Below are 114,047 nucleotides of genomic sequence, written 5' to 3'. Positions count from 1 at the left end.
CAGCGTTCGTTCTGAGCCAGGATCAAACTCTCAGGTTCAATGCGGTATCCCAGGCACCGTTGCCGGCGCCCAAGAACCTCGACGGAAACCAACCTTAGTCGGCACCTCAAACCCAAGTCCGTTCCTGTTCCCCTCATCGCTGAAGGGACATATTCAGAGCATGTTCTTAAGATGCGCTTCGATCGTTTCCATGTTGTGCCCGTACTGGACCCAGCATCGGAACCGCCATCTGCGCATCCCTTCTCAAGACGTTCACTTGTTCAAGAACCCGTGGCCCAAACGCAAAAAGCGTCGACAACCACAACCCCGTCCCTGGCCGATCCCCGTAGGGACCAACCCAAACCCGGACAGGAAGGGCAAATTCCGTGTCGACCGGCGACCCCATCGCTGGAGCTTACCGCCTGGTCCGCAACCTCGTCATCCACCAGCGTCACCGCCAGAACTCAGGGATCGCTTCGCCGTCGCGCCGTTCGTTGTCGCCCGCCGCGTCGGTGAACGGGGTTATAGTGACCTCACCGGGGGGCTGTCTACAGGAATTTTGCAGTCACATGACGATTTTTACCGAACCTCAGGAGCCCCTATATACGCTCGCGCGCGCGTGGATAAGGCCCCAAACCCACTTTTTTGCCCTTCCATGACAGCCCTCCCCCAACACCCCGCCCCAACAACCTCCCCAACGCCCCACCCCAGCCCCGCAATGCCCCAACAAACCCCTTGACCTCCCCTCGCCGCTCGCGTACATCACCGCCCTCACACGGCCTCGTCCCCTTCGTCTAGAGGCCTAGGACACCGCCCTCTCACGGCGGTAACAGGGGTTCGAATCCCCTAGGGGACGCCATACTTCGGCTTAAGTGTTTGAGATAATTGGCAATATAGGCCCCTAGCCCGGATCAGTGTGACACACGTCTGTGACACACAAGGGCGACGCCATCTTGGCCAGCATCCCATACATCGTCCAACGTCGTCAGCGACTCTATCTGCGCGTCCGCCAACCCGCCGACGTCGCCGCCCTGACCGGCCGAACCCATTACGTCCGATCGCTCCGTACCACCGACCCTCGCCAAGCCCGGGTGTAAACCAGCACGCGGCTTGGACGCCGATCGGCACAGCAACCAATTGATTCTATTGGGGCCGACGGGGTCATTTGATCGCGCCGATCCACAAGCAGTGGGCGCGACCCGCATGGGCACAGCCGCCGTGTCGGATGTTAGTCAATGCGGGACTTGGACGCCGGTCGGCGCGGCATCCATTTGATTCTATTCAAGTTGGCGGGGTCAGCGGGTAGCGCCGGTTTACAATATTGGGCTGCCGCCGGACTGAAACCCAGTTGCCTCCGTCTATCCCGATAGGGGTTCAATCTGCCGCAACCTCGCCAGATGGGGCGCCTGGGCTGCGGCGTCCAGGAAAGATCCGGTGATGCTGTTGCGGGCCAGCCGCGCCAGCTGCGCCCGGTCCAGCCCCAGGGCCGCCGCGACCCGCGCGTAATTGTCCAGCAGATAGCCGCCGAAATAAGCCGGGTCGTCGGCGTTGACCGTCGCCTTCAGCCCCAGGTCCAGCATGCGGCGCAGGGGATGCGCCTCCAGGCTGGGCACGACGCAGAGCTTGAGGTTAGACAGCGGGCACACCGTCAGCGTCGTGCCCTGGTCCACCAGGCGCCGGGTGAGGTCCGCATCCTCCAGCGCGCGGTTGCCATGGTCCAGGCGATCCACGCCCAGGATGTCCAGCGCCTGCCAGACGTAGTCGGGCGGCCCCTCCTCCCCCGCGTGGGCCACCAGCTTCAGCCCTCGCTCCCGTGACGCCTGGAATACCCGGGCGAATTTCGACGGGGGGTTGCCGACCTCGGATGAATCCAGGCCAACGCCCGTGATGCGGTCCAGATAGGGCTCCGCCGCCCTTAGCGTGGCGAAGGCCGACTCCTCATCCAGATGGCGCAGGTAGCAGAGGATGAGGCGGGAGGTGACGCCCAACTCCCTCTCCGCCGCTGCCATGCCGGCCAGCAGGCCGTCGGCCACCACCTGGAAGGGTATGCCCCGGTCGGTATGGGTCTGGGGATCGAAGGAGATCTCGGCATGCACGCCGCCATCGGCCGCCAGCCGCCGGAAATAAGCCATCGCCAGGTCGTGGAAGTCCTCCTCCGTGCGCAGGACCTGGGCGCCCTGGTAATAGATGTCCAGGAAGTCCTGGAGATTGGTGAAGGCGTAGGCGGCCCGCACCTCCTCCACCGTGCGGAAGGGCAAATCCACCCGGTTGCGGCGGGCGAAGTCGAACATCTGCTCCGGTTCCAGGCTGCCTTCGATGTGCAGGTGCAGCTCCGCCTTGGGCAGGGACCGGATGAAATCAGCCGAGGCCGGGGCAAAGGTATCGGTCATGGTCGCTCCTGATCCCCGGGGGCAACCCCCGGGGATCGCTGGTCTTCAGAAATGGGTGGACAGTTCCACGCCGTAGGTGCGCGGATTGGTGAACACGCCGGCGTAGCCGTTGACGTTCACGGCGCTGGTCAGGACGGAGGCGTCGGTGATATTGCGCACCCAGGCCGCGACCTGGGTGCGGCCGAAGCGATAGCCCGCCCGGGCCCCGCCCTCCCAATACCCCTGCCCCCGGAATTGCGGCTGAACGAAGCTGGTCAGCTGAAAATTCTCGTCGCCGCGATAGGTCCAGTCGGTGCCCAGGAACAACTCCCGCCCGCCGCCCAGCGGATAGGTGTAGTCGGCCGTCAGCGAGGCGGTCCATCGCGGGGCGAAGGGAAAGGGCTGACCGGCGATGTCCAGGGGGTGGCCGGGGTTGCGGGGGTCGTCCACCTCCGTCGGGCCCTGGATCTCGGTTTTCACAAAGCCGAGATTGGCCCCCAGCAGCAGGCCGTCGGTCACCTGCAGCTTGGTTTCCAGTTCGAAGCCGGTGCCGATGCCTCCCTTGGCGTTGATCAGGCGGATGATTTCCTGGCCCGCCGCCAGATTGCTGTACGCCACCAGCTGCTGGTTGCGATAGACGTAATGGAAGACTGACAGGTCGGTGCGTAAGCGCCGACCGAAAAAGTCGCCCTTCACCCCCGCTTCGTACGATGTCACCGTCTCGGGATCCGCCTTCTGCAGCGGGTCGAACATGGCCTGTCCCGTGATCACACCGGCGTGGTACCCCTCCGCCACGCGGGCGTAGAGGTTGATTTGATCATCCAGGCGATAGGCCACGCTGCCATCGTAGGTGAATTTGCCCCAGCGGCCGTCGGTGCTGGAAAACCGGGGCAGGAACCAGGGGCCGGGGCCCCGGCCCGCCACCTTGTAAAACGGATCGGTGGCGAAGTTGGGGAAGGCCGCGAGGTCGGTGGGCTTGGGCGTGAAGGAGGAGGAGTCCTGCCAGAAGTCCACCGCGTCGACGGTGTAGCGCAAGCCGGCCGTCAGGGTCAGGCGCTCGATGGGGGAATAGCTGGCTTGGCCGAAGGCCGCACCGCTGTGGCTGCGCTGGCGCGCCCGCTGATAGGCGCCGAAGCCAGGCATGCCATCCGCCGTCTGGAAGCTGTTGTTGGCGGTGGTGTTCCAGTAGTTCAAATCCTCGGAGAAATAGTAGAGACCACCCTGCCAGCCAAAGGGCCCGCCAGGGTTGGAGGCCAGACGCAGTTCCTGTGTCACCTGTGTCAGCCCATCGACATCGGAGGCGTTGACCAAAGCCGGCCGGGGGGAGCCGTCGACATCCCCCACGCTGAACATGCTGCCGGTCAGCCAGGCGGTGATGGAGGTAAGGGTGACGTCGTCGAATTCATAGGCGGCGTTCAGGGTGACACCACGCGTGGTCACCTTCTGCCGGTTGTTGTTATCGCTTTCCTCCGCGATATCATACTTGTCGAAGGGCAGAACGCCGACGGTCGCATCGGTGCCGGCGCCATGGAACAGCGTGGACGTGCCATCCAGTGAGCGGCCGAAAGCCTGGACCAGGGCGGTGAAACGCTCGCCGGGCTTCCACTGCACCTGCACCCGCGCCGCCAAGTCGTCATAGCCGTCCAGCCTGTTCCCCGTGACCACATTGCGCACCCACGGGTCGCGATGCTGATACAGGACGGACGCCCGGGCAGCGAGGCCGTCGCCCAGGCTGCCACCTACCGCGGATTCCGCAGTGTAACTGCTGAAGTTGCCATAGGTGACATCGGCATAGCCCTCGGTCGCGTCCGTGGGCTTGCGGGACACCAGATGGACGGCGCCCGCCGTGGTGTTCTTGCCCCACAGCGTCCCCTGGGGGCCGCGCAACACCTCGACCCGTTCCAGGTCGAAAGCCGGCATGCCCTTCAGCACCGGGTTCTCCAGCACGACATCGTCATAGTACAGCGCCACCGGCTGCGAGGCGTTCAGGGTGAAGTCCTCGTTGCCCAGTCCACGGATATAGAAGCGTGGATAGACGCGGCCAAAGGTGGACTCCGCGTTCAGGTTGGCCACGCGTCCGGATAGCACCCGGATATCATCACCCGACACCGCCAGGCCGCGCATGTCGTCGCCGTTCATGACGCTGACGGACAGCGGTACCTGCTGCAGGTCCTCCGTCCGTTTCTGGGCCGTGACCACGATTTCCTCCAAGACGGGCGGGCCGTCCGCCGTCTCCGCCGCCCGCGCGACCGCCCCCCCTTCCCCCGCCGCCAATGCCACCAGCGCCGCCGCCGTCGTCACCTTCATGAGTCTCATCATTTTAACTCCCACCGTTCATGCCCTGTCCGCTGCTGCCAAGCCATCATCCTGGTGGCGCAGTTCATTTTAGTTAAACGTTTCATTTTTAAGGTGTGATAAAGCATGTTCGCCAGCCTCGCACCGCCGAACTAATTCCCTTTATCTTTCATGTTTGCCTGGAGTTTCCCGCCCGTCAAGGCAGCATTGTACTATTTTAAACGATTCATAAATATCCAGCACCTGTCGGGCTATCTTCGCCCTAATCAACCGGGCCCAACCATGCCCCTTCCCATTTCCACCGAAATTCGGCTGAAATACGCCGCAAACGTTTAACCAGCCTGTCACCCCAGAGACCCCGATGACCAAGGATGAAAACAGCGGCAAACGCCCCACCCTGAAGGACGTGGCGCTAGCGGCGGGGGTGTCGGTGGCCACGGCGTCGTACGCGCTGAACGACGTCGGTTCCGTGGGCGGAGACACGCGCCGCCATGTGCTGGAGGTCGCGGCGCGCCTGGGCTATCGCCCCAACCTGAGCGCCAAGGCCATGCGCACGGGCAAGACCAGCGCCATCGGCCTGATCCTGCCCGACCTGACCAACCCTTTCTTCCCGGCCCTGGCGCAGAACGTCGTCCACGCGGCGCGGGAAAGCGCCTACAGCGTCTTCGTCACCGACACGCAAGGTTCGCACGAGGCCGAGCGCGCCGCCGCCCAGGCCCTGATCCAGCGCGGGGTGGACGGCCTGATCTGGTTCCCCATCAATGACGAGGACACGTTGGCCGACCTGACCGGCGGCCTGCCGGTGCTGGTGCTGGACCGCGACAATCCCCGCCACGACCTGATCCAGATCGACGTCGACTCCGGGGGGCGCATGGCGGCTGAACGGCTGATCCGGGCGGGGCACCGGCGCATCGGGGTTATTTCCGGCCCGACCGACGTGCGCAGTTCCCGCCAACGATCCGAGAGCAGCGCCGAGGTGCTGCGCCGGCACGACGCCCTGGCCTGGCACCTGCACAATGCCTATTCCTTCGACCTGGAGCCGGCGGTGGCCGCCGCGGTGGCGGACGGGTCGGCCACCGCGCTGTGCGTGGGCGCCGACCTGATCGCGCTGGGCGCCATCAACACCCTGCGTCAGCGGGGCCTGCGCGTCCCGGAGGACGTTTCCATCATCGGGTTCGACAACATTCCCTACGGCGCGCTGGCCTTTCCCGGCCTGTCCACCATCAACATCCCGGTGGAGGAAATGGGGATCGAGGCGGTGAACACCCTGCTGCGCCGCATCGCCAAGCCAACGGAGTCCCGGCGCCGCCTGGTGTTCGACGTGACCTACGTCGAACGCGGCACCGTGGCGCCCCCACCCACCGCCTGACCCCTGCCGCCCATCCTTTCCCGTTGCCGCATCGGGTGGAAGCCCTCTTCGTGACATTTAAGTGAAACGTATAAGTTGACATTGCGTGCATGTCGCACTTTAAATATGAAACGTTTCATCACGGACCCACAACGGATCGAGGCACTGCGGCGGGGCCGCGGGGATCACGCAGGGGCCAAAACCAAGAAGGGGTATTGGGGCATGAAGCGGATGATGGGGCGCCGGACGGCGAAGCGGGGAAATGGACTGACCAGGGCGGCCTTGGCGGGCGCCTCGCTCTGGATACTGGCCGGAGTGATGCCTGGAACGGCCGGGGCGGTGGATGTGGCTGGGGCTGACGACGCCCTGGATGAGATCGTCATCACCGCCCACAAGCTGGGCATCGGCGAAACGCGGGCCAACAGCATCGTCGACGCAGAGGCCATCAAGGAACTGCCGCCCGGCCTGGATCCCCTGAAGATGATCAACCGGGTGCCCGGCGTGCTGGTGGGGTCCAGCGACGCCATGACCGGCAGCTTTTCCATGCGCCTCAGCATGCGCGGGCTGAACAAGGAACAGATCGGCGTTTCCGTCGACGGCGTCCCCAACGGCTCCACCCTGTCCAACGGCGGCACCATGCCGTCGCGCCTGATCGACGGCGGCAACCTGGAACGCATCTCCGTTTCCCAATCGGCGGGTGAGATCGGCACGCCGTCTAACCAGGCCCTGGGCGGCTACATCGATTTCCAGAGCCGTGATCCCGCCGCCACCGCCGGCGGCGCGGCGGAGCTGTCCGGCGGCGACGTCGGCTACCGCCGCGCCTTCGCCCGCCTGGACACGGGCGAAATCGCGCACGGCCTGACGGCCTATGTCAGCTATTCGCACGAACAGTTGAACACCTGGCCGGGCGCCCAATCGGGCGAGAGCAAGCGCGACCATGTCGATTTCAAGGTGGTGAAGGAATTCGATAACGGCGCCAAGGTGAAGGCCAGCTTCAGCTACAACGACCTGTCGGATAACGATTACGACGCCGTGGCCCTGCGCGCCGTCAGCGCGCCCTTCTACAAGGCCAACTTCGAGACCAATCCAAACACGGATGGCCTGACCGACGCCTGGACCGGCGACCCCAACATCGACCAGAACAACCGAAAAACGCGAGGAATCGACAGCCGCGAATACTTCAGCCACATCGATATTTCCACGCCCCTGACGGACAGCATCTCCTTCTCCGTCAAACCCTATTACCATCATGAGGAAGGGGCGGGCTGGTTCTATGTGCCATACGTCCAGCTACCGGCCAACGGCCAGCTGTACAGCACGGTGGCGCCCGGCGGCAAGGCCACCGGCACGGTGCAGGAGTGCTACGCCAACCAGTATGCCCACACCGCCAGCGGAGCGCTGATCCCGGTGGCGGCGGTCACCTACCCCGGCGGCACCAGCGCCGCGGCCTTGAAGGCCGCCGGCTGCCCGGCCGCTGCCAAATACCAGATGAATCCCACCAGCCAATGGGGCGCCCGCGAAGCCTCCCGCCGCAAGGGCGGCTATGAGATGGATCGCGAGGGCGGCCTGAGCGAGCTGAAGGGCACTATCGGCGATAATCAGGAACTGCGCGCTGGCATCTGGGTGGAGCATATCGACCGCGCCAAGACCCGCAATTGGTACAAGGTCACCGATCCCAAGATCAGCGACGACTACAGCGATAGCGGCCTGTACTCCATCACCCAGGATCGCCACTACGCATCCGACACGCACATGTACTACGGCCAGTACAAGCTGCGCTTCCTGGACAGCAAGGCGGAGGTGTCGGCCGGCCTGACCTACCAGGATTTCGATGAGACCTACCGCTCGCCCGTGGAGTTCGCCGGCATCCGGGAACTGAGCGTTCATTCCGACGTGCTGCCGAAGGTGGGCCTGCTGTACCACCTGACCGACAGCCTGGAACTGTTCGCCAGCGGCTCGCGGAACTTCAGCGCCCTGCCCGACAGCGTGTTCGAGGGCACGGCCGCCATCGACAGCAAGAAGGGCATCCAGCCGGAGACCTCCACCAACTACGACGTGGGCGCCCGCTGGGCCCTGGGCAATTTCGGCTTCTCCGTCCAGGGCTACTGGATCGATTACGATAACCGCATCTCAATCCAGAACGGCAACCCGGACGGCGACATCTTCAGCCGCGACGCCACCACCACCTTCCTGAATCAGGGCGGCATCACCTCACGCGGGGTGGAACTGACCGCCACCGCCCAGTTCGGCAGCGTCGACCTCTACGGCAACTACGCCTTCAACGATGCCTTCTACAAGGTGGCCACGCCGGCGGAGGGCATCAGTAAGGGCGACCCGGTGCTGGGCCAGCCGCGCCACAGCCTGTATGGCGAGGTGGGCTGGCGCCCCATCGACCCGCTGCGCCTGATGGTCAACGCCCGCTATGTCGGCCGCCAGGCTGGAACCTATGGCGCGGTGCAGAACACGGTGGTGGCAGGCGGCCCGGCCTATTACCCCCGGGAATACATGCCGGTGTATACCTTGGTGGGCCTGTCGGCGACCTATCGCCTGGACGACAACTGGGTGGGCCCGCTGCACGACACCGAGATCGCGGTGAACGTCGACAACCTGTTCGACCAGCACTACCTGGCCGGCATCGGCATGGAACTGACGACCAGCAATCCGCTGACGTCCGGCCGCTATTTCCTAGGCAGCCCGCGCACCTTCGTCGTGACCCTGCGCACCAAATACTGAGCCTGACAAGTAGAGCCTGACCGGGCCCCGCCGTCACCGGCGGGGCCCTCAACCCCGAGGGTGCCAATGTTCAACCGCCGTTCCCTGCTGGCCGCCACGGGCGCGACGCTGCTGACCCGCCTGGGGCGGGCGGCCGCGGCGCCGCGTGTGGCCGGGGAACGCCTGACGCGCATCGCCTTCGGCTGCTGCGACCATCCGGAAATGGCGCAGGACATCTGGCCGGCCATCACCGCGACCGACCCCGACCTGTTCCTGTTCATGGGCGACACCGTCTATGCCGACGACGCCGTGACGGCCAAGGTGGGGATCATCCCGGCCCTGGCCGAGATGTACCGCCGGCTGGACGCCTCCCCCGAGTTCCGGGCCTTCCGCGCCCTTGTGCCGATCGAGGCCACCTGGGACGACCACGATTATGGCGTTCATGACGGCGGCGCCGATTTCCCCGGGAAAGAAGCCGCCCGCGCGCTGTTCCTGGATTTCTTCCAGGTGCCCGCGAATGACCCGAGGCGGACGCGCCCCGATGGCGTCTACCACGCGCTGGAGTTGGGCCCGCCGGAGCGGCGCGTCCAGATCCTGTTTCTGGACCTGCGCTATAACCGTAGCCCCCTGCTGCGCCATGACGAGCCGGAACGCACGGCCAAGAGCGGCTTCGGACCCTATCTGCCCAACCTGGACCCGGCGGCCACCATGCTGGGCGCCGACCAATGGCGCTGGCTGGAGGCGCAACTGCGGCGACCGGCCCGGGTACGCCTGATCGGGTCCAGCGTCCCCTATGCCGCCGGCCACCGGGGCTATGAGGCCTGGACCAACTTCCCCCTGGAGCGGCAGCGCCTGGCCGACCTGATCGCACGCACCGGCGCCAGCGGCGTCCTTTTCCTGAGCGGCGAGGTCCATTATGGCGAGATCAGCGTCCTGACGCGGGGCACGCCCTATCCCCTCTATGACGTCACCAGCAGCGGCCTGACCCATTATTGGCCCCTGCCCGGCCCCAACCTGAACCGTCTGCCCATCGGCACCGTGGCCCAGCGCAACTTCGGCATGATCCATATCCTGTGGGAGGCGCCGGAACCCCAGGTGGTGATGGAGGTGCGAACGGCCGATGGCGTCCTCGGCATCCAGCACACGGTGGCCCTGGACAGCCTGCACACCTGAAACACGCTTTTGCTATTTCCCAAGAAAGACGTTCATGACTGCGGTTCTGATTGACTGTGATCCCGGCATCGACGACGCCCTGGCCCTGGCCTTGGCGGTAGCCTCCCCCGAACTGGACGTGCGCGCGGTGACCTGCGTGGCCGGCAACCGGCCAGTGGCTGTCACCGCCACCAACGCCCGGCGCCTGCTGGACCTATTCGGCCGGCCGGATATCCCCGTCTACGCCGGTGCCGCGCGGCCATTGCTGTATTCCCAGGCCCGGACCAACCTGGTGCATGGCGAGGATGGTCTGGGCGGGGTGACCTTGGGCGGGGACGCGCGGCCGGTGGTGGCGGACCATGCGGCCGACGCCCTGGCCCACCTGCTGCTGTCGCCGCTGGGGGCGGACCTGACGATCGTGGCCATGGGACCGCTGACCAATCTGGCGCTGGCGGAGATACGGCATCCCGGCCTGCTGGCGCGGGCCCGTTCCATTCACCTCATGGGTGGGGCCGCCCATTGCCCCGGCAATGTCACCCCGGCGGCGGAGTTCAATTTCTGGGCGGACCCGGCGGCCGCCCATGTGGTCATGACCGCCGGCGCCAGGTTGGAGGTCTTCCCGCTGGACGTGACCGGTCAGGCGGCGATGACCCCCGCGTGGCTGGCGGCCCTGGCGGCCCAACCCACGCGATCCGCCCAGGCGCTGGCCGCCATGCTGGCGGTGTACGGCGAACAGGATCCCCTGCTGCACGATGCCTGCCCAGTGGCGGCCCTGCTGCGGCCCCGCCTGTTCAAGGGGGAGACCGGCCGGCTGGAGGTGGACTGGCGGCCGGGCCCCGATGAGGGGTGCAGCCGCCTTCACCAGGATGGCGAGGTCAACGCCGCGCTGTACACCGGCCTGGACACGGATGGCCTGCTGTCCCTGATGGCCGAGCGCCTGGCCCGGCTGCCATGAGGGGCCCGGCACTCGCCCTGGTGCTGATGGTGATGACGGGGCTGGCGCCAGCCGCCGCCGGCGCACATGCGGCTGATGGGCGGCCCCCGCGCGTGGCCTTCTTCGTCAACGGGGCGCTGGGCGACAAGTCCTTCTTCGATTCCGCAGCCCGGGGCCTGCGCCAGGCGGAGGCGGACTTGCACCTGGCCACCCGCACCATCGAGGGCGGCTATGATCCCACACGATGGGAGAGCGGCCTGGTGGACCTGGCCGACAGCGGCGACTTCCCCATCATCGTGACCGGCACCTACACCATGGGGCCGCTGGTGCAGAAGGTGGCCCCCGACTATCCGGACGTCACCTTCATTCTGTTCGACGGCGTGGTCGATTACGCCCGCTGCGCCTGCGGCAACGTCTATTCCATGCGCTTCCGCCAGAACGAGGGTGGCTATCTGGCCGGCGTGCTGGCGGCTGGCTTGGTGCGGGCCGGGACGATATTCGGGGCCAAAGACGTGGTGGGATTGGTGGGCGCCATGCCCATCCCCGTCATCAACGATTTCGCCGCCGGCTATGGGGCCGGGGCGCAGGACGCGGCGCCCGGCATCGCCGTGCTGCGCCAGTTCGCCAATTCCTTCTCCGACCCCGCGACGGGCAAGGAGATCGCCAAGGCCCAATATGGCCAGGGGGCCGGCGTCATCTTCCAGGTGGCGGGGGCCACCGGCCAAGGCGTCATCGAGGCGGCCGAGGAAGCCGGGCGCTACGTCATCGGCGTGGATTCCGACCAGGCAGCCCTCTACCGCGCGTCCAGCCCCCGCCGCGCCACCCGCATCCTGACCTCCGTCATGAAGAACGTGGACGCCGCCATCCTGCGCGCCCTGCGGCTGTGGCAACAAGGCCGGCTGCCGCTGGGCCGGACGGAGTCCCTGGGCCTGAAGGAGGGTGCCATCGGCCTGGCGGACAATCCGGAGGCCGCCCTGACCGTGCCGCCCACCGTGCGCGCCGCGGTGGCGGCCGCGCGCCAGCGCATCATCGACGGCACCCTGACCGTGCCCACCGCCTTCGCAGGGGGGCAGCCATGACCCCCGCTATCGCCCCACCCTTGTTGGCCATCGCCTTGGAGGATGTGGAGAAGCGCTACCCCAACGGCACCTTGGCCAACAGCGGTGTCAGCTTCACCGTGGCGGCCGGCGAGATCCACGCCCTGGTGGGTGAGAACGGCGCCGGCAAGTCCACAGTGATGAAGATGCTGTACGGGCTGGAGCGGCCAACGGCCGGCATCCTGCGCATCCATGGCCGGCCGGTGGACTTCCGCCACCCAGGCGACGCCATCGCGGCCGGGATCGGCCTGGTGGCGCAGCACCTGAATCTGGTGCCGTCGCTGACGGTGGCGGAAAACGTGGTGCTGGGGCATGAGCCGCGCCGGATCGGCGGCCGGCTGGACCGGGCGGCGGCGGCGGCCCGCGTCCGGGAGTTGGTGGAGCAATCCGGGCTGGCCGTGGACCCGGCGGCAACGGTGGCCGGCCTGCCGGTCGGCGTGCGCCAGCGGGTGGAAATCCTGAAGGTGCTGCACCGGGGCGCGCGCATCCTGTTGCTGGACGAGCCCACGGCCGTCCTGACCCCGCCGGAGACGGCAACCCTGTTCGCCACCCTGCGCCAGTTGGCCAACGCCGGCCGCACCATCCTGCTCATCACCCACAAGCTGGATGAGGTGAAGGCCCTGGCCGGCGGCGTGACCGTTCTGTGCCGAGGCCGCGTCACCGGCAGCGCCCGCATGGCCGATTTGGACCAGGGCACGTTGGCGCGCCTGATGGTGGGCCGGGACCTGCCGCCACCGCCGCCCCGCCGGCCGGCTGGCGCGCGCCCGATACCCCGTGTCGTCGCCCGCGATCTGGGCTATGTCGACGGCGAGGGGACGATCCGGCTGCGGGACGTTTCCTTCGACGTGGCGCCGGGCGAAATCCTGGGCATCGCCGGGGTCGAGGGCAACGGCCAGGATGTGCTGGCCCGCCTGCTGTCCGGCGCCGATGTGCCCAGCGCGGGCGAGGCGAAGCTGGATGGCCAGGTCTTCACCGGCCTGTCCGCCCGGGCCGCCCGCGCCCGGGGTGTGGCGGTGGTGACGGAGGATAGGCTGCACGACGGCGCCGCCCCCAGCCTCAGCATCGTCGACAACCTGATGGCCACCCGCTACGCCCGCCCACCCCTGTCGCGCCGGGGCCTGATCGACCGCGCCACCGCCCGGCGCTGGGCGGAAGAGGTGATCGGCGGCTTCAGCGTGCGCGCGACTGGGCCCGACCAACCCATCGGCGCGCTGTCGGGCGGCAACATGCAGAAGCTGATCCTGGCGCGTGAGATCGCCGACGCCCCCACCTTCCTGGTCGCCAGCCAGCCGACCCGGGGCGTGGACATCGCGGCCGCATCCGCCCTGCACACCCGCCTGGCCGCGTTGCGCGACCAGGGTGCCGCCATCCTGCTGATTTCGGCCGACCTGGATGAACTGCTGGCCCTTTCGGACCACATCGCCGTGCTGTACCGGGGGCGGATTGTCGCCCGGTTCGCGGCCGGGGCGGTCGATGCCCGGACCCTGGGCCTGCACATGACGGGCCTGGGGCCCCCGGTGGAAGGGGGCGGCCATGACGCCGTCGCGTGAAGGGGCCCGCATCGCCCTGGCCGTGGGCGCGGCCCTGGCCCTGGGCTTCGCCGTCATGGCCTGTGTCAGCGACCAGCCCTGGGCCGCCTTCCGCGCGCTGCTGACCGGCCCCCTGCCCTCGGTCGATCGCGCCGCCGACGGCCAAGTGGTGGTGCATCGGCTGGTTCGCTTCGGCGCCTGGCTGCAGGACGCCACCACCCTGACCCTGGTGGGGCTGGCAATCGGCCTCCCCTTTCGCGCGCGGCAATTCTCATTGGGCGCCGACGGCCAGCTGTTCATGGGCGCGCTGGCGGCGGCGACCGTCAGCCTGGGCCTGGGAGAGACGCCGACCGCCTTGCCGCTCGCCTTCCTGGCGGCGGCGGTGGCCGGCGCCGGCTGGGGCCTGGTGGCAGGACTGTTGAAAACCCGGTTCGAGGCCAATGAGATCGTGACCACCCTGATGCTGAACGTGGTGGCGGTGCAAGTTTACCGCCTGGTGGTGGGCCGGGTGCTGAACGACCCTACGGCCGGCTTCATCACCACGCCCCCGCTGCCCGACGCCGCGACCCTGGCGCCGCTGATCGCCCGCACCACCGTGACGGCCATGGTGCTTGTGGCGCCAGTGGCGGCGGTGGCGGCCCTGTTCCTGCTGCGCCGGACGACCCTGGGGTATGAGATCGACCTGGCCGGCGCCAACCCCTGGTTCGCGATCCGGGCGGGGGTGCCGGTGGCCCGGGCCACGGCGCTGGCGTTCGCGCTGGGTGGCGTGTTCGCCGGACTGGCGGGCTTCCACGTGTCGAACGCCCTGCTGAAACGTCTGCCCATCGACCTTACCCCCGGCATCGGGCTGGAGGGCATCGTGGTGGCGCTGCTGGCGCGCGGGCGGGTAGGCGCCCTGCCCCTGGCGGCCCTAGGCTACGCCTACCTGCGCGTGGGCGCCCAGGCCATGGAGCGCACCACCGATGTCCCGCGCGAGGTGGTCCTGGTCATTCAGGCGCTGATCATCCTGTTTGTAGTGTCGGACCGTCTGGCGCCACTGGCCCTGGGCTTGATGCGCCGGGTCCGCACAAGCATAGGGGGGAGACCTGCATGAGCCTGGACCTTGTCTCGGCCGGCACGATGGCCGCCGTGGTGGCGGTCACTACCCTGCGCGCCGCCACCCCCATCGTCTTCGCCAGCCTGGGCGGCCTGATCTCTGAACTGGCCGGCTGCATCAACGTGGCGCTGGAGGGCGTGATGCTGGTGGCCGCCTTCGCCGGCGTCATCACCTCCGCCTATTCCGCCCTGTGGTTCCCGGACGCCCCCCTGTGGCTGCACCCGTGGCTGGGTTGCGCCGTCGGCTTGCTCGCAGGCACGGCGCTGGCGGGCCTGCTGGCCGTATTCCATCTGGAGCTGGGGGCCGATTTGATCGTCGCCGGCATCGGGCTGAACATCCTGGCCCAGGGATTGACGGTGCTGCTGATGGCCCACCTGACGGGCGACAAGGGTTCGACCGCCAGCCTGACCAGCTTCGCCCTGCCCAGCCTGCGCTGGCCTGGCATGGGCGGCGTGCCGGTGCTGGGCGTCCTGCTGAACGGCGACGGGGATGCCGGGCACAACGTGCTGGTCTACGGCGCCCTGGCCGCCACCGGCTGGGTCGCGTGGGCGCTGCGCCACACGGTCTTCGGCCTGCGCCTCAGGGCGGCGGGGGAAAACGCGCAGGCCGCACTGGCCGCCGGACTGCCGGTGAAGCGGCTGCGGTATGCCGGCCTGCTGCTGAGCGGCCTGCTGGCCAGCGGTGGCGGCGTCTTCCTTGGCATGGGCTATCTGACGCTATTCCAAGCCGACATGGCGGCGGGGCGGGGATACCTGGCCCTGGCCGCCGTGTTCCTGGGCGGCCGCCGGCCCCTGGGCACAGTGGCAGCGGCGCTGGTGTTCGGCGGCGCCACCGTCATGGCCGCCCGCCTGGGCCTGCTGGCCGTGCCGGCCGAGGTGGTCTTCATGATCCCTCCCCTGGTCACCATCGCCGCCCTGGTCTTGGTCAAGCAGCACCAACGCCTGGCCGCCCGGCGCCGCGCCGCGGCCGGCCGGACCGCCCTTCTTTCCTCCTGACGGACACGACATCACGGGACATGGCATCCATGAGCACACACACCCTGCATGACCGGATCGCCGGTTCGCTGCTGCTGGCCGGCATGGGCGACGCGCTGGGCGCCCCCACCGAGCAATGGTCCATGGCCGAGATCCTGGCCGCCCATGGCGGCCTGGTTGCCGGCTTCGTGACACCGACGGTTGACACCTTCGCCGGCGCCAACGCCGGCAAGAGGGCTGAGGTGACGGACGACGCCAGCCAAATGTACTACCTGGCCCGCGCCCTGGTGCGCGGCGGGGGCAGGCTGGACGCAGCCGGCTGGGTCGCCTGCCTGCTGGACTGGGCCGACACCTCGCCCAAGGCCGGCTTCATGGGGCCCAGCACGGTGGGCATCGTGGCGGCCCTGCGTGCCGGCACCGACCCGGCCCTGGTGGGGGTCATCGGCCAGTCGCGGCGCAAGATGACGACCATAGGCACCACCAATGGCGCCGCCATGCGGGTGGCGCCCGCCGGTCTGGTCCATCCTGGCGACCTGGACGCCGCCTGTGCCCAGGCGCTGGTGACCTGCCTGCCCTCGCACGACACCGATGTCGCCATCGCCGCCGCCTGCGCCATCGCCGCCGGCACGGCCCGGACCCTGGTGACGGACGACATCGCCGACGTCATCACCGCCTGCATCGAGGGGGGACGCCAGGGCGCCGCCCTGGCCGCCCGGCATGCCCGCGTGGGCCCCGGCCCCCGCTTTCAGGCGCGCCTGGACCTGGCGTTGGAGATCGCCGCCCGGGCCACGGATGACCTGACCTTTCTTGAGGCCTTGGACGCGCAGGTCGGCGCCTCGGTCCTGGCGGCGGAATCGGTGCCGGCGGCCATCGCCATCCTGGCCTACGCCAAGGGCGACCCGCTGCGCACCATCGCCCTGTCGGCCACCATCGGCAACGACACCGATTCCATCGCCACCATGGCGGGAGCGCTGGCCGGTGCCTTACGTGGCGCCTCCGCCCTGCCGGCCGGCCTCACTGCCGAATTCAGGGCGGTGAACGCGGTAGACTACGACCTGGATGCCCTGGCGGCCGAGCTGGCCGCCATCGCCCAGCGGCGGCTGGCGGCATGACGGAGGCCGACACCTTGATGCCCCTGCCCGCCACGGCACGGGAGCGGGCGGACACCCCCACCGCCGTGGACAGGGCGCTAACCCGCTTGGCCGCACCAGTGCGGGACCTGGCGGCGGCGCTGACCGCCCGGGGGATCGGCCGCCTGCTGGTGGCCGGGTCCGGCGACAGCCTGTCCGTCGGGCTGATGGCCACACCGGCTTTCGCCGCCTATGCCGGCATTCCCTGCCAGGCGGTCCAGGCCTTCGAACTGGCGCGATATGGCCACCCCGACCTGGGAGCCCATACCGCCGTGGCGGTGATCAGTTCCAGCGGGCGTCCGTCGCCGGCCCATGACGCCCTGGCCCGCGCCCGGGAGAGTGGTGCCCTGGTCATCGGCATCTGCGATCGGGAGGGCACGCCCTTCCTGGCCCCGCCGGTTTGGGGCCTGTGCCCCGGCGCCAGCAAGGGCGGCATGCCCACGCAATCGACCACCGCCACGCTGGCCGTCCTGATCCTGCTGGCGCTGGAATGGGGCGAGGTGCTGCGGCGGCCGATGGCGGGCCCCCGCCGGGAGGTCGCCGCCCTGCCGGCCACCCTGGAGAGGGTCCTGCGATCCGACACCGCAATCCACGCCCTGGGCGCCACGCTGGCCACCCGGCGCCATCTGCACATCGTCGGCGCCGGCCCCAACACCGGCACCGCCCGCTGCATCGCCGACCTGCTGACGGCGGCGGCGGGGCTGGCGGCCCTACCCCATGCAGTGGAGGAGTTTCATCACGCCCTGCGCCTGCAGGCCCTGACCCCCACCGACCTGGTGCTGGTCCTGGCGCCCCCCGGCGCGCGCGCGGCGGATCGCCTGGCCGATACCGCCACCGCCGCCCGTGCACGCGGTGCGGCGGTGGCGGTGCTGGGCGGGCCGGACTTCCCCATGCCCGGGATGGATGAGCCCATGACGCCCCTGCCGTTGCTGATGCAGGGTCAGGCGCTGGCGTTGGCCGCCGGTGACGCCGCCGCCCGGGCCGGCCGCTTCCGGATGATCGCCTGCACAGGGACCACCCGATGATCCCGCCCGGCGCCCGCCGCTTTGGCCTGCTGGCCTATGGCGACCCCAATATCGACCTGGTCTTCGCCGTGGACCGCGCGCCGGCGGCGGATGAGAAGGTCCTGGGCCGGCACCTGGGACGCCATGCCGGCGGCACGGCGGCCAATGTGGCCTGCGCCGCCGCCCGCCTGGGCCTGCCCACCGCAGCCTACGGCCGGGTCGGCCGCGATAATGGCGATGGCGACCACCTGGTGGCGGAATTCCAACGCTTCGGCGTCGCTCCGCAGTGGGTGCGGCGGGTGGCGGGACCCTGCGCCACGGCCCTGATCCTGGTGCAGGGGGATGGGGAGAAGGCGCTGGTCTACGCGCCGCTGCCCGGCTGGCCGCTGGACACGGCCACCCTGGCCCCGGCCCTGGAACAGTCCCGCGTCGTCTACGCCATGCCGTACGACCTGGCGGAGTTCGAGATCGTGAGCCGCGAAGCCCGCGCCGCCGGCACCCTGGTCGCCATCGATGTGGAGGCGGCGGTGGTCCCTGGCCCGGAGCGGCTGGCGGCGCTTTTGCCCTTGTGCGACATCGTGTTCCTCAACGAAGGCGGGTTCCGCGCCGCGACCGGCTTGCCCCCGACGCCGGAGCATGCACGCGCGCTGCTGAAACAGGGGCCGGAGCTTGTGGTGGTGACCTTGGGTGCCCGGGGGGCCATCGCCGTGCGGGGCGACGAGAGCGTGATCCAGCCTGCGTTTCCGGCGCACCTGGTGGACGCGACCGGGGCCGGCGACTGCTTCAACGCCGCCGTACTGGCCCGCCTGCTCGGCGGCGACAGCCTGGCCGATGCCCTGCGCTTCGCTGCCGCCGCCGCCAGCCTGGCCATCACCGCCATCGGTGCCCGCGCGGGCTTTCCCGACCATGCCGCGGTAGCCTCGGTATTGGACAGCGCAAACCAGGGGGCATCCACTCCACTCTCGGATACATCACCCCAGAACAGGCCGGGCGAAAGGCCGCATAACCAGGTGTCCACTTAAGCGGGGGAAGGTCACTTCGCCATGACCCCACTCCTGCAAGGCCCGACATCACCGTCAATCTTTTATACCCGCTGCCCCAAGGGGCGCACTCCACTGGAAGATGCGCCAATCATAGGGGACACTGCGGCCGGATGAGACGGATTATCCCGCCCCGTCCGTGTCAGCGGCCCAAAAGCTCGGTGAGCTTGGCAATGACTGGCGCGACAACGGCACGGGCGGCAATAGCCGCCCCTTCGGGGTCCCGGCGCTCGATCGCCTCGACAATCCCGGCATGGGCGGCGGCACCCGGCTCAGGCACCTCCCGCTCTGCCAGAACCGCCTGAGTGTTCTGACGGACGGCCGCTGAAAAGTAGCGGTACAATTCCGCCAGCGCCGCATTGTGCGCCGCCGTCGCGATCGCGGCGTGGAAGGCGAGATCACAATCGATGAACCCAGCAAGATCGCCGTCGGCGGGTACGTCACCGCGTGCTTCCAAAAGCCGTCCCAGCCTTTCGAGGTCTTCATCCGTCCGGCGCATGGCTGCAAGACGCGCCGCTTCGGTCTCAAGGATAGCCCGTAGTTCGAAATGATCCCGCAGGCCGGCATGGCTCACCCGGCGCATGACTTCAGCCGGGTCGACGCTGGAGCGGACATAGGTGCCGTCGCCTTGCCGGACTTCCAGCACCTGTGCGTGGGACAGTACCCGGATCGCTTCGCGAACCGTGTTGCGGCCGACCTGCAGCATGGCGGCCAGGTCAGGCTCCCTCGGAATGCGCTGTCCTACTTTCCAAGCGCCACTTTCGATCTGCGTGCGGATAAGGCTGATGGTCGATTCGACCAACGACGTGCGAGGAGCTTGGGGAAGAGGCGCAGTCGCGGACATTATTTTTAACCTCGCCGAATGACTCGCATCGTTCATAGCTCGTCATCGTGATAGATCGGGTGATCCTATCTTTGCCACCCATTGGCAGCAAGCTCACCTAATGTCTCAGAGGCAGGAGCCCGCCCCGTTTCGATGTCCGATTTTCTTTCGGTCTCCGCTTCGACGGGAAACTCCGACTGCCATCCTCCTCCCAAGGCCTTATACAGGCTGGCCAACGCCAGGTCCGTGTCGGTATCGGCCTGCGTCTGAGCACGCTGGACACTCAGAAGCTGGTTCTGGACACTCAGCACGTTGAGGAAATCCACGGCGCCTTCGACATATTGCGACTGTGCCGTCGCCAGGGCGATTCGGCTCTGTCGCACGGTTTCCAGCAGCTGGCTGCGCTGATTTTGCGCGGCATTGTAGGCGGTGAGCGCATCGTCGACCTCGTGCCAGGCTTGCAGGACGGTGCGCTGATAAACGATGGCAGCCTGTTTTTGCTGAGCTTTCCGCAGTTCCAGCGCACCATGCAGGCGGCCCCCTTCGAAGATTGGCAAGCTGATCGAAGGGCCAATGCCATATTGCCGTGACGCCCAGGAACCGAGACCGGAGAACTGCAGCGCCTGAATGTCGAAGCTGCCACCAAGCACGACACGCGGATAGAAGTCGGCGACCGCCACCCCGGTATTGGCTGTCGCTTCATGGAGGCGCGCTTCAGCGGACCGAATGTCCGGCCGTTGCCGCGCCAGCTCGGACGGCAAGCCGACCGGTATACGCGGCGGAACAGGTGGTATGGGCTTGGGCGCCGCAAGTTCCGTGGCAAGCGCGCGGGGCGGTGCACCCAACAGGAAGCTCAAGGCATTGATGAGTTGCGCCTCCTGCTTCCGGAGCGCCGGCAACCCAGCCTGGATGGCCGATACTTGTGCGGCGGCATTGGCGACGTCCAGATTGGTGGTGGCGCCATTTGAGAAGCGCAGCTTGGTCAGCGACAGGCTATGGGTTGCGATATCCAGATTTTGCTGGGTGATCGCTATCTGCGCCTGCACGCCGCGAAGCTGGAGATAATCACGGGCGGTTTCTGCAAGGGCGCTGACGAGCACACCCCGGCGCATGTCCGCCGTCGCCTCAACCTCCGCGCTCGAGGCTTCGACGGCGCGGCGCACCCGCCCCCACAAATCAAGCTCCCATGAGGCGTCGAAGCCATATTGCCAAAGGTCGAATGCGGGGGAGCCGCTGCTCCCCGGCAAGGAGGTCGGCCCGAACCCCGGACCGCCGTTGGCGATCGTCGCCGCACTTTGCGGTTGCGTCGTTCCAAGCAGGCCCAGCACACCATTGGGGCTCGCCCGCTCACGGGCATAGGAGGCGTTCGCGCTGGCGGATGGATATTGGTCGGCGCCGACCATTCGGCGTTCGGCCCTGCTTTGCGCCACCCGGGTTGTCGCCTCCGCCACATCAAGGTTCATTGACGCGACCCTGCGCTCCAGGGACGACAATTCAGCATCGCCGAAGATCGTCCACCACTCAGGGTCGGCGGCGGCGGCGTCCATCCGGCTGGTGGCGGCCTCCCCCACCGGCGGCGAAAACGCGAGCGGGAGCGCTGGGGTCGGTTCGTGCCAATCAGGTCCCACCGTGCAGCCGCCGAGGAATAGAAGCGCCCCGACCATTGCAAGGCGGCTGGCGCTGGACATGAGGGTTCGAACCGCAGTCATCGGCCTGCCACGTGATTGAGGGTTTGAGAAGCACCCTGGCCGTCATCTCCAGAGCCCGCGGTATCCAGGCTGACGTCAACCGACATGCCGACGCGGAGGCGCTGCACCAACGCCTGTCCAGGATCGAACCGGATCTTCAGGGGAATGCGCTGCACCACCTTGGTAAAATTCCCGGTGGCGTTGTCGGGGGGGATGGGCGAAAAGGCGATGCCGCTCGCGGGCGCCACGCTATCGACAGTGCCTGTGAGCGTCTGCCCCGGAAAGCTGTCGACGGTGATGCGCGCCTTTTGACCTGACGCCATGTGCGTAAGCTGGGTCTCCTGAAAGTTCGCCAGCACGTAAGCCGATCGCAACGGCACCACGGCCAACAACGCCGTTCCGGGGCTGACATAGTTGCCGACCCGCACGCTGCGCTGGCCGATGACACCATCGATCGGCGCGAGGATGCGCGTATAGGACAGGTTGAGGCGGGCCTGATCCAATGTCGCTTGCGCGCGCTTCACCTCCGCCGCAGCCTCATTTCTCTGGGCATCCAGAACCGCAAGTTCATGTCGGGCGGCCGCCGCGGCGGCCGTGTCGCGATCCTTCGCCGCCATTGCCTGCCGAAGCTGGGAGGCGGATTGCTGCTGTTGTTCAAGGCTGCCGGCACCACCCAGGGAGAGATTGTGATAGCGCATGGCGTTGGCTTGGGCGAAGCCCAAGGCCGCATCGTCCGCGCGTATGGTCGCTTCCGTCTGCTCGATGATCGGCTTCTGCCGGGCAAGCTCCGCCGTCAGGTTCTCGACCTTGGCCTGTGCGGCGGCCAAAGCCGCCTCGGCCGCGGCCACGGCGGCGCGACAATCACGATCATCGATATGGGCGAGTTCCTGTCCCGCACGGACCTGCTGGTTATCCTCTACCGTTACCGCGTCAATCAGGCCGCTGACCTTGGGCGCGACAATCGAGAAATCCGCCACGATATAGGCGTCATTGGTCTGCTGCGTTCTTCCATCCCCGAGTAGAGCGCGGTCAGCGCAAAAGGCGATGACAGCGCAGGCCGCGACGCCGCCGGCGAGAAGCACTTTCTTTGTTCGTGTCATAGAAATTCCTGACATCAGTGTGCCGCAGGCGCCGGGACGCCCGCAGATGCGGGCGGATAGACACGTGTCGGCAGGATGGGGATGAGAAGCAAAAGAGCGACGGCGATGCCGATCATCACGAGGTTGATGTCGGCCGTCGTGAGAACTAGCGCTTGATCGCGTACCGCCTGGGCAAAAGCCGCAAGATCGCGTGGCTTGTCGTTCAAGCCCGACAACACGAAGTTCGACGCCCCATAGTGATCGAGCAAAATGTTGGAGTGTGTGTGCTCCCGCCGCGTTTCGAGGAAGCTGATGAGGCCCGCCGCGATGGCATTGGCGAAGCCCTTGACCATGTTGAACATGCCCGAGACGAAAGGCCCGTCCGTCGGCGCCAACTTCATCGTCGCCAGCATGAGGATCGGAATAATCGCCATCGGCTGCCCGAAGACCTGAAGGGCCTGCAACAAATAGAAATTGCCCCGGAACCAGTCCGATGTGATGAAGCTCCCGCCATAGGCCGAAGCGGCCATCAGCAGCAGGCCGCCGGCGAGCACCCACCGGCAATCGACGCGCCGGATATTGCAGAGCGCCGAGACAAGCGGCAGCGCGAGAAGCTGGGGCAGAGCGATGACGAGTGCCATCGGCGCTGTCTGCAAGGGGCGGTAGCCTCGCACCTCCGCCAAGTAGGCGGAGGGCACCTCGATATTCGCGACGGCCAGCACCAGCACCGTTGCCACGGCGATGAGCGAGAAGGACAAGTCGCGCGAACGCAACATCTGGATGCGGAAGAAGGGGAGCGGGTGAAACCACTCATTCAGCAGAAACATCATGAACAGGAAGACACCACCGATGATCAGGTGGCAAATCAGGGGTGAGTGGAACCAATCCAGACGATCCCCCTGCATCAGCCCGATGACGAGCATGCAAATGGCGGGGAAACCCAGCAGCAGACCGCGCCAGTTGAACTGCCGCAACCGCTCCAGCCTCAGCGGATCCTGCGGAAGACCATAGGCGACCAGGAAGATGCTGATAAGGCTAAGCGGGATGGCTTCCCAAAAGACCGCCCGCCACCCGAGATACTCAAAGCAGAGTGCGGCGAGGGGCGTTGCGAGGTTGGGACCGCAGGTCGCCGTCAGGGCGTAGGCTCCCAGGCCATAGACCTTCACTTTGGGCGGCAGGTAGCGCAACGCCACGGTCATGAGCATTGGCGGCAAAGCGCCGCCCGCGAACCCCTGAACCGCGCGGAGGATGTAAAGGCTGGTTATGCTGGACGTGAACGGCGCGGCCACGGCCAGCATGGCGAACAAGCCAACCATCGTGATGGTGAAGCGGCGGAGCGAAAATGTGACGGCGCACCACGGCGCGAAAGCCATGGCCGACACCTGAAACGCCTCATAGAGCGCGGTCAGCCAGGTTCCTTCGTCATGGCCGATCCCCAGGACACCCCGGATGTCGGTCAAGTCGATATCCGTGACGTGTTCGTTGAAACCTGAAACCAGCACGGCGATCAGCACGCCCGCGAGGCCGGCGGCGATACGGGGCGTGAATGGTGCCGGACCCGCCGGGCGTACGACCGGCGCGGCAGCCGCAGGCGCCAGCATGATTGATCCGGTCATATCGCGGCCTCCGGGCCAAGCCGCTCCCGCAGGAACCGATGCCGCTTGTCATCGCAGAGTTCGCCATGGGCCGGCGATTTAAGCCAACCCCCTGGAACATGACACGGCTGGACTTTGAACATCATATCGTCCTAACATAGGATGTTTAGTCGTGACGGTAGCCATCTCACACCGAGGGAGTCAACGAATGTTTCATGCGGTCTTGGTTGGGATTGACGGGTCTGGCCAAACGGAGGGCGTCGTCACCATCGCCGCCGATCTGGCCCGGGCGTGTGGCGCCTTACTCCATATCCTTTGCGTGGTCGACCCGGCCTATTTCCTTAGCGAGCCGGATGGCCGTCGTCCGAGTGAGGCCGATGAGGCCGACTATCCGGCTGCTGCGATGGAACGCGAAAGCGCGGACGATCTCGTCCATCGCGTACTCCTCGGACTCCGGGAGCAGAAATTGTCGGCGGAGGGCTCAGTCGTCCAGGGGGAAGCCGTGGAGCGGATTCTGGAAACGGCCTCTACCCTCGGATGTGATGCGATCGTGCTCGGACACCGGCATCTTTCTTGGCTCGGCCGGCTGACGGAACGTTCCGTCTGTCGTGAAGTGCTGGAAAAAGCGTCAGTCCCCGTGCTGGTCGTTCCTTCGCCAGATAAGGCCCATCCCGCTTCGTCGATCAGGCAGGGATGAAATCCTCACGGCGGGGCGCCAAACATGACTGTCCGCCCCCTGCCCTGTTTTCCACCGTCATCCTCTGATGGATCCGTGCCCTGTGCGTGGTGTAGACTCATTGGCTGGCCAGATAGGCGGTCGGAGAAACGCCGAGCGTTCGGCGGAACATGGCGGCGAATGCGCTCGGGCTGTCATACCCATGCTCCAGCGCCACTTGCAGCACCGACGCCCCGGCCGCGAGGCGGGGCAAGCTCAGCAACAAGCGCATGCGGCGCAGCCATTCCCCGAAACTCATCCCCAACTCACGATGAAACAGGCGCGCGAGAGTCCGTCCGCTGACATGGATTTCCGCCGCAAGCTCCTCAAGCGTGACGGACACGGAAGGATCGGCGATCAGCCTCTCGCAGAGCCGCACGAGACGTGGATCGTGCGGCATGGCGACATGCAGATGCAGGCGTGGTGCGGCTTCGATCTCGTCAAGGATCAGTTCCATCACCCGTTCGTCCCGGCTCGCTGGCGCATAATCCAGCGGAATGCGGGTCGCCGCGACGATCGCTTCCCGCAGGAAGGCGGAAACCTCGATCACCTCGCATGTCCGCGGGAGATTGGGTCGCGCCCCATCCAGAACAAAGATCGTCCGCATGAAGACGTTGCCGGAGATCCGAATGCCATGTTCTTCACGTGGCGGCATCCAGACGGCCCGCCCAGTCGGCACCACCCAGCTTCCCTCCCGGCTCGTCACTGTCATCACGCCGCTGAGCGTATGGATCAGTTGCGCGCGCGGATGGCTGTGCGCAGCGATGTGCTCACCATCGGGATGATCGCTCGCCAAGGCGGCCACCGGCCTCGGCGAGCGTTCGCAGTCTTGAAAAGTACGCTCTTTGTCCATTTCGAGATGATTAATGTCAGTCTCGCTGGAGAAGGACAAGCGGCAATCCCATAAAACGATGGCTCGTCACCATCGAGCCGACCATCGTGAGCCATCCTTCAAGCGGCCTGATCGCCGCCATTCTTTCCGCATCGCTCCTGGCTGGCTGCGCCACGGCACCTGGAACGCCACCTCGATCCACGGTGGCAATCCCGGGTCAACTGGCGGACAGCGAAGCCGTGCGCTCCGACGCGCCGCCGTCGAACTGGTGGCGCCTCTACAACGAGCCGGCGCTCGACGTTCTTGTTGAGGAGGCGCTGACGAACAACCGCGACCTGCGGGCGGCATCGGCGAACTTATTACAGGCCCGTTCGATCCTGAGCGAGGCTCGGGGTGAGCTATGGCCGGCGACCAATCTTTCGGGCGGGGCCGGTGAAGGCAGCACGCTGGAGGACCAGATCGCCGCCGCCTCGGAGGGAACCGACAAAATCCGAACCGGTCCGCGCTTCGATATCGGAACTTCTGTCTCCTGGGAGCTGGACCTTTTTGGCCGGCTGCGATCCACGGTCAAAGCCGCAGAGGCAGATGCGCAAGCGTCCGCCGCTCTGGAAGATGGTGTTCGGGTCGCTGTCGCCGCGGGCGTGACCGGCACCTGGCTCGACGCTTGCGGTTATGCTCATCGCGCTGATGTGGCGCGCCAATCCCTGGCATTGGCGCAACGCGGCCTGGATTTGGCCGAGCGGTTGCTGGCTGCCGGCAGCGGCCTGCCGGTCGATGTGTTGCGTGCAGAGGTCCTGGTGGGTCAGGCCAGCGCGACCATCCCGATGCTCGATGCGAAACGACATGACGCGCTGACCGAATTGGCGGTGCTGACCGGACGTCCGCCGGCTGAGGTACCTTCTGCAGCTGCGGCGTGCAGGCGGCTACCAGCCATCACGACGCCATTGCCGATCGGTAACGGCCTGACGCTGCTGCGGCGTCGCCCGGACGTGCGCGCCGCGGAACGGAAGCTCGCGGCGAACACCGCGCGAATTGGTGTCGCCGTGGCCGATCTCTACCCCCGAATCTCTCTCGATGGCGGGGCCGCACTATCGTCACCCACGGTCGGAGGCATCGCCAGCCGTAACAATCTCGTCTGGCGCGTCGGTCCATTGTTGAGTTGGAGCTTCCCCAACGTCAGCGCCGTCCACGCGCGCATCAGATACGCCCAGGCTGGTGAAGCTGCGGGTCTCGCCGATTTTGACGCCACCATTTTGAGAGCCCTCAAGGAGGTGAATCAGACGGCGGAGGATTACGGCGCAGCGCTTCGCCGGCAAGGTGATTTGCGCGCGGCCGCCGACCACAGCGCCCGCGCGGATCGCCTCATGCAGATCCAGCGATCGGCGGGTGCGGCGACCGCACTGGAAGCACTGGATGCGGAGCGCGCGGACATCGATGCACAAGCGGCTCTCGCCGCCGCCGATAGCGATGTGACCACGACGCAGGTGGCTCTCTTCAAGGCACTGGGTGGTGGCTGGGAAAACGCTCCCGCCGTCGTCCTGCCGTCCCCGCAAAGAACAGCGCCCGTCGCCTCGGTGACGGGTTCCTCGAAGTGAGGTTCCCATGACCGATACCGCCGTCAAGACCCGTTCTTCCTTTCCCAGTCTGCGTCCGAACCGTCGCCAGCTCATGGCCTGCGGCTGCGGGATGGCGCTCATCGCCACCTGCGTGTCCGGCGCGCGCTGGTGGACGACAGGCCGCTTCATGATCGAAACCGATGACGCCTATGTGCGCGCTGATGTGGTGACCATCGCCCCTCGCGTCGCAGGCAATGTCGTCGCGGTGGTCGTCGCGGATAACCAACGGGTGCGGGCTGGAGACGTTCTCGCGCGGATCGATGATCGGGATTACCGCTTGAGGGCCGAGCAGGCTGAAGGTGCTGTTGCCTCCGCGAAAGCTGATGTCGAGGCGCAACAGGCGCGCATCGCCACATTCAACGCCCAAACCACACAGCAGCAGAGCGTGATCGAACAGAATGGCGCCGCCATCACGGCCCGCGAAGCGGATGCTCATTTCGCTGATCTGGAATACCAGCGGCAATCCAACCTTTCCCGGCAGAAGGTCGGAAGCATACAGAATCTGCAGTCGGCGGAGGCAGTTACCCGCAAGGCCTCAGCGACGCTGGCCGAAGCTCGCGCGACGCTGGCCGCTTCCCGCGCCTATCTGCCAGTCCTGGCAACTCAGCGGGACGCCGCCACCGCCGATCTCGACAAGGCGCGCGGGGCGCTGCAACAAGCTCAGGCGGCGCTGGATGCGGCACGCCTCGACCTCGAGCGAACGGTCATCCGGGCACCCGTGGACGGGCAGGTCGGGCAACGAACCGTACGTGCCGGACAATATGCCGACATCGGCACACCGCTGATGGCGGTCGTGCCCGCACAGGTTTATGTCGTCGCCAACTACAAGGAAACGCAAACCGATCGCATCCGCCCTGGTCAGTCGGCCGTAATCGTCGTCGATGCGTTCGGCGGCGTGGCGATCAAGGGACATGTTGACGACTTTGCGCCGGCCACCGGCGCGCAGTTCGCGCTGCTTCCTCCCGACAACGCCACGGGCAATTTCACCAAAATCGTTCAGCGGATGCCGCTGCGGATCATGGTCGATCCGGGCCAGCCGCGCGCGGCCGAGTTGCGGCCGGGCATGTCGGTTGAAACCACCGTCTATACGGGAAGCTCCCGGCCATGACCGGTCAGGCGGAGATCGGCCAGGCGGCGGGTCAGGTGTCCTTGCGGTCTTGGATAGCCGTCCTGGGCGGTGTCGTCGGCTGCTTCATGGCGGGCATGAACGTCCATGTGACGAACGCTTCGCTTCCCGATGTGCGTGGCTCGCTAGGGGCTTCTTTCGAGGAAGGGTCATGGATCACCACGGCCTATCTGGTCGCCGAGATCATCATCATTCCGATGACCGGATGGCTGGTGTCGGTCTTCTCGATGCGGCGCGTGCTCATGGTCGGAACAGGCGGCTTCATTCTGTTCTCGATCGTTTGCTCGATGGCGCCCGACATCAACACCATGATCATCGCGCGCGCCTTGCAGGGCGCATTCGGCGGCGTCCTGATTCCCCTATCCTTCCAGATCATCGTCAGTGAACTGCCGCCGTCGAAACACCCGTTCGGCATGGCTTTGTTCGCCGTAGCCAACAATGTCGCGCAGGCCGCCGGGCCTTCGCTCGGCGGCTGGTTGACCGAAGCCTATAGCTGGCGCTGGATCTTCTATCTTCAGGTGCCGCCGGGCCTGCTGCTGTTGGCAGCGATCGGTTGGGCTACGCCGCGCGCACCGGCATCCCTCGATAGGCTGCGGAGCGGCGACTGGCGCGGCATCATCGCGATGGCCCTCGGCCTGTCAGCGCTCCAGATCATGTTGGAGGAAGGTGAGCGCAAGGACTGGTTCGCATCGACTTTCATAATCGAGACCGCGATCATTGCAGCGCTCGGCCTCACCGCGTTCGTCCTTGTCGAACTGTGGCAGAAGACCCCCTTCATCAACCTGCGTCTACTCGGCCGTTACAACTTTGGGCTGGCGAGCCTGATGCAATTCACCTTCGGCGCCGTCGTGTTCGGGGTGGTGTTCCTCGTTCCAAACTATTTCGCCGAGGCGCACGGCTATAACGCCGAGCAGATCGGGTTGACCATGATCCCCTATGGCCTGGTCCAGTTCGTCATGTCCTTCGCCACCCCCAAGCTGATGCAATGGACCAGCGTGCGCGCGATCATCATTCTCGGCTTCGTCGTCATGGCCGCGGGCTGCCTGATGAATATTCATCTCGACAGCAACGCAGCCGCCAATGTCATCGTGCCGTCGCTCGTGGTGCGCGGGATTGGCCAGTCGTTCATCGTGGTGGCGCTGGGCGTGATGGCGGTGGGTGGGCTTGAGAAATCCGAGCTTGGGTCGGCCTCCGGACTGTTCTCGACCGTCCGCAACGTCGGCGGCGCCATCGGTATCGCGGTGGCCAGTCAGTTTGTCGTGGAACGCGAGAAGTTGCACGCAAGCCGGATCGGCGAGGCTGTCAGTCCCTTTTCGATCGCGTTCCGGGAGCGGACCATAGAGCTGGTGAGGGTGCTGAGCGGACAGCAGGTCGATCGTCGCACGGCATTCTACGGCAAATTGGCGGAACCCTATCGCCAGCAAGCTCTCGCTGTGATGGACAAGTCGGTCCACCATGACGCGCTGCTGCTCGCCTACAGCGATGCGTTCCTGATCGCAGGAATATCCATGTTGATCTGCGCGTTCGGGGGATTACTCCTGAGAAAACGTCAGCCTTGAAGCACGTGGAGCCGAATGTATATCGGCATGCGGTTCGGACGCCGATCGGCACAGCAACCAATTGATTCTATTGGGCCACGCGGGGTCATTTGATCGTGCCGATCCACACCCGCAGCGACACCCCACTGTCACCGATATAGCCGCGTAGCCACGGCAGACCTTTTTCGATTTCATCGATCTACAGTATGCGGGGCGCGACTTCTCCGTGAGGTGACTCAGCTCAAAGCGGGAATTCCCGCCTTCGCTTACGTTGGGGATCACCCCATACGCGGGAAGGGAGGAGCATATGGAACTTCCATTGGAGATCATTTTCCACAACATTGACCCATCCCCCGCCCTGGAAGCGCACATTCGGGACAAGGCGCAGAAACTTCTCCGCTTCTTCGACCCGATCCTGCGTTGCCGGGTCGTCGTCGAATTCAACGGACGGCGGCACCATCAAGGCAAGCTTCATCAGATCGGCATCACCGTGGCGGTGCCCGGACGGGACATTGTTGCCAACCAGCATCCGTCCCAGCGGCATGCTCATGAAGACATCATGGTGGCCGTGGGGGATGCCTTCGATGCCGTTCGTCGGGAATTGGAAGACCACGCCCGTCGGCAGCGGGGCGATGTGAAGACTCACGAAGCCAAAACTGTCCCCTGATCCGAGGCCCCATCATGGAAGAGCACACAATCAGTGACGCCATCCATAAACACCGGCGCCTGCGGTTCTGGTATCGTGGCGGCGTCCGCACCGTGGAGCCGTACGCCTTCGGCGTGGCGGACGGCGGGCACCCCGTCCTGCGCGCCTATCAGGTTTCCGGCTTCAGCCGGTCCCTGGAGCAAGGCTGGAAGCTGTTCCATCTTGAGGAGATGCGCGACACGACCGTGTTGGAGGAAACCTTCGACCATCCACGCCAGGGGTATATGCGCAACGATCCGGCCATGGTCAAAATCTACTGCGAGCTTTGATCCGTAGCCTGATAGCCAAGCACTCATCCAGGTTGCACCGGTTCCCCTCACCGGTCTCAGTCCACCGGGCGGCGCAGGGACGCCATCAGCGTGCGGATATCATCGGCCGAAACTCCATCTCGCCGCATGATCTCGTGAAAGATGGGATCGGCAAGCATGTCATCGACACTCGCCTCGATAAGGAGGGACGTCCCCCTTCCCTGGCGATTGATGAGCGGACTAGGACCGCCAAGCCGTGATGAGGGCTCATCGGGGCGTTGATAAGCGACGTGGTGTGTCAGACCGTCCATGGTTCCTCCCTGTGGCGCGAGGCCTTTGTTTGAGTTCCCGCCGCCCTCAAGGATCGGGAGCGGCAACGTGCTTCAACTCGCCAGACGGCAGGCCGCCGGCGGACGCCCCCCCTTCCAGGACCCCCAGTTCCGGGGTCAGCTGTGAGCGACGGTGGATCGCGGCGGAAGCGTCCATGGCGTGCATCGATGCCCACTCCCGCATTTCACGGATCTCCTCTTGCCGCATCTGCGCCAGCGGCACCGTCTGCCGCGCGATCAGGCGGAAGTCGTCCATCATCAGGTCGTCCGCTCCCCGATCAAACGCATGGATCAGCGCCTCGTTGATCCACGCGGCCAATTCGGCGCCCGTCAGGCTCAAGCTGTCCCCCAGGAACTCGGGCCCGGACAGGCGAACCAATTCCTCCAGGTCGAGCTGTTGCGGATCGCGTCCCACCCGGCTCAGGTGGATACGCAGGATTTCGCGCCGCTCGGCGGAACTCGGCAGGTCGACGAAGAAGACCTCGTCGAACCGGCCTTTCCGCAACACCTCAGGCGGCAACAAGTCGATCTGGTTGGCCGTGGCGAAGACGAAAACGGGCACGGTCTTCTCCTGCATCCAGGTCAGGAATTTCCCGAGCACCCGCAGCGATACCCCGCTGTCACCGATATAGCCGCGCGGCCGTGGCAGGCCCTTTTCAATCTCGTCGATCCACAGAATGCAGGGCGCGATGGCCTCCGCCGTCTGGATCGCGTGGCGCATGTGCTCCTCCGACGAACCGATCAGGGCGGAATAGATCTTTCCCATGTCCAGGCGAACCAATGGCAGACGCCAGGAAGCGGCCACGCATTTGGCCGCCCAGGATTTGCCGCATCCGGGTATGCCGGTGAGAAGGACGCCCTTGGGCGCTTCTATGCCAAAACCCCGCGCCTTCGGGGAAAAGGTGGCAGCGCGGATGCGCAGCCACTCCTTAAAGACCTTCAAGCCGCCGATTTCCGAAAGCGCGAGGCTTCCGGTGTCGATATAGTCCAACACACCGCTCTTACGCACGATCTGCTGCTTTTGCCGGAAAATTTTGTCCACGGCCTCGGCCGTGAGGTGCGTGTCCTCCACAACAGCCTTGACCAGCGCCCCCTCGATTTCCGCCAAGGTCAAGCCAAGCGCCGCATCCACCAGCTTCTCCGTCAAGCCGGGATCATCATCCACCGTGATGGCCGTGCGCGTGCCCAGCCTGTCCAGCAAGCTGTTCATGTAGCCTGTAATCTCCGCCCGGCTGGGCAGGGGAAAGTCGATGACGGTTACTTCCTTTTCCAGTTCGACCGGCATTTCCCCCGTGGGGGAAATGACCAGGCAACTGGCCTGATAACTCTTCGTCCGGATACTGATGGCGAAATCGCGCAGGCGCCGACGATAGATGGGATTGATGCTGCGATCGCTGAGATAGGGGAAGGGATCGAGCAGCACGAAGATGAAACCATTGTCGTCCCGCGCCTTGGTCGTCACCTGCTTTTCAAAGAACTCAATCGCAGCGGTCAGGTCCGCCAGCCTGTATCTGCTTGCCGCCGGAACGTCTTCCGCCGGATCCATTGCATGGCATCCGCGACTGGTGCTCCAGAGGAAAACTTTCTTATCCATCTGCGCGGCCAACAGCCGGATGGCCGTCAGGCAACGGTCTTCTTCATGCGTGCTGATGTGGATGAGCGGGTAATGGGCGCGAACGAGATTCTGCAGCTCGCCCAGAAACGGCTCGGCCATTGGCATATTTTCAGGAGCCATGCTGTCGCCACCTCCCCACATAGCGGGCCCCATAGCCGGATTCCGGCGGTGACGGGGAATGGGCTCGCCACCGCCGGCACGGGCCGTCACGCGGCCTTGACCTGGATCTTCTTCTGCTGCTTCTGCGCTTCAGCGGTCTTGGGCAGGATAATTTCCAGCACGCCCTTGGCCATGGTGGCGCTGATATTTTCCACGTCGACACCCTCCGGCAACCGGAAGGACCGCTGGAAGGAACCATAGGCCCGTTCCGACAGGAAGTGGTCCTTGTCCTTTTCCTTCCGCTCTTGCCGCTTCTCGCCCTTCAGGATCAGGCGGTCACCGAAGAGGGAGACCTCGATGTGCTTTTCATCCAGGCCGGGCAACTCGGCCGTGATCTTATAGGCCTTGTCGTCTTCATTCACATCCACGGCCGGCACTGAGAATTCAAAGCTGGTTTGAATGGTGGGGGTCGTGTCGAATATGCGTGCCATCGACGGTAGTTTGAATCCCCCGTCGAAGCGTTCGAACAGACGGTCGACCTCGCTGCGGAACGAATGCCACAGATCGGTGGCGGGTTCGCGGACGGCCGGGACCGTCTTCACATCGATTTCGGTGTCGGGCATCACCATCTCCATTCATCTGCTGGGCCCACCGGCGGCAGGCAGCCGCATTTTTCTGTATTGGGCGGTTGGCGGCCTTGATCTTTCTCAACTTTCATTGCGACAATTTATATATTCATTTTAAAGAATCGCCGCATTTAATTGATTTATCTGGATAATTCGCTCCGAACGTCTTCGTACTCACAAAGTACAGTTCCTTTCGGCGATACGCTGATCACATTCAGCCGCCAGAAGCTTCAGCGACATGTCGACCTCGACCGGATAGCTGGTGGGAAGAAGCGCCTTCAGAGAGACGGGCAAGATCCCGAGTTCCGCCGACGCATGCTCACGCGCCGTATCCAACGATGGCGCCCCTCCAATACGCCGGCCATCGCGCATGACCGGCCGCAGCAACGGGTATCCGCGATGAGGCGCACCATGCTGGGCCAGGAGATCGCCCGCCATGCGGCCATCCCGCAAACGCCGCCACACCTGCTTGCGCCCTGGCCAAGTGGCCTTTCCTTCCGACTGTTTGCGGCGGGGCACGCCGCCATATTCCTGAAGTTTGTAGGCGCAATCGAGCGCCGGCGCGTCGTACGAGGTGGTGAGGCAAGTGCCGATACCGTAGCCATCGATGGGCACCTGGTCCCGGGTGAATGCAGCCAATTGGTCTTCATCCAACCCGCCGCTGGCGAAAATCGAGATTTCGTGCAGCCCGGCCGCATCGAGGATGGCGCGGACCTTGCGCGCATGGCCCCCCAGGTCGCCACTGTCGAGACGCACCGCCTGGATGGCGATACCATCTGCTTTGAGGCGGGGGGCCACGCGGGTGACGAGTTCCGCCGCCCGTTCGGTATCATAGGTATCGATCAATAGGGTCACGCCCTGCGGCCGCGCGCGGGCGAAATGTTCGAACGCCTCCGCCTCACTGTCATGGGCCTGAATGAAGGAATGAGCCATCGTGCCGAAGACAGGAATGTCGAAGCGAATGCCCGCCGCCAGCGTGGCTGTTCCATCGAATCCGGCGAGATAGCAGGCGCGGGCGGCCAGCAGCGCGGCCTCCGCGCCATGGGCCCGGCGCATGCCGAAATCCACCAACTGCTTCCCCGGCGCCGCCAGCACCATGCGCGCCGCCTTTGATGCGACCAGCGTCTGGAAATGAAGCAGATTGACCAGCCGGCTTTCCACCAACTGCGCTTGCGGTAACGGCGCCGTCACCCGGATGGCAGGTTCATCCGCGAAGAAGATGGTTCCCTCCGGCAAGGCATCGACATCACCCGTGAAGCGGAACGCCGCCAGGCGGTCCAGGAAATCATCGCCAAAACGTCCGCATCGCCTGAGTTGCCCAATCTCCTCCGCGCCAAAGCACAGCGTTTCCAGATAGTCGATCACCTGCTCAAGGCCGGCCGCCATCAGGAAGCCGCGGCGGGCCGGAAGCCGGCGTACGAAGAATTCGAAGACCGCGGTCTCGGTCATGTCCTGGGCCCAGTAGGCGTCGAGCATGCTGAACTGGTAGAGATCAGTCAGAAGCGGACCTTCCATCCCGTGCCTCCGTTCATGGGCCGCCGTCGGTTCAAGGTCCGCGGGTCGCCAGTTCCTGTAACCAGGCCGCGCCGCCGCCGCCGCTGGGCGCCCGCCAATCGCCATGAGGGGGACTGGCGACGGCGATAGGGGGCGTGCAGGCCGCAACCCACACGCAGCCATGCGTATAGGACGAGTGGAGAGGCGGGGTCATTGCCAGCCTCTGATTTTTTCTGAAATGCGCTCTCCGGCGTTTCGCCGTTGGGCGTTTCCAGGCGCCATCCCGCCACGCCCGTGGTGAGAATAGCCGAGTTGGGCATTCCATCCTTGCGCTAGGTCAATGTCGTCAGCCAACGATAAGCCCCAATATGCTTAACGATCTTGGCCGCCCGTGATGGCGCGCCTGATCGGCCAATGCCATCAGCGTCCGCGTTGCCTGCCCCTCGACCCAACGGAGGAGAGCATGCCGGAACCATTGCCTTTGCCGCATGACATTCCGCAGTCCCCAGGCGGCTTCACGGAGGAAATCCTGCGGGATGGCGCGTTTGGCCGCCTGCTGCGCTTCCATGCCACCGGCGACCGGGAGCCCGCGCCCCTCCCGCGCACCCTGCTGGTTGCGCCGCTGTCAGGTGTGAACCCTCGCCTCCTGTATGACATGGTCGCGGATTTGGTGGCGGGGACCGAGCTGCACCTGCTGGAATGGCGTGACGCGGCGGAGGTGCCCGCGGCATGCGGAGGCTTCGGCTTGCCCAACTGCCTGTCGCAGGTACTGGAAGCCGTTCAGGATCTGGGAGAAGAGGTCAACCTGATCGGTCTGTGCCAGTCCGCCCTGCCGGCCCTGGCCGCAACCGCCCTGCTGGCATCCAGCCGTACCTTGGCCAAACCGCGCGGCCTTGTCCTGATCGGCGGCAAGATCGATCCTTGCGTCAACTCCACCCCCGGTGACCGCTTCGCCATGACCCATTCCCTGGATTGGTTCCGCGAGCATGCGATCACGACCGTTACAGCCGGGCGACCCGGCGCGGGACGCCCGGTCTATGCCAGGACAACGCAGGAAAAGGTGTTGTGGTCCTATGTGAACCGCCACCTCGCCGACGGATGCGACATCATCACGAAGGCGCTGCACGATGATGGGAGCGATCCCAAGGGACACCCCTTCCTGCCCAGCCTCGGGTCGCTGATCGACGTGCCGGCGGAGCTTTTTCTGGACGTCATCGGCACCGTCTACCATGCCCGCGCCCTGCCGCAGGGCAGGATGACCTGGTTCGACCTGCCGGTGGACACCAGCGCCGTCCGCGACACCGCCCTGCTGACCATCGAGGGCGGCCGGGACGATATCGCCGGGCCGGGACAATGCCGGGTGGCCCATGAGCTGTGCCCCGGCATCCCCCAGGACAGGCGCGGCCACCGCCTTCTCCCGGGTGCCGGGCATTTCGACCTGTTCCACGGCACCGTCTGGCGGGAGCAGGTGCGGCCCGTGGTCAGCGAATTCCTGCACCAGCGCCTGTAGACGAGGACCACTCCATGCGGTTCATGGACAGACGCGATGCCGGTCAACGCCTGGCCGGCCGCTTGGCAGGCCTCAAGGGCGTGAACACGGTGGTCCTGGCCCTGCCCAGGGGTGGCGTGCCCGTCGCGTATCAGGTCGCCCATGCCCTGGGCGCGCCGTTGGAGGTGATGCTGGTCCGCAAGCTGGGCGTTCCCATCGAACCCGAAATCGCCATGGGCGCCATCGCTGAAGGCCCCGAAGGCGGCGAACCGGTCGTCGTGCTGGATGAAGCGACCTTATCCGCCCTGCGGATCTCCCCAACCGAGGTGGACCGGGTCATCGCCGGCGAGACGCGGGAGCTGGACCGACGGCGCCGCCTGTACCGGGATGGCCGGCCCGCCCCCGACCTGGCCGGCAAGACCGTCATCCTGGTGGACGATGGCATCGCCACCGGCGCCACGATGCGGGCCGCCGTGCGCGCCGCCCGCCAGCGGCACGCCGCCGCCGTGGTGGTCGCCGTGCCCGTGGCCGCCACGCAGTCCCTGGCGCGGCTGGCGGCGGAGGTGGACGAGATCGCCTGCCTTGAGCCTACCGACACCCTCGTGGCTGTCGGATACCACTACGTCGATTTCCAGCAGGTGAGCGACGAGGAAGTGATGGCCCTGCTTCACGACGGGCCCCTGCCGGCAGACAAGCGCCCGCCCCCACACCCGCCGACGGGAATGGCATCATGATCCACGTCCCTTCCGGCGTCGAGATTCCCGGCTTTTTAGGAAAATGAAGTATTCATGGGTGATATCGAACTTGATCCAACTCAAGGCGTCGCTTCCAGCGTTCCTTTAAAGTCCTCATTGGCGGTTGGATGGCCTCAGGATTGTTGAGGCCTTGCATAGTCAGTCAAAGACCGCTGAACCCAAGCGTCTGTATCCGCCTGGATTCCTGATTGCCCGACACCGCCGCCTCGCCGGCGCGCGGGCGCCATCCCATTCCAAGCAGGAGAATTGACCATGCTGAAAACCTTCTCGGTGCTCGTGATCGGCGGCACCTTGCTGGCCGGCTGTACCTCCTTGAGCGAGCAGGACAAGGCCCTGCTCGCCAACACCAAGGCCGTCGCCGAACAGGCGCAGGCCACGGCGGCGGCGGCCAAGGCCGCCGCAGACCAGGCTGCCGCCAGCGCCGCCCAGGCCGCCACCGCCGCCCAAGCCGCCGCCGCCGCCGCACAGGAAGCCGCCGCCAAGGCCAACGCGGCCGCCGACAAGATCGACAAGATCTTCCAGCGGAACCTGCGCAAATGACCAAACCCAGGTCGGGCCGGCCCATTCGCGGCCGGCCCGCTGGCTGGCGATTTGTAGGGGTGGCCGCCCTGCTCGCGCTTCTCCCCCACTGGCGCCCGGTGTTGGCCGGCACCTTGATCGGCGAAACCGCCGCCTATCGCATAGAATCCCCCAGCGAGACCTTGATGGATGTCGCCCGCCGCTTCGACCTCGGCTATGTCGAGGTGCGCTCGGTGAACCCGGACATCGACCCCTGGCAGCCCCGCCCCGGTGCCGTGGTGCTGTTGCCCTTGGCGCATCTTTTGCCGGATGTGCCGCCCGCCCCCGCCCGCCGCTCCCTGATCATCATCAACCTGGGCGACTTCCGCCTGTACTGGCTGCCGGCCAAAGGGGAACCGACCAGCATGCCCATCGGCAGCGCGGCGGATCCCTACCCCGAGCCCATGGGCGAAGGCCACATCCGCGGCAAAAGGGTCAATCCGGTTTGGACACCACCGCCCACGGTCCGGGCGGAGCATCCCGACCTGCCCCTTTCGGTGGGTCCAGGGCCGGACAATCCCCTGGGCGCCTTCGCCCTGGACATGTCGTGGCCGGCCTATGCCGTGCACGGGACGAACAAGCCCGACGGCGTGGGCCGGCGCGTCAGCCACGGCTGCATCCGCCTGTATCCGGAGGACATCGCGCGTCTTTTCCCCCAGGTAAGTATAGGCACGCGGGTTGTGATGGTGGACCAGCCGGTCAAGCTGGGATGGATCGATGGCGAGCTTTATCTGGAGGCCCATCCCGACCGCGACCAGGCAGACGAGATAGAGCGGAACGGCACCTTCGTCCCGCACCTGTCGGCCCAATCGACCATGGACACCCGGCTGTGGATCGCCCGCCTGGCGGGCGATGCCGTGGACCGGGTGGATTGGGGGCTGGTCGACGACATCCTTTCAAGTCGCAATGGCCTGCCTGTTCCCATCCTGAAGTCTCCGGATACGGCAGCGGGGGCGGAGCAGTCCCCACCATGAAGATGACCGATGCTGTGAAGGCCACTATCAGCCTCCTCCCGTCTGTTCCATTTGCGTACGTCCCACAAGATGGGTCTCGTTGACTTGCATCAAGGCGGCCGCACGGGATGAGGGCAATACTCAAACCGTGCTGGCGACCCGGCACCGCGCCCTGGCGTGGACAGGCCGCTTCCCCTGAAGATGAGGGCCGGCGTCATGATCAAAGAAATCATCGTTCATCTTGACGGTACGCCTGACGACGAGGCCCGCATCGCTTATGCGGAATACCTGGCCGCGGCGCGTGGCGCCCATATTCGCGGGCTCTATTGCGTGCTTCTGCCGGAAATCATCCTGAACCTGCCTCAATATGCCATCAGCCGGGACGTGGCATCGGAACAGATGGCCCAGTTCAAGGCCCAGGTGGACAAGACCGAGGAGGGCCTGCGGACCCGGCTGGACAGGCTGAGCGTTCCCTATGACCTCCGCCGTTTCGATATCCTGGCCGGGGGAGTGGAAGGCATCGTGGCCAACCAGGCCCGGACGGCCGACCTGATGGTGGTGCGCACCCCTTACCGGCCCGGTTTCGCCATGCCGGGCCGGGCCCCGGAAGTCGTGGAGGCGGCCCTGTTCGGATCCGGTCGCGGCGTGTTCGTGGTGCCGGAGGAAGAGCCGGTGCGCATCCGTCCCATGGACACCATCCTGGTCGCCTGGACCGACAGCCGGGAAGCCGCCAACGCGGTCAGCCGGGCCATGCCCTTCCTGCAGGCGGCGACCCAGGTCGTGGCCGCGATGGTGGAGGATGGCCGGCCGCCGGAGGCCATAGGCGAGGAACCGGGCGCCGACCTGGCGCGCTATTTGGACCGGCACGGCGTCAAGGTCGAGCTTCGCTACTTGCGCGAATGGCGCAACGCCTCCGACGCGCTGTTCAACGAGGCTGAGCGGCTGGGCGCCGGCTTGCTGGTGGCCGGTGCCTACGGCCATTCCCGGCTTAGGGAATGGGTGTTGGGCGGCGTCACCCGGGACATCCTGACGAGAACGCCGATCCCCGCCCTGCTGGCCCATTAAGGCCACCCGGCGACCTTGAAATCCATATCGGGGGGATTGCCATGACCGCACGCCCGCTCACCATCCTGGCCTTGCAGGATAGCCACGACTACGCCCAAGGCGTGGCCACCCATCTCGCCCTGTCGCCCTTCCCCCTGGAAGAGCGGCGCTTCGAGGACGGGGAGGTCAAGATCCGTCCGCTGGTCGATGTGGCCGGCCACGACGTCCACGTCGTGCAGTCGTTGCACGGCGATGGCGCGGCCAGCGTCCATGACCGTCTGTGCCGCCTGGCCTTCCTGATCGCCTGCCTGAAGGACAACGCCGCCGCCAGCGTGACGCTGACCGCCCCCTATCTCTGCTATGCCCGCAAGGATAGGCGCACCCAGCCGTTCGACCCCGTGACCATGCGCTATGTGGCCACGATGCTGGAGGCCATGGGCGTGGACCGCGTCATGGCGCTGGAGGTGCACAACCCGGCCGCCGCCGAGAACGCCTTCCGCCGGCCCTTCATCCATTTGGAGACGGCGGGCCTGTTCGCGGACCATTTCCGGGGCCTGGCCCGGGACCTGCCGGTGACCGTCGTCTCGCCCGACACCGGGGGCGCGAAGCGGGCGGAACGGTTCCGCCAGGCGCTGCAGGCGGTCGCCGGCCGCGCCGTCGACAGCGGCTTCGTCGAGAAGAACCGCAGCGGCGGCTTCATCACCGGCGGCGCGCTCATGGGCGACGTCAAGGACCGGGCCGTGATCATCCTGGATGACCTGATCAGCACCGGGGCGACCATGGTGCGCGCCGCCCGCGCCTGCCGCCTGGGCGGGGCTCGCCTGGTCCACATCGCGGCCACCCACGGCCTGTTCAATGGCGGCGCGGCCACGCTGTTCAGCGACGAGGTGGACAGCGTGGTGGTGACCAACTCGGTCACGCCCGTCGAAAGGCCGTCCTTGAGCGACCGCAAGCTGACGATCCTGGACACCAGCCCCCTGATCGCCGCCGCCATCCGCCGCCTACGCGCCGGGACATGAGCCACTGAACCGCCAAACCGGCATGCCTGGGGAGACAATGCCATGCCTCGCAGCCCGGCCCTTACCACCGCTGACGCCCAATCCCCCGCCCTTCAGGGGAGGAAGGGGGCGTCACCGGTGCCCAGGTTGCCGGACGTCCCCCTGGCCTTCGTGGTGAGTGCCGCCCTGCGCCGCCACTCCCTGCTGTCCCTGCAATGGTTGAGCGTGAGCGGGACCGGGTCGGAGGTGACTCTCCGCGGCCGTGTTGACAACTGGCCGCTGCGCACCCTGGCGGAGCATATCGCCTGGGCCGTGCCCGGCGTGGCACGGGTGCACAATCTGGTCGACGTGGAGCCATGACATGGCCGATTTCACCGCCCAGTCCGAGGTCCGGGCCTTCCTGTCCAACCCGCATTCCTATGGCGGCACGCCGGCTGTGGAACGGATCACCACCCATTGTTCCAGCGTCTTCCTGGTCGACGGCTACGCCTACAAGCTCAAGCATGCCCTCATTTTCTCGGCACTGGACTACAGCACCCTGGAAAAGCGCGAGAGGGCGTGCCGGCGGGAAATCGCCCTGAACATTCGGACGGCCCCGGATCTCTATTTGACCATCCGGGCCATCACCCGTGCGCCAGGGGGCGGTCTGGAGTTCGATGGCCAGGGTCCCCCGGTCGATTGGGTGGTGGTGATGCGGCGCTTCAACGGCCGGGACCTGTTCGACGCCATGGCCCGCGAGGGGCGCCTGTCCGCCGCCCTGGTGCGCCACGCCGCGGCGGAGCTGGCCAGCCTGCACGCGATCGCCGAGACCACGACCACCTGGGGCGGCGCCGACGGCGTGCGACGGGCCATCGCCCGCAACCTGCAGGAGGGACTGAAGCACCTGGACCTCAAGGGCTGCACCCTGGCCATGGCGCTGCACGACGAGTGCCAGATGAGGCTGACCACCGTCGCCGACTTGCTGGAGCACCGCCGCACCACCGGCTTCGTCAAGCGGGGCCATGGCGACCTGCGGCTGGCGAACATCTGCCTGTACAAGGGCCGCGTCACCCTGTTCGACGGCATCGAGTTCAGCGACGACATCGGCTGCGTCGACACGCTGTACGACTTGGCCTTCCTGCTGGCCGACTTGCGCCGGCGGGGCCTGATACAGCTCCTGGACGCGGCCTTGCGCCAATACATCGAGCTGACGGGCGATTCCGCCAGCCTCAGGGTCATGCCGCTGTTCATGGCGGTTCGGCTGGGCACCATGGCCTACGCCGTCGCAGCCTCCGCGCGCCGGCAATCCGACCCCGCCATCGCCGCGCGCCGCATGGCGGCGGCCCGCCTGCTGCTGCGCCGTGCCCAGAAAACACTGGCGGAACCGGCGCCCGGCTTCATGGACGGCTTCCGGCGTGTGCCCTCCTTGGCCGCCAAGCGCCGGCTTCGCCGGCAAACCGTGGCAGAACACGACGACTCTCCGGACGCAACCCCTCACACAGGAGATAAAGATGAGCGACGACAAGACCTTACAGCTGGATGTGATGGCTGAGCTGGCCTGGGACCCCCACCTGGACGCCAGCCATATAGGGGTGGCGGCGGAGGGCGCTGTGGTTACCCTTACCGGCCACGTGACGAGTTGGGCGGAGAAGCGGGCGGCCGTCGCCGCAGCGCGGCGGGTTCGGGGCGTGGGCGCGGTCGCCAATGAAATCGAGGTCCGCCTGCCCGCCGACCGCAAATGGCACGACGATGAGATCGCCAAGCGCGCCGTGGACATCCTGCACTGGTCCTGCCCCCAGGTCGCCCCCCGCGTGAAGATCACCGTGACCGCCGGCGTGCTGACCCTGGAGGGCACAGTGGAGCATTTCTTCGACCGCATGGAGGCGGAGCGTAACGTGCACCGGCTGCACGGCATCGTGCGGGTGGACAACCACCTTATCGTGTCCAGCCAGGCGAGCCTGGCCGACGTCCATGACAAGATCGAGGCCGCCTTCCGCCGCAACGCCAACCTGGCGGCGGATCACCTCAGCGTCACCGCGGACGGCCCCGTGGTGACGCTGCGCGGACGTGTGCGCAGCTGGCAGGAACATGACATCGCGGAACGCGCGGCCTGGGGCGCCCCCGGCGTCACCGAGGTCAACAACCTGATCCAGGTCGAACCCTGAACGGCGACCCGCGGGATTAGTGGCGGCGGAGAAGCGGCATGAACGACAAGCAACTGCAGAAGGACATCCTGGCCGAGTTGGACTGGGAACCGTTTGTGAATCCCGCCCACATCGGCGTGTCCGTCGACCATGGCGTCGTCACGCTGACGGGCCACGTCGCCAGTTTCGCGGAAAAGCATGCGGCGGCGGAAGCGGTCCGCCGCGTGCGCGGGGTGCGCGCGCTGGTCCAGGATATGCACGTCCAGCTGACGGACCCGCTATGGCCTGATGACGCGGACATCGCCACCGCCGCCGTCGCCCGCCTCAGCTGGCGAACCGGCATTCCGGCCGAAGCCATCAAGGTTTCGGTGGAAAACGGCGGCGTCATGCTGACCGGCCAGGTCGAAAACCATGGGCAGCGCGAGATCGCGGCCGCGGAGGTGCGTGACATCCCGGGCGTGCGCATGGTGGTCAACGCCCTGACCCTGAGGCCCGCCGTCGTCAGTCCCACCGATGTGCAGCAGCGGATCGAGGCCGCCCTGCGACGCAACGCCCTGATCGATGCCGGGCAGGTCGCCGTCATGGTCGCCGACGGGGTCGTCACCCTGACCGGCACCGTCCACAGCCTCTACGAACGTGAAGCGGCGGCCTGGGCCGCCTGGTCCGCGCCCGGGACGCGGGAAGTGCTCAATGAACTGGCCGTGGCGGGCGACTGACGCTCCCCAACGACCCCACGCCAGACTAGGAGAACGGTCATGAGCCATACCGATCTACGTTTCGGCGATGAAGCCCGCGCTCAACTGCTGCACGGCGCGGACGTCCTGGCCCGGGCGGTCAAGGCCACACTGGGCCCCAAGGGCCGCACTGTCCTGATCAAGCAAGGCTTCGGCCCCGCCAGGGTGACCAACGACGGCGTGACCGTGGCCCGAGCCATCACCCTGCCCGGCGTGTTCGAGAACATGGGCGCGGAGATGGTGCGCGAGGTCGCGGCCAAGACGGGGGACGAGGTGGGCGACGGCACGACCACCGCCACCGTCCTGGCGCAGGCCATCCTGCATGAGGGCGTGAAGGCCATCGCCGCCGGCCTGAACCCCATGGACCTCAAGCGCGGCATAGACTTGGCGACCACCGCCGCCGTGGCCGACATCAAGAAGCGGGCCAAGCCGGTCGACACACAGGAGGAGATCGTGCAGGTCGGCACCGTTTCGGCCAACGGCGACCGGGTGATCGGCCAACTGGTGGCGGACGCCATCGCCCGCGTGGGACGCGAGGGCGCCATCACCATCGAGGATGCGCAGTCACTGGACACGGCGCTGGACGCGGTGGAGGGACTGCAGTTCGACCAGGGCTACATCTCCCCCTATTTCATGACCGACCCGGAGAAGATGACTTGCGCGTTGGAGGAGCCCTATCTCCTGCTCCATGAGAAGCGACTGGCCGGTATCCAGCAGTTGGTGCCCCTGCTGGAGGAGGTGATGAAGGCCGGCCGCAGCCTGCTGATCATCGCCGAGGACGTGGAACAGGACGTCCTGGCCACCCTGGTGGTCAATCGCCTGCGCGGGGGCCTGAGGGTCGCGGCCGTCAAGGCGCCCGGCTATGGCGACCGCAGGCGTGCGCAGTTGGAGGACATCGCCATCGTCACCGGCGGGCAGGTGATCAGCGGCGACCTGGGCATGACTCTGGACAGCGTGACGCTGGCCATGCTGGGCCGGGCGCGGCGTGTCGTCATCACCCAGAAGGAGACGACCATCATCGACGGCGCCGGCGCCGAGGCGGCCATCGAGGCCCGATGCGCCCAGCTGCGCGACCAGGTGGCGACCGCCACCTCAACCTACGACAAGGACAAGTTGAAGGAACGGCTGGCCAAGCTGTCCGGCGGCGTGGCGGTCATCCGCGTCGGCGGCGCCACGGAACTGGAGGTGAAGGAGCGCCACGACCGCGTGGATGACGCCGTCCACGCCACCCGCGCCGCGGTGGCGGAGGGCATCGTGGCCGGTGGGGGCGTGGCCCTGCTCTACGCCACCCGGGCCCTGTCCGCCCTGGGCACGGAAAACCAGGACCAGCGCGTGGGCGTGGACATTGTCCGTCGGGCGCTGGAGCGCCCCATCCGCGACATAGCAGGAAACGCCGGCACGGACGGCGCCGTCGTGGTCGGCCGCCTGCTGGCGGCCGGCAACCCCAACTTCGGCTACGACGCCCAGCGCGGTCAATACACCGACCTGATGGCGGCCGGGATCATCGATCCGGTCAAGGTGGTGCGGCTGGCCCTGCAGGATGCCGCGTCCGTCGCCGGCCTGCTGATCACCACCGAGGTGCTGGTCGGTGAGGTTGGCGATGGCGCGCACGACCACCCGCCCGCCGACTTCTGATCCGCCGGGCGGCGATGGCCGACACCCGACGACCCCGTGGAGGAGAAGACATGTCTGAACAATTCGCATGGCGGGACATGACTCTGGATCAGACGGACGGCGGCCTGCGGCGTTATATGCTGTCCGTCTATCGTCATATGGGCCTGGGTCTGGCCGCGACCGGCGCCACCGCCCTCCTGGCCATCCAGTCCGGCTTTTACGCCGTCATCGCGCATTCCGCCTGGTTATGGCTGGTCCTGCTGGCGCCGCTCGCCCTGGCCCTGGTGTTCAGCTTCGGCTTCCAGCGGCTCAGCCTGGGGGCGACGCGCGCCTTGTTCTGGGTTTACGCCGTGGCCATGGGCCTGTCCTTGGCCGGCGTCTTCCTGGTCTACACCGCCACCAGCGTCACCCGCGTCTTCTTCATCGCCGCGGCCATGTTCCTGGCCATGAGCCTCTGGGGCTACACGACCGGGCGCGACCTGACACGGTTGGGCGCCTTCCTGATGATGGGGCTGGTCGGCATCCTGATCGCCGGGGTGGTCAACCTGTTCCTGGGTTCGACCGGGCTGCAGTTCGCGCTGTCCGTCGGCGGGGTGATCGTCTTCACCGGCCTTACGGCCTGGGACACCCAGCGCATCAAGGAACTTTACTGGCACTGGGCCGCCGGCACCGCGCGGGAAAAGCTGGCCCTTATGGGCGCGCTGGCGCTGTATCTGGATTTCATCAATCTGTTCCTGGCGCTGCTGCAGTTGATGGGCGACCGGCGCGACCGCTGAGACGCGCCGGCCGCCACCAGGTCAGGCGCGTTCCCAGGCCACCCTTGCGAAGAACCCATCTTCGTCGTGATGGATTTCCAGGGCGCCTTCATAGGCCCGTTCCAGCGCATCACCCATGCGGCAGACCAGGCGCGGATCCGTGGTGCGGACGGTGATCCCATCGTCATCCACCGCGATGTCCATGATGCGGTTCAAGGCGTGCTCAGCCTTTTCCAGTTCCTCCTGATGATGGATGAGGCTGAGCAGTTCCTGCTGCTTGGCCCGCACGAAGTCCCCCTTCAGGGTGAGTATGCCCCCGGCGGCGCCTTCCCTGATCCGCCGGCATGCCGGGCATGTCTGCGCCGGCCCCAGGGCGGCGCATTCCCCCCAATGCCAGCGGCCTTCGCTGAAAACCGCGCCGCAATCGGGGCAACAGGTGCCGTCCGGCATCTTTTCAACGGAATGATAGGGGTCATTCGACGCGGGATTTTGGGCCCGGCCGGAAATACGGCGCCCTCGCGATGGCACCGCCGGTTGATCGCTGGCCTTCATGACGCACCTCCTTTCTGAAATACCGGATGGATCTCAAATACCGGACGGGTCAGGCCTTCGCAGGCCGCTACGGGTCCAGCTGGACGGCAATCGCATTGCCGGCGGCCAGGTCCCGGAGGCCCGGGACGTTCAGAAGCTCAATGGAATGGTCGGCCAGGGGCCGGATGAGCCGCCTGCCTTTGAGCAGGGAGATGGTACGGGACACCGTTTCCATCGACAGACCCAGATAATCGGCGATATCCGTCCTTGTCATGGCCAGCGGCAGGTGACGGTCTTCGGTGGAATGGTTCCGCCGCTGCAGAAGGGTGAGCAGGAACGATGAGAGCCGCTCCGTGGCGTCTTTGCGCCCCAGCAGCAGCATCTGGTCCTGGGCGATCTGCAACTCCGTCATCGTCCAGGCCAGCAGAGCCTTGCGCAGCCCATGGTCGCGTTCCAGCAGCGCGGCCAGCTGCCGGCGGCCCATATGGCGCAGGATGACCGGCGAGATCGCCTCGGCGGAATGCAGATAACGATCGTCCAGCGACAGACCTAGCATGTCACCCGGAAACGCGAAGCCGATGATCTGACGCCGGCCGTCCGGCATCATCTTGAACAGCCGGACCGCACCGGACACGACGATGTGGATGTCCGTCGCCAGCTCCCCTTCACTCAAGATGCTTTGTTCCTTGGCATAAGCGACGGGCTCTGTGAAGGCACCCGGCAGATTGTGGTGCCGAATGGAGTCGGCGATGGTCAAGGCGGCAGGCAGGTCAGCGGGATGCGATTCCTGTGAATTGGAGAAGCCCATCAGTCAGTTCTCCCTTTGACGCGTCGACGGGAAGTCATCGGAGACGCTTCAATCTATTGTCACAGGGAATCAAGATCTATGATTAAAGACATACATACACGTTAGATAAATACCAAAGTGATAGTGGATTGTGTTTTATTTTAAAAATGACACAACATATGCTATTAATTTGACATACACCGAAACAATTTGCTCACTAATCCAATAATTCACTTACAAAGTCTAGCCAATGCCGTTTATTTTTAATAAATTTTTTTTATTCAAATTAAAATAATGCCGCCTTGATTTACTTTGCTATGCATTGCGCCAGGAAGCGCCCCACCTATGGTTAGCCTAGGTTTCATACGCATCTCGGCCGGGATTGGTTGAGATGCATCAAGGTCCCAGCCGCCAATTTGCGTCAGATTGCAATTCACGGTTGGGAACCCCTCTCCAGCCGCTGCATGGAATGAGGGCGGGCGTGATGATCAAGGAAATTCTCGTCCATCTGGACGGCAGCGCCGACGACGAAAGCCGGATCATCCATGCCGACCATCTGGCGGGTATGCATCAGGCCCACATCCGGGGCCTTTACCTCAATCTCCTGCCAGAACCGCCGGTCGGCATCTCCCACTACGCCATCAGCCGGAGCTTGATGTCCCAACGGCTTGATGAGACCCGAACACAGTGCCGGTCGGTCGAACACGCGCTGGAGCGGCGATTTGCAAAGCTCTCCGCATCCCATGACCTGCGCCGCTTCGACTGTATCGCGGCGAATGTCGGCGATGTCGTCATGGCCCAGGCCCAGACGGCGGACCTGATGGTGGTCCGCACCCCTTACCGCATCGACAAACCGAACCGCGCCAGCACCGTGGTGGAGGCGGCGCTGTTCGGATCGGGCCGCGGCGTGTTCGTCATTCCGGAAGAGGACCCTTTGCGGCTGCGCCCCATGGATACCATTCTCGTCGCCTGGAAAAACAGCCGCGAAGCGGCGAACGCGGTGGCACAGGCCATGCCGTTTCTCCGCCAGGCAAAGGAGGTCGTCATCGCCACCGTCGCCACCGACGGGCCGGAGGAGGTTCCCGGCGATCGCGATCTGGCCAGCTATCTGGAGCGGCATGACGTGGCCGCCGAGATCCGGCGGCTGGGCAAATGGGACACTGTCGCCGCCGGGCTGTTCAACGAGGCGGAGCTGCTGAACGCCGGCCTGATCGTGGCGGGCGCCTACAGCCATTCCCGCCTGCGGGAATGGGCGTTGGGCGGTGTCACCCGGGACATCCTGACCAAAACGCCAATACCGGCCTTGCTGGCCCACTAGGGTCCCCGGCCCTTGCAAGGTCGAGAACATCAGGAGGAGACTCTGATGGCGTACGGTGCCGCAGTGGGACCATGCAGGGGGGCCATGTTGAACACCTGCCCGCCCGCCATCTGGGCCTTGCCGCTGGCCGACCTGTTGGCGGCACTGCCGGCCGATGCCGGTGGCCTCATGACGGCGGAGGCAGAGCAACGACTACTGCGGTGGGGGCCCAACCAGGCGTTGGACCGCCGCCGGCGACCCGCTTGGCTGGACTTCCTGGCCCGTTTCGCCAATCCGCTGGTGTTGATCCTGCTGTTCGCCAGCGCCCTGTCGGCGGCCACCGGCAACACCTCCAGCTTCGTCATTGTCCTGGCCGTCGTCTTGCTGAGCGTCGTGCTGGACTTCATTCAGGAGCGGCAGGCCGAAGCCGCGGTGGAAGCCCTACGCCGCACCGTCGCCGTGCGGGTCCAGCTATGGCGCGACGGCCATGAGACGACCGTGCCGCTGGAGCAACTGGTGCCGGGTGACGTGGTGCGGCTGGCGGCTGGCGACCTGGTCCCTGCCGACTGCCGCCTGCTGGAGGCGCGCGATCTGTTCGTGAACCAGGCCATCCTGACGGGAGAGCCCTACCCGGTGGAGAAGCGCGCGGACCAGGGGCCCCTGCCCAAGGCCACGCCCGGAGAGGCGACCGCCTGCCTGTTCATGGGCACCTCCGTCCTCGCCGGCAGCGCCACGGCCGTCGTCTGCCAGACGGGCGGCGCCACCCTGTTCGGACAGATGAGCCGCAGCCTGCAATCGGCGGCGCCACCGACGGCTTTTGAAACCGGGGTCCGCCGGTTCGGCTTCCTGATTCTGCGGCTCACCTTTTTCCTGGTCCTGTTCGTGCTGGCGGTGAATTCCCTGTTCCACCGCCCCTGGCTGGACTCCCTGATGTTCGCGCTGGCCCTGGCGGTGGGGCTGACGCCCGAACTGCTGCCCATGATCGTCACGGTGACCCTGGCGCGCGGCGCCCTGCGGCTGGCCAAGCGCAGGGTGATCGTCAAGCGACTGGCGTCCATGCACAATGTCGGTGCCATGGATGTGCTGTGCACCGACAAGACGGGAACACTGACCCAGGCCGCCATTCAACTGGTGCGCACGCTGGATGGTGAAGGGAAGGATGAGCCCCGCCTTTTCGAGCTGGCCTACATCAACAGCCGGTTTGAAACCGGCCTGCACAGCCCCATGGACGAGGCCATCCTGGCCCATGGCCAGGTCGATATGACCGCTTGGCGGAAGTGCGACGAGGTACCTTTCGATTTCGAGCGCCGGCGCGTGTCGGTCCTGGCGGAAAACCATGGAATCAAACTGCTGGTGGTCAAAGGCGCGCCGGAGGACATGGTGCGGCTGTCCGGCCAGTGGCGTGGACCGGGGGGAACGCTTCGCCCCTTGGATGAGGAGGCCCGGGCGCAGCTGGATGCCCAATTCCAGTCGCTGGGCCATGACGGCTATCGCGTGCTGGCCGTCGCCACCCGGCCGCTGCCGCCGGACCGCCAACACATCGACCGCGCCGATGAACGCGACCTGGTCTTCGAAGGGCACCTCGCCTTCCTGGATCCGCCCAAGGCCAGCGCCACGGCCGCCGTGACCTCCCTTGCGCGATCCGGCGTCGACATCAAGATACTGACCGGCGACACCGAGGCGGTCACCCGGCACCTGTGCGCACAGCTGAGCCTGCCCATCATCGGACTGTTGACGGGTGAGGAACTGCAGACCCTGACCAGTGAAGCACTACACGCGCGGCTGAAGCAGGTGAACGTCTTCTGCCGCGTGACACCGCAGCAGAAGGAGCGTGTGCTGTCGGCCTGCCGCCGGGCGGGGCACGTCGTGGGTTTCATGGGGGATGGGGTCAACGACGCCGCCGCCCTGCACGCCGCCGATGTCGGCATTTCCGTGGATAGCGCCGCCGACGTGGCCAAGGAGGCCGCCAGCCTTATCCTGTTGGACCAGGATCTTTCCGTCGTGCACGAGGCCGTGCTGGAGGGGCGGCGCACGGTCCTGAACGTCACCAAGTACGTCCTGATGGGCAGCAGCTCCAATTTCGGCAACATGTTCAGCATGGCCGGCGCGGCCTTGTTCCTGCCCTTCCTGCCCATGCTGCCAGTGCAGGTTCTGCTGAATAACCTGCTCTACGACGCGTCGGAGGCGGGCATCCCCTTCGACCGCGTGGAGGAGGAGGCGCTGACGCGGCCGGTGCACTGGAACCTGCCCCTGATCCTGCGCTTCATGCTGGTGCTGGGCCCCGTCAGCTCTCTGTTCGACTTCCTGACCTTTTACGTCCTGCTGCACCTGTTGCATGCCCACGAGGCCCTGTTCCAGACCGGCTGGTTCATCGAGAGCCTGGCGACACAGGTGCTGGTGATCTTCGTCATCCGCACGCCCCGCGCACCCTGGCGCGGCCGGCCCCATCCCCTGTTGGCCGGGTTGGCCGTGTCCACGGCGGCGCTGGCCGCGCTGCTGCCGCTGACCCCCTTGGGAGGGCTGTTCGGACTGGTCGCGCCACCGCCCGCCTTCTATCTGTTCCTGGTCGGGGCCATCGTGGTCTACCTCATGCTGGCGGAGGGCGTTAAAAGGCTGTTCTTCAAGAGATTTTCCTGATCAGGAGTTCCCCCTTCGGTCGCCTGTCAATGATCCGCTGCGGGCGCGTTCCACCAGCCCCCGCCCAGGGCTGCGAACAGCGCCACGGTATCCTGGTAACGGCTGGCGCGCGCGGCGATGACGGAAAGCTTGGCCGTACGGTACTGGACATCGGCGACCAGCACGTCCGCTTGGGCGGCGAGGCCGGCGGCGAAATTCGCCTGGGTCAGCGCCAGCGCGGCACCGGCCGTCTTTTCTGCCTGTTCCAGCAAGGCCAGGCTTTCCGCGTCATGCTCAAGCGCGCGCAGCACGTCCGCCACCTGCTGGAAGGCGTTCAGGACGGTCTGGCGATAGGCGGCGGCGGCGGCGTCATAGGCATCGATGGCAGCCTGGCGCTGATAGGACAGCGCGCCGCCATTGAATATCGGCTGGGCTACGCCGGCGCCCACGCTCCACACACCGCTGCCGGCCTGGAACAGCGTGTCGGACGACGTGCTGGAAACCCCGAACGATCCATCCAACGTGACGCTCGGCAGTAAGGCCGCCGTGGCCACGCCGATGGCGGCGCTGGCGGCGTGCAATGCGCTTTCCGCCTGCAGGATGTCGGGACGTTGCCGCACCAGCGCCGAGGGCAGCGACAGGGGAAGCGAGCGGGGCAGCGTTAGCTCGCTGAAACTGAGGAACGGCGGCTGCCAATCCGCCGGCAGCCGGCCGACCAGTACGGCCATCAGGTGCCGGGCCTGTGCCTGCTTCTGGCGCAGGCCCGGCAATGACGCCTCCGTCGCCTCCAACTGCGCCCGCAGGCTCAATACCGCAGCCTGGCCCGCCGTCCCCGCGGTTGCGTGCACAATGGCCAGACGGACCTGTTCCCGTTCCAACGCGACAATGGCCACGGTGGCCTCGATCTGGGCGTCATAGGCGGCACTGGCGATGGCCGTGTCGACAAGGGTGGTGGCGAGCGTCAGCGCGGCAGCGCGCATGGCGTTGCGTTGATAGTCCACCTGGGCGGCCAGTCCCTCCACACGCCTGTGCTCCCCCCCGAAAATATCCAGGGCGTAGCTGACCGACGCCGACAGGGTGAACAGGTTGAAGGCACCTTGCCTCGCTCCGCCTGCCGCGTTCCGGGACTCCCGCTGGCGCGCCATATCAGCCCCGGCATCCACCTGGGGCCAGAAGATGCCTTCACCAGCCTTCAGGGTGTCCTGCGCCTGCCGTAGGGTTGCCTCGGTGGCGGCCAGGCTGGGACTGTCGGCCAAGCCCTGCCGCACCAGACCGTCCAGCGCCGGGCAATCGAACAGGTGCCACCAGTCGGCCGGCAGCCGCGCCTCCCCGTCGATGGTCTGGACGGTGCCGTCCGCCGCCACCGTGGACCGAAGGGCCGGGCCTTCGGTATAGCCGCTGGCGACCGGCGCGTCGGGCGCCTTGAAGTCCGGCCCGACGGTGCAACCGGCAAGCAAGGCGACCAGGGCGACGGCCGGCGTCAGGGCCGGGTAGACGCGCCGCGCCGAGGTGACCGTGTTATTTCGCACCGATATAGACATCGACCAACTGCCCCGGATAGAGGTTGAGGTTCGCCGGCTTGTCGAAGCGGAAGATGATGGGCAGCACCCGCACGTCGACCCGCTCCTGCCGCTGGTTCGACAGTTCGATCTTGGGCGAGACGTAGGGCTGCATCCGCTCATAGGTCAGCGGCAGGTTGATGTCCGTGCCCTGCACATACATGCGGGCGACCATCTTCTCCGCCGGCGGCAGGCGGTTGATCAGGATCTCGTCGACATAACAGCGGATCTCCAATTCCTCCGGCGCCGATCCGATGGTGACCAAGGGCAGATAGCCCTGGATGTAGCCGTCATAGGCGCCTTGCGATGAGACGTAGCTGCCGGCGGCGGCCTGAATCGACAGCACGACGCCATCCCTGGGGGCCCTGATGGTGTATTTGCGCAGCAGCGCCTCCGACGCGGCGGCGGCCCGGCTTAGGGCCACCTGCTGCCGTTCGACCACCCGCAGGTTGGTTTCCGCCACGGCCACGGCGTTGCGGGCCGTGTCGAGCGTGTCCTGGCTGACGGACTGGGGGTCCAGCGTGTAGGAGCGCTGCTGCTTGGCGAAGGTGTCGGCCACGCTCTTCAGACTGGCCCGCGCGTTGGCGATCTGGGCCACGGCGACCTCCAACTGGGCCTTCTGCTGCCCGGTCGTTTCCCGCTGGACGGAATCATCGATGATCACCAGCGGATCACCCACCTTGACCAGACTGCCCTCCGCCGCCAGCACGCGGGTGATGGGGCCGCTGACCTCGGGGAAGATGGCGATGTTCGCCCCGTGGGTCTGACGGCTTTCCACGATGCCGTTGGCATAGATGCCATTGGCGTAGGGGTTGGGCGCCGGGCTGAACACCGGCGGCTGCGCCGACAGTTGCTGGGCGGCGACATAGGCGCTGACGATGCCCAGCAGCAGGCCGATGCCGGCGAACAGGAACAGGATCTTAAGTTTCACCGGCAACCTCCATCGGCCCGGCGCCGGCCTGGGTGATCCCGGTCAGCTTGCCGTCTTCCATGTGCATGATGCGGTTGGCGAATTCGAAGATGCGGGCGTCGTGGGTGATGATGATGATGCAGCGCCGGTCGGTCAGGAGTTCGCGCCGCACGAAGCTCAGGACAGTGCGACCGGTATCGCCGTCCAGGGACGCCGTCGGTTCATCCAGGATCAGGATCTCCGGCCGGCTGACGATGGCGCGGGCGATGGCCACCCGCTGCTGCTCGCCTCCGCTGAGCTTGACCGGCGGCAGGGCGGCGCGATTCTCCAGCCCCACGATCTTGAGATCGCGCAGGGCCTCCGCCATGGCTTCGTCCCAGTCCCGATGTTGCAGGATCAGGGGAATGGCCACGTTCTCCTGTGTCGTCAGGCGGGGGAACAGGTGATAATCCTGGAAGACGAAGCCCAGCTTGCGCAGGCGGAAGGTGGCGATCTCGTCACCGGACAGGCGCCAGATGTCCGTGCCCTCGATCTCCACCGTGCCGGCGTTGGGGCGCAGGATGCCGGAAACCATGCTGAGCATGGTGGTCTTGCCGCTGCCCGACGGGCCGACGACGTACAGCATCTCGCCGAAAAACGCCTCGAAGCTGACGTTCTGGACGGCCAGTGTCCGCGTCGCCTCCTCCCCGAACCATTTGGTCAGCCCGGCGGCCCGGACGGCGACGTCGGCCATGGCCTATCCCCGGAAGATGTCGAAGGGTTCGATGGTCAGCACCTTGCGGACCCCGACGTAGCTGGAGATGCCGGCGATGACCACCACCATGGCGAAGGCCAGCCCGATGTTCGGAAAAGTGATGACGGCGGCGTAGTCGGGGATGCGCAAGCGGGCCAGCCAGATCATGACGGCGCACAATCCGATGCCCAGGCCGTAGCCGGTGAGCGCCGTGAACGCCGCCTGGAACAGGATCATGGCCACCAGCTCACGGCTCTTGGCGCCGATGGCCTTCAGGGCGCCGAACTTCTCCAGGTTCTCGATGATGAAGGTGTAGAAGGTCTGGCCGGAGATGGAGAGGCCGACGATGAAGCTGATGACGGTCATCAGCAGAATGTTGGTCCCGAGGCCGGTGCGGAAGGTGTAGAAGGCCGCGATCTTGTCGATGAACTGGTCCTTGGTCAGGGCCAGGTAGCCCATGGCGTGGACCCTGCCCGCAATGACCGCCGCGTCCGACGCCGTCTTGGGTTCGACCAGGATATAGGACGCGGTGAAGCGGGTATTGGGAAGGTACTGCAGGGCGCGATTGTAGGTCGTATAGAGCGTGGGCACGCCGAACAGGCCGCTGGTCGCCACCTCGCCGATGCCCACGATCTTGACGCGATGGTCGTTCAGTTCGAATTCCGTGCCGATGGTTGGGTTTTCCAGCTTGGCGAATTCAGCGTCCTTGATGACGATGAACCCGTTCTCGGCGAAGATGTCCTGGATGTTGCCGTCGATCAGGCGCGGCCGGCCGAACAGCGTGCCGTCGTCCAGGCCCATGACGGTGACGAACTGGTAGGTGCCATCGCGCAGCTTGGCCAGGGCACCGCCGGAATAGAGCGGCACGGCGTATTTCACCCCGGGTATGGACCGCACCTCATCCAGCACGTAATCGGGCATGGGAATGGAATTGGCCACCGTCTGCACGGCTGGATCCATCACCCACATCGTGGCGCCGATATTGATGACCGTCGCCGACGACCGGCTCAGGACACCGGAGAACAGCGAGGTCATCTGGATCATCAGGAAAACAGCGAAGGTGATGCCCACCAGCAGGGCAGCGAACTTCGCCCTATCATTTACCAACAGCTTGTAGGCGATTTTGAAGATGCCAAGCATCGGCGCCTTCCCGATGAAACAAGCGACGCTTCACCTTAAATGCGGCACCGGGAAAGACACTGATGTGGATCAGGACGGCTGGAATATTCGCCGAATGAATCTTCATGTACTTAAGCGAAGTACGACGGACACCGCCAGCAGCCGCAAAGCCGAAAGACAACCCCCTTGAGCCAAATCAAGGATATATCCCGCCAATTCCTTTAAGCGTTCAAGACCACGCACGCCCACGGTCGCTGCCGGCCGGACAAGGGAGAGGACCATGCCCACGGTCGAGACGCCCCAGCGGGTCGAGTTGAACATCAGCGTCGAGAAAGTCTTCTACATCATTGTGAAGGCGCGGGAATTCGATGTGAAGGTGGCACCGGTGGAACCCGACCCTGGTTCCAATCCCGCCGATGACGGTGAGGGCTCCATCCTCGGCGACTATGCCGACGATCCGACGGCCGCCGAGCTTCGCGCCGCCATCAACGCCCTGAACGACGATGAAGTGATCGACCTGATCGCCCTGGCCTGGCTGGGGCGCGGCGATGACGACTGGGCCACCGTCCGGGCCTTGGCCCGCGAACGCCACCACCGCCATTCCGCCTCGTACCTCATGGGCATGCCGGCGTTGGGGGATTATCTGGAGGAAGGGTTGGCGGCGCTTGGCCACTCCTGCGAGGAATTCGAAGTCGGTCGGCTTTGACGGGCGGGACCGGAACCATGCCCGACATGCCCCTGCTCCGGACCCATCGGTCCAATGCGCGTCCGCCGTTCCGGCGCATCGCCCTGGTCCTGCAGGGTGGCGGCGCCCTGGGCTCTTACCAGGCCGGGGCCTACGAGGCGCTGGCCGAGGCGGAGTTGCACCCCAACTGGGTGGCCGGCATGTCCATCGGCGCCATCAACGCCGCGCTGATCGCCGGCAACCCGCCCGAGGAGCGCGTGGCCAAGCTGCGGCAGTTTTGGGACGAAGTGGCCGGGGCGGCCCGGGCCCTGGATTGCCTGGAAGCGTTGGCGACCTCGCAAATGGATGGCGAGGCGCCGCGATCCACCCTCAACCAGCTGAGTGCCCTTATTTCGACCGTGGCCGGCGTGCCCGGCATGTGCACCCCCCGGCTGGTCCCACCCTGGGCGTCGTGGCCGGGCAGCACGGCGGCGACCAGTTTCTACGACACCGCCCCCCTTCGCCGCACGCTGGAGCGGCTGGTGGATTTCGACCGCATCAACGCCGGCGGCCTGCGCTTCAGCGTCGGCGCCGTCAACATCGAAACCGGCAACTTCACCTATTTCGACACCACCACCCACACCATCGGACCAGAACACGTCATGGCCAGCGCCGCCCTGCCGCCGGGTTTCCCGGCCATCGAGGTCGATGGCGAATTTTATTGGGATGGCGGATTGGTGTCGAACACGCCCCTGCAATGGGTGCTGGAAGGCGACGCGCATGAGGACACGCTGGCGTTCCAGGTGGACCTATGGAGCGCCAGGGGCGACATGCCGACAAGCCTGGCCGAGGCCATGACCCGTCAGAAGGAAATCCAGTATTCCAGCCGGACACGGGCCGTGACCGATGAATTTCGGCGCAAGCAACGGCTGCGGCATGCCATCGCCGCCCTGCTGGCCGGCCTGCCCGCCGACTACCGCGACCTGCCAGCGGCCCGCGACCTGGAGCCCGACGCGGACCATAAGGTGTTCAACATCATCCACCTGATTTATCACGCCAAACGCCACCAGGGCAGCACCAAGGATTTCGAGTTCTCCCGGCTGAGCGTGGGGGAGCATTGGGCCGTCGGCTACCAGGACACGGTGCGGACCTTGCGCCATCCGGAAGTGACGCGGCGCCCGGAAACGGCTGACGGGATCTTCACCTTCGACGTGGCCGTCGATGGCCGGGAATAGGAGGGGCGCCATGAGATGCCGGGGGCTGTTTCCCGTGATCCTCCTCCTGATGTCCGCATTGGCGGCGCCGGCCGCGTGGGGGCAAGGCGGCACACCGGTCCTGGCCTATCACCGCTTCGATCCCACCACGCCCGGTCCCACCACCATCACGACACCCGTCTTCGAGCGGCAGCTCGACTGGCTGGACGCCCACGGCATCAAGGTCGTCCCCTTGCAAAGCGTGGTGGAGGCGGTACGCGGCGGCGAACGGCCCACCGAGGCCGTTGGCCCGGCGGCCGCCATCACCGTTGATGACGGTCACGTCTCGGTCTACACCCAGCTCTACCCCGTCATCCTCCGCCGTCATGTACCGGTCACCCTGTTCATCTACCCTTCGGCCATTTCCAACGCCGCCTACGCCCTGACATGGGAACAACTGGCGGAGATGGTGCGGTCCGGCCTGGTGGACGTGCAGTCCCACACCTATTGGCACCCCGATTTCCGCAAGGAACGTGCCCGCCGGACACCGGACGATTACCGGGCCTTCGTGAATTCCCAGCTGGTCCGGTCCAAGGCGGCGCTGGAGCGGCACCTGGGCGTCAAGGTCGACCTGCTGGCCTGGCCGTTCGGGGTCATCGATGCCGACCTCCAAAGCGCCGCCGAGCATGCCGGCTACCGCGCCGCCTTCGCCTATGAGGGTGGATTGGCGGCACCCGGCGTGCTGCCCTACGCCATTCCCCGCATTCCGGTTTCGAACCAGGCCCGCGACACCGCCTTCGCCGCGCTGCTGGCCCAGGCGCCCGAGAAAAGGGACCACCCGCGATGATCCGACGGTTCCTCAGGAGCGCCTTGCTTGCCTTCTGCCTGGCGCCGGCGCTGGCCCATGCGGCGGCAGCCATGGCGGGCCGGGTTGTCGACGGTGCCACCGGCGCGCCCATCGCCGGCGCCACGATCATCGTCGACGGCCACCTGGTGCCCGTGGACGAGATGGGACGCTTCGCTGTCGCCTCCCAGGGTCCGGTCTTCGCCCGCGCTCCCGGCTATCGGGCACGTACAATCACCCTGACGGCATCGCCGCCCACAGATGCCGTGCTGCGCCTGGAGCCGTTCACACCCAAGGCGCTCTATCTCACCGTCTACGGCATCGGCTCCAGTTCCTTGCGCGATCCCGCCCTGGCCGTCATGCGGGAGAAAGGCCTGAACGCCCTGGTGATCGACGTGAAGGGGGATAGGGGGCTGGTCCCCTTCCCCAGCGCAACCGCCATGACGGTGCCCGGCGCCCGCGCGATCACCACCATCCCCAACCTGGCGGAGCTGGTGGCGACGCTTCACGCGCAGGGGATCTACCTCATCGCCCGCATCGTCACCTTCAAGGACCCGCTGCTGGCGGCCAGCCGGCCCGACCTGGCGGTGAAGCGCGGCAATGGCGAGCTGTTCCGCGACCGGGAGAATCTCGCCTGGACCGACCCGCTGCAACAGGCGGTTCGCGACTACAACATCGGCATCGCCATCGAAGCGGCCCAGGCCGGCTTCGACGAGATCCAGTTCGACTATGTGCGCTTCCCGGACGCCAACCAGCGTCTGCGCTTCGCCGGGCCGACCACGGAAAAGGATCGGGTGGCAGCCATCGCCGGCTTCCTGGGGGAGGCTCGCCGCCGCCTGCTGCCCTATAACGTCTATGTCGCGGCAGACATCTTCGGCTACGTCTGCTGGAACCTGGACGATACCGGTATCGGACAGCACCTGGAGGAGCTGGCGCCGCAGGTGGATTACCTGTCCCCCATGCTTTACCCGTCCGGCTTCCAGTTCGGCATTCCCGGATATCGCAATCCGGTCAGCCATTCCTATGAGATCGTGCGCCTCTCCCTGGAAAATGCGCTGTCACGCCTGAACATATCGCCCAAGCGGTTCCGCCCCTGGCTGCAGGCCTTCAAGGACTACGCCTTTGATCGCCGGTCCTTCGGCGGGGGTGAGGTACGGTTGCAGACCAAGGCGGCCGAGGATGTGGGGGTGGACGGATGGATGCTGTGGAACCCGCGCAACGTTTACGGCAACCTGGGCGTGGAACAGCAGGCCGCGCGCTGAGGACCGGCATGTCCCTGTGGCCGCGTCGCCATCTCCTGCTGGGCTTGGCCCTGCTGGCCCTGGGGGCCCTGCTGGGGCTGGGCGTCACACCGGCGTTCGCCGCCCGGCCGGACATGGCCTCCCTGGCGTCCGCCATCGATACCGCCGTCCGGGAGGAGATGACCGCCGGCCATATCCCGGGGGCCGTGGTCCTGGTCGGCGACCGCGACGGCATCCTGTACCAAGGCGCCTGGGGGCTGCGCCGGGTGCTCCCGGATACGGCACCCATGACAGCCGACACCATCTTCGACCTGGCCTCGCTGACCAAGGTGCTGGTGACCACCACCGCCATCATGCAGCTGGTGGAACGGGGCAAGGTGCATCTGGAAGCGCCGGTTTCCCGCTATTGGCCGGCCTTCGCCGCCAACGGCAAGGCCGCGATCACCGTTGAGGCGTTGCTGACCCATACATCCGGCCTGCGCGCGGACCTGGACCGGGCGCGCCGCTGGGACGGCGCCGCCGAGGCGCGGGCCCTGCTGCTGGCGGAGATGCCGCTCAGCCCCCCCGGAGAGCGCTTCCGCTACAGCGACATCAATTTCCTGGTCCTGGGTGAGGTGGTGCGGCGGGTCAGTGGCCTGCCGCTGGACCGGTACGCGGCCCGGCATATCTTCCGCCCCTTGGGCATGACGGACACGCGGTTCGTGCCTCCCGCCGCCTGGCGCCCCCGCATCGCCCCGACGGACGTTCAGGATGGGATGTTGCGATGGGGGAAGGTCAGCGACCCCGCCGCCTATCACTTGGGGGGCGTGGCCGGACATGCCGGCGTCTTCGGTACGGCGGCGGACCTGGCCCGCTTCGCCCGCATGCTGCTGAACGGCGGCACGCTGGGGAAACGGCGCATGCTGAAGGCCAGCACCATCACCCGGATGGTTGAGCCCCATGTGTTGCCAGGGGGAACGACCAGGGGGTTGGGCTGGGACAGGACCTCCCCCTATGCCGGTGGGCAGGACACCGCGTTCGGTCCGGGTTCCTATGGACACACCGGCTATACCGGCACATCGCTGTGGGTGGACCCGAACCGCGGATGCTACCTCATCATCCTGACCAGCCGTCTGCATCCTGACGGGAAGGGCGACGCACGCCCCTTGCGGCGGCGCTTGGCCGAAGCGGTGGCCGCCGCCTGGGCTCCTCCGGTATTGACCGGCATTGATGTGCTGGCGGCCCAGGGCTTCGCCCCACTGCTGGGCAAGCGGGTGGCACTGCTGACCAATCAGACGGGCGTGGACCGGCAGGGCCACCGGACCGCCGACCTGCTGTCAGGCGCAGCGGGTGTGCACCTGGCGCTGCTGCTGAGCCCGGAACATGGGCCGGCGGGTGACCGCGAAGGCCGGGTCGCCTCGGGCACGGACGCGGCCACCGGTGTTCCCATCCTCAGCCTTTACGGCAGCAGTCGGCGCCCCCCACCGGAAGCGATGGCAGGCCTGGACGCGATCGTCATCGACATCCAGGACGCCGGCGCGCGCTTCTACACCTACGCCACCACCATGGCCTATGTTCTGGAGGCGGCGGCCGCGGCCCATGTTCCGGTCTATGTGCTGGACCGCCCCAACCCCATCACCGCCACCGCGGTGCAGGGGCCGGTGCTGGACGCGGACCGCCGGTCTTTCACCGGCTATTTCACCTTGCCGGTCCGCCATGGCATGACCCTGGGGGAACTGGCTTCGCTGTTCAATGCCGAGAACAATATCGGCGCGGCGCTGACCGTCGTGCCCATGCAGGGCTACCGCCGTGACCGCTGGTACGACGAGACGGACCTCCACTGGATCAATCCATCGCCCAACCTCCGATCCGTGAACGAGGCCACCCTCTATCCCGGCGTGGCGCTCATCGAGGGCAGCGCCGTCAGCGTGGGGCGCGGCACAGCGACCCCATTCGAGGTGGTGGGCGCGCCGTGGATCGACGGACCGGCCCTGGCTGACGTGCTGCAGGCCAGGGCCATCCCCGGTATCCAGTTCGCGCCTGCGACCTTCACCCCGACGGCGGATCGCTACGCCGGCTTGCCGTGCCAAGGGGTGCGCCTGACGGTGACGGATCGCACGACCCTGGACAGTCCGCTGTTGGGTGTGGAACTGGCGGCAGCGCTCCACCGGCTCTACCCGCAGCGGTTCACCCTGGATGATACCCTGGGCCTGATCGGCTCCAAGGCCACGGTTGAGGCCATCCGTTCTGGCGTCGACCCCCGCGCCATCGCCGCCGGATGGGACGCGGACCTGGCGGCCTTCAAGGCGCTACGCGCCAAACACCTGCTCTACCCGTGAACGGCGGCGGCCTGATCCATCTCAAGGTGCGCGGCGCCGGACCATGGGAAGGTGCGAACCATCGGCGCACGCTGGACCCGACGCGCCGGCCGTAACCGGAAGGGTCATGCCGCACAGGAGGGAACCATGGATCTCTTCGACGCCCTGCATAACCGCCGGGCCGTCCGCGCCTACAGCGAATCCGGCGTCGCCGCCAACCAAATCCGTTCGGTCATCGAGGCGGCGGTGGACGCCCCAAGCGGCATGAACCGCCAGCCCTGGTCATTCATCGTGGTGATGGACCGCCCCCGGCTGCGCCTGTGGTCGGACCATGCCAAAGCCTTTCTGCTGCGGTCCCTGGATGGGCAGCCCGAGCTGAAGCCGATGGAAAGCCATCTTGCCGACCCAGCCTTCAACATCTTCTACGACGCGCCCGCCCTGATCGCGATTTGCGCCACGGTGCCGGACGCCATGGCTCAGCAGGACTGCTGCCTGGCGGCCGAGAACCTCATGCTCGCGGCCTACGGCCATGGCCTGGCGACCTGCTGGATCGGCTTGTCGCACGCCTGGCTGAACAGCGCCGACGGCAAGGACGCCTTGGCCCTGCCGCCAACCATGCCGGTGGTGGCACCCATCATCATCGGCCACCCCAGGGATGACGCCCCACCGAAGCCGCCCCGTAATGCCGCCCACATTTCCTGGATTGGCGACTGAAGCCACCGCCGGAGAGCCATCATGCGCGCCTCCCTCACGGTCCTGTGCTGCCTCATCACCACCGCCTGCGCCGCCAGACAGGATAACCCAGAGGCGGTGCGACGGGGGAAGGAGCTAGCCATCACCTGGTGCTCGGAATGCCATAGGGTGGCGCCTGACCAGCCTACGGGCGCACGGCCCGGCCATATCATGCCACCGCCCATGAATGCCCCCAGCTTCATGAGCGTTGCCGCGCGGCCCGATGTGGACAGGCGCCATCTGAAGGCCTTCGCGTCCGACCTCCACCTGCCCATGCCGATCTATCACCTGACATCCGAACAGCAGGACGATCTGATCACCTACATCCTGTCGCTGAAGGAACGGTGATGCCCCGCGGCCGAGGGGGCGAGAGGCCATGCCCGCCCCTTCGCCCGAAGCCGCCGCCGGAAGGTACTGTTTTATCAAAGAGTTGCGGGATCAAAGAGCCGCGGGGGACAGGAAGGCGCGAAACGCCGGGGACGCGTCGGCCCCGAACATATGGGCCGGCGGGCCGCTGGACTCGACACGCCCGTTCATCAGGTGCACCACCCGGCTGGACACATCGCGCGCGAACGCCATCTCGTGGGTCACCACGATCATGGTTCGCCCCTCTTCCGCCAGGGATCGCATCAGGGCCAGGACCTCGCGCACCCGTTCCGGATCGAGGGCGGAGGTCGGCTCATCGAACAGGACCAGCTTCGGGTTCGTCGCCAGGGCCCGGGCGATGGCCACCCGCTGCTGCTGCCCGCCCGAGAGCCGCTTGGGATAGGCGGCGTGAAAGCCGGCCATGCCCACCCGTTCCAGCAGCGACCGCGCGGTGGCCTGAACCTCCTCGCGGTCACGGCGATGGACGCGCAAGGGGGCCTCCATGACGTTCTGCAGCACCGTCAGGTGGGGCCAGAGATTGAAGCCTTGAAAGACCATGGCCGTCTGGGTCCGCAGGCGGGCGGCGGCGCGGCTGTCGGAAACCTCCAGGCGGCCGTGGCGGTTGCGCGCCAGGGGCGCCTGCACGTCGCCGATGGCGATCTGGCCGTCGTCGGGTACCTCCAGCAGGTTGAGGCAGCGCAGGAAGGTGCTTTTGCCCGAGCCGCTGCCTCCCAGGATGGAGATGACCTCCCCCTCCCGCGCCTCCAGCGAAATACCGGCCAGCACTTCCCTGTCACCGAAGGACTTGCGGATGTTGGTGGCGGTCAGGACAGGGGGCGGCACGGTCATGACAGCGGCTCCAGGGTGGGCGGTATGGGCGCGAGCGGGGTGGGGGTACGGTCGACGTCCAGCCGGCGCTCCAATGCCGTCAGCAGGGTCGATAGGGTCGCGTTGATCAGCAGGTACAGCGCCGCCGCCGCGCAGAACACGTCCAGGGTGCGGTAGCTGTGGGCGATGACCTGTTGCGCCACGCCGGTGATGTCCAGAACCGTGATGGTGCTGGCCAGCGAGGTCGACTTGGTCATCATGATGATTTCATTGGAATAGCTGGGCAGCGCGATGCGGATGAGCGACGGCGCGATCACCCGCCGCAGCAGCATGAACCCGGTCATGCCGCAGGCGCGGCCGGCCTCGATCTCCCCACGCGGCACGGCGGCCAAGGCCCCGCGGAAGATTTCGGCGATATAGGCGGAGCAACAGCAGGTCATGGCCAGGCAGGTGCAGAAGACCGGGTCCCGGAACGCCGCCCAGAGGATGCCGTGGCGTATCCAGGGGACCATGGCGAACCCATAATAGATCATGAAGATCTGCAGGATCAGCGGCGTGCCCCGGAACAGGAAGGTCCAGGTCCGCTGGACCAGGCGCGGCAGCGGCGACCGCGCCACCGACATCGCCGTGAGGCCGGTGGCCAGCACCGTGGCGCAAACGCCGGAGACCGCCAGGATCAGCAGGGTCACGGGCACGGCGCGCACCAGCTGCGCGGTGACCGACCCGATGAACGTCAGGTGTTCCCCCATCGCGGTCAGCCCCTGTCCCACCGGTTGGAATAGCGGCCGCCGTAGTGGAAGGCCGTGCTGGAAAGGGTGGTGAGCACCAGGTAAAGCGCCATGGCCACGCCGAAGAACAGGAAGGGGTGCCGGGTCGATCCGGCGGCCACCAGGCTGGTGCGCATCAGCTCGCTCAGCCCGGTGACGGCGATAAGGGCGCTGTCCTTCAGGTTGAACTGCCAGGCATTGCCCAGCGCGGGCAGGACGACGCGCGCCACCTGCGGCAGGACGATGCGGTGGAAGCACATAAGGTCACTGAAGCCCATGGCCCGTGCCGCCTCGAACTGGCCCCTGGGAATGGCGCCGATCCCGCCCCGGAAAATCTCGGCCTGATAGGCCGCCGACACGAGGCCGACCGACACGCTGCCGACCAGGAAGGGTGGGGGCAGACCCGGCGCTTCCCAGCCGAAGGTGTCCGACAGCGACAGGATCAGCGAGGGCAGGCCGAAATACAGCAGCAGGATGACCAGCAGCTCCGGCACCCCGCGCAGGATCACGCCGTAGACCAGTGCCGTGCGCCGCAGCCAGCGCGGCCCCTTCAGCCGCGCCCAGGCCAGCAGGACGCCCAATACCGTGCCGATGGCCATAGAGGTGGCGGACACCGCCAGGGTGAGCAGGCAGCCCTTCAGCAGCAGGGGCGCCCAGCCGTCCGGCCCAAAGCCAAGGAGCGTGAGGTCGTCCATCATGGCTTGGGGGTCCCGGAGGATGTTGAAGCGGGATCGGGTCCCAGGTCGGGTGTTGCGTCAGCCTTGAACCATTTCAGGCTCAGCCGCTTCACCGTACCGTCGGCGATGGCGGAGCGGATGGCCGCGTTCAGGCGCTCCGCCAACGCGGCGTCGTCCTGGCGCAGGCCGAAGCCCTCGCCGGCGCCAAGCTCGCCGCCGATCAGTTCAGGCCCGACCAGGACCAGGTCCTGCGCGTCGGGCGCCGCCAGCAGCGGCCGCAGGTAGGTGGTGTCGTCCAGCGTAAGGTCGATACGGCCGCTCAACAAATCGAGATCCCGTTCGCCCATGGTGCGGTAGGATTTGATGGTGATGACGCCCGCTAGGTACTTGTCCAGGAAAGCGTCATAGGTGCTGGAGATGGCGACGCCCAGGGTCTTGCCGCGCAACTCCTCCCGCAGGGCCGCCAGCGCCTGGGTTTGGCGCTCTGGCGTGGGGTTGGCGTCCAGGTCCAGCACCAGGCCCCGGTTGGCCATCCGGGCCAGGGGGCTGTCCTTCTGGGTGACGAAGACCCCGGTGGTGATGGCGTACGGCAGGGAGAAGGCCAGCACGGCCTTGCGCGCCGGCGTGATCTGCAGCGCGTCGGCGATGACGTCGATTTTATGGGCCTGCAAGGCGCCGATCATGCCGTCCCAATCCTGGGCCACCAGTTGGCACCGCAGGTTCGCCCGCTGGCAAAGGATTTGAAGCAGATCGGGCTCGAAACCGATCAGGGTGCCGTCAGGCCGGGTGATGTTCCAGGGCGGGAAGGCCCCCTCCGTCCCGATCACGACGGTCCGGAGGGTGTCCTGGGGAGCAGCGTCCATCGCGCGCCCGGTCTGTTGGGACAGCAGGACGGCCAGCGCGAGAACGGCGCCGCGCAGGGTTTTGCTCATGGCCGCTCCGCCAACGGGACGATCTCGATCCACCAGCACACCGCCGTCGCCCGGACGGTGATGGACGCTGCCGTCCCAGCATCGACGAGGAGGGCGTCAAGCGGCCCCAGGGTATGGGCGTCGTCGCCGTGCATCACCTGCGCCGTCCCGGTCGCCACCAGCAGGTGGGTGGCGGCCGGGGTCAGCGGCAGGGTGACGGTGCCGGGGGGCAGCTGGCGCTGCGTGCCGCGCATCCGGCCACGGCGCACCATCAGGTTCAGGTCGGTGACGGGCCCGCCGTCCGGCGTTCCCGATACCGGCACATCGCCGGGAAACGCGTGGGCTGCTATTTCCGGTGTCACCAGGACGGGGACCGTGCCGCCGCCGAAGTCCAGCAGCAGGCGGCCTTCCAGCACCGCCAGCACGCGGTCGATGCCCGGGAAGTGGGAAAAGGGCCCCGCCTCCCGCACGTCCGCGATGCTGACGCGCCAGAGGATATCGCCCGCGCCATCGTCCTGGCGGGCGACCTCGCGCGTGACGCCGCCCCCGTTCTTCCAGGCCTGGGCGGGCCGTGAGGCCGAGGGAAGCAGGCGGATACCGCTCATCCCAGGATGCCAGGCAGGTCAAGACCCATGGTGCGGGCGCAGTCGCGGGCGATGTCATAGCCGGCGTCGGCATGACGCATCACCCCGGTGGCCGGGTCATTCCACAGGACGCGCTCCAGCCGTTTGGCGGCTTCGGGGGTGCCGTCGGCGACGATGACCATGCCGCTATGCTGGGAATAGCCCATGCCCACGCCGCCACCATGGTGCAGCGACACCCAGGTGGCGCCCGACGCGGTGTTCAGCAAGGCGTTCAGCAGCGGCCAGTCGGACACGGCGTCGCTGCCGTCCCGCATGGCTTCCGTCTCGCGGTTGGGGCTGGCGACGCTGCCGCTGTCCAGATGGTCGCGGCCGATCACCACGGGGGCCTTCAGCTCGCCCTTGGCCACCATCTCATTAAAGGCTAGGCCCAGCCGATGCCGGTCGCCCAGCCCCACCCAGCAGATGCGGGCGGGCAACCCCTGGAACCGGATCCTCTCCCGCGCCATGTCCAGCCAATTGTGCAGGTGCCGGTTGTCCGGCAGCAGTTCCTTCACCTTGGCGTCGGTCTTGTAGATGTCCTCGGGATCGCCGGACAATGCCGCCCAGCGGAAGGGGCCGATGCCACGGCAGAACAGCGGGCGGATGTAGGCGGGCACGAAGCCGGGGAAGTCGAAGGCGTTGGCGACCCCCTCGTCCTTCGCCACCTGGCGGATGTTGTTGCCATAGTCGACGGTGGGCACCCCCGCCGCCTGAAAGTCCAGCATGGCCTGGACGTGCACCGCCATGCTGGCGCGCGCGGCGGCGGCCACGGCCTGCGGCTCGCGTTCCCGCCGCTCGACCCACTCGGCCACCGTCCAGCCCGCCGGCAGATAGCCGTTGACGGGATCGTGGGCCGAGGTCTGGTCGGTCAGCAAATCCGGGCGGATGCCACGCCGGACCATCTCGGGCAGGAGTTCGGCGGCATTGCCCAGCAGGCCGACCGACACCGCCTTCTTCTCGGCACAGCTGCGTTCGATGATGGCCATCGCCTCATCGATGGTTTCGGCGGCATGGTCCAGATAGCCGGTCCTCAGGCGCATCTCGATGCGGCTGCGCTGGCATTCGATGGCCAGGCAGGAGGCGCCGGCCATGACGGCGGCCAGCGGCTGCGCCCCACCCATGCCACCCAGGCCGGCGGTCAGCAGCCAGCGGCCCGACAGGTCGCCGGCATAGTGCTGGCGGCCCATCTCGACAAAGGTTTCATAGGTGCCCTGCACGATGCCCTGGGACCCGATGTAGATCCAGGAACCGGCCGTCATCTGGCCGTACATGGCCAGGCCCTTGCGGTCCAGCTCGTGGAAATGCTCCCAATTGGCCCATTTCGGAACCAGGTTGCTGTTGGCGATCAGGACGCGCGGGGCGTCGGGGTGGGTGCGGAAGACACCCACCGGCTTGCCGGACTGGACCAGCAGGGTCTGGTCGGCCTCCAGCCGCGTCAACGCCTCCACGATCCGGTCGTAACTCTGCCAGTCGCGGGCGGCGCGGCCGATGCCGCCGTAGACCACCAGCTCCTCCGGGCGCTCCGCCACGTCGGGGTGCAGGTTGTTCATCAGCATGCGCAGCGCCGCCTCGGTCAGCCAGCTTTTGGCGGTGCGTTCCGTGCCGGTGGCGGGGCGGATGACGCGGGTGTTGTCGATGCGGCTCATAGGGTCCTTCCCAGGCTGGTGGCGAAGGCGAGGCAGTCGTCCAGTATACCGGTCAGGACCGTGACGAGAGGCCTCGCGTAAGCGGGGTCGAAAGGGGGCGGCCAGGTGTCGGGGCCAGGCTCGTCCGGCTCGGCGAGATAGCCCCGGATGGCCAGTTCCATCTGAATGGCGTGGATGCCCTCGGCGGGGCGGCCATAGTGGCGCGTCGTCCAACCGCCTTTGAACCGGCCGTTCAGCACATGGCTGTGGCCGCTGGCGGCGCAGCGGTCGTGGACGGCGGTGGCCAGCGCCCCGTCGCAGGTGGCGCCACCGTTGGTACCGATGTTGAACTGCGGCAGGGGGCCGTCGAACAGGCGCGGGATGACGCTGCGGATGGAATGGGCGTCATAGAGGACGACGGCGCCATGGTTCCGCCGCAACCGCGCCAGCTCCGCCCGGATGGCGTCGTGGTAGGGATCGAAATAGGCCGTCCGCCGCGCGGCGATCTCGGCGGCATCGGGCGTGGCGCCGGCGTAAAGCGGCTCGCCGTCGAACGTGGTGACGGGACAGAGGTCGGTTGTCGCCTGGCCCGGATAGAGCGACGCGCCGGACGGGTCGCGGTTCACGTCGATGACGCTGCGCGACAGCCGCGTCCGGATGGTGGTGGCGCCCATGTCCGCCGCGAAGGCGTACAGCCGGTCTATCCACCAATCGGCGTCCTTGCGCGCCAGCCAGGGCGACGCGAAGCGACCCAACAGCCCATCCGGTATGTCGGTGCCGGTATGGGGGAAGGTCACCACCAGGGGCGCGGCGCCGCGGCGGATTTCCAGCCAGTCCGCCATCTCAATTGCCCTGCCAGACACGCGCATGCAGGGGGTTGAACCCCATGCGGTAGACCAGATCCGCCGGTCGCTCGATATCCCAGATCGCCAGGTCGCAGGACTTGCCCGCCTCCAGCGTGCCGATCTCATGGTGCAACCCCAAGGCGCGGGCGGCGTTGCGGGTGACACCGGCGATGCATTCATCCACCGTCATGCGGAACAGGGTGGCGCCCATGTTCATGACCAGCAGCAGCGAGGTCAGGGGCGACGTGCCCGGGTTGCAGTCCGTGGCCAGGGCCATGGGCACGCCGGCCGCGCGGAAGGCGTCCACGGGCGGCAGCTTGGTTTCCCGCACGAAATAGAAGGCGCCGGGCAGCAGTGTCGCCACGGTGCCGGCCGCAGCCATGGCCGCGACACCATCGGCGTCGGTATGTTCCAGATGATCGGCCGACAGGGCACCATGCCGGGCCGCCAGCGCGGCGCCGGACAGGTTGGACAACTGGTCGGCATGCAGTTTGACCGGCAGGCCATGGGCGGCGGCGGCGGCGAACATCCGCGCCGTCTGATCCGGCGTGAAGCCGATGCCCTCGCAGAACGCGTCGACGGCGTCGGCCAGCCCCTCCCCCGCCGCCGCCGGCAGCACGGTGTCGCACAGGAAGTCGATATAGCCGTCGGCGTCACCGCTGAATTCAGGCGGCAGCGCGTGGGCGCCCAGGAAGGTGGTGGTGATCCGGACCGGCCGCGCCTGCCCCAGTTGCCGCGCGGCGCGCAGCATGTGCAGCTCAGCCTCCAGAGTCAGTCCGTATCCTGACTTGACCTCCACCGTTGTCGCCCCTTCCGCCATCAGGGCGTCCAGCCGAGGCAGCGCGCTGGCCGTCAGCGCTGCCACGTCGGCGTCGCGCGTGGCGCGCATGGTGGAAAGGATGCCGCCACCGGCCCGCGCGATCTCCTCGTAAGAGGCGCCGGCCAGCCGCAGTTCGAACTCATGCGCCCGGCTTCCGCCATGGACCAGGTGCGTGTGACAATCGATCAAGCCGGGGGTGATCCAACGGCCGGCGCAGTCCACCACCACGCCAGCGTCGAAAGCGGGCGCGTCGGCAGCGGGGCCGGCGTAGACGATCAGGCCGTCGCGCATGGCGACGACGCCATCGCGAACGATCCCCAGCCCAGGCTCAGCCCCGGCAAGCGTCGCCAAATGGGCGTTTTTCCACAGCTTGTCGCAACGCATGCCCGTTCTCCCGGCGGCTCAGGTCCGCCTCAATGGTTGCGCTCGCACCTTAGAATGTATAGACATATGGCGCAACAGGAGAATGCACCATGGGCACTGACGGCGGTTCGGACGGGGCTTTCCACTTCCAGCAGGCCCTGCTTCCCGAGGGTTGGGCGGACAATGTGCGGCTGACGGTCCGGGATGGCGTCATCGCCACCCTGGAACGGAACGCGCCCCCCCAGGCCGGTGATGAGCGGCGGCCGGTGGCGGTGCCGGGCCTGCCCAACCTGCACAGCCATGCCTTCCAGCGCGGCATGGCCGGCCTGGCGGAGGTGCGGGGGCCGGCGGGCGACAGCTTCTGGACCTGGCGCGACGTCATGTACCGCTTCGTCGATCGCCTTTCACCCGACGACCTGCACGCCATCGCGGCCTTGGCCTACATGGAAATGCTGGAGGCCGGGTTCACCCGCGTGGGGGAATTCCATTACCTTCATCATGATCGGGACGGCGGGCGGTTCACGGACCCGGCGGAGATGAGCGCCGCCATCGTCGCGGCGGCGGATGAGACCGGCATCGCCCTGACCCATCTGCCCGTGTTCTATGCGCATTCCGGTTTTGGCGGGGCGGCACCAGGGCATGGGCAGCGGCGCTTCCTGCACGATTTGGACGGCTTCGCCCGCCTGCTGGATGCGGCACGGATCAAGGCGCGGGCCCTACCCGACGCGGTCGTCGGCGTGGCGCCGCACAGCCTGCGCGCGGTGACGCCCGAGGAATTGACCGAGGTGGCCGGCCTGGCCGGCGCCGCTCCCGTGCACATCCACGTCGCCGAGCAGGTGAAAGAGGTCGAGGACTGCGTGGCCTGGGGCGGGGGCCGGCCGGTGGAATGGCTGCTGGCCAACGCGCCGGTGGACACCCGATGGTGCCTGGTGCATGCCACCCACGTGACCCCGGCGGAGGTCGCGGACATGGCGGCGCGCGGCGCAGTGGTCGGCCTCTGCCCCATCACGGAGGCCAACCTGGGCGACGGCATCTTCCCAGCCACCGCCTATCTGTCCGCCGGTGGCCGGTTCGGCGTCGGATCGGACTCGAACGTCCTGATCGACGCGACCGAGGAACTGCGCCTGTTGGAATACGGCCAGCGCCTGGCGGGCCGCAGCCGCAACGTGATGGCGCGGGCGCCGGGACGATCGACGGGCCAGGATCTGATGGAGGGCGCGCTGGCGGGTGGCGCCGCCGCCCTGGGCGCGCCATCCGCCATCGCGGTCGGCCATGCGGCGGACCTGGTCAGCCTCGACACCCAACATCCGTCGCTGCACGGCCGTCGGGGCCCGGCGCTGCTGGACGCCCTGATCTTCGCCGCCGGCCGAGCGGCCATTGACGGGGTCTGGCGCCGGGGCAAGCAGGTGGTTAATACTGGCCGACACCAGCGGCGGGACGCCATTGTCACCCGTTACCGCCAAGTCCTCGAAAGATTGACCCAGTGACGCTTTCCCTGCATGAGCGCATTCGAACGGACATAGAGTCGGCCATCCTGTCGGGGAAGCTGGCGCCGGAAGACCGGCTCCCCGTCGAGCATGAGCTGATGCAGACCTATCAATGCTCGCGCATGACGGTCAACAAGGCGCTGTCCGCCTTGGCCGCGGCGGGTCTTATCGAGCGCCGCAAGGGCGCCGGCTCCTTCGTGGGCCGTCCGCATGCCCATTCCATGATCCTGGACGTCCCCGACCTGCCGGTCGAGGTGGCCAAACGCGGCCATGTCTACGGCTATCAGCTGCTGGTGCGTAAGCTGCGGGCGGCCGCCCGGGGAAACGCCGAGGAAGAGTTGCTGGCCGGCGGTCGCCGGCTGTTGCAGCTGGATGGCCTGCATTCCGCCGACGGCGCGCCGCTGGCGGTGGAACGCCGCCTAGTCAGCCTGGCCGCCGTGCCGGCAATCGCCGAGGCGGACCTTGAGAAGGAACCGCCAGGAACCTGGCTGCTGCGGCATGTGCCGTGGACGGAGGCGGAAACCCGCATTTCCGCCGTCCCTGCGGATGCGGAGATCGCGCGTCTTCTCAAGACGCCGGTCGGCACGGCCTGCCTGTTGGTGGAACGGCAGACCTGGCGCAGTTCGGAACGGATCACGGCCGTGCGCCAGTATTTCCTGGGCACGGCCTATCATCTGGTCGCCCGGTTCGGCAGCAGCCGTCCGTGACGGCCTGCGGCCCGGAGGGGCCGCAGGCCGGACGGGACGTCAGAACTTCTGACCGAACTTGACGCCGAACAGTCGCGGCTTCGTCGGATAGATGCGCGCGTACTGGCCGGAGATTTCAGGGGCGGAGAAGGTGTTGCGGGTCAGCCCCCCACGGTCGTCGAACAGGTTCTGGACATAGAACTCGGCGCTGGTGTTGCCGATCTTGCCGCCCATCGAGATGTCCACGGTGGTGAAGCCCGGACTGTCGCCGACGAGCTCGTCCGCCGTGGTGCCCAGGAAGCTGCGCGTGCTGGTCTGGTGGTTCAGGGATCCCTGGACGAAGCTGTCCACCTCCCCCAACAGGAATTCATAGCGGGCCGTCGTGTTGAATTTGATCCGGGGCTGCACCGGCAACCGCGTGCCCTTCGGCGCCGCGATGATGCCGGAGGCGCAATCCGGGTTGCTGTTGGCGCCGATGGCGCAGAAGTCGGTCGCCAAACGGGCATCGTTGAACGCACCCGATGCCGACAGGGTCAGGCTGCGGGTGACGGCCCAGGTGATGTCCGTCTCGACGCCGTACACCCGGGCGTCGCCGGCATTGTAGATGTTGGTCACGCTGCCGGAGTTGAGCGCCACCAGGGCGTACTGCAGGTTGTTCCATTCCTCGTAATAGACGGCGCCGTTGAAGCGTAGCTTCTGATCGAACCACGACGTCTTCCATCCCAGCTCGTAATTGTCCAGCGTATCCGATCCGTAGGGTTCGACGCCCGCGCGGCGATTGTTACCGCCGGGGCGGTAGCCGGTGGAATATGTCGCATAGACCATGCGATCCGGATCGATCTGCCAGGTCACGTTCAGTTTGTGGGTCTCGCCCGAGTCATTGAATTTCTTGTTGAGGTAGGAACAGCTGTTGAGCGACGGGAAGGGGGTCACGCAGCCGGCCTTCGCCGCGTCGCTGGCGAAGCCTGAGAAGCCGGTTAGCGTGTTGTCGGCGATGAATCCGCGCACGCCGCCGGTCAGGGTGACGCTGGGCAGGATATCGTAGGAAGCCTGGCTGAACACCGCGTAGTCGCGGTCGACGATATGCACGTTGGTGAGGAAGATGTCGTCTTCATACACGGGCGATCCCTGTTGGGACGACCCGTAACCCGGCGCGTAATAGTTCGCCTGGGACTGGTTGGTCTGCTCCTGATAGAACAGGCCGGCGGTAACCCGCCAGCGGTTGGTTGAGGGCGAGCTGAAGCGGAGTTCGTGGCTTTGCTTGGTCAGATCCTGGTGCCCATAATAATATTGGGTGGGGTCGATCTGCTTCCCCATCGAATTCGTGAAATACCCATAGTTGGGATAGGCGTCGTAGGCGACGGTGTAGTAGCTGTAGTCGGCGTGGGTGTCGATCGACCGCTGCATATAGCCGCCGGAATAGAGGACATCCCAATCCCAGACCTTGCCCTCGACCGTCAGGGCCGCCTGGTACCACTTGTCGATGTTGCGTTCCGGCGCATAGTCGTGGACCTGCAGGTCACCGGCCTTGGGATCGTAAAGGAAGGAACCGTTGGACCGCTGGTGCTGGGCGATGACCTGCGGCGTGACCGTCCAGTCGTCGTCCAGGTCGATGCCCAGGGCCACGCGACCGCCATAGGTATCGACGTCGTTGAAGTTCTTTTTGACGAACTTCGAGTTGTCCACGGTGATGGGGCTGTTGACCACCGTGCCATCGTCCAGGGTATGGGGGCTCTGGTAGGTGCGCTGGTGGTAGGTGTTGTCGATGTAACCGCCGTCATGCTCGTCAAAGCCGACGATGCGCACCGCCGCCCTATCGCTGAGGGGGATGTTCACGAAGCCTTCGATGGTGCCGCCCAGGCTGCCCTTGTCGAAGCGTGTGCCCTGGACGTCATAACCGGCCGAGAACTTGGACGTGTCGGGCTTGTTGGTGATGATGCGCAGGGTGCCGGACAGGGAACTGGCGCCGTAGAGCGTGCCTTGCGGTCCGGATAGCGCCTCGACCCGGGCGACGTCGTAGATATGGACGTCCAGCAGGGAGCCGATGGTGGTGACCGGTATTTCGTCCAGGTAGAAGCCGCTGGTGGGCAGCGCGCCGAACGGCAGGCCATCGCCGCCGGACGAGATGCCGCGGAAGAACAGCTGGCTCTGGCCTGGCCCGAAAGACTGGAAAGACACGCTGGGCAGCTGCTTGGCGTAGTCGTCGAAGGACTGGACCTGGTGCTGCTCCAGCGTGGCCGTGCCCAGAGCCTGCAGGCTGATGGGCACGTTCTGCAGGTTCTCGCTGCGCTTCTGCGCCGTCACCACGATTTCCATCAGGCCTTCATTCGCCGCAGAATCCGGGGTCGCCGGTGCAGCGGGCGTGGTGTCGGCGGCGATGGCGGATTGCATTCCCCATATCGGCGCAAGCGCCGTGGAGGCCAGAAGCAGGACCAGCCTGCCGGCCCGCTTGGTCTTAACTCGCATTATGATCGCCCTTTCCCATGAAGTTCCGCTTCTGTCCCTGTTCTTGTGGGTCTTCCGCCCTTAGGTATTTTTGTTGTTTTGCTTTATATTGACTCACACAACTACAACTCAACTTCCGGATAGGTGTGCAGCACGGTCCCCAGCGCCGCTTTCAGCGGCGCCAGCCAGGGCTCGAAACGCCGCCAATGGTCCAGCCCCTCGGTGAAGATGGGCTGGCGGACCTGCTCCGAACTGGGGGTGCGCACGGTGCGCCGGTTGTCCCAAAAGGCCAGGCAGCCGTCCTCGAACGGCAGGCCGAGATGGTCCAGCAGGGCGTGAACCTCGTTTTCGGTATCCGCCACCAGCCGTTCATAGACGACACGGTGCACACAGCCGGGCGCCGCCCGGTCCACATGGGCCATGAGCGTGGCGTAGTCCGCGTAATAGCGCCCCAGTTCCGTCAGGTCGTACGTGAAGGCCTGGCCGCGCGCGAAATGCTGCTTGTAGGCGGACCACCCGACACCCAGGGGATGCCGGCGGACATCGACGATCCGCGCCTTGGGCAGGATGGCGCGGATCAGCGCCACATGCATCCAGTTGTTCGGCATCTTGTCGATGAAGAAGGGTTTCGCCTCGTGCCGGTGCACCCGCGTCCGCGCGATGTATTCGGCGCCCAACGCCTGCAAGGCGTCGGGGGGCAGGTCATCCAGGCATTCCGGATACCGCCCGGCGGCAGCCCCCTTGCCGGGTGCTGCCAGCCGTGCGGCGATCGCCATCATGTCGGGCAGTTCACTGGTGCCCTCGACCATGCTGTGGCTGGCCAGGATCTGCTCTACCAGGGTGGAACCCGAACGGGGCAGGCCGACGACGAAGATGGGGTCGGGCGCCAGGCAGCCACCGCGCGCCCGGTCCAGGAAGCCCCTGTCGACCATGGCGGCGATGCGGGCGCATTGGTCGTGCGTCTCATCCGGGTCGTAGCCCAGCTGGGCCCGGCGCAGGCGGTTGCCCTCGGCATAGGCCTGGAAGGCGGCCGCGTCGTCACCTCCCGCATCCTCAAGCGCCTTGCCCAGCGCGAAATGCAGGTGCAACCGGTTCTCGTCATCCGCCGTGGCCCGCAGGCCGCGCTCCATGGCCGCCCTGTCGTCCACGGAAAAGCGGAAGGTCTTGAGGTTGGCCAGGCTCCACCACGCCTCGCCCAGCGTGGGCTGCTGCTCAAGGGCGGTGCGATAAGCGGCGATGGCGTCGTCCACCCGGCCGATCGCCTTCAGGACATGGCCGTAGCTCATCCAGCCCTTGGCCTGCTGCGGATGGCGGGCCAGGACGTGGGCGTACACGGTGGCGGCGGCGTCCTGGTCGCCGATGCGGACCAGCAGCGAGGCCTTGAGCATCAACACCGACGGATTGTCCGGCTCGGCCGCCAGCAGATGCTCCACCTCGGCAAGGGCCTCGGCCGGCCGGTTGTGCCGTTGCAACGTGCGGGCCAGCAGCTCGCGAGCCGCGGTGAATGCAGGCGCCAGCTCGAGCGCGCGCCGCAGCAGGGTGATGGCATCATCGTACCGGCCCAGGCGCACGGCCAACTCCGCCATCATGCGGATGGCCGCCACGTCGGTGGGCTGGGCGCGCAACCGGTCCCGCAACGCCCGCTCCGCCACGTTCAGTCGCCCCTCGATCATGGCCATCGCGGCCTGGGCCAGGACGGGATCGCGGGTGGACGCCTTCACACCGGCCAGGTGGGCCCGTTCCGCCTCCTCATGCTCACCGGCGAGAGCCAGCGTGTCGGCCAGCGCCCGCCAGGCGGCGGCCAGGTCGGGGCTGAGCGCGCCGGCGCGGCGCATTTCAGTCAGGGCATCCGGAAGCTGGCCCAGGTCGCGCAGCGTCAGGCCCAGTTCCAGGGCGGCGGCGGCCGATTTCGGTTCCGCCACGGCCAATTGGCGGAGAACCCCCGCCGCCGCCTGGATGTCCCCCGCCAGCCTGAGGGCGCGGCCTTGGATCAGCCGCGCGCGCGGGTGGCCGGGCGCCGCGTCGAGCACTTCCGCGACCTGCGCGATGGCCAGGGCCGGGGCGCGATCAACCAGCGCGGCCGCGCGGTCCAGGGCCGTATCGATGGAAACCAGGGGCGGCGCGGCGCCGTTCATGCGGCCCTCGCCTGCGGACCGGGATGGGAGGGATATGCAAGGTCCGACATGGGATGCCAACTCCTGCTTCGTCTGGGATGGCCCATTTGTCCCAGCTGGGCCCGGTTCCGTTGCCGATGTCGCCTGTTCACACATATTGTCTATACATTCCCGCTTCGATTTAGTCTATACATAATTGCCAGATCGCGCTGCGCGCCGCATGAATCTTGCGGCTTATGGACCCGAGGAGCAAACAATGACGCCATCCGTCCTGCTGAATGGTCCCCTGACCTGGCGCGACCTCAGCGCCGTCGCCCGGGGCAGCGACCTGGTGCTGTCCTCGGACGCCTGGGCCCGCATCGGGAATGCCCATGCCGTGGTCGAGGCCCTCGTGGCGCAGGGCATCCGGGCTTATGGCGTGAACACGGGGGTCGGCGCGCTGGTGAGCACGGTGGTGGATCGCGCCAAACAGCGTGACCTGTCCCGCAACCTGGTCATGAGCCATGCCTGTGGCATGGGGCAGCCCCTGGAGACGGCCGCCGTGCGGGGCATCATCGCCGCCCAGATCAACAATTTCGCGCATGGCCGCTCCGGTGTACGGCCCGACCTGGTGCAGGGCCTGCTGACACTGCTGGCCCGGGGCTGCATACCGGAAGTGCCGTCACGCGGGTCGGTGGGCTATCTGACCCACATGGCCCATATCGGCCTGGTCCTCATTGGCGCCGGCTCGGCCTATATGGGCGACCGCCGCCTGTCGGGGCGGGAGGCGCTGGACACCATCGGCATGTCCCCCTTGGTGCTTGATTCCAAGGAAGGGCTGAGCCTGGTGAATGGCTCGCCCTGCGCCACCGGCCTGGGCGGCTATGCGCTGTCGCGGATCGAGCGGCTGCTGGCCGCGGCGGACGCCGTGGCGGCGCTGACGCTGGAGGCGCTGGGCGCCCAGATGTCGGCGTATGAGGCCCAGGTGCTGCAGGTACGGATGTCGAATGGGCTGCACCGCACGGGCGCCGCCCTGCGGAATTACCTGGCGGGCAGCCGCCGCCTGGAGCGCGCCGCGGGGACCCGCTTGCAGGATGCGCTCAGCCTGCGGGCCGTACCGCATGTGCATGGTGCTGCCCGGGACGCCTTCGACGGCGCCTGTGCCGTGATCGACCGGGAACTGCAATCCGTCACGGACAACCCCATCGTCTCCGGCACGCCGGCGGCACCGGTCGTCGAGTCCGAGGCGCACGCCGTGGCGCCTGCACTGGCCATCGCCCTGGACTCGTTGGCTATCGCCATCGCGCATCTCGGCGCCATCTCCGAACGTCATACCGACCGGCTGGTCAATCCGCTGGTCAGCGGCCTTCCCCCTTTCCTGGCCAGCGATCCCGGCGCCACCACCGGCTTCATGATCGCGCAGTACACCGCGTCAGCGCTGGTGGCGGACAACCGCCGCCTGTGCGCGCCCGCCAGCCTCGACGGCGGCATCAACTCCGCGCTGCAGGAGGATTACCTGGCCCATCCCACGGCGGCGGCCACCAAACTGCTGGCCGTCATCGACAACACTGAATACATCCTGGGAATTGAACTGCTGGCGGCGACCGAGGCGCATGACCTGGCGGTTGATCCGGCGGACCGCGCGCCCGGTACCGCCGCCATCCACGACCATGTGCGCGCCTGCGTCAGCCGTTATCGCGATGATCGGCCGTTGGCCGATCACCTCAATATCGGCGCCGACATCATCCGAAATGGCCTGCCGGCGTGAATGCCACATAGGCACCTAGCGCGGCACCGCCATCACCCTGTCGCCCCCCATGCCGGCGTTGGCCAGTTCCCGTTCCGCTTGGGTGAAACCATAGGCCGGCACGATCTCGTCGCTGCGGTCGGAGATGCCGTCCCAATTGGCGACCACCTTCTCGCCCGCGCCGGCGCCCGCCCCGATATAACGGCCAGCTGTCAGGGTGACGCTGGCCGTGGCGAAATGGCCGGCACCCGCGCAGAGGATGGCGCGGGTGGGCGCGTCCTCACCCGCCAGCGCCAGAAGGCCGGGGCTGACCAGGCTGGGCGCCAGCAGATCCAGGCTGTTCTCCGACAGCACGCCGTGGGTCATCTGCGTCGCCGCCGTCGGGGCCAGGCAATTGACCCGGATGCCGTATTTCTCACCCTCGATGGCCAGGGTCTGCATCAGCCCCACCAGCGCCATCTTGGCCGCACCGTAATTGGCCTGGCCGAAATTGCCATAGAGGCCGGATGACGACGTGGTCATGACGATGCGGCCATAGCGCTGCTCCCGCATGATGTCCCACACCGCCTTGGCGCAGATGAACGCCCCGGTCAGGTGCACGTCCACCACCAGGCGGAAATCATCCAGGTTCATCTTGGCGAAGCTCTTGTCGCGCAGGATGCCGGCATTGTTCACCAGGACGTCGACGCGGCCCCAGGTATCCATGACCCGCGCCACCATGGCCGCCACCCCCGCCTCGTCCGTCACCGACGCGGCGATGGCGATGGCTTGGCCCCCCTGCGCGGCAATCTCCGCCGCCACCGCGTCGGCGGCAGCCTGTGCCAGGTCATTCACGACCACCCGCGCGCCCTGCCCCGCCAGGTATAGGGCATGGGCGCGCCCCAGGCCCCCACCGGCCCCGGTGATGATGGCAACCCGACCCTCCAGCGACATGCGTTCCCCCTTCGCCATTTCGTTCTCCCATATTTGCATTTTCATCTAACTCTCTGGTGAGTGAATAAAATGATGGCAGTCTGCTTCAACGCGGCCCAGGCCCTCAGGACTCCTGTCGCCGCTGCCTGCAGACCTCCAGGAAGCCGGCGGCCATGAACGAGGCCATGCGCGCCTTGACCGCCGCGAAATCGTCGGACTTGCACAAGCCCCCCGACAGCTTGTCGATGCGCCCCGTGCGCGCCAGCGTCAGCAACAGGGCGCCGGTGACGAAGTGATAGCCCCAGAAGATGTCTTCCTCCGGACTGTCCGGCAGCGCCTTCTTTAACAGACCGATCAGGCGCAGCACGACAGGGTCGAAGTGCTGGTCCATCAGCTCCGCCCCCCATTCCGGGGTGTTGGCCACCTGTGCGCCCAGGGCGGCGTAGTTCTTCCAGCCGTCCCCCCCTTTGATGTACAGATCCAGGTCGGTGTCAAGGAAAGCGTGCAGCGCGCCCTCCACCGTGGGCTTGCCGCCGGTGGCCGCGTCGTATTCGTCCAGCGCCTTCATGCGTCGGGTGCTGGTGACCTCCGCGCGACGGGCGAAGACCGCGTCGAACAACTTCTTCTTGTCTTCGAAGTAATAGTTCAACAGCGTGTGATGGACGCCGACGCGCTTGGCCACATCCTTCAGCGTGACGCCGTAGAGCCCATGCTTGGAGAAAAGATACTCGGCCTCATCGAGGATCTGCTCCATCATCTCGGCGCGCTGCTCGGCCTTGGTCGAGCGCCGACGCGGTTTCACCTGTTCACTCACCACGCAATCTTCCGTCCTGACGTGTGCCCGGGTGGCTCGCTCGCCACCCGTTCCTTCAATCATCCTCCATATTGGGCACGCAGCCGGATTTTGTCGATCTTGCCGGTCGAGGCCTGAGGCATGCTGTCCACGCGGATGACCGCGTCGGGTATCCACCAGGCCGCGACCCGGCCCCGCAGGGACGCCAGCAGCGCCTCGTCGCTGATGTCGCCACAGGTCTCCACCAGCAGGATGGGACGTTCACCCCATTTCGGGTCCGGCCGGCCGATGACGGCGGCCAGCGAGACCTGGGGCAGCGCGCCAACGATGGCCTCGATCTCCGCCGGGTTGATCCATTCGCCGCCGGACTTGATCAAATCCTTGGCCCGGCCGGTGATCATGAGATTGCCATTGGCGTCGATGCGCGCCAGGTCGCCGGTGGGGAACCAGCCGTCGGCATCGGTGGCGGGCGCGTCGTGACCGAAATAGCGGGCGATGACGGCGGAGCCGCGGACGCGCAGATGCCCTTCAACCTCGCGCTGCTCCGGCAACGGCCGGCCCTCCGCATCGGTCAACAGCAGGTCCACGCCCACGGCGGGCCGGCCCGCCAGGGTGGCCGACCGCCCGGGGTCGTGCGCCGGCGTCACGGTGCCGGTGGGCGACATCTCCGTCATGCCCCAGCTGGTCTGCACGGCCACGCCCAGGCGCCGCTCGATCCGTTCCATGAGGGCAGGCGCGAGGGGGGAACCGCCCATGAGGATGCGCTTCAAGGTGGGCAACTCGCCGCCCACGGCCTCCAGATGTTCCACCAGGCCCAGCCAGACGGTGGGCACGCCCACGCCGACGGTCACGCCTTCCGCCAGGATCAGCCGGGCCAGGCTGGCGCCGTCGGCATGGCGGCCGGGCAGCACCAGCTTCGCCCCCACGGCCGGTGCCGCGAAAGGCAGGCCCCAGGCGTTGGCGTGGAACATCGGCACCACCGCCAGCACGCTGTCGCTGCCCGAAATGGCCATGACGTCGGTCTGCAACACCCGCAAGGTGTGCAGGAAGCTGGAGCGGTGGGTGTACATCACCCCCTTCGGCGCACCGGTGGTGCCGGAGGTGAAGCAAAGGCCCGATGGCGCCGTCTCCGCGAAATCGCCCCAGGCGACGTCATGCCGCGCTTCGGCGATGAGGGGTTCCAGCACGGAGACCGGCGGCCCGTCGGACGGCCAGACCGCCCCCTCGGCGTCCCCATCGATGACCAGGAGGCGTTCCAGGCCCGGCACGCCCTGCTGGATCTGGCGCGCCAGGGGCAACAGGTCGGCGCTGGCGACCAGCAGCCGCGCCCCTGATTGCGTCAGCATGGTAGCGAGCTGTTCCGCCGTCAGGCGGGGGTTCAGGGTATGGCAGACGGCGCCCATGCCCATGATGGCGTACCACGCCTCGACATGGCGCTGGGTGTTCCAGGCCAGCGTGGCCACACAGTCACCGACCGTGATGCCGAAACTCGCGAGCACGGATGACACGGCCAGGCTGCGCGCCTTCAGATCGGCGTAACCGATCCGGTCGGCGCCGCCGTCCTCCCGGGCGGTGACGACCTGGGCGCGGGGATGCCATTTGGCGGCGTGGCGCAGGAACTGGTCCAGCGTCAGGGCATAGTCCTGCATCGCTCCCCACATCACGGGCAACCCGCGGTCTTGGCCGGAAGGACCGGGGACATGATGCCGGTGTTCCAGTTCCACGGCAGGGTGCCGGCGGCATGGCGGCGGCAGACCGTCGCCTCGTGCAGCGCGTACATGCCGGGCATCAGGTGGGTTTCCGGCTGCGGCGTGGCGGCGAAATGCATGTAGGCTGCAGCGCCGTCATAAGGTTGCCACGCCGGCTGGCCGGCCGCGCTGGGCGTGCCGGTGCGGGCGAAGGAGGTCCAGTAATCCATCATTGCATCCGAAAAGCGGGCTTCGGCCGGGGTGTCCGCCACCTTGGGCCAGTACGGCGGCGTGCCGTGGGCGGTGCCGAAGACGTAAGGAATTTCCGAGGCATGGAAGCCGTGCAGGCCCTTGGCATCCGCCTCGGGATAACCGTGGTCGAACAGGTAGAGGAACGCCGGCTGGCCCAGCGCCGTCTGCTTGATCGCCAGGCGCTCCGACGTCCAGGCGTAGAGCGCGTCGCGAGTGTTGGCCAGGATGCTCTCGCCCATGTCGCGGGCGGGATATAGCGCCAGATAGGCGTCGGCCAGGTCACCGTACTGGTGGCGGATGGTGGTTTCATAGGTCGCGGCGTCGGTCGGCGGTGGTGGCGCCATGAACCGCAGAGACCGGATCTCTCCGCTGTTGAAGCCAACCAGCAGAGGTACAGGCGCCTGCCGCCCCTGGTCGAACACGTCGACCAGTTGGCCGGTCAGGACGTGGCCGTCGATGTTGCCCCAGGGGCCGTAGCCGGCCTTGACGGCCGCGACGGTCAAGGCTTCCGCGTCCATGCCCCGTAAGGCCGCGACGTCGGCGGCACCGACCGCCGCCGCCAGCCGCCTGCCGTTCTCCTCCGCCGACTGTTCGCCGTAGCGGGCCTCCTTCAGCGTCGGGGTGGAGATCATATAGGCGCTCTGCGCGATGGCCTTGGCGAACAGGCCGCGGGCCGGCGGCGACGCCATCAGGTACATGACGCTGAGTGCCCCGGCGGATTCACCGGCGATGGTCACGTTGGCGGGGTCGCCACCAAAGGCGCCGATGTTGCGCTGAACCCAGCGCAGGGCCTCGATCTGGTCCAGCAGGCCGTAGTTGCCGGAAACGCCATCGGGAGATTCAGCGCTGAGATCCGGATGGGCCAGATAGCCCAGGACGCCCAGGCGATAGTTGATGGAAACGACGATCACGCCGTGCTCCGCCAGGCGGGCGCCGTCGTACAGCCCCTCGCTGCTGGCGCCGCCGACCAGGGCGCCCCCATGGATCCACACCAGCACCGGCGCCTTTTTCGCCGCCTTCGGCGCCCAGACGTTTAGTGACAGGCAGTCCTCGCCCATTTTCTCCGGTGGGTCGGCATAGAGGCTGCCAGGGCGGGGCGGCGGCTGCACGCAGGCAGCACCGAAATCATGGGCCGGTCGCACGCCCGTCCAGGACTGGACCGGCACCGGCGGCTTCCACCGCAGCGGCCCGACCGGGGGCTGGGCATAGGGTATGCCCTTGAATACGGCCAGATCGCCCACGACCTGGCCTTCGACCGAGCCTACCGGGGCGTTGACGACGGGCCCGCCCGGGGCGGCGCCGACGGGAATGGCGTGGGCAAGAAGCAGCACGGCGGCGCAGACGCCCATGCGCAGAAGCGGACGCATCATCGATCTCCAGTCCGGGCTCCAGTCCGGGGCCCTTCCTTCCGCAACACCCGCGCCAGGGCCAGGAACAGCAGGACGGCCAGGCCATAGAAGGGGACGAGCGTGTAGAAGGCGAGTTGCAGCGAATGGTGGGGGTGTGTGGCGCGGAACAGGTCGCTGACCGCGCCCAGATAGGTGGGGCCGAAGCCCAGGCCGATCAGGTTCATGACCAACAGCAACAAGGCACCGGACAGCACGCGCTGGTCGGGCCGCACCTCCTCCTGCACCAGGGCGACGGCCGGCGACAGGTAGAAGTAATTGAAGAAGGTCGGGCCGGCCAGGAACAGCAGCGCCAGGGGCCAGGACGGCGCCCAGACGAAGCCGACGAAGAAGGGTACCGCCGCGCACAGGGCAACCGCCGGCACCAGCGCGTAGCTGTGCCTGGCCCTGGCGGCGAACCGGTCGATCAGCCGGCCGGAGACATACATGCCGGCACTGACGCCGATGCCGATCAACAGGGCGTAGCAGATCGCTACCTCGCCCAGGGCCATGCCCTTCTCTCGCATCAGGAACAAGGTGGTGAAGTTCAGCAGGGCATAGGTGACGAACTGGGTGGCGCCGGTCGCCAGCGCCACCAGCAGCAGCGCCGGGCGGGTGAAGAACATCCGCACCGTTTCCCAGAACCCAGCCTTCGCCGACGGCGTGACCCGGCCGGCCGGCACCGTCGCCACCGGGCCGGCGTCCAGCCCCCCTCGGCGTGGTTCGCGCACCAGCAGGTACACGGCCAGCGCCGTGACGACGCCGACGGCGCCCAGCAGTTGGAAGGCGCTGCGCCAGTTATAGGCGGCGGCGATGGCGGCTCCGAAGGCCACACCCAGGGCCTGGCCCAGCGGCGGGCCGAAGTTGTACAAGCCCAGCGCCGTGCCGCGCCGGCCCGGGCCGAAATAGTCGGAGATGATGGCGTAGGAGGGGGGCACGCCGCCCGCCTCCCCCACCCCTACGGTCATGCGCGCCAGCACCAGCTGCGGATAGGTCGAAGCCATGCCGCAGGCCACCGTGGCCGCACTCCACAGGGCGCAGGCGATGGAAAGCACCCGCACCCGGTTGGTGCGGTCGGCCAGCCAGGCCACGGGGATGGAGATGAAGCAGTAGAAGAGCGCGAAGTAGAGCCCGCTGATCAGGCCCAACTGGCCGTCGGTGACCTTCAGGTCATCCTGGATGGGCTTGGCCAGGATGGACAGCAGCTGCCGATCCAGGAAATTCAGGACATAGACGAAGCAGAGCATGCCCAGCACGAACCAGGCGCGTGCCCCCGGCCGCGCGGACGGCGCGACCGGGGAGGTGGTGCCGGCGTCGGCCGCCGGCGGCGCAAGCGTCTCGGGCACCGCCATCACCTCAAATCCCGTAGGTCAGCCGGATGCCGACGGTGCGCGGCCGCATGGTGCCGTAGCGGCTGGCCAGGAACGCCTCGGGATGGATGTAGGTGATGGAGGCGTCGTCGAAGAGGTTCTCGACATAAGCCGTGGCCGTCCATTTGTCGCGCGCCACGCTGAAGCTCATGTTCACATTGTTGTAGCTGTCGGTGTAGCCGAAGGTGGGGTTGATGGTCTGCGGCTGTCCCGGCACCCGCGGGAACTCGCTGGGAAAGGACCCCACGTGCTGGAAGTTGATGGCGACGTTGCCCATCATGTCCGGCGTCACGTCGAAGGCGTATTGGGCGTAGGCGGACCCCTGGAAGTGCGGTGACGACAGGCTGGCGCCCAGCACGGCGCCGGAAATCGCCGCCTCGGCGGGACTGAGCTTCGTCACCCGCGCGTCATTGAACGAACCGTTCAGACCGATGGTGAGGCCGGTCACGGGCACGGCGGCGATCTCGAACTCGATGCCCTTGCTTTGCGCCGCGCCGATGTTGGTGGCGAACTGCACCGAGTCCGACACGCGGTTGGCCTGGACCTGGATGTTGCTCCAGTCGATCAGGTAGAGCGCCAGGTTCGCCGACAGCCGGCCGTCGAACCACCGCCCCTTGGCGCCGATCTCATAGTTGGTCAGGTCGTCGGAATCCGCACCGTTGGGAATGATCAGGTCGTTGGCGTTGACCGTGCTGGGCCGCCCGGCATAGGCGTTGACCACGGGCGCGCGGAAGCCGGTGGCGATGGTCGCGTAGGTCGTCAATTCCGGGATGGGCTTGAACGACGCGCTGACCTTGTAGGACGGCTGGCTGCCCTCCGCCTTCGTGCCGGTGGCCGGCGGCGTCGAGGTGATGGTCAAGGGTCCCGACCTGCCCAGCAAGGCGTTCGTCAGGTAATTGGAGTTGTAGCCGCCCGTGGTGAACGCCTGGGCATCCAGGCCGCCATAGCGCAGGCCGCCGGTCAGCCAGAAGTCGTCCGTGACGTGGTAGGTCAGCTCACCAAAACCCGCCAGTTCATGCGAGTTCGTGTAGGTGTAAAGGCGCTGGTAATACTGGTCCGGCACGCCGGTGATGTTGTGCGCCCTCAGGTAGGCGATGTCCGAGCGGTATAGGTAGTTGATGTCCAGCCGGCGATCCAAATAGAAGGTGCCGATGGTCCAATCCCATTTGCCGCCGGGATCGGACGACAGCCGCGCCTCCTCCACGAAGGTGTTCTGGAAGGCGGACGCATCCAGGCCGAAGGGAATGGCGCCGGCGAAGGTGCCGGCCAGGTCCACGAAGAACTGCTGGTCGAATTCCGACCAGGTCGTCGAACTGGTGAAGTGCGCGCCGTCGAACTGATAGTCGATGGTGCCGTTGACGGTGCCCAGCTTGCCGGTGAACAGGTCCGGCTCGTTGGAGTTGCGCTTGTACTTGCCCAGCCGGGGATCGACCAGGGCGCTGTCATGCGGGTTGCTGTCCTCATACGAGGCCAGCAGCTTGATCTGCAAGCGGTTCGACCCCTTGAGCAACAGGCTCATGCGGCCGCCGGTGTCGATCAGCGTGTTGGCGTTGTGCACGCCGGTGCCCAGGTTGTCGACCCAACCCTCCTCATGGCGGTAGAAGCCCACCATGCGCAGCGCCAGCTTGTCCTCCACCAGCGGCACGTTGACCATGGCGTCATAGCGCTGGCGCCAGGAGTCCGATCCGGTCAGGGCGACATCGGCCAGGGCGCTGCTGTCGTATTGGGTCACGTCCGGGCTCTTGAGCAGGATGCGCAGGGCGCCCGACAGCGAGCCCGACCCGAACAGCGTCCCCTGTGGGCCGCGCAAGAACTCCACGCGCTCCACGTCGAACAGATTGGGATCCAGGACGGTGGTGTTGCCGGTGGTGGAGATGGGCAGTTCGTCGATGTAGACGGCGACGCTGCTTTGCAGATTGGCGCCATAGCCGTTGGTGGCGATGCCGCGGGCCGTGAAATTGTTGAAGTTGGCGGTGGGCTTGTTCAGCACCACGCCCGGCGTCTCGCGCGCCAGCCCCTCATAACCGACGATGCCCTGCTTGGTCAGTTCCTCCTGCGAGAACGCGGTGACGCTCAGCGGCACGTCCTGCAGACGCTCGGGCCGGCGGGTGGCGGTGACGACAATTTCCTGCAAGGTGTCGGAGGCGGACGCCTTGGGCGCCGTTGACGCGGCATCCTGCGCCAGGGCCGAAACCGTGGACGTGAGTAACGTGGCCGCGCACGCGGACACGAGCAGCTTGGCTCTCATGACGTGTTAAACCTCCCGTGCGTCGCCGATCGAACGTCGGCGTATGGGCGCCACCATGAGGCAGGCGCACCTTCATGTCAACATTCACTCTCACGTGTGTGAGTATTATGGTCATGGCAGCAGGCCGGGCTTGGGAATGTGCGTGAGGGGGCTGGCAGAGATCACCGCGCGGGCTGGGTCCAAACCCTGACGCCGCTATTCCCCGGCGCGCGCCACCCGGTTGCGCTAGAGGTAGGTGTGGTGTCTATAAAGCCCGCCTGACAGGCAAAGAAGGATCCCGCGTTGAAGACCTTAGGTTCTGCCGCCGTCGCCCTTCTCCTGATGGCGGGTTCCGCCTCGGCGCAACCCGGTGCCGGCCCCCAGCCGGTGACGCCGGCGCCATTCGTCCCGTCACCCCAGGACAGGCCCTTCAACGGCGCCATCCGGCTGGAGGTGGACGCGACGGATACCGTGCACAGGGTCTTCACCGTCCATGAAACCATCCCGGTGCAGCAGGCCGGCCGCATGGTCCTGCTGTACCCGGAATATGAAACGGGCAGCCACGCCGCCACCGCCTCCATCGCGGCGCTGGCGGGCCTGACGCTGCATGCGGGCGGCCAGCCCCTGGCCTGGCGTCGCGACCCGCTGAACCCCTATGCCTTCGAGGTAGAGGTGCCGGCGGGCGTCACCGCCGTCGAGGCCGACTTCCAGTTCCTGTCCCCCACCGGCCCGCGCCTGGGGCCCATGCGCATGACGCCCGGCATGGTCACCGTCGCCTGGCAGACCCTGTTGCTGTACCCGGCCGGCTGGTTCACCCGCGACATTCCGGTGGCGGCCAGCCTGCGCCTGCCCGCCGGCATGACCCCGGCCACCACCCTGGCGCCCACTTCCGGCGCCGGGGGAATGCTGACCTTCGCGACCGAGACGCTGGAGGATCTGGTCGATTCCCCGGTTTATGCCGGCCGCCATGTCCGCGAGGTTCCGCTGTCACAAGACAAGGCGGCGCCGGTGACCCTGGCGCTGCTGGCGGAAAAAGCCGAGGATCTGGAGACCACGCCGACGCAGATCGCGGGCCTGGCCCGCATGGTATCACAGACCCATCGTCTACTGGGGTCGGCGCACTATCGCCGCTACGCCCTGATCGTGGCGCTTAACGACCAACTGCCGGGCCCCGGCGGGTTCGAGCACATGGAGTCCAGCGAGAATGCGGTGCCGCCGGACTTCTTCCAGGCCGCCGACGGCTATGCCATCTACCAGGACTTATTCGCACACGAGTTCGTCCATTCCTGGAACGGCCGTTACCGACAGCCGGCCGGCCTGTGGGCCCCGACCTACAACCAGCCGGTCGATGGCAGCCTGCTTTGGGTTTATGAGGGGCAGACGGAGTTTTGGGGCCGTGTGCTGGCGGCACGCGCCGGCCTGAGGACGGCGGCGCAGACGCTGGATGCCCTGGCGATCGATGCCGCCGTCGCCCAATCCCGTGTCGGCCGGGCGTGGAAGTCGCTGCAGGACAGCGCCAACGACCCGTCCATCGCCATCGGCCGGCCCATGGTGTGGCGCGATTGGCAACGGCGGGAGGATTATTATGGCGAGGGCGTGCTGCTGTGGCTGGACGCGGACAGCCTGATCCGCGAACGCACGGGCGGCAAGCGCGGCCTGGACGACGTGGCGCGCGCCCTGTTCGGCGGCCCGGCCGGGGACCGGGTGATCCGCACCTATGGCTTCGACGACGTCTGCGCCGCTCTCAACAGCGTGTTGCCCTTGGACTGGGCCGCCTTCCTGCGCCGGCGGCTGGATGCGCATAACGACGCCGGGCTGCTGGACGGCCTGACGCGTGGCGGCTATCGCCTGGTCTTCACCGACACGCCCACCGACTATTTCCGGCAGACGGAGACGGACGGCGGTGGTATCGACCTCAGCTACTCCATCGGCTTGGTGGTGGACGCCAAGGGCCAGGCCCGCGCTGTCGCCTGGAACGGCCCGGCCTTCCGCGCCGGCCTGACCGTCGGCAGCCGCCTCACCGCGGTCAACGGCCAACCCTTCAGCAGCGACAGGCTGATCGAGGCGGTACGGCAAGCGGCCACCCATCCGGTGGAGTTGCGCTTCGACAGCGACGGGGCGGAACATACCGCCACCATCGACTATCAGGGAACCTTGCGCTATCCCCGCCTGGAACGCGTCACCGGCACGCCCGACCGCCTGACGGCGCTTTTACGGCCTCTGCCGTGACGGCAGCCGGCGCGGGGATCACGCAAGCCCCGCCGCTTATTTCCCGCCCGTCACATCAAGGAAGGTGCCGGTGATGAAGGACGCCTCGGCGCTGGCCAACCACAGGATCGCGCGGGCGACCTCCTCCGGTTGGCCGCCCCTTCCCATGGGGATGGTGTCCTTGACACGATCAACGCGGCCTGGCTCGCCACCGCTGGCGTGCATGTCGGTATAGATGTGTCCGGGGCGGATGCAGTTGACGCGGATTCCCTCCCGCGCCACCTCTTTCGCGAAGCCGGTGGTGAACGTCTCGACGGCGCCCTTGGACGCGGCGTAGTCGACGTATTCGTTGGGGCTGCCAAGCCGGGCCGACGCCGACGAGATGTTGATCACGGTGCCGCCCCGCCCGTTGTGGCGATAGGCCATGCGCTTCACCGCCTGTTGCGCGCACAGGATGGGGCCGATGGCGTTGACCAGGAAGACGCGCTGCATCCGCTCGAACGCCAAATCCTCCAGCCGGGATTGCCGTGCCAGCATGGCCGCGTTGTTGACCAAGACATCGATCCGCCCGAACACTTGGTCGATCGTGGCGAACAGGTCGGCGACCTGCGCCGGATCGGCACTATCGGCGCGCACGGGCAGAGCCCGGCGCCCGGCCGCCTTCACATCCGCCGCCACCGCCTGGGCGGCGGCCTCGTCGGACAGGAAGCTGATCGCCACGTCATAGCCTTGCGTGGCCGCGAGCCGCGCTGTCGCCGCGCCGATGCCGCGACTTCCCCCCGTTATCAGCATAAGCGGCGCGCCAGAGACGGTGTTCATTGGATCAACCTTTCTATTTCACGCGGCCCTGTTTCACGCGGCGCCGCCGCGCAGATGGGGCCGCAACGCCAGGACAAGCGGGACAATCAGGGCGGCGGTCGCGGCGGCGGCCAGCACGCCGACGGTCTGACTGCTGTGGTCGGCAATCGCGCCGTAAAGGATAGGCGCAACGCCGCCGGAGCCGATCACGCTGGTGTAAAAGACGGCGAAGGCGCGGCCCGTGTCGGCGCCCGAAAGCTCAGGCACGGTGCCGTAAAGCACCGAAGAGGTGCCGTTGAGCACGACGCCGAGCAGCGGCAGCAAGATCAGCGTCTGCGTCAGGGGGGTGAACAGCGTCGCCATGATCAGCACGGCGGTCGCCGCCTCGGTCACGATGACGGTTCCGACCACCCCCAGCCGTTCCCCCAGCCAGCCGCACGTCGCCTTTCCGAACGCGCCGCCGATGAACAGCAGGCCAAGGCCCAACCCCACGGTGGGCGATCCCCCGCCCTGTCCGTGAATGAGAAAGGGCAGAAACAGCAAATAGCCCATGCGGGTGGCCGTATCGAGCCCGCCTATCGCCGTCAGAACCGCGAAGCCGCCGCGACCACGGCGGCCGGAATGGCCCGCTGGCGCGGCCGTCCCCGCGGCGGTCGCCCCCCGCGCCAGCGATGTCAGCGCGATCGCGACGGCGACGCCAAGTACCACTATTAGGCCCAGCACCGCCCGCCAGGCGAGGACGGGCAGCAGGACCGCGACGAGCGCCGGCAACAAGGCTTTCCCGAGATCTCCCGAAAAATTGTAGATGCCGAGCGGGCGGCGCGACGCCCTGCCGTAATTGTCGGCGACGAGCATCGAGCCGCGCGGGTGCTGGATGCTGGACCCGGCGCCGGCCACGATGAGGCCGACACAAAGGCCGGCAAAGCCGAACGGCAACGCCACGACCAGCAGCCCCGTCGATGCGATGAGGGTCGACAGGATCAGCGCCGACCGCGCGGAGAGCCCGCGCAGGAGACGGTTGGCCGGCAATTGCAGCCCGCCCATCGTTCCCGAATAAAGCGCGCGGATGAGGGCCAGCGCCGCGTAGGAAAGGCCGAACTGCGCCTGCCACACCGGCAGGAACGCATAGAGCCCGTCGGTATAGCCGTCATGGAGCGCATGGGCGAGGCACGCGGCCAGCAGGCTGCGCGATTTCGTCGTCGCTGGGGGGCTGGGGTCGCCCACCGTCGCGGAGAGGCCGGTCGAGGATGCCATGGCGGGATGGTAGATAGGCGATAAATTTTCAACTAGCCTGTCATTGATCACGATACGCGTCAGCTTTAGTCACGGGATTCCATGCGCCGCCTGCCCCCCCTGAACGCGCTGCGCGTCTTCGAGGTCGCCGCCCGCACGGGCAGTTACGCTGAGGCGGCGGCGGAGCTTGGCGTGACCCATGGCGCGGTGAGCCGGCACATCGCCGCCCTGGAAAGCTGGCTGGGCCAGAGGCTGTTCACCAAGGAAGGCCGCCGCATGGTGGCGACGCCCATGGCGGGCATATTCGCGGCGGAGGTCGGCCTTTCCCTCGACCGCCTGGCTGTGGCCGCGGAGGCCTGCGGCCGGCCGGGCTCGCGCCGCATCCTGCGTGTCAGCGCGCCAACCAGCTTCGCGATGCGATGGCTGATCCCGCGCCTCGGCCGCTATCATGCGGACCATCCGTATGTCGAGGTCGTGGTCACCACCGTTTCAACGGTACTTGAGGCGTTGCGCGGGGGTGTGGACGTGGCGATCCGGCGGAGCACCGCGCGGGAGCACGCGTGGCCGCAGCACCGCGTCGTTCCGGTGCTGGATGACGTCGACACGCTGATCATGAGCCCGGCGCTGTTCGCCCGCCGGCCCATCCTGCGTCCCGCCGATATCGAGGGGCACACCCTGCTGGCGACCGAGACACGCGGCGGCGACTGGGCCGACTGGCTGGAGGCGGCGGACCTGCACCACCTCACCGGGCTTCCGCGCCAGGTGTTCGATCACTTCTTCGTGACGCGCCAGGCGGTGGAAGACGGGCTGGGCATCGGGATCGGCCCGCTGCCCATGCTGGAGATTGACATCGCCGGGGGACGGCTGATGACGCCGCTGCCGCAGATCCAAGTTCCGCGCCGGGGCTATGTCGCCGTCGTCCCCCGCCAGGCCGACGCCGCCAACCTGCTGACCGGTTTCGTCGACTGGCTTGTCGAAGAAGGGGGCCGTCCCCCGCCGGGCCCTGGGCCTACCCAACCGTAGCGCGCGCCCTCGCCCGGCGGCCCCTTGCCCGGCGACCGAGGGCAAGGACGCTGAGGAAGGAGACGGCGCACATCGCGCCCAGATAGACCGATATGGGTACCGTTGACTGGAAGCGCGCGAACAGCGCCGTGGCGATGATGGGGGCGAAGCCGCCACCGACGACGGAACCGATCTGATAGCCGAGCGACGCGCCGGAATAGCGCACCTCGACGGGAAACAGTTCCGCGAACAGGGCGGCCTGCGGCCCGTACATCAGGCTGAGGAACAGCATCTCCACCGCGATCGCCAGGGTGATGAGGACGGGCGATGCCGTTTCAATCAGGGGAAACAGGGCGAAGGCCCAGAGACCAGCCAGCACCGCGCCGATCATGAATATGCCCCGGCGGCCGAATTTGTCGGAAACACCCCCGCAGATGATGAGGACCGGCAGCATGAGCGCGCTGGCCAGCATCACTGCGGCCAGCAATGTCTCCTTCGCGATGCCCAGGGTCGCGGTACCGTAGGCGACGACATAGGTGATCGCCATGTAGAAGCAGGTGTTGTTGGCGACGAAGGCGCCCCCCGCCAGCAGCACATCCCCAAGGTGGTCGCGCAGGATCCGGGCCAGGGGCGGCCCCTGGACCGCGCCCGCCACGGCGGCCCCAACGGTCTCGAACTCGCCGGGTTCCTCCAGGTGGCGCCGGACATAGCCGCCGATCAGGACCAGCACGACGCTGAGCAGGAACGGCAGGCGCCACCCCCACACCTGAAAGGCCTGGGGCGCCAGGCTCTTGCCAACCAGCAGGAAGACGACGTTCGCCAGCACCAGGCCCACAGGCACGCCGATCTGGACGAAACTGCCATAGAACCCGCGCCGGCCGCTGGGCGCGCTCTCGATCGCCATGAGCGCAGCGCCGCCCCACTGCCCGCCCACCGCCAGGCCCTGTGCGAACCGCAGGGCCACCAGCGCCAAGGGGGCGGCCACGCCGACCTGGGCATAGCCCGGCAACAGGCCGATGCCGGTGGTCGCAAGCCCCATCAGCAGCAGAGCGCCCGAAAGCGCGCGTTTGCGGCCGAAAACGTCCCCCAGATGGCCGAACACGACGCCGCCCAGGGGCCGTACGATGAATCCCACGGCGAAGGTGCTGAACGCCGCGATCTGCGCCACGAGCGGGGGCAGGTCGATGGGAAAGAACTGCGCCGGAAACACCAGGGCGGCCGCCGTTCCGTAGATGAAGAAGTCGTACCACTCGATGGCCGCGGCGGCCGCAGCGGTGACCGCGACCTTGACGATGGACGCGCCGGGCGCGGGGACAATGGACTCGCCGGGCGCGGGCACTTTGCCGGTCATCGTCCCCTCCCCCTCTATTCTCTTGTCCATCCTAGCGGCGCCCGGCGGCATAGGTCGCGCCTTGGCGGCCTATGATGTCGACCAAGTCGCCGATCGCCTCGTGCATGTCGATGCGATGCAGCCCCCAGTCGGGGAACAGGCGCCCGTCCACGATCACATCGCCGGGGATATCCCGTGTCCGGGCATCGTCCGTGCCCGCGTTGACGTGGATGGCCAGGTAGGTGTGGTCCCCATTGCTGACGCACCGGGCGGTCAACAGGCCGGGGGTGGTGACGAAGGGGGTGTCGATCGTGCGGGGCGTCCTGGTCCAGGAGAAGCCGGCCGGCGCCCAGGCGCCGAAATCCGTCGCGAAATAGCTGTGCAGGGGCCCTGCCCCTCCCGCCAGGTTAGCCGGATTGGTGCAGAGCGCGTGGGAATTGGTGAAAATCTTCTGGGACAAAGGGTCCAGGGCGCGGCCGAATAGGCCGCCCGGCGGCGGCGGCGCCGAATCCCGGAAGGAAACGTAGGCGATGACACAGCCCGTCTGGTCGGCGGCGTGACAGGCCGGAATGTGCTGGAAGGTGCCGCCGACGTCGGCCCCATCGGTGACCACGATGTTGGTGCCCAGCAGGATGGCCGACACCAGGCGTGCCTGCGCCGGCTTGCCGTCGATCTCTTCCTGCATCAGCTGCGTCAACACGACGGAGCCCTGGCTATGCCCGATCAGCACGACGCCACGCCCCTGGTTATCGTGCGCCATGTAGTGGCGCCATGCCGCCAGGATGTCGGCATACGGCATCGCCCTGTCCGGCGGCTGGCTGGCCGTGCCGTTCATGCGCGCATGCAGTGAGGTCAGGGTCACCTGCCGGTACATCGGCGCAAAGGGTCGGCACCGGGCGGCATACCGGGCGAATTGCCCGGCCACGACGGTGAATTCCTCCCGCCCGGGCGTCAGGTCGCTGTTGCCACCCGGATCCAGCGAAACGGTAGGATAGACGTAGAAGCAGTCGATCGGCGGATCGCTGGCCCGCCTGAAGGCCTCGTGCGTCATGTGGCCATCCGCCGTGATGACGGTCGCGGTCTGGTCTTGCGCGCAGGCGTCGGCCCGGCCGGGACGACAGAGCCAGTTGGCGTCCTGGCTATAGTCGGGCGCCGCTGGCCCGGCGGTTTGCGCCCGACCCGGCACGGCCGCGACCCACAGGGCGGCGACCAGCGCCGCGCCTTTCCAAAACCCGTCCATGACGCCTCCCGTTTTATCGTTTTCCTGGTTTATCGTTCTCTGCCAACTCTCGGATCCTGTGACGGGCTGGGCCGTCTCAGCCTCCGCGGATGATGTCCGCCAGGTGCTGGGAACTGGGCTTGGGTGTTCGCGCGAAGGTATCGCGGTCGACGGCCACCAGGCCGAAATGCTGGCCGTACCCTTGCGTCCATTCGAAATTGTCCAGCAATGACCAGTAGATGTAGCTGCGCACGTCGATACCCGCGCGCAGGCAGGCCTCGACCTCCGCGACGCTGGCGTCCAGCCAGGCGACGCGGCGTGCGTCGTCATCCGTGGCGATGCCGCTTTCGGTGACGAATATGGGCTTGGCGGTCTTGCGCGCGGCCAGCCGGATCACCTGTCCCAGGGCCTGGGGGTAATATTCGTATCCCGCCGCGGTCATCTCCGCCCCCGGCGGCGCGGCGGTCAGGCCCTTGGCATCGACCCGCAGGCGCGTGTACGCCTGCACGCCCACGAAATCGCTGGCGTTCACCGCATCCCACCAGCCACCGTACAGCGTCGCCTCGACAGTGGGGGCGAGGCTGTCGTCGCCCACCGCCTCCACCGCCTGCGTGGTCAGCGTGACGCCCACGGGGAAATCGCCGGGTCCCGCCTTGATGGCCTGGTAGGCCTTGGCATGCGCCTCGAGCAGATGGGCGTCGATGCGGTCGGGGTCGGCGAACAGGATGGAAGAGAACCGTGGGGACTGGGTGGCACGGGCCGCGGCGGCGATCATCGCGGTGCGCGCGGCCCGGTATTCGGGCGTGGCCGCCCCCCGCAGGACCTTCACCAGCAGGTGGATGTTGGCCTCGTTGAAGGGCGAGGCCATGCCGATTTGGCCGCCCAGCGCGCGCGTCGCCCGTTCGCAGAAGCGGGCGAACAGGTCGGGGCTGTCCGGTGCCTCCCATCCCCCGCGGGTCGCGAACCACAACGGCACGGTGAAGTGGTTGTACGTCACGATGGGCAACAGCCCGTGCGCCCGGCAGGCGGCCAGCACCCGCGTATAGTGGTCCAGCTCGACCTGGGAAAACTGGCCCGGCTCCGGCTCTATCCGGGCCCATTCAATGCCGAAGCGATAGCAGTTCAGCCCGATCGCCCGGGCGATGGCGAAGTCCTGCTCGTATCGATGATAGCTGTCGCAGGCGCCGCCCGATGGCTCCTTGTAGACCGTCTCCGGCAGGTGCTCCAGCAGCCAGCTGTCGGAATTGGTGTCGTTGCCTTCGCTCTGGTGGGCCGAGATCGCGGCCCCCCACAGGAAGCCCTTCGGCATGGCCGGGCGTTGGGCCGCCCGCGCGGGAAGCGCGTTCAAGGCGGTTGCCGCCGCCAGCCCCGCCAATATCGTCCGGCGTGTGGTCGCCATTCCTTCCTCCCTCAAATCCTTCGCCTCGGTTCCCAGTGTCGCACCCCACCCGGCTTAGCCGTGGTCGGCACGCAGGCGCGTCTTGTCGATCTTGCCCGTCACCGCCTGCGGCATGGCGCCGACGCGCACGATGGCGTCGGGCAACCACCAGGACGGTATGCGCGGCCGCAGCGCGGCCAGCAGCGCCTCGTCGCTGATGTACCCGCCCTGGCGCTGCTCGATCACCAGGACGGGACGCTCGCCCCATTTGGCATCGGCCCGGCCGACCACCGCCACCTGCGCCACCTCGGGCAAGGCGCCCACGATGGCCTCGATCTCGACAGGGTTGATCCATTCCCCGCCCGACTTGATCAGGTCCTTGGCCCGGCCCGTGATACTGACCTGGCCGTCGGCGTCGATGATGGCCAGGTCGCCGGTGTCGAACCAGCCGTCGGCGTCGACGGCCGGTTCGCCCTGCCCAAAATAGCGTTCCACCACGGCGGCCCCCCGCACCCGCAGCCGGCCCTCACGTCCCCGCTGCTCGGGCAGCGGCGCGCCATCGGCATCGGTCAGCCGTAAATCGACACCGACACCGATAGGCGGGCGGCCGGAACGGGAGGCCAGCCGCACCGGCGCGTCCGGTGGCGTGGTGGTGCCAAGCGGCGACAGCTCCGTCATGCCCCAGCTGGTCTGCACGACCACGCCCAGGCGCCTTTCCAGCCGGTCCATGAGCGCCTGCGGCACCGACGCGCCGCCCAGCATGATCCTTTTCAGCGAAGGCGTGTCCTCGCCCGTCCGGTCCAGATGGTCCAGCAGCCCCAGCCAAACCGTCGCCACGCCGGCCGCGACGGTGACGCCCTCCGCGTTGATCATGGCCGCCAGGCTGGGGCCGTCCTGGTGACGGCCGGGAAGGACCAGCTTGGCCCCAACAGCCGGCCCGGAGAACGGGAAACCCCAGCCATTGGCATGGAACATGGGCACCGCGACCAGAACGCTGTCGCGCGCGGTAAGGCCGCTGGCGTCCGCCTGCAACTGGTGGACGGTGTGCAGGTAGTTGGACCGGTGCGTGTAGGTAACGCCCTTGGGTGCGCCCGTGGTGCCGGAGGTGAAGCACAGCCCCGCCGGGGTGTTCTCATCGAAACCGCCCCAGCTGGTATCCCGGCCCAGGCCCGTCAGCATGTCCTCGTACCCCCAGACGCGGACAGGGCCATCGTCCAGCACGCCGGGAAGCGGGCCCCGCGCCTCGGCCCCCGGCTCGTCCAGCACGACGACATGCTCCAGCGTCGGGCAGGCCGCCGCCAGTGTGCCGGCCAGCGCCGTCAGATCCGGGCTGACGACCAGCACGCGGTTGGCCGCCTGCCGGATCATGCCGGCCAAGTGTGCGGGTGCCAGGCGGGGATTGAGGGTATGGCACACGATGCCGACCCCGACGGCGCCATACCAGCATTCCAGATGCGCCTGGCTGTTCCAGGCCAGGATGCCCAGATTATCCCCCAGGCCCAGGCCCAGCGCCAGGAACGCGCCCGACAGCCGCCGGCTGCGGTCCCGCAGCGCCGCATAGCCGATGCGGGCACCGGGCCCGCCCGCCGTCACCACCTCGGCGGCGCCGTGCCACTTGGCCGCGTGGTCGATGAAGCGATCCAGGGTCAGGGCATACGGCTGCATCGCGCCGGCCGGCAAGGGCCCAGGGGGCGAAGGCCCAAGGCGCGAAGAGCTGATCATCGGGGTGGGCGGCTCAGGCATGCTAGGGCGTCTTGTTCTGTTGGCAGATGGCCAGGAAGCCGGCGGCCATGAACCTGGCCATGTGCTTCTTGATGGAGACGAAGTCGTTGGAAGAACAAAGGCCGTGGGACAATTCGTCCAGACGGCCGGTGCGGGCCATGTTGTGCGTCATGGCGCCCGACACGAAGTGGTAGCCCCAGAAGATCGTCTCCTCGTCACAGTCCGGCATGGCCTTCTTCAGCAGGTCGATCAGCGCCAGGACGACGGGATTAAAGTATTTGGTCATCTTCTCGGCGCCCCAGCCGGCGGCGCTGTTGGCCTGCGCGGCGATCTTGCCGAAGGTGGCCCAATGTTCCACATCGTCGATCTGCACGTTCAGGTCGGCGTCGATCCAGGCGCTCAACGCCCCCTCGACCGTGACGGCGTCGCCCACCTCCTCGGCATAGCGCCGCATGGACTCCAGACGGTTGCGGGCGGAAATGGGCGCCTTGCGCGCCCAGACCGCCTCGCAGATGCTGTCCTTGCCGTTGAAGTGGTAGTGGATCAGCGTGGAGCTGACGCCGACGCGGGCGGCCACGTCCTTCAGCGTGAAGCCGTGGTAGCCGAATTCGGCGAACAGCTGCTCCGCCGCGTCCAGGATGCGTTCGATCGACGCCTCGCGGGCGCGGGCTTTGTGGTTACGGGCGCGCGTGGGTTGATCAGTGTTGCTCATTCGATTCCAAACTCCCGACCTGGATACCAAGGCGGCCTTCCCGTGCCGCCTTGGTCTGTCCAGGTACGGTTAAAAGGCCGAGAAGCCGATGTCGAGCCGCCAGCCGCGCCCCTGCTGGCGGCGGGTGGCGACCAGCGTATCGGCGTAGGTGAAGGCGGCCGGCTGCAGACCGCGCCGGGCGGCCGGACGGTCATCGATGTCAAGATATCCGGCCTGGGCTGCCGTATACCGGGGCCATGCCGCCTCCCCCGGGGCGGTGGGCGCGCCATCCCGGACGAAGCCGACCCAGTAGTTCATCATGGCATCCGAAAGCCGGGCCTCCGTTTCGGTCAGCGGCGGCCGGGGCCAATTGGGCCCCAGCGCCCCGGACGGGCCGACCTGGCCGAAGATGTAGGGCAGCTCGCTGGCATGGAAGGCCGCCAGGTCGCGCGCCCGCTCCGCCGGGGTGCTGTGCCGGAAATAATAGAGATAGGCCGGCTGTCCCGCCGCCGCCTGTTGGCGCGCCAAATACTGGGCGGCCCACCCATACAGCCCGTCGCGGATGGAAGCCATCACATCGGCCCGTGGGTCGGCCCCGGGATAGACCGCCAGGTAGGCGGGCGCCTGGGGACCGAAGCGGCGGCGGACGTCGGCATCATACGCCGCCGGGGTGTCGGGCGCCTTGGGCATCAGGAAGGGCAGCGAGCGGATCTCCCCCTCGTTGAAGCCCGCCAGAACGGGCACCTTGGCCTGCTCTCCCCGGGCGAAGGTGTCCGCGAACTGCCGCGTCAGCGTGACGCCGTCGATCACCGGCTCCGGCTGCCAGCCCTGGGCCAGGCCGGCCTTGAACAAGGCGACAAGGTCGGCCTTGCGCAGCGCGGCAGCGTCGGTGGCGCCCACCGCGGTGGCCAACGCCGCACCCGCCGCCTCCGCCGATGGAAGGCCCAGGGTTTCCTCATGCAGAGCCCGGTAAGAGGGCATGTACCCGCTTTGCGAAATCGCGCCGGCGAACAGGCCGCGGGCCGGCGGGCTGGCCAGCAGCGCGATGACGCTGAGTCCGCCGGCCGACTCCCCGGCGATGGTGACCCGGCCGGGATCGCCGCCGAACGCCGCGATGTTGTCGCGTACCCAGCGCAGCGCCGCGATCTGGTCCAACAGCCCGTAGTTGCCCGACAGGTGCTGCGGCGATTCCGCACTGAGCGCCGGATGCGCCAGGAAGCCCAGCAAACCCAAGCGATAATTGATAGAAACGACGATGATGCCGCGTCGCGCCAGGTTGGCACCGTCATACAGCGGTTCGGAACTGCTGCCCCCCACCAGCGCGCCGCCGTGGATCCAGACCATGACCGGCAAATGTTCAGCCCCGGCGGGCGTCCAGACGTTCAGGGTAAGGCAATCCTCGCTGACCGGGGCCATGCCGCCCGAATAGATGCCGGTGGATGACGGCGGCGGTTGCAGGCAGGCGTGGCCGAAATCGCGGGCGTCGCGCACCCCCGTCCAAGCCCGGGCTGGGACTGGCGGGCGCCAGCGCAGGTCGCCCACCGGCGGCTCGGCATAGGGAATGCCTTTGAAGGCCGCCACCGTGGTTCCCGGCACCATGGCTCCCTGCAGGTCGCCACCGCTGACATGTGCCCGGGGCGGGGTGTCCGCCGGCCCGACCGGCGCCGTTTTGGCGCAGGACATGAGGGCCAACCCCAGGCAGGCCGCCGCCAGCCAGCGGTGCCCTTGTCCCCTTCGCGCTTTCCGCATCGTCGTCCTCATAGGTCGGCCGCCAGCCGCAGACCGAACGTCAGCGGCCGCAAGATGGCGTAGCGGCTGTAGACGAAGGCTTCCGGATGCACATAGGTGATGGCGCGGCTGTTGGTGAGATTTTCGCCGTACAGAGTGGCCGTGACCTTGCCGAACGTGGCACCCGTCTGCAGGTTCAGCAGCGTGTAGCTGTCGGTATGGTCATAGAGCGCGCTGGGCTTGCCCAGCGTGCCGGGGGTATTGGGAAAGCCGACGGGGAACGACCCGACGTGCTGCACCTGGAAACCGCTGAACCCGGGGATCGTGCCGAACAAGGTGTAGCCGTAAGTGCCGAAGAACGATCCCTGCAGGTGTGGCGAGGCCAGGCTGGCCCCGTTCACGGCACCGGAAATCTGCGCCTCCTGCGCGGAAAGCCCTGTCACCTTGGCATCGTTCACCGCGGCGTTCAGGCCCAGGACCAGCCCATGCACCGGTTCCAGCGTGACCTCCGCCTCCAGCCCCTTGCTTTCCGCGGCGCCGATGTTGGTGGCGAACTGCACGGAGTCAGAGACGCGGTTGGCCTGGACCTGCAGATTCTGCCAGTCGATGTAATAGGCCGCCAGGTTGGCGGTCAGCCGCCCATCCCACCAGCGCCCTTTCAACCCGATTTCATAGTTGGTGAGGTCGTCCGAACTCGCCCCCGTTGGGATGACCAGATCGGTGGGACTGACCGTGCTGACACTGCCGGCGCGGGCGTTGTAAACGGGCGTGCGGTAGCCGGTCGACACGGTGGCGTAGAGCGTCAAGTCATGCGACGGCTCATAAGTCAAGCTTGCTTTCCAGGACGCTTTTTCGGCGTCGGGATAGGCGGTGCTGGATGCCGGCGTCGGCGTCAGGGCCAGCGGCGCCCGGATGCCGCCCAAGGCGTAGGCGAAGTAAAGCGAGTTGAACCCGGGGGCGATATCGACCGTGGTGGCGTATTTGCCGTAGCGCAGGCCACCGATCGCCGAGAGCGTGTCGGTGATGTGGTAGGTCAACTCACCGAAGCCCGCCAGTTCATAGGAACTGGAGTTGCTGACATTGGAATAGAAGGTGCCGTCGGCGGGCAGGCCGGTGATGCCGTGCGTGGCGAGATAGGCCGGGGTCGATGCCTCACGCGCGGCCAGGTACTGATCACGATGCAGATAGTAGGTGCCCACCGTCCAATCGAACCGGCCGCCCTTTTCCGAAACCAGCCGCGTTTCCTGGACTACGGTTTTCCAGATGCCGTGGTCGAAAAGGTTGAAAGGCAGGGCCAAGGCGAACGTGCCGGCCAAGTCGACGTCGAACAGCCCATCCTGGTAGCCGTAGCTGGTGGAACTGGTCAGATGCGCCCAGTCAAACTGATAGTCGATGGTGGCGTTATAGAGCTGCGACTTCGACGTATAAAGGTCGGGCATGGTGGTGTAGCGCTTGCGATCACCCAGGGAGGGGGTCACCAGTGACGCGTCCTGGGGATGGCTGTCCTCATAGAGCCCCATCAACCGGATGCTGAGACGATCCGTCGGTTTCCATAGGATGATCCCCCGCCCGCCCCAGTCCTTCAGGGTGTTGGAGTTCTTGACGCCCGTGCCGACGTTGTCGACGTAACCATCCTCGTGCCGGTAAAAGCCGACGACGCGCACCCCCAGCTTGTCATCCACCAACGGCACGTTGACCATGCCGTTGTAGCGCTGGCGGACGGCGCCAGCGTCCGGGGTGTAGCCCGTGTCGGTCAGGACGGAGGCGTCCACCCGGTTCAGGTCGGGGCTTTTGGTCAGGATGCGGAGCGCGCCGGACAGCGAGCCCGACCCGAACAGCGTGCCCTGCGGCCCGCGCAGGAATTCAACGCGTTCCACGTCGAACAGGCTGGGGTCCAGCGTCACGGAGTTGCCGATGGTCGTCAGCGGCAAATCGTCGAGATAGACGGTGGTGGTGCTCTGCAGCCCGGCCTCGTAACCGTTCACGGAAATACCGCGGGTGGTGACGCTGAGATTGTTGTCGCTGCGGTGGTCCAGCACGACGCCGGGTGTCTCCCGCGCGATGCCCTCCACCCCGACGATACCCTTCTGGGTCAGTTCATCCTGCGAGAAGGCCGTGATGCTGATCGGCACGTCCTGCAGGCGCTCGGCCCGGCGGGTTGCCGTCACCACGATTTCCTCAAGCCCGGTGGAATTGTCGCGCTTCTGGTCCGAATCCTGTGCGGCCGGCGCCGGCGTGGTCTGCGCGACGGCTGCCGACGCGCCGGCAAGCAGCGCCATCAGCGACGCCGCGTAAGCTAAGCGGTTCATGTGTGCCTCCCTGTTGCGGCCGCGTCTTGGTGACGCGTTGTCGCTAACGGAGGAACCTTCTCATATCCGCTGCGGCAGAGCAATACTGACTGACGAGTAAGTCAGTATTTATTGCTACGCACGCCACTGCCGTCGGCAGGCGTGGCGCCATCGCCGGGCCGAGAAACGCGCCCGGTCCGTTTGGTGGCGCCCTTATGTCAAGCAACATTGTCATCTTTCGGACCGCTCAGCCCGACGGATCAAGCGGGAGTGCCCAGGGGGCCCATGAAGCGCGAACCGGCACACGCCACCGCCGCGCCACGACACCTGGCCATCGCATCCCGTTAACGCGAATAAGAATAGGAAAACCCGTTAGGGCTTGGCCGTGGCGGCAACGGACGCCTTGCGGCTTGGTTTGGCCGGCTTCGGCCCAGGGCTCGCCTGGGGCTGCGGGGCGTCGGAGGCTGGCGCCGTGACGGGCATCCCATATTGCGCATGTTCCTCCTTCAAGGAGGCGATCGCGCTCAGCCAGTCGCCCAGGGCGGGCTGGCGATGCACGCGGTGGTTGGGATACCAGGGCGATGTCGTGTCGCCGATGCCCCAGCGCCAGTCGACGGAGTGCGCGAGCAGCAGCGAGACCGGTTTGCCCATGGATCCGGCAAGGTGCGCCACCCCGGTGTCCACCGCTACCACATGATCCAGGTTGGCGATGACGGCCGCCGTGTCGATGAAGTCCTGAAGCTTGGGGCTCAGGTCATGCAGCCGGCCCTTGAAGGCCAGGGCCTCTCCTGCCCGCGGCCCGACCTGCAACGAGAACCAGTCGGCATCGGGAATGGCGTCGAGAACAGCCCCCAGATGCGCCAGCGGCAAAGAGCGGCGGGCGTCCTCGGAGTGTTGGGGACGGCCAGCCCAGACAACGCCGACGCGGCGCCGGCCACTGGGCGGCGGCAGCAAGGTCCGGCCACGGGCCACCTGATCCTCCGGCAGGGTCAGCCAGCCGGGCAACAGCGGCAGGTCCGCGACGCGGAGCGACAGCATGTGCGGCAGGCTTAACAGCGGCACGTGGTAATCAAACGATTCCTGGACGCTGAACATATGCGGGTTGTCGGGGCGGGGAACCACACGGATGCCGTCTTTGGCCAGGGCGGTACTCAGGACCCCGGTCAGCGGAGACGACACTTCCAACACCAGATCCGCGAGGCCATGGCGATCCCTCAGGATATGGGCCAGCGGGGTGAACTGGAGAATGTCGCCGAAGCCCTGTTCCCCCCAAACGTAGATGCGTTTGCCCGCCAGGTTCTCGCCCCGCCATTGCGGTGCCGCCAGGATACGACGGGGTTCGGGAAACTGGTCCCATACCCAGCGCCATTCGTAGTCCGCCCAGCCCGTGGCGAAGTCGCCGCGCGCCAGGCATGCCAAGGAGTGGTTCCAGCGGGCCAGCGCGTTGCCGGGCGCCAGCTTCAGCGCCATATCCAACGCCATCACGGTGGCGTCGATGAAGCCGGCGGTGCGCAGGGCCTTGTCCAGGGTCTGAAGGACTTCCTCCAGCCGTTCCAGCCGTCCGTCGGGCATCCCTTCCGGCAGGGTGGCCAGCGCCGCCGTCAGTTCCGGCAGACGATCGCTGATTTCGTCGACCAACTGCCTGCCCAGATCGCGCGCCTCGGGCAGCACCCGGCCAAAGAGGATGACGCCCACGATCAGCGGCACGACCGCCTCACGCGATTGCCCCATCCACGCCAATCCCGTGCCCATGTTGACCCAGGCGGAATAGTTCAAGGGCGATAACGCCAGGATGCGACGGTAGAGAGGCATCGCATCCGCATGCTGGCCACGGGTCTGCAACATGACCGCTAGGTTCAGCATGGCGGCAGCGGCGCGCGGCAGGTCGCCCATGCGCTCGAACACGGTGCCCAGCGAGCAGTAGTAAAGGGGCTCGCCGGGTTCGATCTTCAAGGCGTGTTCGAACAGGCCGGCGGCTCTCAAATTGTCTCCCTCATAGGCGGCCATGACGCCCAGCTGGTGCAAACTGGGCGCAGTCACCTCGGGGCGCTCGGTCAGCTGCAGAAAGACCTGGCGCGCCTCGGCCGTCCTTCCAGCGGCCTGCAGTTGCAACCCCTGCGCGAATACGGGAACGCGACGTCCCAATTCCATCAGCATGTCGCCGCTGCGTTCGACCACCGGGATGGAAAAGTCGCCGCTATTGTTTCCGCTCATCCTGCTTCGTGCCTTGAATGGGGGCTGAGGTCATTTGTAGCTGATTATAGACGCCGCCTTCGCTACCGGCGGAAGAAACCGCGTATGTCTGCGCGGAGGATACTTGACCGCCACCGCTCTCGCCGCCACGGGAGGAGCTGCCTTGCGAGGCGGTGCTGCTCGAGGGTGCGCCACTATCGCTGGACGACGCCCCGCCGGATGCGCCGGACGATGTTCCGCCGGATGTGCCCGAGGACGCGGACGCGCCCGACGCCGCGGCATCGCCGCCGGCCGACGATGTCGAAGCCGCTGCGCCAGTTGTGGCGGAGGGGGCTGTTGTTCTGGTCGAGCCTGTGTCGCTGACGGTGGCTGGAGCGCTGACGCTCGCCACGCCCCCACCGAGACTGGCGGTGACGGCGGGCGCAGCCAGGCTTGCGGTCGGCAGCAAAGCCGCCACGACTTGGCGCTGCAAGGTGCTTGTGGTCAGTGCCGCGGACGCGCCAACGCTCAGCAACCCAGTCTGGTATAGAATTGTGTAATTGCCAAGGCCCGTGCCGATGGCGCCCGAGGCGGTAATACCATAGCTGCCCGGCGCCGCCGCAGCCACGGCACCGGGACTGCTCAACGTCACCCCGGTGACACTGTCACCGTTCGTCAATCCCGTCACACCGTAACCCGCCAGGATCAGATCAAGGCCCGCAGTTTTGCTTTCATCGTTGGCCGTGATGGTCAGTGCCGCCGGATTCACCGTCAGCGTGCCGTCGGCATAGCTCACCGAGTAGTTGCTCAGCCCCGTGCCCGTGGCCCCGCTGGCCACAACGCTGTAGCTGCCCACCGACGCTGCCGTGCCAGAACCACTGGACGCAAGTGTCACGGCCGCAATGCTGTCGCCGTTCACCAGGCCGCTGCTGCTGTAGCCCGTCAGGCTGGCGCTGGTGCCATAGGTCTTGGCCGCCCCGCTGGCCGTGATCGTCAGCGCCGCCGGGTTCACCGTCAGCGTGCCGTCGGCGTAGCTTACCGAGTAGTTGCTCAGCCCCGTGCCCGTCGCACCGCTGGCCACAACGCTGTAGCTGCCCACCGACGCGGCCGTGCCGCTTCCCGTGCTGGCCAGGGTGACAGCGCTGATGCTGTCGCCGTTCACCAGGCCGCTGCTGCTGTAGCCCGTCAGGCTGGCGCTGGTGCCATAGGTCTTGGTTGCCCCACTGGCCGTGATCGTCAGCGCGGCCGGGTTCACCGTCAGGGTACCGTCGGCATAGCTCACCGAGTAGTTGCTCAGCCCCGTGCCCGTCGCACCGCTGGCCACGACGCTGTAGCTGCCCACCGACGCGGCCGTGCCGGAACCGCTGGACGCGAGCGTCACGGCGCTGATGCTGTCGCCGTTCACCAGGCCGCTGCTGCTGTACCCCGTCAGGCTGGCGCTGGTGCCATAGGTCTTGGTTGCACCGCTGGCCGTGATCGTCAGCGCCGCCGGGTTCACCGTCAGCGTGCCATCGGCGTAGCTCACCGAGTAGTTGCTGAGACCCGTGCCCGTGGCGCCGCTGGCCACAACGCTGTAGCTGCCCACCGACGCCGCCGTGCCACTGCCGCTGCTGGCCAGCGTCACGGCGCTGATGCTGTCGCCGTTCACCAGGCCGCTGCTGCTGTACCCCGTCAGGCTGGCGCTGGCGCCATAGGTCTTGGTCGCACCACTGGCCGTGATCGTCAGCGCCGCAGGGTTCACCGTCAGCGTGCCGTCGGCGTAGCTCACCGAGTAGTTGCTGAGCCCCGTGCCCGTCGCCCCGCTGGCCACAACGCTGTAGCTGCCCACCGACGCCGCCGTACCGCTGCCCGTGCTGGCCAGCGTCACCGCACTGATGCTGTCGCCATTGACCAGGCCGCTGCTGCTGTAGCCCGCCAGGCTGGCGCTGGTGCCATAGGCCTTGCTCGCCCCGCTGGCCGTGATGGTCAGTGCGGCCGGGTTCACCGTCAGGGTGCCGTCGGCGTAGCTCACCGAGTAGTTGCTGAGACCCGTGCCCGTCGCCCCGCTGGCCACAACGCTGTAGCTGCCCACCGACGCCGCCGTGCCAAAACCACTGGACGCAAGCGTCACGGCGCTGATGCTGTCGCCGTTCACCAGGCCGCTGCTGCTGTACCCCGTCAGGCTGGCGCTGGTACCGTAGGTCTTGGTCGCCCCGCTGGCCGTGATCGTCAGCGCCGCCGGGTTCACCGTCAGCGTGCCGTCGGCGTAGCTCACCGAGTAGTTGCTGAGCCCCGTGCCCGTCGCACCGCTGGCCACAACGCTGTAGCTGCCCACCGACGCCGCCGTGCCACTGCCGCTGCTGGCCAGCGTCACGGCCGCAATGCTGTCGCCGTTGACCAGGCCGCTGCTGCTGTACCCCGTCAGGCTGGCGCTGGTGCCATAGGTCTTGGTCGCCCCGCTGGCCGTGATGGTCAGCGCCGCCGGGTTCACCGTCAGCGTGCCGTCGGCATAGCTCACCGAGTAATTGCTCAGCCCCGTGCCCGTGGCGCCCGAGGCCACAACGCTGTAGCTGCCCACGGACGCCGCCGTGCCGCTGCCGCTGCTGGCCAAGGTCACGGCCGCAATGCTGTCGCCGTTCACCAGGCCGCTGCTGCTGTACCCCGTCAGGCTGGCGCTGGTGCCATAGGTCTTGCTCGCCCCGCTGGCCGTGATGGTCAGTGCCGCCGGGGTCACCGTCAGCGTGCCATCGGCGTAGCTTACCGAGTAGTTGCTCAGCCCCGTGCCCGTCGCGCCGCTGGCCACAACGCTGTAGCTGCCCACCGACGCCGCCGTGCCGCTGCCCGTGCTGGCCAGGGTGACAGCGCTGATGCTGTCGCCGTTGACCAGCCCGCTGCTGCTGTACCCCGTCAGGCTGGCGCTGGTGCCGTAGGTCTTGGTCGCCCCGCTGGCCGTGATCGTCAGTGCCGCCGGGGTCACCGTCAAAGTACCGGAGGACGAGAACTGGTAGACACCGCCGGAATAGCTGGCGCTACCCAGGCCAAGCAGGCTGTAGGAGCCAACAGCGGAGCGCGCCTCGCTCGTGGTCCAGACCATGCCGGAGGTGGATAGGCCGCTGCCGACGCTGCGGCCCAGCTGATCATAGGCACTGGTGGTGGTCGCCGTGACGGTGGCGGCGCCATAGACGCCGCTACCCGAACCGGTGATCACGATGTAGGGCAGCGACTTCAAAAGCGGATAGGGTGAGCCATTGAACCAATCCGTCGTGCTGAACACGGACTGCGCTATGGGCCCGCTGGTCAGCCAGGCGGTGGTGGCCAAGCCGGTGGCGTCCGCGGCCGTGCCCGTGCCACCACCGATGCCCACGGTCATGCCCGACGTGGTCGTGTCCCAATAGCTGGTGGTCACCGCGTTCTGGTTGTCGCCCAGGAAGGCCCCGACGGAAACCGCGGACGGGCCCGCCGTGACACTGCCGGTGGAGTAGCTGTTGGCGATCAGGCCCTGATTGACGCCCGCCAACCCGCCAATGGCCGTGCCGCCGGCGGTGCCGCTGGCCACGGAGACGTTGACCATGGCGTAGCTGTTGCTGACGGTGCCCGCGACCTGGCCAACCAGGCCGCCGATGTTCAGCACACCGCTGCCAGCGGAGATGGTGCCGGTGGCGAAGCTGCCGGACAGAAAGCCGGAATTGATGCCCACCAGGCCGCCCACCTGCTGCGCGGCGAAGCCGACCTGAAGGGTGACGGCGGCACCGCTGTTCACCACGGTGCCGCTCATGAATCCGAACAGGCCGCCCATGTAGGAGACCGCCCCGGAGGCGATGAGGGTGCCACTGGCATAGACATTGCTGACGGTCGCGACGCTTTCGCCCGCGACGATGCCGACGTCGTTGGGGGCGTCGACGTTGATGCGGGCACCCAGTACGCTCAAATTGCGAATGGTGCCGTTGTTGTAGCTGATCAGGCCGACGTTGTTGGAAACGGTGTTGTTGATGGTGAGGCCGACGATGCTGTGGCCAAAGCCATCGAACGTGCCGTTGAACAAGGTCGGGCTGTTGTTCGAGTTGGCGGTATTGAGGCCCAGGGGCACGAAGCCGGCGGAACTCCACAGGCCACCGGCCTGTGCCAGCTCACCCATCGTGATGTTGGCGCCCAGGATATAGTTGGCCGTCATGGCCAGGTTGATCAGCTGCAACTCGTGGGCGTTGTTGATGACCGTGCCGTATTCCATGCGCAGCAGCGGGCGGGTGTAGCCGCTGACCATGTACCAGGTGTTGGCGAGGTCGAAACCGCTGTAGGTAGCCGACGCGTAGGCCGCGGTGCCGCTGACGTTGGTGGCGCTGAACGTCCCCGTCCCGCCGCCATAGCCTACGGTCTGGCCGCTGCTGGCGCCATCCCAATAGGCGCCCGCGACCAAACCGTCATTGCCGCCGGCGAACGCCCCAATGGACCCCACGCCGGTCCCTGCCGTCACCACGCCGCTGGCATAGGCCAGGGAAACCCGGCCGGCGTTATATCCCACCAGCCCGCCCACGTCCGCCGCGTTGGCGCCGGCGGTGACGTCGGCGGTGGCATAGGCCACGCTGATGGTGCCGGTGTTCCCACCAACCAGCCCGCCCACGTACTGGGCACCGCTGCCGGCCGTGACGGTGCCGGTGGCATAGGCGCTGAGGATGGTGCCGGCGTTGCTGCCGGCCAGTAGCGCGACGTTGCCGCCGCCGCCCACCACCGTGCCGTTGTAGACACCCACGCTCTGCACGACGCCGCCTGTGCCGATGGCGCTGAACAGCGCCATGTTGCTGGCCGCGGCGTTGGCCATGACCAGGTTGTTGACGGCGTGCCCCTGGCCGTTCAGCGTGCCGGTGAAGCTGCCTGGGCTGGCGTTGTTGCCACTGGTGCTGAAGCCGATGGGCAGGAAGCCGGTGGCCGTCGCCCACAAGCCGGCCGTGCTGGTGGCTTCACTGACGTCAATATCGCGCCCCAGCGTGTAGGTCGCCGTCAGGTCCAGGTTCACCAGTTCCAACTGGTGGGCGTTCACGACGGTGGTGTTGTACTCCGCCCGCAGGAAGGGCCGGGTGTAGCCATCGACCATGTACCAGACGCTGGTGAAGTCGAAGGCCGCGTAGGTGGCGCTGAGATAAACCGAGGAGCCACTGATGCCCGTGACCGAGGCGCTGCCGGTATTGGCGCCATAGCCCACGGTCAGGCCGGTGGTGCCCGTGTCCCAATAGCCGGACACCGCGCCGTCGTTCTGGCCCACCAGGCCGCCTATCACGGTGGTGCCCTGGCCCGCAAGGACGCTGCCCGTGGCATAGGTCGCAGTGATGGTTCCGGTGTTGGCGCCGGCCAGGCCGCCCACGGCGGTGCCGGCGCTGCCGACCAGGATGCTGCCAATGGCGTAGGCGCCGGTCACCTGACCGGCGTTGGCGCCGACCAGGCCGCCGACATCCACCGCGCCGGCACCGGCGATGATCGAGGCGGTGCCGTAGCCGCCGTTGACGACGCCCGCGGTAGTGACGGTTCCGGCCAGGCCACCGACATACTGCGCGGCGCTGCCGACGGTAACGGTGCCGCCGCCATAACTGGCCGTGACCAGCCCCGCCTCATACCCGACCAGGCCGCCGACGGCCTGCGCCCCGCTGCCCACCTGGACGATGCCGATACCGTCGCTGGCGCTGATGGTCCCGGCGTCATAGCCCACGGCGCCGCCTACGGACTGCGCGCCATCACCGACAATGACGGCACTGATGGCGTGGCTGTTGGCGACGGTGGCGCTGTTGTAGCCGACGATGCCACCCACACTCTGGGCCGCCACGGCCGACACGGTGCCGCCCGTGTACGCCGCCGTGATGAGACCGGCATTCACGCCGGCGACCCCGCCGAGGCGCTGGGCGCCCGACGCCGCCAGAATCGTGCCGTTGGTCTGGACGCCGCTGATGGTGCCGCTGTTCTGCCCGGCGACCAAGCCGACGCCGCTGACGGCGCCGACGCTGATGCTGGCGTTCGTCAGCGTCAGGTTGGCGACCATGCCGCCGGCGCCGATGTCACTGAACAGGCCGATATTATCGCTGGCGGCACTGACGATGGTCATGCCGCTGATGCTGTAGCCCCGGCCGTTCAGCGTGCCGGTGAAGGCGGTGGGGCTGGCGTTGCCGCCGGCGGACGTAATGCCGATGGGGGCGAAGCCGGTGGCCGTGTTCCACAGGCCCGAGGTCAGCGCCAACTCCACCATCGTGATGTTGGCGCCCAGGACGTAGCTTCCGCCCGGGTTGGCGCCCATCAGTTCAAGCTGATGGGCGTTGATGATGGTGGTCCGGGCTTCCGCCTTCAGGAAGGGCCGGGTATAGCCGTCCACCATGTACCAGGTGGAGGTGAAGTCGAAACCGCTGTAGGTCGCGGAGGCATAGGCGGCGGTGCCACTGACCCCCGTGGCGGAAAAGGAGCCGGCCGAACTGGTCCCATAGGCGTTCGTCTGGTTGGTGGAGACCGTGTCCCAGAAGCTGGTCATCACCGTGCCGGAGGTCATCCTGCCGACCAGACCGCCCACGCTGACGCCCGCTGCCGCTGACACCGACCCGCTGGCCCAGCTCTGGGCGATCGTGGGGATGACGGTGCCGCTGACGGCGTTCTCGCCCACCAGGCCACCAACGCCGTTGGATAGGGTACCGGCCCTGACGGCCCCCGTCGCGTAGGCGCCCCGGATCAGGCTGCCATAGTTGCGACCGGCGAGGCCGCCGATATCAGTGCCCGCCGTGCCGGCGATGACCGTGCCGGTGGCATAGCTGCCCAGCACGGATGACGAGGTGAGGTTGAATGCCTCCGACGCCCCGACCAAGCCGCCGACGTAGAAGGCGGTCCGGCCAACCGACACCGTGCCGGTGGCATAGCTGCCGCTGATGATGCCGTTCTGCTCGTGGCCGAGCAGCCCGCCGATATACTGCGCCATGGTGCCGACACCCGTGGCCGCCCCGACCGACAGGTTGCCCGTGGCGTAGCTGTCGGCGATGAGCGCGGACGCCGAACCGGCCGTGGTTTGGGAGTTCACCCCGACCAAGCCACCGAAATACTGGTTGCCGGTGCCGGTGGCGGTGATCGTTCCGGTGGCATAACTACCGCTGACGGTGCCTGAGTTGGAACCGACCAGGCCACCGATGCGCGCCGCGGCGCTCGACAGCAGTATATTGCCGGTGGCGTAGCTGCCCAGGATTGAGCCGAAGGTGTTGACACCGACCAAGCCGCCGACATATTGCGCGCCGCTGCTGCCGGTGCTGACGCCGCCGGTGGCGTAGGAATTGACCAGCGTCATGGTATTGGCGTCGCCCACCAACCCGCCAATACGCTGGTTGAAGGAGGAGAGGCTGAAGCCGCCAGTGGCATAGCTGCCGCTGATATAGGACTGGGCCGAGACCTGCCCCGCCAGGCCGCCGACCGCCGTCACCGAAAGGCCGTTCAGGAAGCTGACACCGGAATAACTGTTCAGGATGGTGCCGCCCGACATATAGCCGACCAGCCCCCCCACGCCCGTGGTCTTGGAGACAAAGACCACGCCGGTGGCGTAGCTGTTGGTGACGGTGCCGGATAACTTGCCGGCCAGCATGCCCCAGCCGGTGACCTGGGTCCCCGACGAGGAGTTGATCATCGTGCCGTTCACCAGCCCCAGGTTGGCGACCGAGCCGGCGGGACCGATGCTGGAGAACAGACCGACGCCGTGGGATGTGGTCGCCCTCAGGGTCAGATTGCTGATGGTGTAGCCCTGGCCGTCCAGCGAACCGGTGAAGACCGTGGGGGAGGCATTGCCCCCCACCGTCGTGAACCCGATGGGGGTGAAGCCGCTGGTGGACCAAAGACCGCCCTGGACAGTGGTGCCGCTCATGTCCAGGTTTTTACCCAGGACATAGGATGCCGTCGGGTCCACGCCCATCAGCTGCAGCTGATGGGCGTTGGTGATGGTGGTGGCGTATTCGCTGCGCAGGAACGGGCGGGTCCGGCCGTCGACCTCATACCAGTCGTTGCTGAAATCAAAGCCGACATAAGTGGCGGTGGTCAGCGTGTTCGCGGCGATGGCCGTGGCGGACACCGTGCCGGTATTGCTGCCGTAGGCCACGGACAGGCCGCTGGTCGCCGTGTCCCAGAAGCCGACCGTCACCAGGCCGGCATTGGAACCGACGAAGCCGCCGATGTTGGTGGTGCCGGCGCCGGCGGTGATGGACCCGGTGGCATAGGCGGCGCTGATGGTGCCGGCGTTATAGCCGGCCAGGCCCCCCACGCTGTCGGACGTGGTGCCAACCGACATGGGGCCGATGGCATAGACGGCACTGACGGTGTTGGCGGTGTCGCCATATCCCAGCAGGCCGCCGACATACTGAACCCCGCCGCCGGCGGAGATGGTCTCACTGGCGTAGCTCTGGGTGATCAGCGCGTCGCTGTAGCCGACCAGGCCTCCCACGCGGTTGCCACCGTCGCCAACGGTCAGACTGCTGTCGGCGTAGCTGCCGGAAACCGTGCCGCCGCCGACCCAGCCGGCCAGGCCGCCAACCGCCGTGGCGGCCGAGCCGGCCGTGACGGCACCGGTAACAAAGCTGTTGGCGATGAGGCCCGCCGTTTGGGCGCCCACCAGCCCGCCCACCTTGGACACACCGCTGCCGACGGAAACGGTCACGGCGGCGGCGGAAGCCGTGACCGTGCCGCTGTTGCCGCCGATCAGGCCGCCCACGGCGCTGGCGCCATCGCCGGCGGTAACGGTGCCGGAGGCGGTGACGTTGCGCACCGTGCCCTGGTTCTGGCCGGCCAGCAGGCCAAGGTTGGCGCCCGTGCCGCCAAACAGCGTTCCACCGGACAGCGTCAGGTTCTGAACCAGGCCACCGCCGCCGATGACACTGAGCAGGCCCAGGTTGCCCGCCCCGCCCCCGGCGGCATTGACGGTCAGGCCGGTGATCGTATGTCCCAGCCCCTCCAGCGTGCCGGTGAAGGCGGTGGGCGACGCGTTGTTGCCCGTGGCGCTATAGCCGATGGGCGTCCACGCGCCGGTCAGCGCCAAGTCGTTGGTCAGCGCGTAATT

At 67.0% G+C, this 114,047-nt stretch carries 88 protein-coding genes and 1 tRNA gene (1 of these 89 only partly in view); 45 read left to right on the top strand and 44 right to left on the bottom strand.

What is annotated here, in order from left to right:
- The first annotated feature begins 762 nt into the window (after positions 1 to 762).
- Positions 763 to 838: transfer RNA gene (locus tag FBZ88_RS20135), tRNA-Glu, on the top strand.
- A 70-nt stretch (positions 839 to 908) separates the two neighbouring features.
- Complete coding sequence (locus tag FBZ88_RS31590) at positions 909 to 1,076, top strand: DUF6538 domain-containing protein (protein WP_425465795.1); 168 nt, start codon at positions 909 to 911, stop codon at positions 1,074 to 1,076.
- Between the two features lie 261 nt (positions 1,077 to 1,337).
- Here the strand turns inward: FBZ88_RS31590 and FBZ88_RS20130 are convergent, their stop codons facing one another.
- The gene (locus FBZ88_RS20130) at positions 1,338 to 2,369 is read right to left on the bottom strand and encodes an adenosine deaminase (protein ID WP_145618943.1); all 1,032 of its coding nucleotides are present in this window, start codon (positions 2,367 to 2,369) and stop codon (positions 1,338 to 1,340) included.
- A gap of 45 nt (positions 2,370 to 2,414) precedes the next feature.
- Positions 2,415 to 4,667 (bottom strand): TonB-dependent receptor, encoded by a 2,253-nt coding sequence (locus FBZ88_RS20125; protein ID WP_145618942.1) that lies wholly within the window; start codon positions 4,665 to 4,667, stop codon positions 2,415 to 2,417.
- Between the two features lie 337 nt (positions 4,668 to 5,004).
- On the opposite strand from FBZ88_RS20125, the gene FBZ88_RS20120 reads away from it, so the two are divergent.
- The 11 genes from FBZ88_RS20120 to FBZ88_RS20070 all read left to right on the top strand — a co-directional run bounded on the left by FBZ88_RS20120 (position 5,005) and on the right by FBZ88_RS20070 (position 18,641).
- Entirely contained in the window at positions 5,005 to 6,012 is a 1,008-nt protein-coding gene (locus FBZ88_RS20120; protein ID WP_145618941.1) for a LacI family DNA-binding transcriptional regulator, read from the top strand.
- 297 nt (positions 6,013 to 6,309) lie between these two features.
- The gene (locus FBZ88_RS20115) at positions 6,310 to 8,724 is read left to right on the top strand and encodes a TonB-dependent receptor (RefSeq protein WP_145618940.1); all 2,415 of its coding nucleotides are present in this window, start codon (positions 6,310 to 6,312) and stop codon (positions 8,722 to 8,724) included.
- A gap of 66 nt (positions 8,725 to 8,790) precedes the next feature.
- Positions 8,791 to 9,876 carry an alkaline phosphatase D family protein gene (locus tag FBZ88_RS20110; protein WP_145618939.1) on the top strand — a complete coding sequence of 362 codons (1,086 nt, stop codon included), beginning with the start codon at positions 8,791 to 8,793 and terminating at the stop codon, positions 9,874 to 9,876.
- Between the two features lie 34 nt (positions 9,877 to 9,910).
- The gene (locus tag FBZ88_RS20105; protein ID WP_186464504.1) at positions 9,911 to 10,810 is read left to right on the top strand and encodes a nucleoside hydrolase; all 900 of its coding nucleotides are present in this window, start codon (positions 9,911 to 9,913) and stop codon (positions 10,808 to 10,810) included.
- Positions 10,807 to 11,868, top strand: coding sequence for a BMP family lipoprotein (locus FBZ88_RS20100; RefSeq protein ID WP_145618937.1), 1,062 nt, complete (start codon positions 10,807 to 10,809; stop codon positions 11,866 to 11,868). Before FBZ88_RS20105 ends, FBZ88_RS20100 begins: the two co-directional genes overlap by 4 nt.
- The gene (locus FBZ88_RS20095; protein WP_145618936.1) at positions 11,865 to 13,436 is read left to right on the top strand and encodes an ABC transporter ATP-binding protein; all 1,572 of its coding nucleotides are present in this window, start codon (positions 11,865 to 11,867) and stop codon (positions 13,434 to 13,436) included. Before FBZ88_RS20100 ends, FBZ88_RS20095 begins: the two co-directional genes overlap by 4 nt.
- Entirely contained in the window at positions 13,420 to 14,508 is a 1,089-nt protein-coding gene (locus FBZ88_RS20090; protein WP_145618935.1) for an ABC transporter permease, read from the top strand. The genes FBZ88_RS20095 and FBZ88_RS20090 overlap by 17 nt, the downstream gene beginning before the upstream one ends.
- Positions 14,505 to 15,506, top strand: coding sequence for an ABC transporter permease (locus FBZ88_RS20085; protein ID WP_145618934.1), 1,002 nt, complete (start codon positions 14,505 to 14,507; stop codon positions 15,504 to 15,506). The genes FBZ88_RS20090 and FBZ88_RS20085 overlap by 4 nt, the downstream gene beginning before the upstream one ends.
- Before the next feature lie 29 nt (positions 15,507 to 15,535).
- Entirely contained in the window at positions 15,536 to 16,597 is a 1,062-nt protein-coding gene (locus FBZ88_RS20080; protein WP_145618933.1) for an ADP-ribosylglycohydrolase family protein, read from the top strand.
- Positions 16,594 to 17,640 (top strand): SIS domain-containing protein, encoded by a 1,047-nt coding sequence (locus FBZ88_RS20075; protein WP_145618932.1) that lies wholly within the window; start codon positions 16,594 to 16,596, stop codon positions 17,638 to 17,640. Before FBZ88_RS20080 ends, FBZ88_RS20075 begins: the two co-directional genes overlap by 4 nt.
- Entirely contained in the window at positions 17,637 to 18,641 is a 1,005-nt protein-coding gene (locus tag FBZ88_RS20070; RefSeq protein WP_145618931.1) for a carbohydrate kinase family protein, read from the top strand. The genes FBZ88_RS20075 and FBZ88_RS20070 overlap by 4 nt, the downstream gene beginning before the upstream one ends.
- Before the next feature lie 160 nt (positions 18,642 to 18,801).
- Here the strand turns inward: FBZ88_RS20070 and FBZ88_RS20065 are convergent, their stop codons facing one another.
- The 4 genes from FBZ88_RS20065 to FBZ88_RS20050 all read right to left on the bottom strand — a co-directional run bounded on the left by FBZ88_RS20065 (position 18,802) and on the right by FBZ88_RS20050 (position 23,865).
- Complete coding sequence (locus tag FBZ88_RS20065; protein WP_246138765.1) at positions 18,802 to 19,461, bottom strand: FadR/GntR family transcriptional regulator; 660 nt, start codon at positions 19,459 to 19,461, stop codon at positions 18,802 to 18,804.
- Positions 19,462 to 19,568: 107 nt separating this feature from the next.
- Positions 19,569 to 21,170: an efflux transporter outer membrane subunit gene (locus FBZ88_RS20060; RefSeq protein WP_145618929.1), complete on the bottom strand. Its 1,602-nt coding sequence runs from the start codon at positions 21,168 to 21,170 to the stop codon at positions 19,569 to 19,571.
- Between the two features lie 17 nt (positions 21,171 to 21,187).
- A complete protein-coding gene (locus FBZ88_RS20055) occupies positions 21,188 to 22,270 on the bottom strand; it encodes an HlyD family secretion protein (RefSeq protein WP_145618928.1) in 1,083 nt (360 codons plus the stop codon).
- 14 nt (positions 22,271 to 22,284) lie between these two features.
- The gene (locus FBZ88_RS20050) at positions 22,285 to 23,865 is read right to left on the bottom strand and encodes an MFS transporter (protein WP_145618927.1); all 1,581 of its coding nucleotides are present in this window, start codon (positions 23,863 to 23,865) and stop codon (positions 22,285 to 22,287) included.
- A gap of 187 nt (positions 23,866 to 24,052) precedes the next feature.
- On the opposite strand from FBZ88_RS20050, the gene FBZ88_RS20045 reads away from it, so the two are divergent.
- Positions 24,053 to 24,541: a universal stress protein gene (locus FBZ88_RS20045; RefSeq protein ID WP_145618926.1), complete on the top strand. Its 489-nt coding sequence runs from the start codon at positions 24,053 to 24,055 to the stop codon at positions 24,539 to 24,541.
- 97 nt (positions 24,542 to 24,638) lie between these two features.
- On the opposite strand, the gene FBZ88_RS20040 is transcribed toward FBZ88_RS20045, so the two are convergent.
- Positions 24,639 to 25,451, bottom strand: a complete 813-nt coding sequence (locus FBZ88_RS20040) for an AraC family transcriptional regulator (RefSeq protein ID WP_211102732.1) — start codon at positions 25,449 to 25,451, stop codon at positions 24,639 to 24,641.
- A 47-nt stretch (positions 25,452 to 25,498) separates the two neighbouring features.
- Between FBZ88_RS20040 and FBZ88_RS20035 the strand changes: the two genes are divergently transcribed.
- From FBZ88_RS20035 to FBZ88_RS20015, 5 genes are all read left to right on the top strand, one after another.
- A complete protein-coding gene (locus FBZ88_RS20035) occupies positions 25,499 to 26,986 on the top strand; it encodes an efflux transporter outer membrane subunit (RefSeq protein WP_211102731.1) in 1,488 nt (495 codons plus the stop codon).
- Between the two features lie 7 nt (positions 26,987 to 26,993).
- Positions 26,994 to 28,115 carry an HlyD family secretion protein gene (locus FBZ88_RS20030; RefSeq protein ID WP_145618925.1) on the top strand — a complete coding sequence of 374 codons (1,122 nt, stop codon included), beginning with the start codon at positions 26,994 to 26,996 and terminating at the stop codon, positions 28,113 to 28,115.
- Positions 28,112 to 29,692 (top strand): DHA2 family efflux MFS transporter permease subunit, encoded by a 1,581-nt coding sequence (locus FBZ88_RS20025; RefSeq protein ID WP_145618924.1) that lies wholly within the window; start codon positions 28,112 to 28,114, stop codon positions 29,690 to 29,692. Before FBZ88_RS20030 ends, FBZ88_RS20025 begins: the two co-directional genes overlap by 4 nt.
- Positions 29,693 to 29,978: 286 nt before the next feature.
- Positions 29,979 to 30,338, top strand: coding sequence for an HPF/RaiA family ribosome-associated protein (locus FBZ88_RS20020; protein ID WP_145618923.1), 360 nt, complete (start codon positions 29,979 to 29,981; stop codon positions 30,336 to 30,338).
- A 14-nt stretch (positions 30,339 to 30,352) separates the two neighbouring features.
- On the top strand, positions 30,353 to 30,646 hold the full coding sequence (locus tag FBZ88_RS20015) for a WYL domain-containing protein (RefSeq protein WP_088874901.1): 294 nt from the start codon (positions 30,353 to 30,355) through the stop codon (positions 30,644 to 30,646).
- Positions 30,647 to 30,702: 56 nt separating this feature from the next.
- On the opposite strand, the gene FBZ88_RS20010 is transcribed toward FBZ88_RS20015, so the two are convergent.
- The 4 genes from FBZ88_RS20010 to FBZ88_RS19995 form a co-directional block, all read right to left on the bottom strand.
- A complete protein-coding gene (locus FBZ88_RS20010) occupies positions 30,703 to 30,936 on the bottom strand; it encodes a hypothetical protein (protein WP_088874902.1) in 234 nt (77 codons plus the stop codon).
- A gap of 46 nt (positions 30,937 to 30,982) precedes the next feature.
- Entirely contained in the window at positions 30,983 to 32,689 is a 1,707-nt protein-coding gene (locus FBZ88_RS20005; protein ID WP_186464503.1) for an AAA family ATPase, read from the bottom strand.
- An 86-nt stretch (positions 32,690 to 32,775) separates the two neighbouring features.
- Entirely contained in the window at positions 32,776 to 33,291 is a 516-nt protein-coding gene (locus FBZ88_RS20000; protein ID WP_211102730.1) for an Hsp20/alpha crystallin family protein, read from the bottom strand.
- A 177-nt stretch (positions 33,292 to 33,468) separates the two neighbouring features.
- Positions 33,469 to 34,809 carry a nicotinate phosphoribosyltransferase gene (locus tag FBZ88_RS19995; protein WP_145618920.1) on the bottom strand — a complete coding sequence of 447 codons (1,341 nt, stop codon included), beginning with the start codon at positions 34,807 to 34,809 and terminating at the stop codon, positions 33,469 to 33,471.
- A gap of 442 nt (positions 34,810 to 35,251) precedes the next feature.
- Between FBZ88_RS19995 and FBZ88_RS19990 the strand changes: the two genes are divergently transcribed.
- The 12 genes from FBZ88_RS19990 to FBZ88_RS19935 all read left to right on the top strand — a co-directional run bounded on the left by FBZ88_RS19990 (position 35,252) and on the right by FBZ88_RS19935 (position 45,832).
- Positions 35,252 to 36,298, top strand: coding sequence for an alpha/beta hydrolase family protein (locus FBZ88_RS19990; protein WP_186464502.1), 1,047 nt, complete (start codon positions 35,252 to 35,254; stop codon positions 36,296 to 36,298).
- A gap of 23 nt (positions 36,299 to 36,321) precedes the next feature.
- A complete protein-coding gene (locus FBZ88_RS19985) occupies positions 36,322 to 37,011 on the top strand; it encodes a phosphoribosyltransferase (RefSeq protein WP_246138764.1) in 690 nt (229 codons plus the stop codon).
- Between the two features lie 273 nt (positions 37,012 to 37,284).
- The gene (locus FBZ88_RS19980) at positions 37,285 to 37,572 is read left to right on the top strand and encodes an alanine-zipper protein (RefSeq protein WP_088874908.1); all 288 of its coding nucleotides are present in this window, start codon (positions 37,285 to 37,287) and stop codon (positions 37,570 to 37,572) included.
- A 59-nt stretch (positions 37,573 to 37,631) separates the two neighbouring features.
- Positions 37,632 to 38,564 (top strand): L,D-transpeptidase family protein, encoded by a 933-nt coding sequence (locus FBZ88_RS19975; RefSeq protein WP_186464501.1) that lies wholly within the window; start codon positions 37,632 to 37,634, stop codon positions 38,562 to 38,564.
- 195 nt (positions 38,565 to 38,759) lie between these two features.
- A complete protein-coding gene (locus FBZ88_RS19970; protein ID WP_186464500.1) occupies positions 38,760 to 39,608 on the top strand; it encodes a universal stress protein in 849 nt (282 codons plus the stop codon).
- A 41-nt stretch (positions 39,609 to 39,649) separates the two neighbouring features.
- On the top strand, positions 39,650 to 40,606 hold the full coding sequence (locus FBZ88_RS19965; RefSeq protein ID WP_145618915.1) for a ribose-phosphate diphosphokinase: 957 nt from the start codon (positions 39,650 to 39,652) through the stop codon (positions 40,604 to 40,606).
- A 117-nt stretch (positions 40,607 to 40,723) separates the two neighbouring features.
- Positions 40,724 to 40,945, top strand: coding sequence for a BON domain-containing protein (locus FBZ88_RS19960; protein WP_186464499.1), 222 nt, complete (start codon positions 40,724 to 40,726; stop codon positions 40,943 to 40,945).
- Position 40,946: 1 nt separating this feature from the next.
- Entirely contained in the window at positions 40,947 to 42,116 is a 1,170-nt protein-coding gene (locus FBZ88_RS19955) for a phosphotransferase (RefSeq protein ID WP_145618913.1), read from the top strand.
- On the top strand, positions 42,076 to 42,729 hold the full coding sequence (locus FBZ88_RS19950; RefSeq protein WP_088874914.1) for a BON domain-containing protein: 654 nt from the start codon (positions 42,076 to 42,078) through the stop codon (positions 42,727 to 42,729). Before FBZ88_RS19955 ends, FBZ88_RS19950 begins: the two co-directional genes overlap by 41 nt.
- A gap of 38 nt (positions 42,730 to 42,767) precedes the next feature.
- On the top strand, positions 42,768 to 43,424 hold the full coding sequence (locus FBZ88_RS19945) for a BON domain-containing protein (RefSeq protein WP_145618912.1): 657 nt from the start codon (positions 42,768 to 42,770) through the stop codon (positions 43,422 to 43,424).
- Between the two features lie 39 nt (positions 43,425 to 43,463).
- A complete protein-coding gene (gene groL, locus FBZ88_RS19940) occupies positions 43,464 to 45,077 on the top strand; it encodes a chaperonin GroEL (protein ID WP_145618911.1) in 1,614 nt (537 codons plus the stop codon).
- A 50-nt stretch (positions 45,078 to 45,127) separates the two neighbouring features.
- Positions 45,128 to 45,832, top strand: a complete 705-nt coding sequence (locus tag FBZ88_RS19935) for a Bax inhibitor-1/YccA family protein (protein ID WP_145618910.1) — start codon at positions 45,128 to 45,130, stop codon at positions 45,830 to 45,832.
- 21 nt (positions 45,833 to 45,853) lie between these two features.
- Here FBZ88_RS19935 and FBZ88_RS31030 read toward each other — a convergent pair whose 3' ends face one another.
- Together FBZ88_RS31030 and FBZ88_RS19925 are read right to left on the bottom strand one after the other, a co-directional pair.
- Positions 45,854 to 46,363 carry a BCAM0308 family protein gene (locus FBZ88_RS31030; protein WP_281290151.1) on the bottom strand — a complete coding sequence of 170 codons (510 nt, stop codon included), beginning with the start codon at positions 46,361 to 46,363 and terminating at the stop codon, positions 45,854 to 45,856.
- 67 nt (positions 46,364 to 46,430) lie between these two features.
- Positions 46,431 to 47,150 carry a cyclic nucleotide-binding domain-containing protein gene (locus FBZ88_RS19925; protein ID WP_145618908.1) on the bottom strand — a complete coding sequence of 240 codons (720 nt, stop codon included), beginning with the start codon at positions 47,148 to 47,150 and terminating at the stop codon, positions 46,431 to 46,433.
- A gap of 463 nt (positions 47,151 to 47,613) precedes the next feature.
- Here FBZ88_RS19925 and FBZ88_RS19920 point away from each other — a divergent pair, with 463 nt between their 5' ends.
- Complete coding sequence (locus tag FBZ88_RS19920; protein WP_246138762.1) at positions 47,614 to 48,447, top strand: universal stress protein; 834 nt, start codon at positions 47,614 to 47,616, stop codon at positions 48,445 to 48,447.
- A gap of 84 nt (positions 48,448 to 48,531) precedes the next feature.
- Positions 48,532 to 51,063 carry a magnesium-translocating P-type ATPase gene (gene mgtA / locus FBZ88_RS19915; RefSeq protein WP_145618907.1) on the top strand — a complete coding sequence of 844 codons (2,532 nt, stop codon included), beginning with the start codon at positions 48,532 to 48,534 and terminating at the stop codon, positions 51,061 to 51,063.
- A 26-nt stretch (positions 51,064 to 51,089) separates the two neighbouring features.
- On the opposite strand, the gene FBZ88_RS19910 is transcribed toward mgtA, so the two are convergent.
- From FBZ88_RS19910 to FBZ88_RS19895, 4 genes are read right to left on the bottom strand one after another with little or no spacing between them, the layout of a single operon-like run.
- Positions 51,090 to 52,571, bottom strand: coding sequence for an efflux transporter outer membrane subunit (locus FBZ88_RS19910; protein ID WP_145618906.1), 1,482 nt, complete (start codon positions 52,569 to 52,571; stop codon positions 51,090 to 51,092).
- The gene (locus tag FBZ88_RS19905; RefSeq protein WP_145618905.1) at positions 52,561 to 53,532 is read right to left on the bottom strand and encodes an efflux RND transporter periplasmic adaptor subunit; all 972 of its coding nucleotides are present in this window, start codon (positions 53,530 to 53,532) and stop codon (positions 52,561 to 52,563) included. The genes FBZ88_RS19910 and FBZ88_RS19905 overlap by 11 nt, the downstream gene beginning before the upstream one ends.
- Positions 53,522 to 54,244 carry an ABC transporter ATP-binding protein gene (locus tag FBZ88_RS19900; RefSeq protein WP_145618904.1) on the bottom strand — a complete coding sequence of 241 codons (723 nt, stop codon included), beginning with the start codon at positions 54,242 to 54,244 and terminating at the stop codon, positions 53,522 to 53,524. Before FBZ88_RS19900 ends, FBZ88_RS19905 begins: the two co-directional genes overlap by 11 nt.
- A 3-nt stretch (positions 54,245 to 54,247) precedes the next feature.
- Positions 54,248 to 55,384: an ABC transporter permease gene (locus FBZ88_RS19895; protein ID WP_145618903.1), complete on the bottom strand. Its 1,137-nt coding sequence runs from the start codon at positions 55,382 to 55,384 to the stop codon at positions 54,248 to 54,250.
- A 259-nt stretch (positions 55,385 to 55,643) separates the two neighbouring features.
- On the opposite strand from FBZ88_RS19895, the gene FBZ88_RS19890 reads away from it, so the two are divergent.
- The 7 genes from FBZ88_RS19890 to FBZ88_RS19860 all read left to right on the top strand — a co-directional run bounded on the left by FBZ88_RS19890 (position 55,644) and on the right by FBZ88_RS19860 (position 62,682).
- Positions 55,644 to 56,069, top strand: a complete 426-nt coding sequence (locus tag FBZ88_RS19890; protein ID WP_088874923.1) for a DUF3775 domain-containing protein — start codon at positions 55,644 to 55,646, stop codon at positions 56,067 to 56,069.
- A 17-nt stretch (positions 56,070 to 56,086) separates the two neighbouring features.
- Entirely contained in the window at positions 56,087 to 57,262 is a 1,176-nt protein-coding gene (locus FBZ88_RS19885) for a patatin-like phospholipase family protein (RefSeq protein ID WP_004272945.1), read from the top strand.
- Positions 57,263 to 57,296: 34 nt separating this feature from the next.
- The gene (locus tag FBZ88_RS19880; protein WP_145618902.1) at positions 57,297 to 58,067 is read left to right on the top strand and encodes a polysaccharide deacetylase family protein; all 771 of its coding nucleotides are present in this window, start codon (positions 57,297 to 57,299) and stop codon (positions 58,065 to 58,067) included.
- 23 nt (positions 58,068 to 58,090) lie between these two features.
- On the top strand, positions 58,091 to 59,326 hold the full coding sequence (locus FBZ88_RS19875) for a putative glycoside hydrolase (RefSeq protein WP_145618954.1): 1,236 nt from the start codon (positions 58,091 to 58,093) through the stop codon (positions 59,324 to 59,326).
- Positions 59,327 to 59,334: 8 nt separating this feature from the next.
- The gene (locus tag FBZ88_RS19870) at positions 59,335 to 61,623 is read left to right on the top strand and encodes a serine hydrolase (protein WP_145618901.1); all 2,289 of its coding nucleotides are present in this window, start codon (positions 59,335 to 59,337) and stop codon (positions 61,621 to 61,623) included.
- Between the two features lie 126 nt (positions 61,624 to 61,749).
- Complete coding sequence (locus FBZ88_RS19865) at positions 61,750 to 62,316, top strand: nitroreductase family protein (RefSeq protein WP_145618900.1); 567 nt, start codon at positions 61,750 to 61,752, stop codon at positions 62,314 to 62,316.
- Between the two features lie 21 nt (positions 62,317 to 62,337).
- Complete coding sequence (locus tag FBZ88_RS19860) at positions 62,338 to 62,682, top strand: c-type cytochrome (RefSeq protein WP_145618899.1); 345 nt, start codon at positions 62,338 to 62,340, stop codon at positions 62,680 to 62,682.
- 90 nt (positions 62,683 to 62,772) lie between these two features.
- Here FBZ88_RS19860 and FBZ88_RS19855 read toward each other — a convergent pair whose 3' ends face one another.
- The 8 genes from FBZ88_RS19855 to hutI are packed head-to-tail and all read right to left on the bottom strand — an operon-like array spanning position 62,773 to position 70,180.
- A complete protein-coding gene (locus tag FBZ88_RS19855) occupies positions 62,773 to 63,549 on the bottom strand; it encodes an ABC transporter ATP-binding protein (RefSeq protein WP_145618898.1) in 777 nt (258 codons plus the stop codon).
- Positions 63,546 to 64,277 carry an ABC transporter permease gene (locus FBZ88_RS19850; RefSeq protein WP_145618897.1) on the bottom strand — a complete coding sequence of 244 codons (732 nt, stop codon included), beginning with the start codon at positions 64,275 to 64,277 and terminating at the stop codon, positions 63,546 to 63,548. The genes FBZ88_RS19855 and FBZ88_RS19850 overlap by 4 nt, the downstream gene beginning before the upstream one ends.
- Before the next feature lie 5 nt (positions 64,278 to 64,282).
- Entirely contained in the window at positions 64,283 to 64,993 is a 711-nt protein-coding gene (locus FBZ88_RS19845; RefSeq protein ID WP_145618896.1) for an ABC transporter permease, read from the bottom strand.
- Positions 64,990 to 65,904 carry a transporter substrate-binding domain-containing protein gene (locus tag FBZ88_RS19840; RefSeq protein WP_145618895.1) on the bottom strand — a complete coding sequence of 305 codons (915 nt, stop codon included), beginning with the start codon at positions 65,902 to 65,904 and terminating at the stop codon, positions 64,990 to 64,992. The genes FBZ88_RS19845 and FBZ88_RS19840 overlap by 4 nt, the downstream gene beginning before the upstream one ends.
- Complete coding sequence (locus FBZ88_RS19835; RefSeq protein WP_145618894.1) at positions 65,901 to 66,488, bottom strand: HutD/Ves family protein; 588 nt, start codon at positions 66,486 to 66,488, stop codon at positions 65,901 to 65,903. The genes FBZ88_RS19840 and FBZ88_RS19835 overlap by 4 nt, the downstream gene beginning before the upstream one ends.
- Positions 66,485 to 68,152, bottom strand: coding sequence for a urocanate hydratase (hutU, locus tag FBZ88_RS19830; protein WP_145618893.1), 1,668 nt, complete (start codon positions 68,150 to 68,152; stop codon positions 66,485 to 66,487). The genes FBZ88_RS19835 and hutU overlap by 4 nt, the downstream gene beginning before the upstream one ends.
- Entirely contained in the window at positions 68,149 to 68,973 is an 825-nt protein-coding gene (hutG, locus tag FBZ88_RS19825) for an N-formylglutamate deformylase (RefSeq protein ID WP_145618892.1), read from the bottom strand. The genes hutU and hutG overlap by 4 nt, the downstream gene beginning before the upstream one ends.
- Position 68,974: 1 nt before the next feature.
- Entirely contained in the window at positions 68,975 to 70,180 is a 1,206-nt protein-coding gene (gene hutI, locus FBZ88_RS19820; protein WP_145618891.1) for an imidazolonepropionase, read from the bottom strand.
- Positions 70,181 to 70,269: 89 nt separating this feature from the next.
- Here hutI and FBZ88_RS19815 point away from each other — a divergent pair, with 89 nt between their 5' ends.
- On the top strand, positions 70,270 to 71,646 hold the full coding sequence (locus FBZ88_RS19815; RefSeq protein WP_145618890.1) for a formimidoylglutamate deiminase: 1,377 nt from the start codon (positions 70,270 to 70,272) through the stop codon (positions 71,644 to 71,646).
- Positions 71,643 to 72,353 carry a histidine utilization transcriptional repressor HutC gene (hutC, locus tag FBZ88_RS19810; protein WP_088874938.1) on the top strand — a complete coding sequence of 237 codons (711 nt, stop codon included), beginning with the start codon at positions 71,643 to 71,645 and terminating at the stop codon, positions 72,351 to 72,353. Before FBZ88_RS19815 ends, hutC begins: the two co-directional genes overlap by 4 nt.
- A gap of 39 nt (positions 72,354 to 72,392) precedes the next feature.
- On the opposite strand, the gene FBZ88_RS19805 is transcribed toward hutC, so the two are convergent.
- On the bottom strand, positions 72,393 to 74,723 hold the full coding sequence (locus FBZ88_RS19805) for a TonB-dependent receptor (RefSeq protein WP_246138761.1): 2,331 nt from the start codon (positions 74,721 to 74,723) through the stop codon (positions 72,393 to 72,395).
- A gap of 176 nt (positions 74,724 to 74,899) precedes the next feature.
- A complete protein-coding gene (locus tag FBZ88_RS19800; RefSeq protein ID WP_145618888.1) occupies positions 74,900 to 76,912 on the bottom strand; it encodes a tetratricopeptide repeat-containing sulfotransferase family protein in 2,013 nt (670 codons plus the stop codon).
- A gap of 235 nt (positions 76,913 to 77,147) precedes the next feature.
- On the opposite strand from FBZ88_RS19800, the gene FBZ88_RS19795 reads away from it, so the two are divergent.
- The gene (locus tag FBZ88_RS19795) at positions 77,148 to 78,638 is read left to right on the top strand and encodes an HAL/PAL/TAL family ammonia-lyase (protein ID WP_145618887.1); all 1,491 of its coding nucleotides are present in this window, start codon (positions 77,148 to 77,150) and stop codon (positions 78,636 to 78,638) included.
- A 15-nt stretch (positions 78,639 to 78,653) separates the two neighbouring features.
- On the opposite strand, the gene FBZ88_RS19790 is transcribed toward FBZ88_RS19795, so the two are convergent.
- The 6 genes from FBZ88_RS19790 to FBZ88_RS19765 form a co-directional block, all read right to left on the bottom strand.
- Positions 78,654 to 79,568 carry an SDR family NAD(P)-dependent oxidoreductase gene (locus FBZ88_RS19790; protein ID WP_246138760.1) on the bottom strand — a complete coding sequence of 305 codons (915 nt, stop codon included), beginning with the start codon at positions 79,566 to 79,568 and terminating at the stop codon, positions 78,654 to 78,656.
- A gap of 85 nt (positions 79,569 to 79,653) precedes the next feature.
- Positions 79,654 to 80,331: a TetR/AcrR family transcriptional regulator gene (locus FBZ88_RS19785; protein ID WP_198924870.1), complete on the bottom strand. Its 678-nt coding sequence runs from the start codon at positions 80,329 to 80,331 to the stop codon at positions 79,654 to 79,656.
- Positions 80,332 to 80,402: 71 nt separating this feature from the next.
- A complete protein-coding gene (locus FBZ88_RS19780; protein WP_145618886.1) occupies positions 80,403 to 81,971 on the bottom strand; it encodes an AMP-binding protein in 1,569 nt (522 codons plus the stop codon).
- 11 nt (positions 81,972 to 81,982) lie between these two features.
- Positions 81,983 to 83,632 (bottom strand): carboxylesterase/lipase family protein, encoded by a 1,650-nt coding sequence (locus FBZ88_RS19775; RefSeq protein ID WP_246138759.1) that lies wholly within the window; start codon positions 83,630 to 83,632, stop codon positions 81,983 to 81,985.
- On the bottom strand, positions 83,629 to 84,999 hold the full coding sequence (locus tag FBZ88_RS19770) for a spinster family MFS transporter (RefSeq protein ID WP_186464496.1): 1,371 nt from the start codon (positions 84,997 to 84,999) through the stop codon (positions 83,629 to 83,631). The genes FBZ88_RS19775 and FBZ88_RS19770 overlap by 4 nt, the downstream gene beginning before the upstream one ends.
- A gap of 4 nt (positions 85,000 to 85,003) precedes the next feature.
- Positions 85,004 to 87,265: a TonB-dependent receptor gene (locus FBZ88_RS19765; protein ID WP_145618885.1), complete on the bottom strand. Its 2,262-nt coding sequence runs from the start codon at positions 87,263 to 87,265 to the stop codon at positions 85,004 to 85,006.
- Between the two features lie 282 nt (positions 87,266 to 87,547).
- On the opposite strand from FBZ88_RS19765, the gene FBZ88_RS19760 reads away from it, so the two are divergent.
- A complete protein-coding gene (locus tag FBZ88_RS19760; protein WP_145618884.1) occupies positions 87,548 to 89,473 on the top strand; it encodes a M61 family metallopeptidase in 1,926 nt (641 codons plus the stop codon).
- A 36-nt stretch (positions 89,474 to 89,509) separates the two neighbouring features.
- Here the strand turns inward: FBZ88_RS19760 and FBZ88_RS19755 are convergent, their stop codons facing one another.
- Positions 89,510 to 90,271, bottom strand: a complete 762-nt coding sequence (locus FBZ88_RS19755; RefSeq protein WP_145618883.1) for an SDR family oxidoreductase — start codon at positions 90,269 to 90,271, stop codon at positions 89,510 to 89,512.
- Positions 90,272 to 90,304: 33 nt separating this feature from the next.
- Positions 90,305 to 91,555, bottom strand: a complete 1,251-nt coding sequence (locus FBZ88_RS19750; RefSeq protein ID WP_246138758.1) for an MFS transporter — start codon at positions 91,553 to 91,555, stop codon at positions 90,305 to 90,307.
- A gap of 30 nt (positions 91,556 to 91,585) precedes the next feature.
- Here FBZ88_RS19750 and FBZ88_RS19745 point away from each other — a divergent pair, with 30 nt between their 5' ends.
- Positions 91,586 to 92,506 (top strand): LysR substrate-binding domain-containing protein, encoded by a 921-nt coding sequence (locus FBZ88_RS19745; RefSeq protein ID WP_145618882.1) that lies wholly within the window; start codon positions 91,586 to 91,588, stop codon positions 92,504 to 92,506.
- Here the strand turns inward: FBZ88_RS19745 and FBZ88_RS19740 are convergent.
- From FBZ88_RS19740 to FBZ88_RS19700, 9 genes are all read right to left on the bottom strand, one after another.
- Positions 92,493 to 93,836 carry an MFS transporter gene (locus tag FBZ88_RS19740; protein ID WP_246138757.1) on the bottom strand — a complete coding sequence of 448 codons (1,344 nt, stop codon included), beginning with the start codon at positions 93,834 to 93,836 and terminating at the stop codon, positions 92,493 to 92,495. The genes FBZ88_RS19745 and FBZ88_RS19740 overlap by 14 nt on opposite strands.
- A gap of 31 nt (positions 93,837 to 93,867) precedes the next feature.
- Positions 93,868 to 95,055: a DUF3089 domain-containing protein gene (locus tag FBZ88_RS19735; protein ID WP_145618881.1), complete on the bottom strand. Its 1,188-nt coding sequence runs from the start codon at positions 95,053 to 95,055 to the stop codon at positions 93,868 to 93,870.
- A 76-nt stretch (positions 95,056 to 95,131) separates the two neighbouring features.
- Complete coding sequence (locus FBZ88_RS19730) at positions 95,132 to 96,433, bottom strand: glycoside hydrolase family 1 protein (protein ID WP_145618880.1); 1,302 nt, start codon at positions 96,431 to 96,433, stop codon at positions 95,132 to 95,134.
- 54 nt (positions 96,434 to 96,487) lie between these two features.
- A complete protein-coding gene (locus tag FBZ88_RS19725; RefSeq protein WP_246138756.1) occupies positions 96,488 to 98,077 on the bottom strand; it encodes an AMP-binding protein in 1,590 nt (529 codons plus the stop codon).
- Between the two features lie 79 nt (positions 98,078 to 98,156).
- The gene (locus FBZ88_RS19720; protein WP_145618878.1) at positions 98,157 to 98,846 is read right to left on the bottom strand and encodes a TetR/AcrR family transcriptional regulator; all 690 of its coding nucleotides are present in this window, start codon (positions 98,844 to 98,846) and stop codon (positions 98,157 to 98,159) included.
- Between the two features lie 69 nt (positions 98,847 to 98,915).
- Positions 98,916 to 100,508 carry a carboxylesterase/lipase family protein gene (locus FBZ88_RS19715; RefSeq protein ID WP_246138755.1) on the bottom strand — a complete coding sequence of 531 codons (1,593 nt, stop codon included), beginning with the start codon at positions 100,506 to 100,508 and terminating at the stop codon, positions 98,916 to 98,918.
- Positions 100,509 to 100,582: 74 nt separating this feature from the next.
- Positions 100,583 to 102,862 (bottom strand): TonB-dependent receptor, encoded by a 2,280-nt coding sequence (locus FBZ88_RS19710; protein ID WP_145618876.1) that lies wholly within the window; start codon positions 102,860 to 102,862, stop codon positions 100,583 to 100,585.
- Positions 102,863 to 103,213: 351 nt separating this feature from the next.
- Positions 103,214 to 104,998 (bottom strand): tetratricopeptide repeat protein, encoded by a 1,785-nt coding sequence (locus FBZ88_RS19705; RefSeq protein ID WP_246138754.1) that lies wholly within the window; start codon positions 104,996 to 104,998, stop codon positions 103,214 to 103,216.
- A gap of 40 nt (positions 104,999 to 105,038) precedes the next feature.
- A protein-coding gene (locus FBZ88_RS19700) for an MBG domain-containing protein (RefSeq protein WP_145618874.1) crosses the window boundary here: on the bottom strand, positions 105,039 to 114,047 show its 3' portion. It continues 1,569 nt past the right edge of the window; the window shows 9,009 of its 10,578 coding nt (coding positions 1,570–10,578); its start codon lies beyond the right edge, outside the window — the gene reads right to left on this strand; the stop codon is at positions 105,039 to 105,041.

Origin of the sequence: Nitrospirillum bahiense (assembly GCF_007828025.1) — a bacterium.
Classification (GTDB): Bacteria; Pseudomonadota; Alphaproteobacteria; order Azospirillales; family Azospirillaceae; genus Nitrospirillum; species Nitrospirillum amazonense.
This window is presented reverse-complemented; position numbering and strand designations above follow the sequence as displayed.

Bases quoted from the DNA above. Each gene is read 5' to 3' on its own strand.
- FBZ88_RS19890 (WP_088874923.1), top strand. From the start codon at position 55,644: ATGCCCACGGTCGAGACGCCCCAGCGGGTCGAGTTGAACATCAGCGTC.
- FBZ88_RS19855 (WP_145618898.1), bottom strand. From the start codon at position 63,549: ATGACCGTGCCGCCCCCTGTCCTGACCGCCACCAACATCCGCAAGTCC.
- FBZ88_RS20080 (WP_145618933.1), top strand. From the start codon at position 15,536: ATGAGCACACACACCCTGCATGACCGGATCGCCGGTTCGCTGCTGCTG.
- FBZ88_RS19845 (WP_145618896.1), bottom strand. From the start codon at position 64,993: ATGATGGACGACCTCACGCTCCTTGGCTTTGGGCCGGACGGCTGGGCG.
- FBZ88_RS19945 (WP_145618912.1), top strand. From the start codon at position 42,768: ATGAACGACAAGCAACTGCAGAAGGACATCCTGGCCGAGTTGGACTGG.
- FBZ88_RS20130 (WP_145618943.1), bottom strand. From the start codon at position 2,369: ATGACCGATACCTTTGCCCCGGCCTCGGCTGATTTCATCCGGTCCCTG.
- FBZ88_RS19920 (WP_246138762.1), top strand. From the start codon at position 47,614: ATGATCAAGGAAATTCTCGTCCATCTGGACGGCAGCGCCGACGACGAA.
- FBZ88_RS19990 (WP_186464502.1), top strand. From the start codon at position 35,252: ATGCCGGAACCATTGCCTTTGCCGCATGACATTCCGCAGTCCCCAGGC.
- FBZ88_RS20085 (WP_145618934.1), top strand. From the start codon at position 14,505: ATGAGCCTGGACCTTGTCTCGGCCGGCACGATGGCCGCCGTGGTGGCG.
- FBZ88_RS19870 (WP_145618901.1), top strand. From the start codon at position 59,335: ATGTCCCTGTGGCCGCGTCGCCATCTCCTGCTGGGCTTGGCCCTGCTG.
- FBZ88_RS19935 (WP_145618910.1), top strand. From the start codon at position 45,128: ATGTCTGAACAATTCGCATGGCGGGACATGACTCTGGATCAGACGGAC.
- FBZ88_RS20020 (WP_145618923.1), top strand. From the start codon at position 29,979: ATGGAACTTCCATTGGAGATCATTTTCCACAACATTGACCCATCCCCC.
- FBZ88_RS19705 (WP_246138754.1), bottom strand. From the start codon at position 104,998: ATGCTGATGGAATTGGGACGTCGCGTTCCCGTATTCGCGCAGGGGTTG.
- FBZ88_RS20025 (WP_145618924.1), top strand. From the start codon at position 28,112: ATGACCGGTCAGGCGGAGATCGGCCAGGCGGCGGGTCAGGTGTCCTTG.
- FBZ88_RS19765 (WP_145618885.1), bottom strand. From the start codon at position 87,265: ATGAGAGCCAAGCTGCTCGTGTCCGCGTGCGCGGCCACGTTACTCACG.
- FBZ88_RS19745 (WP_145618882.1), top strand. From the start codon at position 91,586: ATGCGCCGCCTGCCCCCCCTGAACGCGCTGCGCGTCTTCGAGGTCGCC.
- hutI (WP_145618891.1), bottom strand. From the start codon at position 70,180: ATGCGTTGCGACAAGCTGTGGAAAAACGCCCATTTGGCGACGCTTGCC.
- FBZ88_RS19900 (WP_145618904.1), bottom strand. From the start codon at position 54,244: ATGGCCGACGTCGCCGTCCGGGCCGCCGGGCTGACCAAATGGTTCGGG.
- FBZ88_RS20030 (WP_145618925.1), top strand. From the start codon at position 26,994: ATGACCGATACCGCCGTCAAGACCCGTTCTTCCTTTCCCAGTCTGCGT.
- FBZ88_RS19835 (WP_145618894.1), bottom strand. From the start codon at position 66,488: ATGAGCGGTATCCGCCTGCTTCCCTCGGCCTCACGGCCCGCCCAGGCC.
- FBZ88_RS19805 (WP_246138761.1), bottom strand. From the start codon at position 74,723: ATGCAATCCGCCATCGCCGCCGACACCACGCCCGCTGCACCGGCGACC.
- FBZ88_RS20125 (WP_145618942.1), bottom strand. From the start codon at position 4,667: ATGATGAGACTCATGAAGGTGACGACGGCGGCGGCGCTGGTGGCATTG.
- FBZ88_RS19755 (WP_145618883.1), bottom strand. From the start codon at position 90,271: ATGAACACCGTCTCTGGCGCGCCGCTTATGCTGATAACGGGGGGAAGT.
- FBZ88_RS20005 (WP_186464503.1), bottom strand. From the start codon at position 32,689: ATGGCTCCTGAAAATATGCCAATGGCCGAGCCGTTTCTGGGCGAGCTG.
- FBZ88_RS20090 (WP_145618935.1), top strand. From the start codon at position 13,420: ATGACGCCGTCGCGTGAAGGGGCCCGCATCGCCCTGGCCGTGGGCGCG.
- FBZ88_RS19735 (WP_145618881.1), bottom strand. From the start codon at position 95,055: ATGGACGGGTTTTGGAAAGGCGCGGCGCTGGTCGCCGCCCTGTGGGTC.
- FBZ88_RS20115 (WP_145618940.1), top strand. From the start codon at position 6,310: ATGCCTGGAACGGCCGGGGCGGTGGATGTGGCTGGGGCTGACGACGCC.
- FBZ88_RS19715 (WP_246138755.1), bottom strand. From the start codon at position 100,508: ATGTCCTGCGCCAAAACGGCGCCGGTCGGGCCGGCGGACACCCCGCCC.
- FBZ88_RS19970 (WP_186464500.1), top strand. From the start codon at position 38,760: ATGATCAAAGAAATCATCGTTCATCTTGACGGTACGCCTGACGACGAG.
- FBZ88_RS20050 (WP_145618927.1), bottom strand. From the start codon at position 23,865: ATGACCGGATCAATCATGCTGGCGCCTGCGGCTGCCGCGCCGGTCGTA.
- FBZ88_RS19770 (WP_186464496.1), bottom strand. From the start codon at position 84,999: ATGGCGGTGCCCGAGACGCTTGCGCCGCCGGCGGCCGACGCCGGCACC.
- FBZ88_RS19740 (WP_246138757.1), bottom strand. From the start codon at position 93,836: ATGACCGGCAAAGTGCCCGCGCCCGGCGAGTCCATTGTCCCCGCGCCC.
- FBZ88_RS20100 (WP_145618937.1), top strand. From the start codon at position 10,807: ATGAGGGGCCCGGCACTCGCCCTGGTGCTGATGGTGATGACGGGGCTG.
- FBZ88_RS19710 (WP_145618876.1), bottom strand. From the start codon at position 102,862: ATGAACCGCTTAGCTTACGCGGCGTCGCTGATGGCGCTGCTTGCCGGC.
- FBZ88_RS19885 (WP_004272945.1), top strand. From the start codon at position 56,087: ATGCCCGACATGCCCCTGCTCCGGACCCATCGGTCCAATGCGCGTCCG.
- FBZ88_RS20000 (WP_211102730.1), bottom strand. From the start codon at position 33,291: ATGCCCGACACCGAAATCGATGTGAAGACGGTCCCGGCCGTCCGCGAA.
- FBZ88_RS19800 (WP_145618888.1), bottom strand. From the start codon at position 76,912: ATGAACGGCGCCGCGCCGCCCCTGGTTTCCATCGATACGGCCCTGGAC.
- FBZ88_RS19865 (WP_145618900.1), top strand. From the start codon at position 61,750: ATGGATCTCTTCGACGCCCTGCATAACCGCCGGGCCGTCCGCGCCTAC.
- FBZ88_RS19815 (WP_145618890.1), top strand. From the start codon at position 70,270: ATGGGCACTGACGGCGGTTCGGACGGGGCTTTCCACTTCCAGCAGGCC.
- hutG (WP_145618892.1), bottom strand. From the start codon at position 68,973: ATGGCGGACTGGCTGGAAATCCGCCGCGGCGCCGCGCCCCTGGTGGTG.
- FBZ88_RS19965 (WP_145618915.1), top strand. From the start codon at position 39,650: ATGACCGCACGCCCGCTCACCATCCTGGCCTTGCAGGATAGCCACGAC.
- FBZ88_RS19955 (WP_145618913.1), top strand. From the start codon at position 40,947: ATGGCCGATTTCACCGCCCAGTCCGAGGTCCGGGCCTTCCTGTCCAAC.
- FBZ88_RS20010 (WP_088874902.1), bottom strand. From the start codon at position 30,936: ATGGACGGTCTGACACACCACGTCGCTTATCAACGCCCCGATGAGCCC.
- FBZ88_RS31030 (WP_281290151.1), bottom strand. From the start codon at position 46,363: ATGAAGGCCAGCGATCAACCGGCGGTGCCATCGCGAGGGCGCCGTATT.
- FBZ88_RS19720 (WP_145618878.1), bottom strand. From the start codon at position 98,846: ATGAGCAACACTGATCAACCCACGCGCGCCCGTAACCACAAAGCCCGC.
- FBZ88_RS20060 (WP_145618929.1), bottom strand. From the start codon at position 21,170: ATGTCCAGCGCCAGCCGCCTTGCAATGGTCGGGGCGCTTCTATTCCTC.
- FBZ88_RS19980 (WP_088874908.1), top strand. From the start codon at position 37,285: ATGCTGAAAACCTTCTCGGTGCTCGTGATCGGCGGCACCTTGCTGGCC.
- FBZ88_RS20110 (WP_145618939.1), top strand. From the start codon at position 8,791: ATGTTCAACCGCCGTTCCCTGCTGGCCGCCACGGGCGCGACGCTGCTG.
- FBZ88_RS19725 (WP_246138756.1), bottom strand. From the start codon at position 98,077: ATGCAGCCGTATGCCCTGACCCTGGATCGCTTCATCGACCACGCGGCC.
- FBZ88_RS19985 (WP_246138764.1), top strand. From the start codon at position 36,322: ATGGACAGACGCGATGCCGGTCAACGCCTGGCCGGCCGCTTGGCAGGC.
- FBZ88_RS20045 (WP_145618926.1), top strand. From the start codon at position 24,053: ATGTTTCATGCGGTCTTGGTTGGGATTGACGGGTCTGGCCAAACGGAG.
- FBZ88_RS19795 (WP_145618887.1), top strand. From the start codon at position 77,148: ATGACGCCATCCGTCCTGCTGAATGGTCCCCTGACCTGGCGCGACCTC.
- FBZ88_RS20105 (WP_186464504.1), top strand. From the start codon at position 9,911: ATGACTGCGGTTCTGATTGACTGTGATCCCGGCATCGACGACGCCCTG.
- FBZ88_RS20070 (WP_145618931.1), top strand. From the start codon at position 17,637: ATGATCCCGCCCGGCGCCCGCCGCTTTGGCCTGCTGGCCTATGGCGAC.
- FBZ88_RS19950 (WP_088874914.1), top strand. From the start codon at position 42,076: ATGAGCGACGACAAGACCTTACAGCTGGATGTGATGGCTGAGCTGGCC.
- FBZ88_RS19850 (WP_145618897.1), bottom strand. From the start codon at position 64,277: ATGGGGGAACACCTGACGTTCATCGGGTCGGTCACCGCGCAGCTGGTG.
- mgtA (WP_145618907.1), top strand. From the start codon at position 48,532: ATGTTGAACACCTGCCCGCCCGCCATCTGGGCCTTGCCGCTGGCCGAC.
- FBZ88_RS19780 (WP_145618886.1), bottom strand. From the start codon at position 81,971: ATGCAGGACTATGCCCTGACGCTGGACCAGTTCCTGCGCCACGCCGCC.
- FBZ88_RS19730 (WP_145618880.1), bottom strand. From the start codon at position 96,433: ATGGCGACCACACGCCGGACGATATTGGCGGGGCTGGCGGCGGCAACC.
- groL (WP_145618911.1), top strand. From the start codon at position 43,464: ATGAGCCATACCGATCTACGTTTCGGCGATGAAGCCCGCGCTCAACTG.
- FBZ88_RS19790 (WP_246138760.1), bottom strand. From the start codon at position 79,568: ATGGCGAAGGGGGAACGCATGTCGCTGGAGGGTCGGGTTGCCATCATC.
- FBZ88_RS19925 (WP_145618908.1), bottom strand. From the start codon at position 47,150: ATGGGCTTCTCCAATTCACAGGAATCGCATCCCGCTGACCTGCCTGCC.
- FBZ88_RS20055 (WP_145618928.1), bottom strand. From the start codon at position 22,270: ATGACACGAACAAAGAAAGTGCTTCTCGCCGGCGGCGTCGCGGCCTGC.
- FBZ88_RS20075 (WP_145618932.1), top strand. From the start codon at position 16,594: ATGACGGAGGCCGACACCTTGATGCCCCTGCCCGCCACGGCACGGGAG.
- FBZ88_RS19895 (WP_145618903.1), bottom strand. From the start codon at position 55,384: ATGCTTGGCATCTTCAAAATCGCCTACAAGCTGTTGGTAAATGATAGG.
- FBZ88_RS20015 (WP_088874901.1), top strand. From the start codon at position 30,353: ATGGAAGAGCACACAATCAGTGACGCCATCCATAAACACCGGCGCCTG.
- FBZ88_RS19840 (WP_145618895.1), bottom strand. From the start codon at position 65,904: ATGAGCAAAACCCTGCGCGGCGCCGTTCTCGCGCTGGCCGTCCTGCTG.
- FBZ88_RS19775 (WP_246138759.1), bottom strand. From the start codon at position 83,632: ATGATGCGTCCGCTTCTGCGCATGGGCGTCTGCGCCGCCGTGCTGCTT.
- hutU (WP_145618893.1), bottom strand. From the start codon at position 68,152: ATGAGCCGCATCGACAACACCCGCGTCATCCGCCCCGCCACCGGCACG.
- FBZ88_RS20095 (WP_145618936.1), top strand. From the start codon at position 11,865: ATGACCCCCGCTATCGCCCCACCCTTGTTGGCCATCGCCTTGGAGGAT.
- FBZ88_RS19995 (WP_145618920.1), bottom strand. From the start codon at position 34,809: ATGGAAGGTCCGCTTCTGACTGATCTCTACCAGTTCAGCATGCTCGAC.
- FBZ88_RS20120 (WP_145618941.1), top strand. From the start codon at position 5,005: ATGACCAAGGATGAAAACAGCGGCAAACGCCCCACCCTGAAGGACGTG.
- FBZ88_RS19860 (WP_145618899.1), top strand. From the start codon at position 62,338: ATGCGCGCCTCCCTCACGGTCCTGTGCTGCCTCATCACCACCGCCTGC.